Annotated in this window: 102 protein-coding genes and 1 tRNA gene (2 of these 103 cut by a window edge); 50 read left to right on the plus strand and 53 right to left on the minus strand. The window is 42.8% G+C overall.

The window, feature by feature from the left end; all coding sequences use genetic code 11:
• From H589_RS0100885 to ald, 5 genes are all read right to left on the minus strand, one after another.
• Nucleotides 1-707, minus strand: partial view of an OmpA/MotB family protein gene (locus H589_RS0100885; RefSeq protein WP_051249562.1) — the 5' portion only. 46 nt of this gene lie to the left of the window's left edge; only the first 707 of its 753 coding nucleotides appear in the window; its start codon is at nucleotides 705-707; its stop codon lies off the left edge, out of view.
• 80 nt (nucleotides 708-787) lie between these two features.
• A complete protein-coding gene (locus tag H589_RS0100890; RefSeq protein WP_027720281.1) occupies nucleotides 788-1,156 on the minus strand; it encodes a response regulator in 369 nt (122 codons plus the stop codon).
• Between the two features lie 11 nt (nucleotides 1,157-1,167).
• Nucleotides 1,168-2,970 (minus strand): PAS domain-containing sensor histidine kinase, encoded by a 1,803-nt coding sequence (locus H589_RS18880; protein ID WP_051249563.1) that lies wholly within the window; start codon nucleotides 2,968-2,970, stop codon nucleotides 1,168-1,170.
• Nucleotides 2,967-3,509, minus strand: coding sequence for an MASE1 domain-containing protein (locus tag H589_RS0100900; protein ID WP_027720282.1), 543 nt, complete (start codon nucleotides 3,507-3,509; stop codon nucleotides 2,967-2,969). The genes H589_RS18880 and H589_RS0100900 overlap by 4 nt, the downstream gene beginning before the upstream one ends.
• Before the next feature lie 294 nt (nucleotides 3,510-3,803).
• Nucleotides 3,804-4,910 (minus strand): alanine dehydrogenase, encoded by a 1,107-nt coding sequence (ald, locus tag H589_RS0100905; RefSeq protein WP_027720283.1) that lies wholly within the window; start codon nucleotides 4,908-4,910, stop codon nucleotides 3,804-3,806.
• Nucleotides 4,911-5,327: 417 nt separating this feature from the next.
• On the opposite strand from ald, the gene H589_RS0100910 reads away from it, so the two are divergent.
• Nucleotides 5,328-6,425: a response regulator gene (locus tag H589_RS0100910; RefSeq protein WP_027720284.1), complete on the plus strand. Its 1,098-nt coding sequence runs from the start codon at nucleotides 5,328-5,330 to the stop codon at nucleotides 6,423-6,425.
• Nucleotides 6,426-6,571: 146 nt separating this feature from the next.
• Here H589_RS0100910 and H589_RS21025 read toward each other — a convergent pair whose 3' ends face one another.
• Both H589_RS21025 and H589_RS21030 read right to left on the minus strand, forming a co-directional pair.
• Complete coding sequence (locus tag H589_RS21025; protein ID WP_035074634.1) at nucleotides 6,572-7,099, minus strand: rhodanese-like domain-containing protein; 528 nt, start codon at nucleotides 7,097-7,099, stop codon at nucleotides 6,572-6,574.
• Between the two features lie 27 nt (nucleotides 7,100-7,126).
• Nucleotides 7,127-7,597 (minus strand): MauE/DoxX family redox-associated membrane protein, encoded by a 471-nt coding sequence (locus tag H589_RS21030; protein WP_027720286.1) that lies wholly within the window; start codon nucleotides 7,595-7,597, stop codon nucleotides 7,127-7,129.
• Nucleotides 7,598-7,798: 201 nt separating this feature from the next.
• On the opposite strand from H589_RS21030, the gene H589_RS0100925 reads away from it, so the two are divergent.
• Entirely contained in the window at nucleotides 7,799-9,343 is a 1,545-nt protein-coding gene (locus H589_RS0100925; protein WP_027720287.1) for a DEAD/DEAH box helicase, read from the plus strand.
• A gap of 407 nt (nucleotides 9,344-9,750) precedes the next feature.
• Here the strand turns inward: H589_RS0100925 and H589_RS0100930 are convergent, their stop codons facing one another.
• On the minus strand, nucleotides 9,751-10,464 hold the full coding sequence (locus tag H589_RS0100930; RefSeq protein WP_027720288.1) for a M48 family metallopeptidase: 714 nt from the start codon (nucleotides 10,462-10,464) through the stop codon (nucleotides 9,751-9,753).
• 151 nt (nucleotides 10,465-10,615) lie between these two features.
• On the opposite strand from H589_RS0100930, the gene H589_RS0100935 reads away from it, so the two are divergent.
• The 6 genes from H589_RS0100935 to H589_RS0100960 all read left to right on the plus strand — a co-directional run bounded on the left by H589_RS0100935 (nucleotide 10,616) and on the right by H589_RS0100960 (nucleotide 15,103).
• On the plus strand, nucleotides 10,616-11,773 hold the full coding sequence (locus H589_RS0100935; RefSeq protein WP_027720289.1) for an MFS transporter: 1,158 nt from the start codon (nucleotides 10,616-10,618) through the stop codon (nucleotides 11,771-11,773).
• 265 nt (nucleotides 11,774-12,038) lie between these two features.
• The gene (locus H589_RS0100940; RefSeq protein ID WP_027720290.1) at nucleotides 12,039-12,383 is read left to right on the plus strand and encodes an STAS domain-containing protein; all 345 of its coding nucleotides are present in this window, start codon (nucleotides 12,039-12,041) and stop codon (nucleotides 12,381-12,383) included.
• 2 nt (nucleotides 12,384-12,385) lie between these two features.
• Entirely contained in the window at nucleotides 12,386-13,171 is a 786-nt protein-coding gene (locus H589_RS0100945) for a DsbA family protein (RefSeq protein ID WP_027720291.1), read from the plus strand.
• A 157-nt stretch (nucleotides 13,172-13,328) separates the two neighbouring features.
• Nucleotides 13,329-13,877, plus strand: a complete 549-nt coding sequence (locus tag H589_RS0100950; protein ID WP_027720292.1) for a chemotaxis protein CheD — start codon at nucleotides 13,329-13,331, stop codon at nucleotides 13,875-13,877.
• Nucleotides 13,878-13,943: 66 nt separating this feature from the next.
• Nucleotides 13,944-14,738 (plus strand): acetolactate decarboxylase, encoded by a 795-nt coding sequence (budA, locus tag H589_RS0100955; protein ID WP_051249564.1) that lies wholly within the window; start codon nucleotides 13,944-13,946, stop codon nucleotides 14,736-14,738.
• 53 nt (nucleotides 14,739-14,791) lie between these two features.
• Nucleotides 14,792-15,103, plus strand: a complete 312-nt coding sequence (locus H589_RS0100960; protein ID WP_027720294.1) for an Hpt domain-containing protein — start codon at nucleotides 14,792-14,794, stop codon at nucleotides 15,101-15,103.
• 67 nt (nucleotides 15,104-15,170) lie between these two features.
• Here the strand turns inward: H589_RS0100960 and uvrA are convergent, their stop codons facing one another.
• Nucleotides 15,171-17,918: an excinuclease ABC subunit UvrA gene (uvrA, locus tag H589_RS0100965; protein ID WP_027720295.1), complete on the minus strand. Its 2,748-nt coding sequence runs from the start codon at nucleotides 17,916-17,918 to the stop codon at nucleotides 15,171-15,173.
• A 277-nt stretch (nucleotides 17,919-18,195) separates the two neighbouring features.
• Nucleotides 18,196-19,008 carry an HD-GYP domain-containing protein gene (locus H589_RS0100970; RefSeq protein WP_027720296.1) on the minus strand — a complete coding sequence of 271 codons (813 nt, stop codon included), beginning with the start codon at nucleotides 19,006-19,008 and terminating at the stop codon, nucleotides 18,196-18,198.
• 253 nt (nucleotides 19,009-19,261) lie between these two features.
• Between H589_RS0100970 and H589_RS0100975 the strand changes: the two genes are divergently transcribed.
• Nucleotides 19,262-20,449, plus strand: a complete 1,188-nt coding sequence (locus tag H589_RS0100975; protein ID WP_027720297.1) for an iron-containing alcohol dehydrogenase — start codon at nucleotides 19,262-19,264, stop codon at nucleotides 20,447-20,449.
• Between the two features lie 97 nt (nucleotides 20,450-20,546).
• Here H589_RS0100975 and folD read toward each other — a convergent pair whose 3' ends face one another.
• From folD to H589_RS0100990, 3 genes are all read right to left on the minus strand, one after another.
• Complete coding sequence (folD, locus tag H589_RS0100980; protein ID WP_027720298.1) at nucleotides 20,547-21,410, minus strand: bifunctional methylenetetrahydrofolate dehydrogenase/methenyltetrahydrofolate cyclohydrolase FolD; 864 nt, start codon at nucleotides 21,408-21,410, stop codon at nucleotides 20,547-20,549.
• Between the two features lie 349 nt (nucleotides 21,411-21,759).
• The gene (gene eno / locus H589_RS0100985) at nucleotides 21,760-23,055 is read right to left on the minus strand and encodes a phosphopyruvate hydratase (RefSeq protein WP_027720299.1); all 1,296 of its coding nucleotides are present in this window, start codon (nucleotides 23,053-23,055) and stop codon (nucleotides 21,760-21,762) included.
• Nucleotides 23,056-23,139: 84 nt separating this feature from the next.
• Nucleotides 23,140-23,925, minus strand: coding sequence for a type III pantothenate kinase (locus tag H589_RS0100990; RefSeq protein WP_027720300.1), 786 nt, complete (start codon nucleotides 23,923-23,925; stop codon nucleotides 23,140-23,142).
• A gap of 442 nt (nucleotides 23,926-24,367) precedes the next feature.
• Between H589_RS0100990 and H589_RS0100995 the strand changes: the two genes are divergently transcribed.
• The 11 genes from H589_RS0100995 (at nucleotide 24,368) to H589_RS0101045 (ending at nucleotide 36,852) form a co-directional block, all read left to right on the plus strand.
• Entirely contained in the window at nucleotides 24,368-24,982 is a 615-nt protein-coding gene (locus H589_RS0100995; RefSeq protein ID WP_027720301.1) for a MerR family transcriptional regulator, read from the plus strand.
• Nucleotides 24,983-25,107: 125 nt separating this feature from the next.
• The gene (htpG, locus tag H589_RS0101000) at nucleotides 25,108-27,006 is read left to right on the plus strand and encodes a molecular chaperone HtpG (RefSeq protein WP_027720302.1); all 1,899 of its coding nucleotides are present in this window, start codon (nucleotides 25,108-25,110) and stop codon (nucleotides 27,004-27,006) included.
• Between the two features lie 222 nt (nucleotides 27,007-27,228).
• Nucleotides 27,229-28,317, plus strand: a complete 1,089-nt coding sequence (locus H589_RS0101005) for a tRNA dihydrouridine synthase (protein ID WP_245577008.1) — start codon at nucleotides 27,229-27,231, stop codon at nucleotides 28,315-28,317.
• A gap of 152 nt (nucleotides 28,318-28,469) precedes the next feature.
• Complete coding sequence (locus H589_RS0101010) at nucleotides 28,470-29,408, plus strand: NAD-dependent epimerase/dehydratase family protein (RefSeq protein ID WP_027720304.1); 939 nt, start codon at nucleotides 28,470-28,472, stop codon at nucleotides 29,406-29,408.
• 12 nt (nucleotides 29,409-29,420) lie between these two features.
• Entirely contained in the window at nucleotides 29,421-30,143 is a 723-nt protein-coding gene (locus tag H589_RS0101015; RefSeq protein ID WP_027720305.1) for a nucleotidyltransferase family protein, read from the plus strand.
• Nucleotides 30,140-31,207: a GHMP family kinase ATP-binding protein gene (locus H589_RS0101020; RefSeq protein ID WP_027720306.1), complete on the plus strand. Its 1,068-nt coding sequence runs from the start codon at nucleotides 30,140-30,142 to the stop codon at nucleotides 31,205-31,207. The genes H589_RS0101015 and H589_RS0101020 overlap by 4 nt, the downstream gene beginning before the upstream one ends.
• Nucleotides 31,208-31,236: 29 nt before the next feature.
• Nucleotides 31,237-32,211 carry a thiamine pyrophosphate-dependent dehydrogenase E1 component subunit alpha gene (locus H589_RS0101025; RefSeq protein ID WP_027720307.1) on the plus strand — a complete coding sequence of 325 codons (975 nt, stop codon included), beginning with the start codon at nucleotides 31,237-31,239 and terminating at the stop codon, nucleotides 32,209-32,211.
• A gap of 3 nt (nucleotides 32,212-32,214) precedes the next feature.
• On the plus strand, nucleotides 32,215-33,255 hold the full coding sequence (locus H589_RS0101030; RefSeq protein WP_027720308.1) for an alpha-ketoacid dehydrogenase subunit beta: 1,041 nt from the start codon (nucleotides 32,215-32,217) through the stop codon (nucleotides 33,253-33,255).
• Between the two features lie 5 nt (nucleotides 33,256-33,260).
• Nucleotides 33,261-34,199, plus strand: a complete 939-nt coding sequence (locus tag H589_RS0101035; RefSeq protein WP_027720309.1) for a GDP-L-fucose synthase family protein — start codon at nucleotides 33,261-33,263, stop codon at nucleotides 34,197-34,199.
• A gap of 1 nt (nucleotide 34,200) precedes the next feature.
• A complete protein-coding gene (locus H589_RS0101040) occupies nucleotides 34,201-35,370 on the plus strand; it encodes a DegT/DnrJ/EryC1/StrS family aminotransferase (RefSeq protein ID WP_027720310.1) in 1,170 nt (389 codons plus the stop codon).
• Nucleotides 35,371-35,382: 12 nt separating this feature from the next.
• Nucleotides 35,383-36,852, plus strand: a complete 1,470-nt coding sequence (locus H589_RS0101045; protein ID WP_027720311.1) for a B12-binding domain-containing radical SAM protein — start codon at nucleotides 35,383-35,385, stop codon at nucleotides 36,850-36,852.
• A 206-nt stretch (nucleotides 36,853-37,058) separates the two neighbouring features.
• Here H589_RS0101045 and H589_RS0101050 read toward each other — a convergent pair whose 3' ends face one another.
• The 6 genes from H589_RS0101050 to H589_RS0101075 all read right to left on the minus strand — a co-directional run bounded on the left by H589_RS0101050 (nucleotide 37,059) and on the right by H589_RS0101075 (nucleotide 43,382).
• Entirely contained in the window at nucleotides 37,059-39,005 is a 1,947-nt protein-coding gene (locus H589_RS0101050) for a hypothetical protein (RefSeq protein ID WP_027720312.1), read from the minus strand.
• A 22-nt stretch (nucleotides 39,006-39,027) separates the two neighbouring features.
• Complete coding sequence (locus tag H589_RS18885) at nucleotides 39,028-39,840, minus strand: dienelactone hydrolase family protein (protein ID WP_051249565.1); 813 nt, start codon at nucleotides 39,838-39,840, stop codon at nucleotides 39,028-39,030.
• A 102-nt stretch (nucleotides 39,841-39,942) separates the two neighbouring features.
• Nucleotides 39,943-40,314 carry a DUF2304 domain-containing protein gene (locus H589_RS18890; RefSeq protein ID WP_051249566.1) on the minus strand — a complete coding sequence of 124 codons (372 nt, stop codon included), beginning with the start codon at nucleotides 40,312-40,314 and terminating at the stop codon, nucleotides 39,943-39,945.
• Nucleotides 40,295-41,023 carry a glycosyltransferase family 2 protein gene (locus H589_RS18895; protein ID WP_084146815.1) on the minus strand — a complete coding sequence of 243 codons (729 nt, stop codon included), beginning with the start codon at nucleotides 41,021-41,023 and terminating at the stop codon, nucleotides 40,295-40,297. Before H589_RS18895 ends, H589_RS18890 begins: the two co-directional genes overlap by 20 nt.
• An 87-nt stretch (nucleotides 41,024-41,110) precedes the next feature.
• On the minus strand, nucleotides 41,111-42,166 hold the full coding sequence (locus H589_RS0101070; RefSeq protein WP_027720313.1) for an autotransporter outer membrane beta-barrel domain-containing protein: 1,056 nt from the start codon (nucleotides 42,164-42,166) through the stop codon (nucleotides 41,111-41,113).
• 112 nt (nucleotides 42,167-42,278) lie between these two features.
• Nucleotides 42,279-43,382, minus strand: a complete 1,104-nt coding sequence (locus tag H589_RS0101075) for a glycosyltransferase family 4 protein (protein WP_027720314.1) — start codon at nucleotides 43,380-43,382, stop codon at nucleotides 42,279-42,281.
• 71 nt (nucleotides 43,383-43,453) lie between these two features.
• On the opposite strand from H589_RS0101075, the gene H589_RS0101080 reads away from it, so the two are divergent.
• Entirely contained in the window at nucleotides 43,454-44,584 is a 1,131-nt protein-coding gene (locus H589_RS0101080; protein ID WP_027720315.1) for a glycosyltransferase, read from the plus strand.
• A gap of 28 nt (nucleotides 44,585-44,612) precedes the next feature.
• Here H589_RS0101080 and H589_RS21195 read toward each other — a convergent pair whose 3' ends face one another.
• Nucleotides 44,613-44,768, minus strand: coding sequence for a lipoprotein (locus H589_RS21195; RefSeq protein ID WP_156891589.1), 156 nt, complete (start codon nucleotides 44,766-44,768; stop codon nucleotides 44,613-44,615).
• 429 nt (nucleotides 44,769-45,197) lie between these two features.
• On the opposite strand from H589_RS21195, the gene H589_RS20210 reads away from it, so the two are divergent.
• Nucleotides 45,198-46,241 (plus strand): glycosyltransferase family 2 protein, encoded by a 1,044-nt coding sequence (locus H589_RS20210; RefSeq protein ID WP_027720316.1) that lies wholly within the window; start codon nucleotides 45,198-45,200, stop codon nucleotides 46,239-46,241.
• 136 nt (nucleotides 46,242-46,377) lie between these two features.
• Complete coding sequence (locus H589_RS0101090) at nucleotides 46,378-47,646, plus strand: acyltransferase family protein (RefSeq protein WP_027720317.1); 1,269 nt, start codon at nucleotides 46,378-46,380, stop codon at nucleotides 47,644-47,646.
• Nucleotides 47,647-47,893: 247 nt separating this feature from the next.
• Here the strand turns inward: H589_RS0101090 and H589_RS0101095 are convergent, their stop codons facing one another.
• From H589_RS0101095 to H589_RS20225, 17 genes are all read right to left on the minus strand, one after another.
• Nucleotides 47,894-48,937, minus strand: coding sequence for an NAD-dependent epimerase/dehydratase family protein (locus H589_RS0101095; protein WP_027720318.1), 1,044 nt, complete (start codon nucleotides 48,935-48,937; stop codon nucleotides 47,894-47,896).
• Between the two features lie 14 nt (nucleotides 48,938-48,951).
• Nucleotides 48,952-49,875, minus strand: coding sequence for an NAD-dependent epimerase/dehydratase family protein (locus H589_RS0101100; protein WP_027720319.1), 924 nt, complete (start codon nucleotides 49,873-49,875; stop codon nucleotides 48,952-48,954).
• A 27-nt stretch (nucleotides 49,876-49,902) separates the two neighbouring features.
• Nucleotides 49,903-51,096, minus strand: a complete 1,194-nt coding sequence (locus H589_RS0101105; protein WP_027720320.1) for a glycosyltransferase — start codon at nucleotides 51,094-51,096, stop codon at nucleotides 49,903-49,905.
• A gap of 22 nt (nucleotides 51,097-51,118) precedes the next feature.
• Nucleotides 51,119-52,060, minus strand: coding sequence for a glycosyltransferase (locus H589_RS20215; RefSeq protein WP_051249568.1), 942 nt, complete (start codon nucleotides 52,058-52,060; stop codon nucleotides 51,119-51,121).
• Between the two features lie 125 nt (nucleotides 52,061-52,185).
• A complete protein-coding gene (locus H589_RS0101115; protein ID WP_027720321.1) occupies nucleotides 52,186-53,424 on the minus strand; it encodes a glycosyltransferase in 1,239 nt (412 codons plus the stop codon).
• Between the two features lie 40 nt (nucleotides 53,425-53,464).
• Entirely contained in the window at nucleotides 53,465-53,797 is a 333-nt protein-coding gene (locus H589_RS0101120; protein WP_027720322.1) for a thioredoxin family protein, read from the minus strand.
• A gap of 128 nt (nucleotides 53,798-53,925) precedes the next feature.
• Nucleotides 53,926-55,608 (minus strand): sulfotransferase domain-containing protein, encoded by a 1,683-nt coding sequence (locus H589_RS0101125; RefSeq protein ID WP_027720323.1) that lies wholly within the window; start codon nucleotides 55,606-55,608, stop codon nucleotides 53,926-53,928.
• Between the two features lie 178 nt (nucleotides 55,609-55,786).
• The gene (locus H589_RS20220; protein ID WP_051249569.1) at nucleotides 55,787-57,307 is read right to left on the minus strand and encodes an ABC transporter ATP-binding protein; all 1,521 of its coding nucleotides are present in this window, start codon (nucleotides 57,305-57,307) and stop codon (nucleotides 55,787-55,789) included.
• Nucleotides 57,308-57,317: 10 nt separating this feature from the next.
• A complete protein-coding gene (locus tag H589_RS0101135; RefSeq protein ID WP_035074853.1) occupies nucleotides 57,318-58,130 on the minus strand; it encodes an ABC transporter permease in 813 nt (270 codons plus the stop codon).
• Nucleotides 58,131-58,356: 226 nt separating this feature from the next.
• On the minus strand, nucleotides 58,357-59,523 hold the full coding sequence (gene wecB / locus H589_RS18915) for a non-hydrolyzing UDP-N-acetylglucosamine 2-epimerase (RefSeq protein WP_051249571.1): 1,167 nt from the start codon (nucleotides 59,521-59,523) through the stop codon (nucleotides 58,357-58,359).
• A 1,153-nt stretch (nucleotides 59,524-60,676) separates the two neighbouring features.
• Entirely contained in the window at nucleotides 60,677-61,240 is a 564-nt protein-coding gene (locus H589_RS0101145; protein WP_027720325.1) for a flavodoxin family protein, read from the minus strand.
• A gap of 1 nt (nucleotide 61,241) precedes the next feature.
• A complete protein-coding gene (locus H589_RS0101150) occupies nucleotides 61,242-61,856 on the minus strand; it encodes a class I SAM-dependent methyltransferase (RefSeq protein WP_035074643.1) in 615 nt (204 codons plus the stop codon).
• A gap of 202 nt (nucleotides 61,857-62,058) precedes the next feature.
• Entirely contained in the window at nucleotides 62,059-62,496 is a 438-nt protein-coding gene (locus tag H589_RS0101155; RefSeq protein ID WP_245577010.1) for a MarR family transcriptional regulator, read from the minus strand.
• Between the two features lie 83 nt (nucleotides 62,497-62,579).
• A complete protein-coding gene (locus tag H589_RS0101160) occupies nucleotides 62,580-63,872 on the minus strand; it encodes a hypothetical protein (RefSeq protein ID WP_027720328.1) in 1,293 nt (430 codons plus the stop codon).
• The gene (locus H589_RS0101165; RefSeq protein WP_027720329.1) at nucleotides 63,869-64,699 is read right to left on the minus strand and encodes an outer membrane lipoprotein-sorting protein; all 831 of its coding nucleotides are present in this window, start codon (nucleotides 64,697-64,699) and stop codon (nucleotides 63,869-63,871) included. Before H589_RS0101165 ends, H589_RS0101160 begins: the two co-directional genes overlap by 4 nt.
• Before the next feature lie 95 nt (nucleotides 64,700-64,794).
• Nucleotides 64,795-67,482: an efflux RND transporter permease subunit gene (locus H589_RS18920; RefSeq protein ID WP_051249572.1), complete on the minus strand. Its 2,688-nt coding sequence runs from the start codon at nucleotides 67,480-67,482 to the stop codon at nucleotides 64,795-64,797.
• 322 nt (nucleotides 67,483-67,804) lie between these two features.
• The gene (locus tag H589_RS20225; protein WP_051249573.1) at nucleotides 67,805-68,848 is read right to left on the minus strand and encodes a helix-turn-helix transcriptional regulator; all 1,044 of its coding nucleotides are present in this window, start codon (nucleotides 68,846-68,848) and stop codon (nucleotides 67,805-67,807) included.
• 391 nt (nucleotides 68,849-69,239) lie between these two features.
• Between H589_RS20225 and H589_RS18930 the strand changes: the two genes are divergently transcribed.
• From H589_RS18930 to H589_RS0101200, 4 genes are all read left to right on the plus strand, one after another.
• Nucleotides 69,240-70,418 (plus strand): tyrosine-type recombinase/integrase, encoded by a 1,179-nt coding sequence (locus H589_RS18930; protein WP_051249574.1) that lies wholly within the window; start codon nucleotides 69,240-69,242, stop codon nucleotides 70,416-70,418.
• 58 nt (nucleotides 70,419-70,476) lie between these two features.
• Nucleotides 70,477-70,755 carry a type II toxin-antitoxin system RelE/ParE family toxin gene (locus H589_RS0101185; protein WP_027720330.1) on the plus strand — a complete coding sequence of 93 codons (279 nt, stop codon included), beginning with the start codon at nucleotides 70,477-70,479 and terminating at the stop codon, nucleotides 70,753-70,755.
• Complete coding sequence (locus H589_RS0101190; RefSeq protein WP_027720331.1) at nucleotides 70,755-71,054, plus strand: HigA family addiction module antitoxin; 300 nt, start codon at nucleotides 70,755-70,757, stop codon at nucleotides 71,052-71,054. Before H589_RS0101185 ends, H589_RS0101190 begins: the two co-directional genes overlap by 1 nt.
• 1,098 nt (nucleotides 71,055-72,152) lie before the next feature.
• Nucleotides 72,153-72,596, plus strand: coding sequence for a TIR domain-containing protein (locus tag H589_RS0101200; protein ID WP_169433094.1), 444 nt, complete (start codon nucleotides 72,153-72,155; stop codon nucleotides 72,594-72,596).
• Between the two features lie 64 nt (nucleotides 72,597-72,660).
• Here the strand turns inward: H589_RS0101200 and H589_RS0101205 are convergent, their stop codons facing one another.
• The 15 genes from H589_RS0101205 to H589_RS0101285 all read right to left on the minus strand — a co-directional run bounded on the left by H589_RS0101205 (nucleotide 72,661) and on the right by H589_RS0101285 (nucleotide 88,131).
• Entirely contained in the window at nucleotides 72,661-74,007 is a 1,347-nt protein-coding gene (locus H589_RS0101205) for a tetratricopeptide repeat-containing protein (RefSeq protein ID WP_027720334.1), read from the minus strand.
• Nucleotides 74,004-75,299 (minus strand): tetratricopeptide repeat protein, encoded by a 1,296-nt coding sequence (locus tag H589_RS0101210; protein ID WP_156891591.1) that lies wholly within the window; start codon nucleotides 75,297-75,299, stop codon nucleotides 74,004-74,006. The genes H589_RS0101205 and H589_RS0101210 overlap by 4 nt, the downstream gene beginning before the upstream one ends.
• 30 nt (nucleotides 75,300-75,329) lie before the next feature.
• Nucleotides 75,330-75,938, minus strand: a complete 609-nt coding sequence (locus H589_RS0101215) for an Nmad2 family putative nucleotide modification protein (protein ID WP_035074648.1) — start codon at nucleotides 75,936-75,938, stop codon at nucleotides 75,330-75,332.
• On the minus strand, nucleotides 75,938-76,405 hold the full coding sequence (locus H589_RS0101220; RefSeq protein ID WP_027720337.1) for a TIR domain-containing protein: 468 nt from the start codon (nucleotides 76,403-76,405) through the stop codon (nucleotides 75,938-75,940). The genes H589_RS0101215 and H589_RS0101220 overlap by 1 nt, the downstream gene beginning before the upstream one ends.
• A 110-nt stretch (nucleotides 76,406-76,515) precedes the next feature.
• Nucleotides 76,516-77,547 carry a thymidylate synthase gene (locus H589_RS20230; RefSeq protein ID WP_051249575.1) on the minus strand — a complete coding sequence of 344 codons (1,032 nt, stop codon included), beginning with the start codon at nucleotides 77,545-77,547 and terminating at the stop codon, nucleotides 76,516-76,518.
• A complete protein-coding gene (locus H589_RS20235; RefSeq protein ID WP_051249576.1) occupies nucleotides 77,525-79,165 on the minus strand; it encodes a nucleotide kinase domain-containing protein in 1,641 nt (546 codons plus the stop codon). Before H589_RS20235 ends, H589_RS20230 begins: the two co-directional genes overlap by 23 nt.
• A complete protein-coding gene (locus tag H589_RS18940) occupies nucleotides 79,162-79,815 on the minus strand; it encodes a dCTP deaminase domain-containing protein (protein WP_051249577.1) in 654 nt (217 codons plus the stop codon). Before H589_RS18940 ends, H589_RS20235 begins: the two co-directional genes overlap by 4 nt.
• Before the next feature lie 533 nt (nucleotides 79,816-80,348).
• The gene (locus tag H589_RS18945) at nucleotides 80,349-80,756 is read right to left on the minus strand and encodes a Rha family transcriptional regulator (protein WP_051249578.1); all 408 of its coding nucleotides are present in this window, start codon (nucleotides 80,754-80,756) and stop codon (nucleotides 80,349-80,351) included.
• Between the two features lie 436 nt (nucleotides 80,757-81,192).
• Entirely contained in the window at nucleotides 81,193-83,232 is a 2,040-nt protein-coding gene (locus H589_RS20240; RefSeq protein ID WP_051249579.1) for a bifunctional DNA primase/polymerase, read from the minus strand.
• A 14-nt stretch (nucleotides 83,233-83,246) separates the two neighbouring features.
• Nucleotides 83,247-83,486, minus strand: a complete 240-nt coding sequence (locus H589_RS0101260) for a helix-turn-helix transcriptional regulator (protein ID WP_027720339.1) — start codon at nucleotides 83,484-83,486, stop codon at nucleotides 83,247-83,249.
• Between the two features lie 46 nt (nucleotides 83,487-83,532).
• Complete coding sequence (locus H589_RS0101265; protein ID WP_156891594.1) at nucleotides 83,533-84,657, minus strand: hypothetical protein; 1,125 nt, start codon at nucleotides 84,655-84,657, stop codon at nucleotides 83,533-83,535.
• A gap of 164 nt (nucleotides 84,658-84,821) precedes the next feature.
• Nucleotides 84,822-84,897: transfer RNA gene (locus H589_RS0101270), tRNA-Thr, on the minus strand.
• A 212-nt stretch (nucleotides 84,898-85,109) separates the two neighbouring features.
• Nucleotides 85,110-85,625 (minus strand): thiol peroxidase, encoded by a 516-nt coding sequence (gene tpx, locus H589_RS0101275; protein ID WP_027720341.1) that lies wholly within the window; start codon nucleotides 85,623-85,625, stop codon nucleotides 85,110-85,112.
• A 129-nt stretch (nucleotides 85,626-85,754) separates the two neighbouring features.
• Nucleotides 85,755-86,831, minus strand: coding sequence for an ABC transporter substrate-binding protein (locus tag H589_RS0101280; RefSeq protein ID WP_156891597.1), 1,077 nt, complete (start codon nucleotides 86,829-86,831; stop codon nucleotides 85,755-85,757).
• A gap of 220 nt (nucleotides 86,832-87,051) precedes the next feature.
• Nucleotides 87,052-88,131, minus strand: coding sequence for a TOBE domain-containing protein (locus tag H589_RS0101285; RefSeq protein WP_051249580.1), 1,080 nt, complete (start codon nucleotides 88,129-88,131; stop codon nucleotides 87,052-87,054).
• Between the two features lie 135 nt (nucleotides 88,132-88,266).
• Here H589_RS0101285 and modA (H589_RS0101290) point away from each other — a divergent pair, with 135 nt between their 5' ends.
• The 23 genes from modA (H589_RS0101290) to H589_RS0101415 all read left to right on the plus strand — a co-directional run bounded on the left by modA (H589_RS0101290) (nucleotide 88,267) and on the right by H589_RS0101415 (nucleotide 114,386).
• A complete protein-coding gene (modA, locus tag H589_RS0101290) occupies nucleotides 88,267-89,001 on the plus strand; it encodes a molybdate ABC transporter substrate-binding protein (protein WP_027720344.1) in 735 nt (244 codons plus the stop codon).
• Nucleotides 89,001-89,666: a molybdate ABC transporter permease subunit gene (gene modB, locus H589_RS0101295; RefSeq protein ID WP_027720345.1), complete on the plus strand. Its 666-nt coding sequence runs from the start codon at nucleotides 89,001-89,003 to the stop codon at nucleotides 89,664-89,666. The genes modA (H589_RS0101290) and modB overlap by 1 nt, the downstream gene beginning before the upstream one ends.
• Nucleotides 89,663-90,361 carry an ATP-binding cassette domain-containing protein gene (locus H589_RS0101300; protein WP_027720346.1) on the plus strand — a complete coding sequence of 233 codons (699 nt, stop codon included), beginning with the start codon at nucleotides 89,663-89,665 and terminating at the stop codon, nucleotides 90,359-90,361. Before modB ends, H589_RS0101300 begins: the two co-directional genes overlap by 4 nt.
• Before the next feature lie 103 nt (nucleotides 90,362-90,464).
• Complete coding sequence (modA, locus tag H589_RS0101305; RefSeq protein WP_027720347.1) at nucleotides 90,465-91,193, plus strand: molybdate ABC transporter substrate-binding protein; 729 nt, start codon at nucleotides 90,465-90,467, stop codon at nucleotides 91,191-91,193.
• Between the two features lies 1 nt (nucleotide 91,194).
• Nucleotides 91,195-91,863: a molybdate ABC transporter permease subunit gene (locus tag H589_RS0101310; protein WP_027720348.1), complete on the plus strand. Its 669-nt coding sequence runs from the start codon at nucleotides 91,195-91,197 to the stop codon at nucleotides 91,861-91,863.
• A gap of 17 nt (nucleotides 91,864-91,880) precedes the next feature.
• A complete protein-coding gene (locus H589_RS0101315; protein ID WP_027720349.1) occupies nucleotides 91,881-92,612 on the plus strand; it encodes a Rossmann-like domain-containing protein in 732 nt (243 codons plus the stop codon).
• Between the two features lie 623 nt (nucleotides 92,613-93,235).
• Complete coding sequence (locus tag H589_RS0101325) at nucleotides 93,236-94,255, plus strand: molybdopterin-binding protein (RefSeq protein ID WP_035074653.1); 1,020 nt, start codon at nucleotides 93,236-93,238, stop codon at nucleotides 94,253-94,255.
• 72 nt (nucleotides 94,256-94,327) lie between these two features.
• Complete coding sequence (locus H589_RS0101330; protein ID WP_027720352.1) at nucleotides 94,328-97,045, plus strand: molybdopterin-dependent aldehyde oxidoreductase; 2,718 nt, start codon at nucleotides 94,328-94,330, stop codon at nucleotides 97,043-97,045.
• A gap of 368 nt (nucleotides 97,046-97,413) precedes the next feature.
• Nucleotides 97,414-99,687, plus strand: coding sequence for a pyridine nucleotide-disulfide oxidoreductase/dicluster-binding protein (locus tag H589_RS0101340; RefSeq protein WP_027720353.1), 2,274 nt, complete (start codon nucleotides 97,414-97,416; stop codon nucleotides 99,685-99,687).
• Nucleotides 99,684-99,899 carry a DVU_1557 family redox protein gene (locus H589_RS0101345; protein ID WP_027720354.1) on the plus strand — a complete coding sequence of 72 codons (216 nt, stop codon included), beginning with the start codon at nucleotides 99,684-99,686 and terminating at the stop codon, nucleotides 99,897-99,899. The genes H589_RS0101340 and H589_RS0101345 overlap by 4 nt, the downstream gene beginning before the upstream one ends.
• Before the next feature lie 2 nt (nucleotides 99,900-99,901).
• The gene (trsM, locus tag H589_RS0101350; protein ID WP_245577012.1) at nucleotides 99,902-100,567 is read left to right on the plus strand and encodes a DVU_1556 family methyltransferase; all 666 of its coding nucleotides are present in this window, start codon (nucleotides 99,902-99,904) and stop codon (nucleotides 100,565-100,567) included.
• 17 nt (nucleotides 100,568-100,584) lie between these two features.
• Entirely contained in the window at nucleotides 100,585-101,049 is a 465-nt protein-coding gene (locus tag H589_RS0101355) for a DVU_1555 family C-GCAxxG-C-C protein (RefSeq protein WP_027720356.1), read from the plus strand.
• The gene (gene trsS, locus H589_RS0101360; protein ID WP_027720869.1) at nucleotides 101,039-102,397 is read left to right on the plus strand and encodes a radical SAM (seleno)protein TrsS; all 1,359 of its coding nucleotides are present in this window, start codon (nucleotides 101,039-101,041) and stop codon (nucleotides 102,395-102,397) included. Before H589_RS0101355 ends, trsS begins: the two co-directional genes overlap by 11 nt.
• On the plus strand, nucleotides 102,390-103,703 hold the full coding sequence (locus tag H589_RS0101365; RefSeq protein WP_035074658.1) for a DVU_1553 family AMP-dependent CoA ligase: 1,314 nt from the start codon (nucleotides 102,390-102,392) through the stop codon (nucleotides 103,701-103,703). Before trsS ends, H589_RS0101365 begins: the two co-directional genes overlap by 8 nt.
• A gap of 13 nt (nucleotides 103,704-103,716) precedes the next feature.
• Nucleotides 103,717-104,751: an XdhC family aldehyde oxidoreductase maturation factor gene (locus H589_RS0101370; protein WP_027720358.1), complete on the plus strand. Its 1,035-nt coding sequence runs from the start codon at nucleotides 103,717-103,719 to the stop codon at nucleotides 104,749-104,751.
• Between the two features lie 3 nt (nucleotides 104,752-104,754).
• Nucleotides 104,755-105,891 (plus strand): DVU_1551 family NTP transferase, encoded by a 1,137-nt coding sequence (locus tag H589_RS0101375; RefSeq protein ID WP_027720359.1) that lies wholly within the window; start codon nucleotides 104,755-104,757, stop codon nucleotides 105,889-105,891.
• Complete coding sequence (locus tag H589_RS18960) at nucleotides 105,888-106,508, plus strand: histidine phosphatase family protein (RefSeq protein WP_035074661.1); 621 nt, start codon at nucleotides 105,888-105,890, stop codon at nucleotides 106,506-106,508. Before H589_RS0101375 ends, H589_RS18960 begins: the two co-directional genes overlap by 4 nt.
• A 108-nt stretch (nucleotides 106,509-106,616) precedes the next feature.
• Nucleotides 106,617-107,759 (plus strand): iron-containing alcohol dehydrogenase, encoded by a 1,143-nt coding sequence (locus H589_RS0101385; protein WP_027720360.1) that lies wholly within the window; start codon nucleotides 106,617-106,619, stop codon nucleotides 107,757-107,759.
• Nucleotides 107,759-108,943, plus strand: a complete 1,185-nt coding sequence (locus tag H589_RS0101390) for a two-component system sensor histidine kinase NtrB (protein ID WP_027720361.1) — start codon at nucleotides 107,759-107,761, stop codon at nucleotides 108,941-108,943. Before H589_RS0101385 ends, H589_RS0101390 begins: the two co-directional genes overlap by 1 nt.
• Nucleotides 108,944-108,950: 7 nt before the next feature.
• On the plus strand, nucleotides 108,951-110,294 hold the full coding sequence (locus tag H589_RS0101395) for a sigma-54-dependent transcriptional regulator (RefSeq protein WP_027720362.1): 1,344 nt from the start codon (nucleotides 108,951-108,953) through the stop codon (nucleotides 110,292-110,294).
• A 768-nt stretch (nucleotides 110,295-111,062) separates the two neighbouring features.
• Nucleotides 111,063-112,244, plus strand: a complete 1,182-nt coding sequence (locus tag H589_RS0101400; RefSeq protein WP_027720363.1) for an iron-containing alcohol dehydrogenase — start codon at nucleotides 111,063-111,065, stop codon at nucleotides 112,242-112,244.
• A 567-nt stretch (nucleotides 112,245-112,811) separates the two neighbouring features.
• On the plus strand, nucleotides 112,812-113,978 hold the full coding sequence (locus H589_RS0101410; RefSeq protein ID WP_027720365.1) for an ATP-grasp domain-containing protein: 1,167 nt from the start codon (nucleotides 112,812-112,814) through the stop codon (nucleotides 113,976-113,978).
• Nucleotides 113,979-114,092: 114 nt separating this feature from the next.
• Nucleotides 114,093-114,386 carry a hypothetical protein gene (locus tag H589_RS0101415; protein ID WP_027720366.1) on the plus strand — a complete coding sequence of 98 codons (294 nt, stop codon included), beginning with the start codon at nucleotides 114,093-114,095 and terminating at the stop codon, nucleotides 114,384-114,386.
• Between the two features lie 80 nt (nucleotides 114,387-114,466).
• Here the strand turns inward: H589_RS0101415 and H589_RS18965 are convergent, their stop codons facing one another.
• Nucleotides 114,467-115,343: the 3' portion of a transporter substrate-binding domain-containing protein gene (locus tag H589_RS18965; RefSeq protein ID WP_169433095.1), read on the minus strand. It continues 26 nt past the right edge of the window; 877 of the gene's 903 nt are visible here — the last part of the coding sequence; its start codon lies beyond the right edge, outside the window — the gene reads right to left on this strand; it ends in the stop codon at nucleotides 114,467-114,469.

Consider the following 115,343-nt stretch of genomic DNA (forward strand, 5'->3'; position numbering starts at 1 on the left):
TTAATAGCCCTGTTCCTATTTGATGTATTGGGCACAAGCGGTTTTGTCCCTGCGTATCCTACCGCCTTCATTCTATGAGACGAGACTCCTGATTTCTTCAAAATATAACGCAGACATGAAGCAGCTCGTGCAGCAGACAGCTCCCAATTCGAGCTATATATATTATTGTTGGTTGCACGATCATCAGTATGTCCTCTTACCACAAGATTAAATTTTTTCTTCTTCATAATGCTTGCTACTTTATCAAGCAAATGAGCTGATTGCGGATTAATATCAGCAGTTCCAGGTTTAAAAATAGCTCTGGAAGGAACCCTGACTAAAACCCCCTGCTGGTCACTATTAACAGCCATAAGCTTTTGAACTTTACCGGCAGTTATAAAAGCACGAATATCGACTTCAAGAGCTTTCAAATCTTTTTTAGCTTTAGCTTTTACTGATGACTCTGCATAAGGACTACTAGAAAAAGCCATATTTTTTGCGCCCTTGTCTTCAAACTGAACACCAAAAGCTTCACGCATAGAACCTTTCATACTCTCAAAGTTAGCAATATCCTGATTAGAAAAAGAGAGCAGCAAAACAAAAAAACAAAGAAGCAAAGTAACCATATCGGCAAATGTAGCCATCCAAGGAGGAAGTCCTTCTTCCGGCGGTGGCTCTGAGGGAGGTTTTCCTACGACATATATAATCTCTTCTTTTTTCTTTGCCACTGATAACTCTCTGAAAAAACTTAAAACTATTACTTAATAATCCCAAAATGTCCTACAGCTGTAAAAAAATACAGCTCCCCTTACGCAAGCATTCTCCGAATCTCATTAATCATAACGTCAGACGAGGGTAATGGTTTCAAAAAAACCAAATTTGAAACATTGTCAACTGGAGCCAGATTAACCGGTATGCTGAACTCTGGAGATCCAGTATAGATAATAAATTTTATTTCCGGCCATTTAACACTGGCGGAATCAATGAAATCAGTCCCATTCATTCCCGGCAAACGCAAATCGACAATAACCATATCAACCTGCTTCTTATCTAGAAAATCCAATGCGGCTTCCGAACTTTCTGCCTCAAAAACGTCAAAATCCTCGTCCTCAAGACTGATAACTAAACTCTCTCTGACATGAATATCATCGTCCAAAACTAGAATTGAATGATTCATGAGCGTCACCTTTAACATGAAATTGGAATTCTAACACCAAATCTGGTCCAGCTCCCCGGGACAGAATCAACATCCATTATCCCGTTATGCTGATCTGCTATAATAAAATATGATACAGACAGCCCTAACCCTGTGCCATGTCCAACACCTTTAGTCGAGTAAAAAGGTTCAAAGACTCTATTGCGAATATCTTCTGGAATACCGGGACCGTTGTCTTCAACTTCTATACACGCCATATCATCATCACGCTTAAGTCTCAGAATGAAACACGGCCCTCCCTCATCATATTCTTTTTCATTCATGGCCTGCGCTCCGTTTTTCAACAAATTAAGTAAAACCTGTTGAATCTCATTTTCTTCACAATACACACTTGGCAGCTCGTCACTATACTCTTTCACAATTCCTATTTTTCTAAAATCATATTCTTTCTTGAGATCGTAATCGTTTGCCGCAAGCTCAATAGTATTATCCATCAATTTTGCAAGATCACATTCACTGAATCTTTTATCACTTTTACGGCTGAACCGTAGCATATTACTTACAATCTTTGCTGCCCGGTTGCAAGATTCAGCAATTCCTTCCAACATTCTGGGAATATCTCTCTTAGACAAATAGTTCCGCATTCTTTCCAAAGAAATATCACATTCGGAAGCCGTTTCAGTATTCTGCCTAAGATCCTTATAAATCCGATTTTTAATATTCTGTGTATTTCCAGCAATTGCTGCCAACGGATTATTAATCTCATGCGCCATTCCTGCAGCGAGCCCACCAACAGACATCATTTTTTCAGTCTGGATCATCATCTGCTCAAGATTAAACTGCTCAGTAACATCATCAACCTGAATTACTGCGCCTTCTACCCCATTAGCAATTAAAGGAAAAATAGTTATATCTTCATAGCAAAGGCCATCTTCACACTTGCGAGGTTTCCGCAATTCATACTGGGCCTTGCGAGTTCTAACACTTTCTCTAACCTTGTCCATTTCCATAACCATTCTCGGAAACACATCAGACAAATTCTGCCCAATAGCATCATTGGTCGTAATACCTGTATCTTCTTGAGCACTCATATTCCACTGGGTGACACGCCCATGAGGATCCACGCCAACAATAATAGAAGGCATTGAATCAATAATATTTGATAGATAGTTGCGCAGCCTATTGAGCTCTTTTTCCCTGCTATATTCCTCTGTAACATCTCTGAAAACAAGGACAACACCAGCAATATCCCCATCTTCGGTTATTATGGGCGAAGCCGAGTCAGAAATCTGAAACTCTTCTCCGGATCTGGAGATCAAAACAGTATGATTTGAAAGTCCAACTGTTTTGCGGGTTCTTAAAACTTTATCAACAGGACTCTCGCATCCTTCTCTTGTTTGGGCATTAATTATTTTAAAGATTTCAGGTAAAGAGACCCCGATAGCGTCTTTCACACTCCATCCTGTAAGTCTCTCAGCCACAGGATTCATTCTTGTAATTCTCCCGTCTGCATTAGTGGCAACAACAGCATCACCAATTGATTTAAAAGTGATTCTTAAATCATTTTCACTCTCACGGGATTTCTTTTCTGAAAGAGCTAGTTTCCCGTAAAGATGGGAGACAATTCCTCCACTGACCAATAGAGAACTGACAAGAATAATGCGCATTAACATTTCGTGTGGGCGGTATAAAGGAAACAGGATCTCTAGAAATGAACTCAAGGCATGATTAAACCAGAGAAACTCCAAAAAACTCTCTGCAATCCAAACAAAGAAAGCCCCGAGAACAAAAGTAAGAAGCATAATGTTACCAGCTGAAATTCCATTATTCTTCATTTTTCCGTCCTATCCCTGATCCATACCAGAAACGGCAGACCTAAGAGCATCGTCCCTACTGCATAAGACATAGCCCACCGGACTAATGAAATTACAAATACCCCCTCTGGCAAAAGACCTAAAATATACTTGCTACCAATTCCGCCACAGGCACTTAAGAATGAGACAATGCAAACTCCTACCCAAAAAACGTAAGCGACATCACTGATATTTCTTATGCAAAGCCGCACTGACACCCTTTTCCGAATCAAATATGCTCCCAATACAGGGGCAAGACTATTCATCACAGAAATACATAATGCAAACAGCATAGATGCATCTAGAATAAAGTGGTTGGCAAAAAAAGTTCCAAGGGCAATTCCAGGACCTATTTCAGCTTTCCAGTAAAAAGCAGCTACAAAAGCTACTCCTGCAGCAGGCCATATAGGCATAGGTAACACGCCGACCTCTCTAAAAATAAGCCAGTTTAAATATGAAATACCCCAATAAAGAAATGCGACAAGAGCGTTGCGTGATGAAATTTTAATAATATTCCCCATAACCTACTCCGGTGAATCTTACTTTAAGATCCTCATACTAATTATTAGACTGCAACAACACATAGATACATTCCGCTATATACACTGACTGTATTTTTACATTACTCTTAATTACACCTTAAAACGGTTAAGCACTAAATATTAATATCAGCTCTTCATAATACAATAAAAGAGACCAAATTTCATCAGCAATTTTAGAAAAAATGTAAACAAAGGTAAGTACTGTTTTTTAATAAAAAAAGGGAGTAAAGGTCACCCCCTTACTCCCTTACAGAATATATATTTTACTTTAGGCTAAGCTAATGCTTCGTCCGGAGTAATTGTTTCAAGTCCAAAAGCTTCACCAACAGCTGCAAAAGTCAGCTTTCCATTAATCGTGTTTAATCCAAGTTTAAGCGAATTATTTTCACGCAGAGCATCAAGCCCCTTATCTGCAAGCTGTAAAGCATAAGGCAGAGTTTGGTTGACAAGTGCAAATGTAGAAGTTCTGGGAACAGCTCCGGGCATGTTAGCAACACCGTAATGAACAACTCCGTCGACCTCATAAGTAGGATCGGTATGAGTTGTAGGTTTAATTGTTTCAACACATCCGCCCTGGTCAACAGCAACGTCTACAATAACGGCACCTTCTTTCATAGTAGAAAGCATATCTCGAGTAATCAGATTAGGAGCTTTTGCTCCGGGAATAAGAACTGCGCCGACAACAAGGTCAGCAGTAGTCACTGCAGCACGGATGTTAGGTTCGGTTGAAGTCATTGTACTGATTCTACCACCAAAAATATCATCAAGATACTGCAGACGTGCGTGGCTTACGTCAAAAATAGTTACTCTTGCCCCCATACCTGCAGCAATTTTAGCAGCGTTGGTACCAACAACACCACCACCGATAACCATAACATTTGCTGGAGCAACACCGGGCACACCGCCAAGCAATACCCCACGTCCACCTTTTGGTTTTTCTAGATGAAGCGCGCCTTCCTGAGCTGCCATACGTCCGGCTACTTCACTCATGGGAGTAAGCAGAGGAAGGGCTCCGTCAGGAAGCTGAACAGTTTCATAGGCAATACCGGTTGTTCCAGAGGCAAGTAAAGCATCAGTGAGGGCTTTATCAGCAGCAAGATGCAAATAGGTAAAAAGCAGGAGATCGTCACGAAGGTATTTATACTCTGAAGCAATAGGTTCTTTGACCTTGATAACCATTTCAGCAGACCATGCTTCATCAACAGTTACCATTCTGGCTCCAGCTGCGATATATTCATCATCAGAAAGGCCTGAGCCAATACCGGCACCTTCTTCAACCACAACAGCATGACCACGGCGTACGAGTGTTTCAACAGCTCCAGGGGTCATAGCAACCCTGTTCTCCATGATTTTAATCTCTTTTGGGATACCGATCAGCATGTTATCAACTCCTGCAAATAAAAAAGTTATGGAATGATTTAATGTAACAGGCTAATATAGACAACCTGTCAACACCTACACCGTCTCTGTATAAACATTGTTCAATATAAAAAAGAGCAAATGAAAAACTATGAAAGAGCAACTGCAAACTTCCAAGTCTAAACAATATCTTTATTGACTCAGTGTTTATGTGTAAACCAATTCTTAAACATAAAGAATATGGGAATACTAAAGAGCAACCAGCTATTCTTTCTTAGGAAGTAGATAACAATCTATCCCGGCAGGTGCTTTTTTGGCAATCCAGAATTGCGAATAATGTACAATTACAAAAATGATTAAAAACTTTTTTTCTGTTTTTTTACATTATTCAGAAGCATATAAGGTGATAATATGCCTTAGCCGTAGAGGGTTCAGTAAATGCCTACAAGACCAAATTATATACCGACAATACTTATTATTGATGATGAACCGTTTAATCTTGAATTTCTAGAAATAGTTTTAAAACAAAAAGGTTATAACACCCTTACTGCCACAAATGGCAGAGCCGGTCGCGATCTGGCTGAAGAAAAAAAACCGGACTTGATACTATTAGATATCATGATGCCCGGAGAGAATGGATTTGAGTGTGCCTCAGTACTAAGACTATCCCCTGAGACATCAGAAATTCCATTTATTTTTCTTACAGCGTTAGATGATGTAAAAAATACAAACAAAGGATTTGATGCTGGAGCCGTAGACTTTATTGTAAAGCCATTTGACTATAAGGATGTTCTACATCGCATCAGAACCCATCTGCTTATTGCACAATGTGACCGCAGAATGTTTTCAGGAAACAATCTCGTACCTGTAAATAGCCAGTATCAAAAACTGGAAAATATAAATATTAAGGCAAAGAGTTCTACATTTCGTGCCTCTACAGAGTCAACATCTGCCTTCATATATGAAGCAGCAATCATATCTGAAACAACTGAAGGCCATTTACTGTTATGCATAACGCCTAAAGATGAAATCAATAAAGTTTATTCAATCATAAAACAGCTTCTTTCAGAGAATACAGGGCCACTCTATTCTCCTGCCATAACTATGCGAAATATAGGCATGCAACTTAAAAAAGTTACACAAGCCGACACAATTATATATGGTATCTTCTCAGTCCTTAATCGTGAAAGAGAAATTTTAACTGTTGTAAATGCAGGAGCATTACCCCTCATTTTTTTCCCTTCAAGCAATAAACCATCAATCCTGATCGAAAGACAGAGTGGGCCGCTAGGCTCTTTAGGTCGGGGTCTTCCACCCTGCTCAACTTATGATATGGGTACGGGAGCGCGCCTTTTCATGTTCAACAGAGGAATGCTCACGAATTTTACAACCAATGGAGAAGCAATAAATACATTACGAAAACATTTTGAACTTTCAGCTGAAGGTAATATAGAAAAAAACTGTCAGGACGCAGGAAAATTACTGCAAAAAACAGGAAAGAATCTGGATGGTATTATAGTTGCGATTGAGGGCTAGATGTATGGTTCTTTCTAGTTTAAAATTTAAGCCACATTGATAAAAACTCAACAAACTGTCTTCATAGCATAAAAAAGAGGGGAAACTTTTTAAAAGTTTCCCCTCTAATCCTTGAAAAAAATACCCAAAGGGCTTTCTGACAATAACTACTTCACAGATGCAACAGGGTTATTGGCTCCTTTCCATGCAAAAATTCCACCAGGATATCTTTTAACATTGGTATAGCCGAGTTTCTTGGCCCATGCTGCTCCGTTGTGGCTGCGGGTACATTTTACAAAACCGCAATAGATAACAATGAGCTTATCTTTGTCAGGACCAAGCAATTCAATGAACTGCTCTTTTGTTTTACCGTCTGTTTCTTTGACGTCCCACTCAACCATATCCGGGATAGGAAACAGAAACTGTTTAGCTCCTGGCACATGCTCTTTCTTGTAGCTTGCTTCATATGGCATAGTGTCGATAATAACCATATCCTCTTTCTTATCCATCAATCCCTTAAGCTCTGCAGTAGTGATAATATCATATTCTCCGCGCTGAACTTCGCGAACGAGTTTCACAGCACCCTTTTCTTTTTCCACTTCCTGACCGAATTTATCCGACCCCAGACAACCGATCAAAGAAAACATGAGTACACAAATAGCGCCAATGGAAATAATATTCTTAGCCATTTTCATCAAAACATCCTCCAGAAATTCAGATTATTAACGTGTAACAAGAGCAAAAACAGATCTGGAACGAAACCCCTTAACCTTTCTCAAAAAATACAGATACCCGCATGCACCGAGCAGAAAAAAATCTCTGATCAATGCCTCCCGGAGAGAGTGATAAGCCTCTCCTTCAGGGTCTCCCGGAGCAAAACATCCACAATCAACATCAAGGCCCATATTGATTCCGTGAGCCAGCACCCCCATAAAAACAAGTAACAAAACCATGTAGGATGAAAGCGCCCCTTTAATGTCCCAGAACAGTCCGACAGCAATCACTATTTCAATTACAGGCAAAACTGCTGCCGCAATAAGATTCAACTGATCAGGCAACACCCCGTATCCACCGATAACTTTAGCAAAGCCATGCACATCCATAAGCTTACCCGCTCCAGAATATAAAAAAACAATGGAGAGAAGCACCCTGATAATGAAATAGGCTTGCCCGGACATCAATTTATTGACCATTTAAACCTCTTGCAGACAAGATAAAGTCTTTATGGTTACACTCACATAGATTTTAAAATCAAATAGTTATAGCTGATCATTATTCATACAATTGATCTGTAAAATCGATATCTATAACTTCACGCAAAAATACCCTTTGAATAGTGTAAGGTTATACCGTAGACTAATAAGATATATTTTAAGTTTTAATAGGATACATTTATGACCAATTCAAAAGATGACCAACCTGCCGACAATATGCAAAACAGCGTTCATGCCGAACCGGATAAAGTGGTTGAACCAGAAGAATCCATGCCGGAACTCGCAAAAAAAGACCTCCCACAATCAATACTGAACGCCCTTGAGAGTACAGGATGGGACAACCTCACCCCGGTACAGTCAAAATCACTTCCATATCAGTTACATAATCAAGACCTCATGGTACAGGCCAAAACCGGAAGCGGAAAAACAGGTGCCTTTGTCATGCCTCTTCTGGAAAAACTAGACCCCAACATAAACTATACTCAGGCCCTTATTCTGGTACCTACACGCGAACTGGCCAGACAGGTTGAACGGGAAGCTGAAAAAATTTTTGAAGGATCAGGACTCCGGGTACTTTCTGTTTATGGTGGAGTCGGCTACGGACATCAGCGTGAAATGCTTGAACAAGGGGCACATCTGGTTGTAGGAACACCTGGTAGAATTCTAGATCATCTGCTTAGACGAACCTTCGACCTTGAAGATCTAGAAACTCTCATTTTTGATGAAGCCGACCGAATGCTCTCCATCGGTTTTTACCCGGATATGCGTGAAGTCAAATCATACTTACCTCGCCGACCTATTTCCACTTACATGTTCTCGGCAACATTTCCTGAACACGTTCTTCGCCTGTCCAAAGAATTCATGTACAAACCGCAACTCCTCAGCCTGAGCAGTAAGCAGGTACATGTTACTGAGATTGAACATGCATATTACGAAGTCCCATCCATGGGTAAAGAACGTCAGCTCATGAGAATTCTGGAAATTGAAAATCCCACTTCAGCAATAATTTTCTGTAATACCAAAGCCAACGTTGAATTTGTATCAGCAGTGCTGAACAACTTCGGCTTCAATGCCGCAGACCTTACATCCGATCTGTCGCAATCAAAACGAGAGAGAGTTCTGGCGCAGCTACGCAGTGGAGATATCCGTTTTCTGGTAGCTACCGATATTGCTGCACGCGGTATTGACGTTCCAGATCTCTCCCACGTTATAATGTATGAGCCGCCGGAAGATAAAGAATCATATATTCATCGAGCAGGACGCACAGGACGCGCAGGATCATCAGGTATAGCAATCTCACTTGTTGATGTTATTCAAAAGCTTGAGCTTCAACGAATTGGAATAGCTTATAAGATAGAGTTTGAACACAGAGCATTGCCTGATGATGCAAAAGTCATTGAAACCATTAACGAACGCCTTACAAATATTCTTGAAAGCCGCTACCGTTCCAAAACAATTCTCGAAAGGGAACGTATCAGCCGTTATAGGGGTTTGGTCAATCAGCTTTCACAGGATGATGAACAATGTACTCTTGTGGGTATGCTCTTAGATGAACTCTACCAGAAATCACTCCATGCCCGCGCAGAGCAACCACCGGCTCCAAAACCTAAACCGGCGCCAAGGAACAGAAACTCCGGCACAAGAAACAAGCCTTACCGGGGAAAACCGAAAAGCGGGGGATCTCAGGGCAAACGGGGAGGCTCTTCCAATAAAAACCGAAGATAGCCAATAAAAAAGTTCTTACTGTTCTAGATATTAGACTGGAATTTTTTCGGTCTTACATTCTTGCTTTATAAGCAGAACATTCTTGAGAAAAATTAAAATAATTTGCTCTATTTAAATAGCCTCCTGAAATTTGACTATTTCAAGAGGCTATATTTCGGACTTTAGTCCAATAATTTTTCTCGCTGGACTGCAAATCACTTATTGAAAATAATTTTCAGAATTCCCCACTTCTAAGTTGTATAATTTGATCTTATCAGTTAGAAACGCCTTCTTTCAAAGAGGGAAGCCTACTCCAAATTAGGATTCATGTTCCGATTCATACACATATTGTTCATAAAATTATTATTTTTTTAAGATAGTTGAGATATTTTTATACACCTGTGGAAAACTATCTTGTTCCCTTTGTTCTAAAAATTAATCCACGCAGGAACCAATTTCCCAGCTCCGCTTAATTCTTTTTCCAATCTCTCAACATCAGGCTCAACCATTTTCACCAGTCGCCAATATTTAGCTGAATGGTTAAGATGTACAGTATGGCAGAGTTCATGAACCAAAACATAATGAACCAATTGGTAGGGAAGGAACATAAGTTTTAAATTCAGGTTGATATTCCCTTTTACAGAGCAGCTTCCCCAACGCTTGCGTTGCGAACGGATAAAGACCTTATTAAACGGTAAATTAAGATCATGAGAAATCTTTTGCAGTTCTTTAACTAAAAAAACTTTCGCCTGATTACGCACAAATGCTCTCAAAACAGATAGTTCATTTTCATCAGTCCAGTCCTTCCCACTTATCAAGAGCCTGTCTACATTTTTGCGTAAGCGAAGTCCTGATTTATGATTCCGGACTCTTCGAATCGTATACTCTTCACCTGTAGCTGAAAAATAGATTACATCGGGCAAGATCAGGTCAGGCGGAGACAGAGAAAGCCCCTTTTCTTCAAGTTTTTTAATGCCTTCTTCAATCCACTCCCGTCTTCTCTCCAAAAATCCAGGAACTTCGCTTTGATCTATTCCCTTGGGCAGCACAACTTCAATCCCCTGATCAGGAATAAGCTTGATAATAACATTTTTTGCCCTTGCACTTACCCGCACGCAATACGGAGGAGGAAAGCCTGCCATAAAAAAACCAACCTTAATTAACTTTATTTAAAATCCTGAGCAAAAGTTCACGCCAAAATTTGTTCTTGTATTATCGATACTAGAGGATTAAGTTTTTTTCCCTACTTAGTAACACTTCCTATCTCACCAATACCATTTCAAGGATTATAACGTGACCACAAAGAATCTGACATCTCGAAAGATGTATATTTTTCTGCTCATTCTGACCATAGCCACATCTATCAGCTTTCAAGGCTGGCGCACACTGCTTAACAACTTTGCAGTACAAGTAGCAGGACTGGATGGAGGACAGTTTGGAGCTGTAGGCTCTATCAGAGAAATCCCCGGATTCCTCTCTTTATTTGTCATATATGTGCTTATGGTTATCAATGAGCATAAACTTGCTGCCATTTCTGTTGCTGTGATGGGTGTAGGTATAGCAATAACCGGATTCATGCCTTCATTTGCAGGAATTGCATTTACAACAATAATTATGTCCTTTGGATTTCACTATTACGAGACATTAAATCAGTCATTAACTTTACAATACTTCGGATATTCTGAGGCCCCTATTGTTATGGGCAGACTACGCAGTCTAGGGGCGGCAGCCAATATTGCAGTAGGAGTCGTTATATTAGCAATCTCTGGCATATTTGAATATAAAGAGCTTTTTATGGGAGCCGGGATAGTCGCAATTCTTGCAGGGATATATTGTTTCTTTCAAGACCCATCTTCAACAGATATCCCCATACAGCATAAAAAAATGATTTTCCGCTCCAAGTACTGGCTGTTTTATGCCTTGAGTTTCATGGCTGGGGCACGCAGACAGATATTTGTAGCCTTTGCCGTATTTCTGCTGGTTAAAAAATTTGATTACTCAATTCAGACCATCGCAGCCCTTTTCATTGCCAACAATGTTATCAACTATTTTCTAAACCCAATCATTGCCAAATCGGTAAATAAATATGGCGAACGAAAAGTTTTAACCCTTGAATACGCAAGTCTTGTATTAATATTTATCTCTTATGCTTATACAGACAGTCCGATTGTTGCAGGTTTTCTTTATATTCTTGATAATATTTTTTTCAATTTCTCTATGGCAGTCAAAACATTTTTTCAGAAAATAGCCGACCCGAAAGACATCGCCCCCAGTATGGCTGTCAGTTTCACAATCAACCATATTGCTGCTGTATTTGTTCCTGTAATCGGAGGTATCGCCTGGATGCAGGATTATAGAATAGTGTTTTTGGGTGCTGCAGTGTTATCAATGTTTTCACTTTTCATGAGCCAGTTTGTCGATAGGGAACTAAAACTAAAAGGCAAATCATAAAATAAAAAGTTAGATGATAACATTATATTAATAAAAATTAGCACCATATCTTGAACCTAATTAGAATAAAGGCTGCCTATCATGGCAGCCTTTATATTGAATACAATAAACAAAACACAACAGATTTTGCTTTTATAAATTCTAAAAGAACTTACACAAAGCCATCTACATTTTGCAAATGTTTACAGTCTTTACAAAGCTGTATAAATAAAGAGATTAAGAATATTATAAAAATCCTGCAGGCTATATTTTAAAAGGACATAAAGTGGATATAAAAAATAAAAAGATCAATGACGTAAATATCGTCGGGGTTAAAGGTCGGCTTGATGCTATAACATCAACTAATTTTGAAGAGGCAGTGTGTGTTCTCATTAACTCCGGGGAAAATAAAATTGTTTTCGACCTAAGCGAGCTGGAGTATATTTCAAGTGCAGGACTTCGGGCGATTTTATGTTCAGCCAAAAGATTGAAAGCAATTGATGGACAAATTGCATTTGCAAATATCAACGGAATGATAAGTGAAGTTTTTGAAATTTCAGGTTTTGGATCTATGTTCAACATATACAGTTCTGCACTTGTAGCTGCGGACAAATTATCAGAACAGAGCTAAAGATGAAGAGTCTATTCTTGCCACTTATTTTAGTCTTCTGCATTTTCCTGGTCCCATCTGTTTCGTATTCAGCCTCCTTCTCTAAATCAGAAATTAAAAATGAAATTCGCAAGACTCTCAAGGAAGAACCTCAGCTAATTTTTGAAGCACTGAAAGGGCACGAAGAAGAGCTTTATGATTTAATTCAGATCGGACTTGAGAAGAAAAATAAAGCAAAAATCAGGGATAGACGTCTTAAACAGCTTACAAATCCTAAACTGGCCAGGAAATATCCAAAACGGCCAATATGGGGAAGTGCAAATTCTAAAATATCCATTATTGCTTTTTCTGATTTTCAAAGCGCAACATGCAGCAAAGCTGATAAAACAATAATAGAATTGCTTAAAAAGCATCCGGAAATAAACTACAGGTTCAGGCACAATCCGCTTGGCATTCACAAAATGTCACGTCCTGCAGCAATGTACTATGAAGCCGCAGCAATACAAAATCACGAACAGGCTAAAACACTGAATCACCTGATACTTAAAAATCGTCTTAAAATTAAAAAAAACGGAACTAAAGAACTTGATAAATTAGCCATAGCTGCAAATTTAAACATAAAGAAACTACATCAGGATCTAAATCTACCAGAGATAGCAAAAAAAGTTGATCAAGACATCGCTGAAGCCAAGCAATTAGGCTTTACAGCTTCACCGGTATATCTTGTCAACGGCGTAACAGTTACTGGAGCAAGGACTCTTGAAGAATTTGAAGAAGTTCTTGAAATGATCAATTCACAAACTCCATAAAAACTTTATCCGTATAACTAGGAAATACTATTTATAATACATGATAATCTAAAAATATGATTAAGGAGCTTTTAGAAAAAGATTAAATACTGGGCAGAAGGCGAAAAATAATCTATTATGAATAATGAACCTCTTGCCAGAAAAAAGGAATGTTTCTATGCCCCTTAGTGACTCCGAAATCCCACGAGTATTCCTCCATACAGGAGATGGCTATATCGGAGTAAAACCCACCATTGTTTCAACAGTGCTTGGATCATGTGTTGCAGTATCAATGTTTTCCAACCGTACTAAGCAAGGTGCAATATGCCATGCGTTTCTCCCCTATAGACATGAAGCAAAAGCTGAAAATGAGCGTTCAATTCAGATTTGCAGATATGTAGACACAGCCATTGACCATTTGCTAAGCTCTATGTTGCGTCTAGGGGTCAAAAAAAATGAACTTGAAGTTAAATTGTTTGGTGGAGCAACAGGACTGACCACAGCACAGGTCAGGCCACCTTCTGCACTGGGGATTGGAAACAGAAATGTCAAGGCAGCTCTTGACTGCCTGGCAGAAAAAGGGCTGTATCCAAGCAGAATGGATGTTGGCGGAAATGTTGGGCGCAAACTTCTTTTTGCAACCAACAGCGGAGATATCTGGATGAAAAGACTGGAAAAATCTATGTTTCAGAACACTCCCGTCAACCAGAATGCCCGGAATAAATAGCAGCTCCTGCAGACCTGACAATAAGCACCAAGTTCTCTCTTACAATTCTCCCACCAAACGAAAATAATGATTAATACAAAAAAAAGATCTGTTTCTATACTGACGGCAATTTTATTTTTATTTCTGTGCAGCCTGGCACAGGCAGACAATACACTCTACCAATATTCAACGATAGACTCACTACTCATTGGTAACTATGACGGCGAGCTTACAGCTGTAGAATTGCAGAAACACGGAGACACAGGACTTGGAACGTTTAACAGTCTTGATGGCGAAATGATCTTTATTGATGGTAAAATTTTTAAAGCAAAAGCAGACGGCAAAGCAGTTGAGGTCGAGCAATCTCAACGCTCCCCTTTTGCTGAAGCTGTTTTCTTTAAAACAGACTCAATAATTAAAATAGACTCTTCGAAATCACTGGAAAATCTAAACGAACAAATTACCAAAGCGCTGGGATCTGAAAATATTTTTTATACCATCCGTATTGATGGTACATTTGAATCAGTACGAACCAGAAGTGTCCCAGCCCAACAAAAACCATACCGCCCTCTAGTTGAAGCTGTAAAAGAACAGCATATATTTAAATTCAGTAAGATTGAAGGATCGCTCATCGGTATCAAAAGCCCGGCTTATGTCAAAGGAATTGGGGTTTCCGGTTATCATTGGCATTTCATAACGAAAGACCGTACTGCCGGCGGACATGTTCTGGACTGCTCATTTCGCAACCTTGCAGCCAAAGTAGGAAATTACAACAATTTTTCACTGCAATTACCTGAAACAACAAGCTTTCTGGACGCAGACCTGACTAAAGACAAAGAAAAAGAATTAAAAAAAGTAGAAAAAAATCCTAGTAAAGATTAATATTTGTATAAGAAGATTTATTTCATCGTCCACAAGCTGCCTCGGAGAAAAATATGCACAAACAAATAGTAATCAAAGTAGATGAAGACCTTGAAGAAATCATGCCAAGGTATCTTGAGATCAGACAAAAAGAGCTCATTGAACTAGAAGAAGCTGTTCAGGCTGAAAATTTCGAACAAATCAGAATGCTCGCCCACAAACTTAAAGGGACCGGATCAGCATATGGTTTTGATGAACTCACCCGTCTTGGGACTCTCATTGAAGACAAAGCAACTGACAAGGACATAAGCAATGTTCCTGAATTCACATCAGAAATTCGCTTTTTTCTTAGCAATCTTGAAATTGAATACGTTGAAATGGATTAAGTAACCGCACAAACTATAGTTACTAAAGTTTGTGCGGTTTTATTTTAATCAAAAGTCAGTTCTGCTTTTAAAGCAAAAATTTTCCGGTCACAGAATCTGGGTTTGCAATAATCTCTTCAGGGGTACCTTTTGCAACAATCTGCCCGCCAGACTCACCTCCCCCTGGACCTAAATCAAACACATAGTCGGAAGCCTTAATCACGTCGGTGTTATGCTCGATAACAATCACGGTAGCACCCTTCTCAACAAGCTGCTGCAAAACTTTGATCAGCTTACCAACCTCGTGCATATGCAAACCAGTCGTCGGTTCATCAAGAATATATAACGCCCCTGGAAGGCTTCTTTTCCCCAGCTCACGTGAAATTTTAATACGCTGTGCTTCTCCACCGGAAAGTGTGGTTGCAGGCTGTCCCAATTGAACATACTCAAGCCCGACCTGTTCCAACACTTCAAGTCTGCGTTTCAAAGTCACGTGATTTTCAAAAAAAACTTTAGCTTGGCGCACGGTCATATTAAGGACCTCAGCAATATTGAGCCCTTTATAGTCAACTTCAAGAGTCTGGCTATTGTAGCGCTTGCCTTTGCAGACATCACAGGTCACGTAAACATCAGGCAGAAAATGCATTTCAACTCTGATCTGCCCATCACCACGACATGCTTCGCAGCGTCCGCCGCGCACGTTGAAACTGAAACGCCCTGGTTTATAGCCACGCTTCCTTGCTTCCTTGGTTGCACAAAAAACTTTCCGTATATCGTCAAAAATCTTGGTATAGGTTGCAGGATTAGAACGAGGGGTTCGGCCTATAGGAGACTGATCAATTGAAATAACTTTTTCAATTTTATCAATGCCGTCTATACCTGAAATACGTCCGGGCTGATCAACTTTCACGCCTCGTGAAAGTGCAAGATGTTTATACATGGAATCTACTACCAGCGAACTTTTACCTGAACCGGAGACACCGGTAAAACAGCAAAGGACACCCAGCGGTATGTCCACATCAATATTCTTAAGATTGTTAGTTTCAACGCCCTTAAGCTTAATCCAGTCTTTTGGAATGCGCCGTTCATCAGGCTTATCCAGAGCAAGCTCTCCGCGAAGATATTTTGCAGTCAAAGACTGAGACTTGCCAAGCAGGTCATCCACACTCCCCTGATATACAATTTCCCCGCCAAGCATACCTGAACCGGGACCAAGCTCGATCACATGATCAGCATTACGGATAGTAGATTCATCATGCTCAACTACCAGAACTGTATTACCTCTGGTTTGCAGGGAGCGCAGAGTCTCAAGAAGTCGTTCATTATCACGAGGATGAAGCCCTATGGAAGGCTCATCAAGTACATAGGTCACTCCCACAAGACCTGAACCAAGCTGTCCTGCAAGCCTGATCCGCTGAGCCTCACCACCTGAAAGAGTTGCCATATTACGGCCCAGATTCAGATAATCAAGACCGACATTAACCATAAATCCAAGCCTGTGGGTAAGCTCTTTCAGCAAAGGCTCGGCTATAAGTAAATCATGACCTTGAAATTCAAGTTTTTCCAGCCAGTTAAGAGCCTTGCTGATAGACATTGAACAAAATTCAGCAATGGAAACACCTTCGACTTTTACGGCAAGAGATTCAGGACGCAATCTTGCCCCGTCACAGGCAGGACAAGGACGGGACTGCCGAAAACGAGAAAGCTCATCACGCCAGATACGACCTAAATTACGGCCTACCTCCAACAGATCGACAACACCTTCCCACCCAAGTTCTTTATCGCCATAAAACAGCGCATCATGTGCGGCCTTTGAAAACTCACTGATTGGTGTATCAACCTTAAAACCGCATTTTTTACCTAACTTACGGAAAATATCCTCGTAGCGCTCGAACATTTTAGGAGATTTCCACGGAATAACTGCTCCCGTTTTGAGCGATAATCCTTTGTTGGGAGCAAGCAATTCAGGTTCATAATATTCTACACTGCCTATTCCTGAGCAAACCTGACATGCTCCCTGCGGGCTGTTAAATGAAAAAAGCTGAGGGGAAAGTTTCGGCATACTGATTTTACATGAAGGACAGGTCGACATAGTCGACAGATAAATATCCTCACCACCGATAACAGAAACTACGATAGACTCATCCCCATAGCGCAGAGCAAGTTCCAAAGAATCACCCAGACGCTTTTTCATATCACCTTTAATTACCAAACGATCCACAACAAGATCAATATTATGCTTCTTATTTTTCTCAAGATCAGGAACATCATCTATGGTGTACATCTGCCCGTCCACCCGTACACGCACGAAGCCTTCTTTCTTAAGCTTTTTCATAAGATCTTTGTGCGTACCTTTCTGATGATCTATAAGGGGAGCAAGCAGCATAAACTTAGTTCCCTCATCTAGGGACATTATGCGCTCAAGAATCTCATCAGAACTTTGTGCCTCAATAGGGTCACCGCACTCAGGACAATGAAAAAGCCCAAGTCTGGCAAAAAAAACACGCAAAAAATCATAAATTTCAGTGACAGTACCTACGGTTGAACGAGGGTTACGCGATGTTGACTGCTGCTCAAGCGAAATAGCTGGGGATAAACCTTCAATCTTATCAACCTTAGGCTTATCAAGCTGCGGGAGAAACTGTCTGGCATACGCCGAAAGAGACTCAACGTACCTCCGCTGTCCCTCGGCATAAACAATGTCAAAAGACAGAGTAGATTTTCCAGAACCGGAGGGGCCGCAAACAACGACCAGCTCATCTCGGGGAATATCAAGGCTTAAATTTTTAAGGTTGTGCTGACGAGCACCTTCAATATGTATTGTCTTTTTCTTCATATGATGCCTTCAAAACCTAACATGATCATCTAGATCCTTGTCGATGCACTTCTTTTTTATCAGTACCTTGCGGGATTATCCTGCTGATTTGTAATAAAAAGGAATTGCGAATCTAAGAATCCTGGTTAGGCCGTTTTGATTTTTAATGAGTGAGGTGAAAGAATAAACACTTCTTGATTAATGGCAAGTATAACAGGAATGATTATCAATTATTTATTATATATCTTTCTATTTCCGAACCTATGAAAAATCTACTTCAGCAAAAATGTTTATATAACTATGGCAACGAACATTTTTTTACTGCACAGGTCGTAAAATTATCTTCAACATCTTCAAGCCCATTTTCATTAATCTCTTGAATAAACTGCTCAACCAGTTCTGGATCAAGAGCTGGACCAGCCAGTTTTCGCAGAATAGAAAAAGCCTTCTCCAAATCCATAGCATCTTGATATGAACGATTGGTGGTAATCGCATCGAAAACATCTGCAATACTGAGAACTCTTGAACCTTGCTTTATCTCGTCACCTTTTAACCCACATGGATAACCTGTTCCATCCAGCCGTTCATGATGTGAATGCACAAATTCAATGGCAGGACCTAAAAAACTAAGCCCTCTAAGCATACAATATCCCCACTCAGAGTGCATACGTATTTCATTCAGCATCTCGTCATCAACTCTTGTATCTTCATTCTGTATCAGCCGGTCACTGAAACCGATTTTACCTATATCATGCAAAGTTCCAGCGACTTGAACAGTCCATATCTCTTCCTTAGACCACTCCAGTCTCCGCGCAAGACGCTCACAATAACGACCAACCCGCTCACCATGCCCGCGAGTATACGGATCACGCAGACTTAATCCACGCGCGACAGCCTTGACCGTAGCAATAATATTACATTTCAGATCATCATTAGCCTGCTCCAGCGCAAACTCACGAGCTTCGATGCGAACCATCATTAGCCCCACGGACTCCGCCACTTCACGGATAAATGGATCATATTTATCAGAAGTAAGTTCCATAATATCATTAGAAAAATTTCCACCTGAAATATCCTGAATACAAGCTAACAGCTCGGTTAATCCGTCCATGTGTCAATCTCGCAGTTAAGAGTGAATTGATTTAGTATGCATTCCGAGCCACAGTACTGCCACCTAAATAAAAAAGCAAAAAACGATTTGCACGAAGCTTTGCTTGCTGTACTATTCATTGTCAGAATCATAAGACTGCTACAGAAACAAATAAGATTGAGGAATCATCCAAATATCTGATTTACCGAAAACCAATCATGACTAAGCTTAAACAATAATTCAGAATAAAAAACAAAAAATAAAGGGGTATACTATGAATTCTTCATTTAATTTCCACATTCCTACCAACATTATCTTCGGCCCGGGTCGTATCAAAGAATTGGCAACAGTTGATCTGCCGGGTAAAAAAGCTCTGATTGTAACAACCGCAGGTAAATCTGTAATCAAATTCGGCTATCTGGATAAAGTCCTTGCAGCTCTCAAGGAGCATGGAGTTGAATCAGTCATATTCAACAAAATTCTCCCTAACCCCATTGTCGACCATGTCATGGAAGGAGCGGCCCTCGCCCGTGAACAAGGTTGCGACTTCATCATCGGTCTTGGCGGCGGAAGCCCCATTGACTCTGCAAAGTCCATTGCCATCATGGTTAACAATCCCGGACATTACTGGGATTACATCGGCGGAGGATCAGGAAAAGGACAGCCTGTTACAGAAAAAGCTCTACCGCTGATCGCCATACCTACCACAGCAGGAACAGGCACCGAAGCTGATCCATGGACCGTTATAACCAACATGGAAACTCAAGAGAAAATCGGGTTCGGCACTAAGGACACTTTCCCGGTAATCGCCATTGTCGACCCGGAACTTATGCTCAGCCTTCCTCCGCATTTGACGGCTTATCAAGGCATGGATGCATTCTTTCATGCGGCAGAAGGGTATCTGGCAAATGTCAACCAGCCAGCCAGTGACCTTTTCTCACTCAGCTCAGTAAAGCTGATTACTGAAAATCTTCCTAAAGCGGTAAAAGACGGCTCCGACATAGAAGCACGTACCGCATTAGCATGGGCCAGCACTCAGTCAGGTATGGTTGAGTCCACATCAAGCTGCATTTCGCAGCACTCTATGGAGCACGCACTCTCAGCCTTCGACCCGTCTGTAACCCATGGAGCAGGATTAATTATGCTAAGTGTCCCGTACTTTACTTTTATGGCTGAAAAAGTACCCGAAAGATTTCCGGCTCTCGCAAAGGCAATGGGAGTTGACGTAGATGCTCTGCCGGAAAATGAGCGGCCAATGGCATTTGTTACTGCCCTGAAAAAACTGATCAAGGATATCGGCTGTGACGGACTGAATATTAACGACTTTAATCTGGAAAAATCGCAAGCTCCGGCCCTCGCCGATAATGCTATGAATGCTATGGGATTCCTGTTCACTCTCGATCCATACGCAATGAGCAAGGAAGAGTGCATCGGTATTTTTGAAAAGGTTTTCGAAGCTTAATATTACCAATTTTAATTTAACTATTCCAAGAAAAAACCTCCCTGCTTCACTTGAAGAGGGAGGTTTTTATCAAATAACAAACTATATAAATCCAGCTCTACGAATCCCCGACATGCTCTTTAAAAGCCTGAACGGTATTGATCAAAAGCTGAGCGATGGTCATAGGGCCGACTCCACCGGGAACAGGGGTCATGGCACTGGCGAGCGGTTCAAGTGCTGCGTAGTCACAGTCACCGACCAGACCTTCATCGGTGCGGTTGATACCCACATCGATTACTACTGCGCCTTCCTTAACCATATCTTTAGTGATGAATTTAGGCATACCTATAGCTGCGAAGACAAAATCGGCTGCTTTAACTTCTTCTGCCAGATTATCAGTACGGGAATGACACACTGTGACTGTGGCATTTGCAAAATCACCATACTGCATAAGCATCATAGCCAAAGGTTTTCCTACAATATTGGAACGTCCGACCACAACAGCTTTTTTACCGGAAGTGGGCAGGTTGTAGCGTTCCAGCAAAGTCATGATGCCCGCAGGGGTGCAGGAACGAAAACCGGGAAGGCCAAGCATAAGCTTACCTACATTCATAGGGTGAAAGCCATCAACATCTTTACCCGGATCAATCAGTTCAAGACAGCGTTGACTGTCCAGACCTTTAGGCAGTGGAAGCTGTAAAAGAATACCATCAATGGTTTCATCAGCATTAAGTTTATTAATTAATGCTTCAAGATCTTCCTGTGAAACGCTAGCGTCTATTCTATGAGCAGAAGAAACAATACCAGCCTTTTCACAAGCAATTTCCTTGTTACGAACATAAACCTGAGATGCAGGATCTTCACCTACAAGTATAACGGCAAGACCGGGTGCTCTCCCGTGCTTTGCTTTCAGTGCATCTATTTCAACTTTCAGCTCTTCACGGATAGTAAGGGCTGTTTCTTTACCATTCAAAATCTGCATTTTATACACTCCGCAGTTTCAGTGCGCTACGCGCTATTTAAGAATGAAAGACATGCCTCCGGCGAATATCCGAGGGCTTAATCCCTTTGTGCAAAAGGGTTTAAGAATCCCAAAAAAATCAATTGAGATCAGCTTAAAACAAAGTTTTAAAAAATGTACTAAGTAAATTTTCGAAAACTGGCAAGGACACATGTAAGAGAGCCGGACTGAGACAAATGAGCGTCGACAGAATAACTGGATATAAAAAAGACTTCCTCCCCGAATAGGATGAAGCCTGTTAAAAAAATCAATAAGTCCGGAGGTATAAATTTTAAAAAAGTTATACCTCCGGACACAAAGTAGCTTTTTATTAATCTTCTTCGCCGAAGAAAGCTTCTTTAAGAGCTGGACCGTAGTAGATTCCATCATCTTCAAGATCTTCTTCAATGCGCAGGAGCTGGTTGTATTTAGCAAGGCGGTCACTGCGGCACAGAGAACCGGTCTTGATCTGTCCTGCATTGAGGCCTACTGCGAGGTCAGCAATGAAGTGGTCGCTGGTTTCACCGGAACGATGGGATACGACGTTGGTATAACCGGCAGTTTTAGCAAGTTCCATGGTATCGAGAGTTTCAGTAACAGTTCCAATCTGGTTCAATTTGATCAGAATAGAGTTACATGCTCCGCGTTCAATACCTTCAGCAAGAATTTCAGGGTTGGTTACGAAAAGGTCATCGCCAACAAGCTGAATTTGTTCACCGAGTTCATCAGTCATTTTTACCCAGCCGTCCCAGTCGCCTTCAGCAAGGCCGTCTTCGATGGAAATCAGCGGGAAACGCTCAACAAAATCAGAATAGAATTCAATCATTTCTTCAGCTGTGAATTCTTTGCCTTCACCTTCGAGAACGTATTTACCGTCTTTATAGAATTCAGAAGCAGCAGCATCAATTGCCAGTGCAACATCAACACCGGGACGGTAACCAGCTTTTTCAATAGCTTTCATAATGTATTCGAAAGCCTGAGCATGAGACTCAAGGTTAGGAGCAAATCCACCTTCATCACCTACTGCGGTGTTGTGACCGTCAGCAGCGAGAATACCTTTAAGGGTGTGGAAAATTTCAGCACCCATGCGCAGAGCTTCAGCAAAAGTTTCAGCTCCCACAGGCATGATCATAAATTCCTGAATATCCAAGTTATTAGGAGCATGCTCGCCGCCATTAATGATATTCATCATAGGAACAGGCAGCAGCTTACCGTTAACACCGCCAAGATACTGATAAAGAGGAATACCCAGCAGGTTTGCAGCAGCTCTTGCAACAGCCATGGATACGCCGAGCATTGCGTTTGCACCAAGTCTTTCTTTATTCTCAGTTCCATCCAATTCTATAAGCAGGTTGTCGATAGAAACCTGACGCAGAGCATCCTGACCAACAAGGGCTTCAGCTATTTCTTCACGGACATTGGCTACAGCAACCTGTACGCCTTTACCTCCGAAACGGTCTTTGTCTCCGTCACGAAGCTCAAGGGCTTCACGGGTACCGGTAGATGCTCCGGAAGGAACAGCTGCGCGACCTGTTGCGCCGGATTCGAGAACTACTTCAACCTCAATTGTGGGGTTACCTCTGGAATCAAGAATTTCTCTAGCCCAAACAGCTACAATAGTACTCATGACATTTCTCCTTGAAAATTAATCAACACATTTTCCGGTTACTTGGAAATGCCGGAACCGCCCCGGCAAAAACCTACAACTAAACTATTCTTCTACGCCGAACCACCCCATGCGTAACCCGTCTAAAAGAAGAGTAGGCTCCACACGATCAATAGCACGGCAGACTTCAGCAATTCTAGTGGCAAATCCTCCGGTGGCGATTAGTTCCACCTCACCTCCCAAAGTATTGCCAAGTCGCTCACTAAGTCCTTCAACCATAGCAGCAAATCCAAAAATAAGCCCTTGATTAAGGCTATCGGCAGTGCTTTTACCGGGTCTTATAACATTAGACTCGATTTCAAGCGAAATATGCGGCAGTTTTGCAGTGCCTGTTGCAAGAGCTTTAGTGGAAGACAGCACTCCCGGACAGATGAGACCACCCATGTAATCATTGTCTACCACACAATCAAAAGTTGTTGCAGTACCGAAGTCCACAACAATTAAACTCCTGCTTTCACTGATATTACGCGCGGCAAAAGCAGTTACCAGCCTGTCAGCACCAACTTCCCACGGCCGCTCATATTTATTGTTAAGCGTAAGGGGAATAGAACTAGGTACAAATTTAAGTTCACAGGGAAAGAATCTTTCTACTGCGCTTTTAAGAATAGGATTCATGGGCGGAACAACTGACGAGACCGCACCACCGAGTATATCTTCGGTTGAATAACCCGCCACCCGGCAGATCTCCAAAAGCTTCAGCCCCCATGAATCAGAAGTGCCACCGGGATCAGTCGGCAGTACAAAAGAAGGCCCTATCTTATCATAGGTAGAGAATCCAATCTTAGTATTGGTATTACCTACATCAAAAAGTAAAATAGTATCTTTAGACATATAAGAGCCTTAAACTTTATTGGATGATTAAAACACCCCTGTCTGAGCTTTAAACTCTTTAAGAAGATGCTCCAACTATCCATAAATAACAGTGATCATTTTAATTACCTGCCCCAAGCTGCTATGTTGAAAACATAGCAAAACACTTCTTTTAATCAGATGGAGGCAAAAGATAACATACTCCGGAAAAACTAAAAACATAATTACTGTTTCTTTTAAGACACAAATACAGTAAAATGTATAAACCTGAATGTCGCCTACTCCATTATGCAAGAGTAATCAATGGGAGGTAATTATCTTTTTCGAACACAAAAATGTTCACTTTGCAACATTTGTGTAAGAAATTGATAGTTTATTGACTAAAAACGAAATTGAAATTAATTTTGAAAATAATGCTACTGATATTAATGGTTCAACTTAATTGAAAATGCGGAGCATAAACGTGCCGGACAAAAAACTTTTATCCATAGCTGAAATATCCCGCCTTCTGGAAGTTCCCGAATCTACTCTCCACTACTGGAAAAACAGATTTGCTCAATACCTGCCAAGCACAGGCAGAAATAGACAAAAAAGATTCAAACCTGAAGCTGTTGAAATTTTTAAAATAATTTCCTCAATGCTTAAACTGGGGCATACAGCTGAAGATGTAATGTCAGAACTGTCAAAAAAATATCCCCTAAATGTAACTATTAATCATGAAGATGTTCAACCTGATGCAGACTTTCCGGCACAGATGCAACAGGTTAATCTTGATCCGGCAATACAGATGGCTGCAGCAATGGGAGCAGAAATTGCTAAATCCATCAACGAAGGGCTACAAGGACTTATGTCCTGCATGCCCGGAGCAAATGCTTTGCCTGAAGACATAAGAACTTGTATGGACAAAGCTACTCAGGACTTAAACGATCAGGGAGAATCCATTGACGGTTTAAAAACTGAGAATGAACTGTTAAAAGAGAAACTTTCTATTATGGAATCAGAACTGGTCAGACTGCGCAAGGATCGGCGTGAAATGGAAAAATACCTCCTTGACAAGCTCAAAGCCGTAACTAAATAGACTTAGCAAGCATATACACCTTACCCCATGGTGTAACCAAGCTTACCTTATACTTAACATCTCATTTTCCCTTTCAGTTCTCGAAAGATAGCTGGAAGGAATTTTATGTTTATTGGAGGATAACAATGACTACACAGACTGAAAAATTCGAATTTAAAGCTGAAGTTAACCAATTGCTGGACATTCTGGTCCACTCTCTCTACACCAACCGCGAAATCTTTCTGCGGGAAATTATTTCCAACGCATCCGATGCTCTTGATAAAATGCGTTTTGCCATCAACAGCGAGCCTGATCTTAATGATGAAATTGAACCGGAAATCACTATTTCCTACAATGAAGAAAACAAATCCGTAATCGTAAAAGATACAGGTCTCGGCATGACTAAAGAAGAAGTCATGGCCAACATAGGAACCATCGCCCATTCTGGTTCAGCAGAATTTGTCAAACAGGCAGCGGAGTCAAAAGAAAGCTTAGACTCTCTTATCGGACGCTTCGGTGTGGGCTTCTATTCTATTTTCATGGTTTCAGATAAAGTTATTGTTCGCACCAAATCATACAAAGACGGTGAAGCTGCTATCCAGTGGGTTTCTGATGGTAAAAACAGCTATGAACTGAGTATCCTTGATGAAGAACTTACTCATGGAACATCTATTGAAATTTTCCTCAACGAAGATATGGTTGAACGCTTCGGCTCCGAAGGCAAGCTGAAAGATATCGTTTCCAAACACTCAAATTTTGTATCCTTCCCCATCATGATTGGTGGAGAAAGGGTTAACACCGTAACTGCTCTGTGGCGCGAACCTAAATTCCAGATTAAGCAGGAACAATACGAAGAATTTTATAAATTCCTGACTTATGACTCACAGCCGCCTATAAGCACACTGCACTTTTCCGTCGATGCTCCGGTTCAGTTCAACAGCCTTCTTTTCATTCCCGAAAAAGACCTTGATATCTTCGGAATGGACCGCGATAACTGGGGACTAGACCTCTACGTACGTCGCGTACTTATCGAAAAGCAGAACAAAAATCTCTTGCCCGAATACCTTAGCTTCATCAAAGGTGTAGTTGATACTGAAGATCTACCGCTGAATATATCCCGCGAAACGCTTCAGGACAACCTGCTCATCGGAAAGATCAGCTCCACTTTGACTAAACAGGTTTTAGGACAGCTTGAAAAAATAGCTAAAGATGATCCTGAAAAGTATGCACAATTCTGGAAAGCACATTCGAAGATCTTCAAAGCCGGGCATATGGATTTCCTGAATAGAGATAAATATTCAAAACTGCTGCGCTTTGATTCTTCTAAAGCTGAGGATGAGACTCTTATTGCTTTTGATGATTACATTGAAAGAGCTAAGGAAGATCAGAAAGAAATATACTATTCAGTTGTTGCAAGCCGTGAAGCTGCGAACCTGAATCCTCACCTTGAGATCTTCCGCAGCAAGGATATTGAAGTAATATATCTTTACGAGCCGATCGATGAATTCGTCATGGAATCCTTACGTGAATATAGTGAATTCACTCTGGTCGCAGCAGAATACGCTGATCTTGAAAAGCTGGATAAGTTTGAATCAGCAAAAAAAGAAAATGAAGCAGAGCCTCTTTCCGACGAGCAGGAAAAGGATATGGAAGCTCTTGCCGCCAAGATGAAAGAAATTCTCGGCGAGCAGGTTGCAGAGGTTAAAATATCTGAAAGACTTTCCGACTCCCCCTGCCGTCTGATTAATCCTGATGGTGCTATGACTTCCTCCATGGAAAAAATCATGAAAGCCATGAACAAGGATAACTCTATTCCAACTAAGACCATGGAAATCAACGCTGATCATCCACTGCTGCGTTCCATGTTGAATATCTTTAAAACCAATGCTGATGATGAGTTCATTGCACTCTCCTCTAAACAGCTCCTTGAATCAGCTCTCCTTCTTGAAGGATACTTAAGCGACCCTCATGCCTTGGTTGGACGGATTCAAAACCTGCTGACTAAAGCAGGCGGGTGGTACGCTAAGCTTGAAGAAAAAGACTAATACATAAGAATAGATTACAAATAGAAAGTCTCGTTCTGGCGTCTCACCCGTCAAGTAGACAGTTTTAAAGGGACCATTAAGAAGATTAAATCGGCCAGTTTTTCTCGGAACATTACCTGGAAAAACTGGCCGATTCTTTTTTAAATTTTTTCTAACTATAAAAATAGATATAATTATTGAAGAGTCTCAATACTTGCCCCGTGAGCAACAAGAGTATACGTAGTGCTTCATCCCATAAACCCCACAACCAGTCCTGCATATTCCATGAACAAATCAATTCCTACCTATTCTCCAAAGCTAGCTGCACAACTCAATACTCCCATTGCCATTGGCAATAAAATCGTCCCCAACCGCCTGTGGCTGGCTCCCATGGCAGGATTGACCCACAGTGCCTTTCGTCAGGTTCTGGCCCACTATGGTTCCTGCGGTCTGGTCTTTACGGAAATGTGCAGCGCCAAGGCTGTACCAACGGAGAATCCCCGGATATCCCCGGTATTTCGGTGGCAGGAGTGGGAACTTCCCAACTTGGTCTGTCAATTGTTAGGCAGCGCGCCAGAGGAATTTGTAATTGCAGCTAAGCGCGTGGAGCGCGAAGGTTTCTTTGGCGTAGACATCAATATGGGATGCTCGGCACGGGGAATGATCAAGCGCGAAGCGGGAGCTGCCCTACTTAAGACACCAGACAAAGCAATGGCGGTGGTAGAAGCGGTACGAAAGGCTGTGTCTATTCCTGTTTTTGTTAAATTCCGCACAGGATGGTCCAAGGAAATTGCCCCAGCAGTAGCCCTAGCCAAAGATCTTGAGGCAGCAGGAGCCGATTGTCTGGTATTCCACCCGCGTGTAGCCCCGGACAAACGTACCCGCCCCCCCAGAATTGACCACATCCGCCACATAAAGGAAGCTGTCTCCATTCCTGTCTTTGGTAATGGGGATGTGACAACCACGCAGCACTGTCAGAATATGCTTGATACGACAGGCTGTGATGGCGTATCCATTGGCCGTATGGCCGTGGCTCGTCCCTGGATCTTTGCCCAATGGACAGCAGACTTTACCCCTGACGACAATATTTTTCAAGACTATGTCCTGCGTCTGGCAGCAGCTTTGGAACAGGAGTTCGATCCCATCCGAGGCATCAAAAGATTTCGGCTATTCATGGCCTATTTTGCAGCCAATTTCCGATTCGGTCACAGCCTGCAATCCTCCTTTTCCACGGCAAAAACCATGGACGATGTCCGTCGGTTGGCCAAAGAATACATCAGGCCGAACATGTCCTTGAGCCAGTCTCCCAACATGAGCTTGTACAGTCTCTAAGTAAGTACCCCTAGAAAATATCCTATCTTTGTTAGTGTACATAGTTAACCCCATGTGCTATTAGTACCACGTTAGTCAAAGTAGACAACACATTAAGCATATCCTTCAAACTACCAGAAATAATAGAGATAATATAAACGGAGTTCGCAATAATGGCTGAGAAAATTCTTGTTACCGGCGGTGCCGGATATCTGGGGTCTACCCTGGTTCCCATCCTGTTATCAAAGGGATATGAAGTTACTGTTCTCGACAACCTACTTTTCGGACAAACTCCACTCTTGGATTGCTGTCACTATCCTAGTTTCAATTTCATCAAAGGCGATATTTGCGATTACAGCCTAGTTGACGAACTGATCGCTCAGCACGATATTATCATCCCATTGGCTGCAATTGTCGGAGCGCCGGCCTGCAAGATGAACCCCACTGTAACCGACTTGGTTAACAAGCAGGCACACATGCATATAGTAAACCAGACATCTAAAGATCAGGCTGTCATCTTCCCCACTACAAATTCAGGGTACGGCATAGGTGAGAAGGATGCATACTGCACTGAGAAAAGTCCTTTGCGTCCCATTTCTGAATACGGCATATGCAAGGTTGAAGTGGAGAAAGCATTTCTTGATAAGGGCACAGCGGTCACTTTCCGTCTGGCAACAGTGTTCGGCATGAGTCCAAGAATGCGCATGGACCTGCTGGTCAACGATTTTACATATCAGGCTTTCAAGAATCGCTCTGTAATTCTGTTCGAAGACCACTTCCGACGCAATTATATCCATGTCCGCGATGTTGCTAAAGCTTTTATCTGGGGCATCGAAAACTATGGTAAAATGAAAGGCGAGCCTTTCAATGTGGGACTTTCCACTGCCAACCTGACCAAACGCCAATTGGCAGAAAAAATCGGCGAACATGTGGAAGGTTTCTACATCCATTCCGCAGCGATCGGTGAAGACCCGGATAAACGCGATTACCTTGTTTCCAATGACAAGATCGAAGCCCTGGGCTGGTCTCCCGACCATGATTTGGATATGGGTATCCAGGAGCTGCTGAAAGGATATCGCATTCTTAAACCTAACCAGTTCTCCAACGCTTAGGTTTGAAGCGAAATGACAGAGTTTAATGACATACCTGTAATTATTCTTGCTGGCGGCAAAGGTACAAGATTGAGTTCTGTTGTTGCCGATCGACCGAAACCTCTGGCTGAGGTTCTGGGCAGGCCATATATAACCTTCCTGCTAGATCAACTGGTCGAGTCTGGTTCTTCAAGAGTAGTCATCTCTACAGGCTACAAAGCACAAATGATCAAAAAGGCGCTGGGATCGAAATATAGGTCCCTGCGCCTTTCTTATGCTCAGGAAGATGAGCCGCTCGGAACCGGTGGCGGTATCCGGCTGGCCATGGAGCAACTTGAGGGAGATATTTTTCTGGTCTTGAACGGTGATTCATATTGCGGAGCAGATCTCTCGCTTTACAGTAAATGGTTTTTTAAAGAGTTGCGTGAAGCTTCGTTACTGCTTACCAGAATGAATGATACATCCCGCTACGGACGGGTGTATCTGGATGATTCACAACAGGTTACTAATTTTGTGGAAAAAGGCGGCAATACAGGAAGCGGCCTAATCAATGCGGGCATATACCTATTGAAAAGATCAGTATTGAGCGATGTCCCTGTCGGATATGCCTGCTCTATAGAGCAAAATATTTTTCCCGGCCTTATAGGCAAAGGACTATTCGGTTTTCCTGTAAACGCCTCTTTTCTCGACATCGGCACCCCGGAATCATATGCTGAAGCGAAATTATTTTTTAAAGGAATTCAAGAAACTAAATGATTATCAGTAGAACCCCGTTTCGTGTTTCTTTTTTTGGAGGAGGCACGGATTATCCAGCTTGGTACATGAAACATGGTGGCAGTGTTTTGTCTACAGCCATTGACAAATACTGCTACATCACTCTTCGTTACCTGCCCCCATTCTTCGAACACAAAATTCGTCTGGTATATTCGAAAATGGAACAGTGTCAGCATTTCTCCGAATTACAGCACCCCGCTGTACGCGAAACATTGCGATACATGAATTTTGTCGATAGTCTTGAAATTCACCACGATGGGGATCTGCCAGCACGTAGCGGAATGGGGTCCAGTTCGTCCTTCACCGTAGGGCTGCTTAACGCCCTCTATGCCCTGCGCGGCAAGATGGCTGAGCCTCATCGCCTGGGGATGGAATCTATCCATATCGAACAGAATATGATCAAAGAAACTGTAGGTTCCCAGGACCAGATGGCTGCAGCCCACGGAGGATTGAATCATATTGAGTTCCGGAAGGACGGGGAAATTTTTGTCAACCCGGTGATAGTTTCACCAGCAAGGGTGGCAGAACTATCTGACCACCTTATGCTGTTTTATACTGGGATCATGCGCACTGCTTCTGATGTGGCCGAGAGTTTTGTTAACGATCTTGAAGCCAAGCACGACCTCCTGCATCGCATGAACGGTATGGTCAAGCAGGGAATAGATATTTTGACTAACGGCGGAGATATCTGCCTTTTTGGCGAATTATTGAATGAAACATGGCAGGCCAAAAAGCAGCTTGGCGACAAAGTAGCTAACCCTGTGGTCAATGACCTTTATTCCCGGGCCCGTAAAATGGGTGCTATGGGAGGCAAGCTTACCGGAGCAGGCGGCGGGGGATTTCTGCTACTCTTCGCACCACCTGAGAAACATAAATGCATCAGGCAAGAGCTCAAAGAACTCTTGCATATCCCGTTTGATTTTGTCCGCAATGGTTCCCAGATCATTTTTTACGACCCCAGAATCGATAACTACAGAGCTCTTGAAGAAGAGCACAACCGTAAAGACGTCAACGGCTTTTATGAACTGTCTTCCCTAAAGGCCTGATTTTTATAGCTTGAACAACCAGGAGCATTATGAAGCTTCATCCCGACAATAAACGAACCATGTATCGTGATATGCTGCGCATCCGTATGGTACAGGAGCGTATCGAAGCGGAATATCTTGAAGACCGCATGCGAACACCCGTGCACCTCTGCGTTGGCCAAGAGGCCAGTGCTGTAGGAGTATGCGCTACCCTTCGCAAAGGTGACTACATCAGTTCCAACCATCGCGGACACGGGCACTACCTTGCCAAGGGCGGTGACCTCAAGGCCCTGATGGCCGAGCTGCATTGCAAAACCACCGGGTGCGCCAAAGGTTATGGAGGTTCTATGCATCTGGTGGACACATCTGTGGGAAACATGGGCCATTCAGCTATTGTAGGTGGCGGTATTCCTATAGGAACTGGACAGGCGCTTGCTTCCAAAATGCTCAAACAGGACAGGGTCAGTGTAGTTTTTTTCGGAGACGGCGCGGCTGACGAAGGTACGTTCTATGAATCTGTCAATTTTGCCATGCTCAAGAAATTGCCTGTGGTCTACGTTCTTGAAAACAACGGTTGGGCGGTTTGTTCTCCCACGGCATCGCGTCAGTTGGGTAAAAACGTATTCCTCAAAGGGGCCGCACCAGAATTACTGTCCGCGCAATCCATTGATGGCAATGATGTGGAACTCATCTATGAAAAAGCCATTGCCGCTGTCGAGCGTGCAAGGTCCGGTCTTGGGCCCTCGCTTATAGAATGCAAGACCTATCGGATGCTCGGTCATGCAGGATGTAAGGCACAGGATGCCAAAGGATACAGGGATGAGCAGGAGGTCGAAAAATGGGCCGAACGATGTCCTTTGCAGTCTTATGGACAGAAATTGATTAAAGGAGATGTTCTGACGCAATCCGATATCGACGTCATGCAGAGAGAAATTGCGCAGGAACTGGACGAAGCATTCAGATTTGCTCTTGAGAGTCCGCTCCCCACCGAAGAAGATCTTCATAAATATTTATTTTGCGAGTAAACCATGCCTTGGTCACGAATTAATCTCGATACAGTTGAACACGATTATCATAGCGGAGGTCTTGATGCCCGCCGTCTGTCCTACGCACAGGCCATTAATGAATCTCTGGCCCAGGCTCTTGAACAGGACAAGTCCGTCTATGTAATGGGGCAGGGAGTGGACGATCCTTCCGGAATGTTCGGTGCCACCCTCGGACTGGATAAAACATTCGGCTCCGATCGTGTATTCGACACCCCTCTCGCTGAAACAGCCCTTACCGGCATAGCTCTCGGTTCAGCTATTGCAGGCATGCGCCCTGTTTATTTTCATAACCGACCCGACTTCCTGACTCTGGCCATGGACCAAATTCTAAATCATGCCTCCAAGTGGCATTACATGTTTGGGGGTGCCGCCTGTGCTCCCATGGTCATCTGGGCCTGTGTAGGGAGAGGGTGGGGATCTGCAGCTCAGCACTCCCAAGCCCTACAGGGACTGTTCATGCATATTCCGGGGCTGAAAATGATAATGCCCTCTACCTGTTACGATACCAAAGGGCTCATGCTCTCAGCCATCAAGGAAAACAATCCGGTCTTGATCATTGAACACCGTCTCAATTTCCGTCAAGAAGGATATGTCCCTGAAGATATGTATACCATTCCGTTGGGTAGGGGCGCTATCCGCCGTAAAGGCAAGGACGTTACTGTGCTGGGGATTTCCCATCTTGCAAATGATGCATTCACTGCCGCAACAGAGCTAGCCGAAGAAGGCATTGATGTGGAAGTTATAGACCCCCGAACTTTAAAGCCCTTTGATGAGGAGTTAGTGTTAGAGTCCGTGAAAAAAACCGGAAAGCTGGTTATTGCCGATACCGGATGGCGTACGGGAGGAGTTACTGCAGAGATAGCTGCCACTATAGCTGAAAAAGGATTTGAGTATCTCAAGGCACCAATCAAAAGGGTAACGGCTCCGGACCTGCCGACACCTTCGGCTTACGTGCTTGAAGAGGCGTACTATGCCGGAGTTTCTGAACTCAAAGACGCCATTCGCGAAACGGCAAAAAGGTAGTCCGCATGAATAAGAATATCAGAATTTACGTGGCCAGTGCAGACAAGGCCATTGGTGCGGCCACTATCAAAGCGTTTGAAAATGCGGGATATACTGGGATTCTTCGTGCCGAAGAACCGAATCTTGCTGATCAGGCAGCAGTAAATTTTTTTTTTGCAGAAGAACAACCGCAATGGGTTGTTCTTGCGGCGGGTAAGTCCGGTGGAATTTCTTATAACAGAAAATATCCTGCCGACCTTATCTATAATAATCTGATGGTAGAAGCCAACGTTATCAATTCGGCTCATGAATCAGGGGTTGAGAAACTGCTTTATCTGGCAAGTTCCTGCTCCTATCCACGGTTATGCAAGCAGCCCATCAAGGAAGAATACCTGCTCACCGGCCCTCTGGAACCCACAAACCAGCCTTATGCAGTGGCCAAGATCGCTGGTATAGAATTATGCAGGGCTTACCGTAAGCAGCACGGAGACAACTTTATTGCTGCGGTTCCTACTAATTATTTCGGACCGGGCGATGATTTCAGCCCTGAAAACTCCCATGTAATCGGTGCGCTAATTCGGCGCATGCATGAAGCTCGTGAAATATCCGCACCCAAAGTTGAAATATGGGGAACTGGCAGTCCGCGCAGGGAATTTATATACTCCGAAGATCTTGGCCGGGCCTGTATGTTTCTGCTTGAAAAATATGAATCCGCTGACCTGATCAATATCAGTACAGGATATTCCCTGTCTATCGGGCAACTTTCCGAAATAATCAAAAAAGTGGTCGGCTACCAGGGGGAATTGACCTTTGATACCAGCAAACCTGATGGTATGCCAGTCAAGGAGCTTGATGCCTCATTGCTTACCGGAATGGGCTGGAAAGCTGAGATTGATTTTTATGATGCGCTTAGATCCACCTATGACTGGTTCCTGGACCAGGAATTTAAAAATAAAGAGATTTAATATGTTCAAATTTCCGCTCATGGATGACAATATCACCCGCGATGATCTGGATGTCCTGATAGATTTTCTGCAGGGAATGCCTCGCCTTACTCAGTCCAGGAATGTAGCTGCCTTTGAAAAAGAATGGTCTGACTGGCTTGGTGTTAAATATTCCGTATTCGTCAACTCCGGTGCATCTGCCAACCTAGCGACCATCACCGCGCTCAAGCATCTGTACGGGGACGGGGAAGTCATTGTGCCTCCCCTCACTTGGGTTTCGGATATATCCGCAGTACTCTGGAACGGCATGACTCCGGTTTTCGCCGACATCAATCCCCGTACACTGTGTATGGATGAAGATGAGATCCTTACCAAAATCACGGACAAGACCCGCGCTGTTTTCATGACTTATGTTCAAGGATTTAACGGGTTGAGTGATCGTCTGCTGAGCGAGCTGAAAAAACGAGGTATCCCGCTCATTGAAGATGTATGTGAATCCCATGGTGCGACCTTTAACGGACAGCGGCTCGGATCATTCGGGCTTGCCTCAAATTTTTCTTTCTATTTTGCCCACCACATGTCTACCGTTGAGGGGGGCATGATCTGCACCAATGATGAGGAAATGTATAATGCTGTCAGAATGCTGCGTTCCCACGGCATGACCCGTGAGGCTCCGAGTAATCATATCCGGGAACGTTACGAAAAGGAAAACCCGGAACTTTCTCCGGATTTTATCTTTGCATTTCCAGCATTCAACATCCGATCAAGCGAAATCAATGCGGTTCTGGGGCGCAGCCAGCTAAAAAAACTTAATTGTAATAATGAAATACGCACCCGCAATTTTAAGCTGTTCCTTAAGCTTATTGACGCTGAAAAATACCGTACAGATTTCGAGGTGGAAGGCAGCTGCAACTACGCCTTCAACCTTGTAATTAAAAATCCTGATTTTGAATTCAGGGATCGACTCGAAAAAACTATGGACAAAGCGGGGATTGAATTTCGCCGAGGCAGTTCAGGAGGTGGCAACCAACTGCGCCAGCACTATCTCAAGGGTATTGTTGAGCCCGATGCTTACAAAATCTTTCACGAAGTGGAGCATATCCATCATTTTGCCTACTACATCGGCAACTATCCTTCTCTTGAAGAAGATAGGGTCGTTGAGCTCTGCAACATTCTAAACTGTGTGGAATAAGGAGCAGCTTTAATGAATTCCTGCGATATAGTCCTGGTCAAACCCGGCAGTCAGAAAGCCTTATATGGAGATTTATCCGATTTCAAACTCACCGGACTGGAACCTCCTTTGTGGGGAGCCATTCTGGCCGGTTTTCTCCGAGGCAAAGGATTTGATGTCCTTCTGCTGGATGCTGAAGTTGAAGGATGGAGCTGGGAGGAAACAGCGCGGCAGATTAAAAATACGAATCCCGTTCTGGCGGTTGTTTCAGTCTCGGGCTCAAATCCATCTGCTTCCACCATGAATATGGTCGGGGCCAGTGCCATAATAAACAATCTCAAAGAGATTGATCCTAATATTCCCACCGCCATTTCCGGTCTGCATCCAAGCGCTCTGCCTGAGGAGACTCTCCGGGAGGAAGCGTCGGACTTTATCATTCGAGGCGAGGGCTTTCATACTTTTCCCAAGCTTATCGAAGCGCTCAAAGCCGGAGAAGAGGAATTTCCAATTGCAGGATTGTTGTATGAAAAGGACGGGCGGGAAATAGTTAATCCGCAGCCTGAACTTCTGGCTGATCTGGATTCCCTGCCTATGCCTGCCTGGGACATGCTGCCTATGGAAAAGTACCGCGCTCATAACTGGCATTGCTTTGACGATATATCCAAAAGACAGCCTTATGCTGTTTTGTATACTAGTCTGGGCTGTCCGTTCAAATGCACATTCTGCTGTATCAATTCACTTTTCGGGAAAAATACTATCCGCTACCGTAGCATTAATTCGGTAATGATTGAGATCGACGAGCTGGTTAATCGCTATGGGGTCCGCAATATCAAGATCATGGACGAGATGTTCGCTATGAATGAAAAGCGGGTCACTGAACTATGCAACCGCATTATCGAGCGCAATTATGATTTGAATTTCTGGGCTTATGCGCGGGTGAATACTGTATCTCAGCGCATGCTGGCCAAAATGAAGCAGGCCGGCATCAACTGGTTGGCCTACGGATTTGAATCCGGTTCTAAACGGGTCATCAAAGATGTAACCAAAGGATATGATACCGACAAGGTCATGGAAGTTGTAGGTCAGACCTACGCAGAAGGAATTTACATTTGCGGTAACTACATTTTCGGACTGCCCGAAGACGATTACAAATCCATGAACGAAACTCTCGCTCTGATGTTTGAGATCAACGCAGAGTGGTCAAATATCTATTCTGCAATGGCGCTTCCCGGTTCCAAACTTTATGATATGGCTTTGGAAAATAAATGGGCTCTGCCCGAATCCTGGCAGGCCTATTCCCAGTACGCTTACAAGACTCTGCCGCTGCCAACCAAATATCTTTCGGGCGGTCAGGTTCTCGCCTTTCGTGATTATGCTTTCGACGCTTATTATAAAAATCCAGCATATCTAAATATGATTAATTCCAAGTTCGGTGAAGAAACCATGAAGCACATAACAGGCATGGCCGAGAAGCGACTGGACAGGAAATATGCTGTCATATAGTCCGGCCCAGTATTATACCTTACACCAGCCAATATCTAGCCATAGTGTGTACCACGGTAACTATCACCAGAATCTAAATGACCTTGAATTAATATCAGAATTGATAAGTCATCATGAACTTAAATCTGCTGATAAATATTTATCAAGTCTCGCTATCACAATGTGTTACGAAATATTCCGTTAACGTGATAAAGATATCTTGGGCCTTATTGAACCAACCATAGGCCTCCAAAATTATCGTTGAAATAAATCTTAGAAAATTGATCGGCATCATTTTCAAAAAGACCTAAAAGACGAAAAAGAACTGAGCCCACCAGGAGTCTGTCTGTAACGGCAATAAAATCGGTTTTATCTGAATAGACCAGATAAGGGTCAGTCATACTGTCAAGTCTCAGGTCATCTACGGCTATATTTGAAGCGTCGATAATCGCCCCGAATTCATTGTAACCTTTGGAAATCACAGCTTCCGGGACCTGTACAGTCTGTGCGCTGGCATCATAAGCGAACCCGTTCTTGGAGAACAGATCAAGATGGTTGATGACCGGAGGAACTTTTTCATTACGAATATAGGCAAATGAGTATAGATAACCGACGGTAGTAAATACCCTTCTAGGAAGGCACAATACGACCGGTTTCACTGCATTTTCACCTTTACATGAACTGGCACTCTTAATCTTATGTAAAAGATTCTCTAAATCATTATTCCTAACATAAGCTTCCTTTTCCCAAATGTTGCCAACTGAAAAATATTTCATCCAACTGGCAGCAACACTCATATCCTGCTGAATTAATGGATAAGCTGCCAGAAAACATGTTGCCTTTGATTGCGATCCCCCGTCAAAAAGGACTTCCCTACCGGTTAAGAACTTAAAGAAATAACCATAATCCCACCAAGTCCAGACTAAACTGTCCAAGCGAGTATTTTTCCTGATCAGCTTAGCAAGGACAAAATCCTCAGGAGTAAAATATGACTCCAGATCATGACGATAAGCATTAAAGATGCTCAGCAACAAAATACATGTCCCGCATAACAACAAAAAAGCATTCTTTTTTTTCAACACCGCGGGGAAAAAATGCTCAGCCCGTTCACAGATAAAAGAACAGAAGGAGACAATACCATAAGCAGCAAAGAAGGATGCCGCAGGAATAAAAAGAGGAATAAATCGTTGAGAAATACATGCTACCCCGCCGAAAAGAAATGTACTTCCAAGAAAAACACCTTGGCTCCTACTACTCAGTATATAGATAAATAGACCATATATCGCTGGAAGAATAAGGGCTGGTAAACCGTATGATTTTCGCAACAAATCCCAAGGACTAATATTCTGCAGCTCGACAATTGAGTCGCTTAAAAGCGAGATGCTCCCCCCTCCGAAAGCTAATTTTGCATGCGCCGAGACATATGCCATATATTTTGCAAACGGACTGTATCCGCCAATAGCTAACCCACCGACGACGAGCACAAATACCAGCAACGCAATTTTTATGCATGTATCAACTCGATTTCGACTGGGATAAATAAGATACAGAAAAATAAAACAGATTGAGAACATGGCTCCAGGACGCCACCAGAACCAGAGAAAAAAAACTGTTCCTAAATAAGTAGCTACCCAGATGCTCAGTCTTGACCTGACCGAAGAAAACTTGAAAACACAAAACAAAGCAAAATAACAAAACCCGGGCACAAGACTGTCAGTGTCGAGAAAGCCCACCTGAGTACGGTTCAGCCAGTATGGCGCACACAATGCCAGCAAAGAAGAGAGAATCATTACTGCAGGCGAACGACTTTGTATTCCCCAGGGAAGTACAGCCAGCAACATGAATAATCCAAGAACAGGACCGGCATAACTGCCGACGCCCATCATCAGCAGCTTATCGGTACCTGCCAGAAACGAAAGTAAATATGGAAGTAAAATTGATTGCCTTTGATCAGAGAAAACCCCTGTAAAACGGACTCCTCTTTCAGACAATGAATAGGCCTGATCCAAAAAGTAATAACTGTCGTTATTACATGGCAACGGGATTCCATTAAGGTGTAAGCCCTTTTCGATCAGAAACTGCAGATTATGCTTTACCAGAATAAAACTTAAGGCTGCGGCACAAATGACAATCAGAATGGTTACAGACCACAGATTTTTTTTTTCACTATCCATGAATATTAACCCACAAATTCAATTATGGAAGTACCCGTTTTACCACTAAACGCCAATCACCCGTATGCCCTATATCGTCCACTCTGATAACCGTAACCATACTCAGGTCAGTCATTCGTGATAAATAACTTCTGCATACAGACTCAGGGATCACGGCATCATCGAAACTGACAATATGTATCTGCCTTATATGCTGAACTTTTTCAGCCACATCAGCTGGATTCAAAGAATACCGCAAAGGTGAAACATTATGAAAATCAGTCCAAAAGGAATGATCGAGATTTCCAGCAACAGTCACTATCAAATCAACATCATCCCTGCGAGCTGCAAGCAGCACAGCTACAGCCCCACCTCCAGAATAACCTACCAGTTCAAGATCATTAGCCCCGGCTACTGACTTGGCTTCATCCAGTGCTTTATTTAAATCATTGATTATGAGTTCTGAAAAACGAGCAGAAGTCCAGAATGGAACAATACAATTCCGTCTGTTTTCCTTTTCAACGTATTGACATGGGCGGGCAAGGTAAAGAACAGCCGGGCTGTTATCTTCCGCGGCCAGATAAAAGGACACTGGATTATTCGGGGTGGGGTCACTGGAAGGTCTGCTCCTTGAAAGCCAGGCTTTACCATCTCCTTCAATGTATACGCGCAGACGCTTAGCCTTTCCACGCTGGTAACCTTGAATACTAAATTTTTTTTCAGAGAACACTTTACTGTCAAAACCGTGTTCCCGGCCAAATGATTGGTGATTGAAAGAAGTGCAGCTGGAAAGAAAGAAACTTAAAAGAAGTGTAGTGAGAAGCGAATATAAAATCTTTGAATTAATTTTCTTCATCTCTTTTCCTACAGCTGAACTTTAGGGAATGAAAGTCCAGATAGATTTCGCCTAGCTTTGAGACCGACATTGCCGGAAGAACAAGGTGGGTGCTAACTGAAACTACCTCTTTTTTTCTGCCAATGCATCTTTTAAGTCCTGCAACTCTGCTTCCTGTGTTCCTAGTTTCTGGATAAGAATCCGTATTTTTATCTCCTGCCTAGTACGTTCTATATCCATCGTAAGTATTTTGACAAAAAGCATACATATAGCCAAGATTATAGGCAATATTGGAGGATAATGAATACCGATGATGCTGCCGAGCTTATCAGCAAATGACGGAAAGAGTCCTAGAACAAGAATGCTGAACGCAGAAAAAAGCCACCATACGGTCTGAAAGATACCAAAACGCTGTTTTCTGATAAGAAAAAAAATAGTTAAAACAAAAAATACAGATAGTGCAGAGGGGATATATTTAAATAGAGTCATAGCCATCCATTCTTTCACTCCGTTCCCCAGGCTTAGCCAGCCAGTCCGAGAACACCCAGATAAATGTTTTAAAAAGGTATACAAAGACCGAAAACCAAGAATTGAAAATTCTAGAACACCCGTTCCGTCTAGGAGGCATATACATGGGAGTTTCGTGAAATTTAATCCCGTGCCTCCTCAAAAGCAGCAAAGGTCCAAGATCCTGATAATCAAAAAGAACCGCTTGCGGAGTCAATAAAATCTCCACAGCTTTTCTGTCATATAATTTAAATCCAGAAGTCATATCACGGATTTTTAACCGAGTAAGCTGATAAAAGAGGTTCCAAGTAAACCTTCTAGACCGGCTGCCACGTTGTGTACAACTGCCGATTACAACATTAACTCTCAAGCAGTTATAATTTTCCAGTAGTAAAGAAATGTATTGAGGCTGATGTTGCCCGTCTGCATCCATAGTGACAAATAGGTCATACTGCTCTTTCCGGTACACATACCTCATCCCTGCCTGAATAGCAGCCCATGCCCCTGAACGACATGGAAGTTTTATAACATCAGCCCCCGCCTCCTTGGCGGCAACATATGTGGAATCAGTGCTGCAATCATCAACTACGAATGTATGATAACCAAGAGCAACATTTTCCCTGACTATTGAACCAATAGTTTCCACTTCATTGAAAGCTGGAATTATGACAGCGACAGAGTCTAGCATGGCACTCATTCTATTATAGGCCCGGACGATAAAAAAAAGAAGTGGCCCTTATCAAAAAAAGAGCCACTTCCTTTTATAACTGTATAAAAAACAATTTTAGAATTCGAATCGAATAGAAGCCTGTCCTCTGTAGGATTCGTAATCGGCGCGACCAACAGTTGCTCCACCTTCAAATCCGAGAGTCCACTGGTCAGTTGCATACATGGTCAGACCAAGAATACTTTCAAATTCATCATAGTCGGACTTAACCGGACGGGTTGATACACCGAGATCATAGTAATATCTGAGAGTAGCATAAGGTTCAATCCAACCATTAATCAAGTAGGCAGCTTTTGCTTCCAAGTTCATCTGGCTCAAATAGCTATCCGGGTTGGAGATATCTGCTGTGCCACGGGAATATGAAGAAAGGTCACCACCTACATACATATATCCGAGCCTTCCACTCAAAGTCCAGTTGTCCAGCATAAAGTACTGTGACACACCAAGGCTGGTAAGATACCTGTCAGAGTCATACTTACCGGTATTGATTCCATCGCTATCCTTATAGCGAGAATTAGTATAAGCAAATGCGCCATCAAAGATGGTCGTATCGGTAATATTATATGCCATGTAAGGCATTACGGTCCATTCATAGTCAGTCTTCAGTGTACCGGTGTCGGCCCCGTTATTCCAATCCTTTTTATCCAGATCCAGCACGCCGTAGCCAACGGCAAGACCGAACATTAAATCAGGAATAATTTTATAATCGGCACCTAAAAGGAAGTTATAAGTATCCGCATCATATCTTGCTCCAGAAGCAGTACTTGCGAAATAGGTATATGATCCCATTGCCCAAACACCAAAATCATTTGCTCCGTCACCTGAGGCAAGACCAAGCTCTTCTGCATTAAAGGAAAGGTTAATATTCCCATTTCCATCAATAGCATTTTGTGATTCCAGCTTAACTCCTGAAGGAGCTGATCCACCGGATTTAATTCCGGCAGGCTTAGGAGCTGCAATTGTCGCGACACGCCCTTGGACCATTGTAGTAAGGGCCTGACTGGTAGTGCGAACAACATCATTATTGGCCTGACTCTGACCATTAGTCTCAGCAAGAGCTAAAGAGCAGGAAATAAGAACGCATAGCAAAGAGAGAAGGATAATTTTTTTCATGACAAATTCTACACCGATTTTTTTTATATAACCCCATTGCCTTACACACTGCTTACAGCAATAATAAATACAACGTTTTTGTCAAGCATTTTTAAGTTTTTTATTATGTTTACTATAAAAATTCCTTAGCTGTCTTACTTGCGGTATCCTGCCAATTGAAAGAAACTGCACGCTCAAGGCCCAAATCAGACAATTGCATTCTCATTTCTCGCGAACAAGCCAATTCATCAATTGCACTAGAAAAAAGTTTAGAATCGTGGACATTTTCTACAGACACAACTGCATCCCCGCCTACTTCTCTAAGGGCTACTGCTCTTGAAATAACAACTGGACATCCGCAGGCCATAGCCTCCACCACAGGCAGCCCAAACCCTTCATATTCACTGGGCATAACCATCATCAAGGCTTTACGGTACAGCTGAGCCAGTACCCGATCAGAAACATATCCCATTTTGATAATCCCTTTTTCGTGACCGGTACTCCAGCCGCTCCAGCCTGCAGTAACCAAGGGCAGCCTGCATTTAGTTTCCCCCACAGCTTTAACCAGTGCATCAATATTTTTACGAGGATCCCCACTACCCACAAAAAAAATAAATTTCTTGGGCACTCCAGCACACTCAATAAAAGTTTGTGCTTCTTCATCGTGTACCGGGTTAAAAATACCGGCATCAACCCCGAGAGGGGTTACTCTGATCAACTCAGGATCAATTTTGAGATATTCAACCATTTCCTGCTTTGTAAACGCGGAAACTGCGCAAAAGGAATCAACTAAGCCAAGTCTACGTTGAAAAAAAGTTCTCCAATATAAAACTCTTTCGCGCGGATGCCACTGCGGGTAACGAAGTAAAGACAGGTCATGTATTGTGAATAAATTCTTTACCCCAGCAGCCTTGAAGGGGAAATATGCAGCCTCATGGTATACGTGAAAATCATGACTCAAAGCTCGAAACCGTTTTTCAACAGGCAAATGACTTATGAGTCTTGCCCCGAAGGCTACCGGAAATGGCATACGCCAAAGCACACGCCCCAAAGTTTCTTTCCATCCCGGACCTTCTGAGTTAGGAATATTCCTGATAATCTCTTTACCTGTAAAATAGCTGATCTCAAGCCGATCCGAAAATTTTTTTTCGAGAGTTCCGTAAAGACCTCGCAGATATCTTCCGACCCCGGTACCGACTACTGTCATTGGGATTGCATTGACCAATATTTTTTTCATAAGTAAACACTTGCAGTCGAAAGGTTCTTACTTTCTATTTAATTTGAAATAATACAAAATACGCGGAACAGATGCAGATTCTTCATATTAGCAAATATGCCCACCCGGAAAGAGGAGGGATAGAGACTTTTGTAAAAGATCTTTCTTCTGCCCAGATAAAAAGAGGTCATGAAGTAAGAATATTATGCCATCAGCAGAAAACTTCCTGCAAAACAGCTATAACCAAGAACAACGGCATTACAATTACCCGAGTCAGGGTTAATTGCAACATGGCATTCGCCCCTGTATCCTTTTCCTTTGCCAGCCACTTAAGAAAGGAAATATCTTCAAGCCCTCCACAAGTTATCCACCTGCACCTCCCCAACCCCGCAGTCCTTTTCTACAGAAGTATTCCAGATGACATTCCTTGCGTTGTCCACTGGCATGCCGATGTTCATGGAACTCCCAATCCGTGCATCAGGGCACTCTATCCTTTCTACAGATTTTTCGAGCAAAAATGCCTAGCTAAAGCTGATCACATTATCGCGACATCTCCTCCGTATTTGTCATCAAGTTTCTCCCTTGCAGCATGGCGTCAAAAAAGTTCAGTAGTACCACTGGGACTTGACACAGATAGATATCCTTCCTGCACACAGGAAAAAAGCAATCCTCCTTTAGTGCTGAGTGTCGGCAGATTCGCATATTACAAGGGATTTGAATATCTTGTCAGGGCTGCGGCCTTGATACCGGAAGCCAAATTCATAATTGCAGGGAGCGGGCCCGAACACAGCAGAATATCGAAAGAGGTCGAAAAACTAGGATTATCCGAGCGTGTTTACCTGCCAGGTCATATTACAGATCAGGAGTTATTTTCATTGATGCAAAAGGCGTCTGTTTTTTGCCTTCCATCTATTGATCGAGCGGAAGCTTTCGGTATGGTTCTGCTGGAAGCCATGAGATACGGGGTTCCGATTGTAAGCACCGAGATCTCAGGTTCCGGGACAGGCTGGGTAAATGAACACGGGGGGACCGGAATAGTCGTGCCTCCAGCAGACAGCCAAGCGCTGAAAATAGCAATAAAAACCATAATTTCAAACCCGCAACAAGCACAACGATATGGACAAGCAGGCAAAGCCAAACTTGAAAACAATTTCAAAATTGATCAGATTTCGTCACAAATTGACGATATATATCAGTCAGCCATCACTTCAAAACATCGATGAAGCCTGACGACAGGGCCGAGTCCTGAACTTAAGGCAATTTGGCATCTCTGACGATAATATCGTTCACAATAACCGAAGAGCTAGGTTTTTTAGTTGAATTGGAGCTTTCAGGTTCGTTACTTGAGTGGGTGGAACACCCTGCTAACACCACAACTAGAGCCAACAGAATAAAAATACGTCGCATATTGCCTCCCTATTTTTTCAAAAAAAAATTATGCTTTTATCAATATCACACATTTTCAAAAAACAGTAGCCAACTTCGACACTAAATTTACAGGTAGCCCGAATAAATATTGACAACATTAACCGTCAGCCCAGGAAGCCATCCACTACATATTTTATGAATACTCCTTAGCAGGATTAAAGGCCAGGACATCCTTACAGAATAACCTCAGTCCACCATACAAGTTATCAGGCATCTTCTCTACAAACCCGCTTATACTATATCCTTATATACAAACGACCAGAGAGAAATTTAAAGACAATTCGCTTTTAAAAAACTTTACACTATTCACTAGCGCCGTATTTGACTGCGCTCTGACCGGAGCAGTTGTCATCTCTGTCCGGGCTAGCTCCAGCGAGCGTCCAGTTTTCTATTGCACGGGGTAGTTCTTTGAATTACCTTCGCCTAAGCCCTTTCGGGGAGTACAAACAACTCTACCGAACATCAAAACACCCAGGTCCAAAATTTTCCATGCATAAAGTAAGTATTATCACTCCCTGCCTCAACGCAGCCCCATTCATCCAAACAGCATTGCTATCCATCGCGGAACAGAATTACCCTAACCTGGAGCACATAATAGTTGACGGAGGGTCGACGGACGAGACCCTTACAATAGTTGAACGGTACAAGATGGAAAGCACATCGGTCCTCAGCGAAAGGGATAACGGCACATCGCAAGCTATCAACAACGGATTTGCCATTGCACTAGGAGCATATGCCTGGGTTCTCAATGCCGATGATATGCTTGCTGCACCGGATTCAATCTCAACTCTTGCGGCATACTTGGATAATCATCCACAATGTGACTTTGTCTTTGGACACATGAATATGTTAGATGCTACGGGACGGCAGATTGGAGTGCGCTCTTTTAGCAAGGGCTATGGAGTCACCGATCTGCTTGCTGACAGACGGCACCTCCCATTCGCAGGATGCCTTATACGGCGAAAAATTTTTAAGGACCTGGGAGGCTTTAACACGAGCTACCAATACTCAAACGACCTAGACTTCTATCTACGCCTGGCAGCAAAACATTCTATATGCAGGCTGAACAAGGTCACAGGCTCTTTTAGGCTTCACGCGGCTTCAAGCACCAGTTCGCATATAGCCATGTCCGGTCAGGAGACTGCGAGAATATGCATCGACGCTCTGAATGATGACCGAATTATCAGCCAACTCAAACGGGATCCTGATGTGATAAGATCCGCGATCCGTCTCTTCCAGGCGAGTTGTGAGTTTCACGACGGAGAGGCGCAGGCGGTCCGACACCATCTTTGGAAAGCCGCACAATTGACCCCGTCTGTCTTAATAGGCGTCAAACCTTGGATATACGGTCTACTATCTCTCGGAGGAACACAATTCATGCATATGACCGCCGCCCAGTTACGGAGACTCATTCATAAAAAAGGTTGGTATAGCATCAACAACGCCGGTTGACGATAAGCGCATCAATTCGAAAGAAAACAGCTTGCTCAAGGAAAGTCCTGGACAGGCCACTTCAATCTCCCAACCGGACACTCGCAAGGTAACGAGTTAAAGGCCAGGACAACATCGACATTACACACAAGAACTTATGCCCAATCATATGTTTTCCATAGCACCAGCAACATTAGGCCAATATTTGACAACAATCCCGCTCATGACGGTTTTAGCAATTCTTTTCTATGTGGCCATAGTCATGCTCGTCTTCAAACCATTCCGCTCGGCCCTGACAAAGAATATCCACTTACCCCGTCCGGCATCGGGCGTCTACATCAGCAATCTGGAAATAGTTCGTGCTTTCGCTATTATCCATGTTGTTTCAGTACACTGCTGGCAATGGATTCAACCGTACAATGATAGTATCCTCAACATAATCCCCCTGCTTGCGACAACAATCCAATCCGTCCCCATCTTCTGTGCCTTGAGTGGATTCCTGATAACTATGTCATTGAAAATGAATGTCCGAGACCTGCCGAGCTTGCGGCAATACTTCATCAGACGATTTTTACGGATCTATCCGCTATACTTGGTAGTTGTTCTTGTAGCCTTCCTGCTAGGTCAGACACAGTCAAATCCTACGACAGCTCACGGTTTGATTACCGAGGTAATGATGTTCCGGATATGGGGATTACCTGCCTATTTCTCGGTACCGACATCCTGGAGCCTATACCCGGAGGTAACCTTCTATGTATTCATGCCCGCCCTTATACTTTTTTCCGGCCGTCGCTTCAATTGGACACTGGTCCTGATAATGCTAGCCAGTATTTTCGTAGGAGCAGGAACCCCAAGAGAATTTCAACTGATCCCTTTCTTCACGGCTGGCGCTATAGCATACGAGCTATACATATTCATGCATGGAAAGCAGCAATCAGACAAACCTTGGCCACAGTGGATCATAGCAACTATGCTGCTTGTGGCCCTATATATTTTGATACTTGATGTGAAGCAGTTATATTTTCTCTCCTATCCTCAACACTTATTCGAAACCCTGACCGGGTACACATTTCCTTTGCCTAGACGGAGGAGCCCGGAACTCTGTCTCAGCATAATCCTGCTTTTCCCTTCCATGTCACTAATTCGAATGAAATGGATTTCCTGTTATCCCATCAGATTCATAAGCACAATCTCATACTCCATATATCTGTGGCATGCGCTGTTGCTTATCGCCAGTTTCCCTATTGGCACAAACGAATCAGGGCAACTTTCCAGCATGGCCAGTATGCCCCCAATTGATGGTGGTTTTTCATACTTTTTCATCTTCTTTCCTGCCGTCATTTTCATTTCCACAATGTCCTACCTGTTTATCGAGAAACCGTTTCTCAGACTCAGGGCAAGGGCAGCGAAACGTTCAACTTGCTAACCCGTATATTGCAAAACCGCCCTCAGAAAAATATTTTCCGAGGGCGGTTTCAATTTGTAATTCTTATTTTACGAAGGATGAGTTATACTAAAACTATAAAATAGTTTTAGTATAACTCAAGGGCTTCACTTGAGATTCCTACTGTTTTAGCAAAAATGAACATAGGCCATATGTATATAAACCCAAAGATAGAAACCGAATGCAATGAATATTGCGTACAACTGCGGCATCTCTTTAAAGGACTTCATCACTTATAAACAGCCAACTCTCTTACCGCCGAGGAGACCCCAGGAGGGAAGTCGGCACATTCGTCGATTTGCTCCCAATTGTCTCTGAACCATTGAATGGTCTGAGCCAGACCTTCCTCAAACTTCATTGCAGGTTCGTAACCAAGCAACTCTCGAGCCCGGTCTACAGAAGCCAGCAAGCGACTTTTCGTATCCCATTTCCGTTGGCTAACCATGCTAATACCGGCGTCATTACCGACTGCTTCATTGATCATAGCTGCGAGATGGCCAATCTCGATTTCCTTTTCGGAAGCTAAATTCATCTCCTTGCCGATGGCCTCTTCGAAATAACCTGCACGAAGCAGTCCGTCTACTAAATCACCAACATAAGTGAAATCCCGAGTAGCTTTCGCATTTCCTGTGATAGGCAGCGGCAACCCTTTCATAGCCCAGTAGATGAAATTCGGAATGACGTTCCTGTACTGACCGGGAACCTCTCCGGGGCCATACGAATTGAAAAAACGGGTCTTAACGGAAGGAAAGTCGTGGTAATTCGAAAAAAAGTTGCAGTACAGCTCGCCGAGCATCTTGGTTATCTGATACGGCGTCGTGAGATTCATCGACATGAATTCTTCCGTAAGAGGCAGGGGGGCCTGACTCCCATAAATAGAACATCCGGAAGAGGCGTAAACAAGCCGTTTCACTCTGGTCAATTTTGAATATTCGAGCAACTTAAGCATCCCCAGACCATTCACTATGAGGTCCTTCTCGGGATAGTCTACAGAATTCTGATTGGCGAAAAAAGCGGCTAGATGGTACACAATGTCAGGCCCTTCGTTAAAGACCCGCTTAAGGGTAACGTCGTCCGTAACCGAACCTTTCACGAACAGTATATTTGAGCGAGAAGGCACGTTCCACTCAAAAGACGCCGACATGTCATCAAGAATAATGACACTTTTTGCTTCAAGATCGGCCAGCTCCTTGCAGAGATTGGTCCCGATAGAACCAGCTCCACCAGTCACCAACACGACTTTGCCTTTGTAATAACTCCGATAGTCTTCCATACAAATCCGTCCGATTAATTAAAATTGTATACTTTTTTCATCCACTCAACATAGCTTACGATCCCCTTCTCTATAGGCCACTGCGGGGCATGGTCCAGATCTCGCCGGATCTTTGTGAAATCGACCTGCTTGATCCTGGTAGTGAACGGTTCGCTCGGTTTATACTCAACAATCTTGTCACTCTTTCCCAACGTCTTCAGGACTAGGTCGGAGAGAAATTTGATATCTACGATCCATTCCTCCTTACCGCCGACATTATAAACCTCGCCGGGGATAAAATTATCCACAATGTTTGCCACGGTCCTGACCGTATCGTCAACATAGTCAAAAATTCTCTTGTGCCCTTCGTAGACAGTGTATGGAACATCATGGAGCGCCCGGTAAACAAAAATCGGGATGACGCCCCTGTAAGAGCTGTAATACTCATGAGGGCCGTAGCAATTAAGAGGACGCACGCGCACAGTCTCGGTATTGAACATCAGCGCCGAGTTCAAGACCTGCATCTCGCCCGCCCATTTTGAAATGGCATAGTCATTCATTTGGACTATAGGAATTCGTTCCATCACGTCTTCGGACATGATCCCGTCATAATCGCCGTACACTTCGCAGCTGCTGAAAAATATATGTTTGAAGCCATACTCTTCCTGCAAGCGTAAAATATTCTTAGTCCCCACCACATTGGTTTGCCACAAGTTGGAAAAATGGTCCTCGCCGTTCCACCGCCCATACTCGGCAGCCAGATGATACACAAACTCAAACGAATGCTTTTTGAAAATCTGTTCCATCTGCCAGAAAGAACTGACGTCAGCTCGTATGTGCTGTGGGTCTTCACCATGAATTATGTCGCAGGTGACAACATCATGCCCTCGCCGCCTCAATTCGTTAGTCAAATTGGTTCCGATGAATCCACGGCCGCCGGTAACTAAAATCTTGCTCATATTCTTCCAATCCTGATTTCTAAAAATTTATTTCGCACACGTGGCAAGAGATGTCTTTAATAATAAATCTGCCCTTTGGATAACATGTCTGCATTCATGCACAAGCTCAACATATTCTCTGCCCTGACGTCCCAACCGCTCTCTCCGCTCAGCGGAAGTCAGAAGTGCCCCGACCTCGCGAGCCGCGCTTTCTCCATCCTTAACATATACAACACCGCATTCCTCACCCGGAAGCATCGTAACCATGCCGGGAACCGCAGAAGAAACAGTCGGCTTGCCGCAAGCCAGATATTGAATCACTTTTGCGCAAAACAAATCACGCATTTCTCCATCTACCGGGTACACGTTCAAACAGATCGCTGCTTTGTTGATAATCTGAGGCAATCGCTCAAACGGCTGCATACCAGTAATCCTGACGCTATCCCCAAGACCGGCAGAGGAAATCAATTCCTCCAATTCACCACGTAGCACACCGTCACCGACAATGAGGAGCTTTGCATCCGGAGCCTGTCTCGTGACATGATCAAAATTGCGCACAAAATCAAGCAATCCATTGAATGCATAGAGTACACCTACAAACACTATCAGATTGCTATTTCCGTCATCTGCGTCAAAGTAATATTCCTCCCGCCCCTCAACCTCCTGGCTAAAGGCCGAGGTGTCCACGGGAAACGGTAATTGATGCACTGTCTCCGGACGAGCCCCGTGCTCCACAAGGTATTCCCTGTATTTGGGACTAAGCGCCCAAAAAGACCCCGCTCCCTTATACACGCATCGTTCCAATACGTTAAGAATACTGCCCACAAAAGCAGTGGGCGCGAGGCGGTGGAGCATGTCAATGCTCCTGAAAATTAAAGGTATGCCACTCATCCGGGAAACAATAATCGCAGGCAGCCCCGTCATGCATACGGAATATAGAACAATGACATCTATCTGCTTCTCCTTGACGACTCTTCGTATCGCAAACAGGCTTTGAAAAAAACCTAGTCCAACCCCTACCTTAGAGATCTGAACATACGGAATCCGAACAAGCTTAGCGTTTGAATCCCCAAAAACACGGCAAAGAGTCGTATTGCTTCGTGTTTTGCCAGCCTCGCGAACACGATCAAAATCCAGGACAAAAACGTCATGCCCTTGCCGGGACAATCCTTCTGAAAGTGTGTGTATGTCATAGACAACCGAAGTCAGCAGGTCGTCGTCAGTTGCAAAGAGAATATTCATAGCGAATCACGGAACCAAAAGGCTACCGCTGTTGCTGAAACTTCTCGACGATAAAGTTTTTAGTATCCTTGGCTATACTTTTAATGACCGGATAGGCAAAGCCATTCCCTTCACGGTTCACAACGGCGATGGATGCTTTGATGCGATATCCGATTCGGCCAAGTAAAGGATAGGCGAACCCCAGAAAAGGCTTCAGCTTCTTGACTAACACGGGTTCCAGAACAGCAAGATATGTCAGAGCTCGTGGCGAGAACAGACTTCCCCTGTGCCGGATGACCAGCATGAAGTCCTCTTTTGCACGATCTTTACGAATTGAGGCTTCCCGATCCGCCTGCTTCAGACTGATACTGTCCTGGTGAAGTCTCCAGTTAGTCAGCTTCTTGTCGATTCTGTGCATTTTGAATTTTTTGCCCACGCGCAAATAAAAACAAAGATCATTACCGAGATCGTTAACGAAACCGACCTCTTCAATGACTTCCCTCCGGAAAAACGTGGCACAAAAAACAATATAGTGCCAGACGTTCAGCCATTCACGCTTGTCATAATCTTTGATGACGAAACAACCGATAATCTCATTATCGGCATTGATCAGATCACACTTGCCGTACAGAAAATAAGCATCGGCATTTTGTGAAAAATAAGCCATCGCGTTTTCAACGGCGTCAGGCTCGTACCGGTCGTCCGCATCAATCCACCCAATGACATCACCTGTACATTGTCTGTACGCCCGCTTCAGAGCATCCCCCACACCGTTATCTGACTCTGAACTATACTGAATTCTGTCAGGATACATTTCCTTGTATTTTGCGAGGATCTCAAGTGTCGAATCAGTTGACCCGCCATCAGCGAAAACATGCTCAACATTTGGATATGTCTGTGCCAGAACACTTTCTATGCACTGCTCTAAATACTTCTCAGCATTGAATACCGGAGTTACAATGCTGACCTTTTTTGAATTTTCCATCCTTTATTCCTATCACCTATGAGACCAGCAAACTAACAGGTTAAATCATGGCTAACGACACAATCCATAACATGGGGCAGCTCACACTCAGATCAATCAAAATTCCATCATCGTAAAGACTCAACTCATCTTTTGCAGACTGAATTGACAATCCCTTCTAGGACAGATTCGAGACGACGGATGACTTTGTAACAATCGAAATTATCTTGGACAAAGGCCTGTGCATCCGCAACCAGACTGGAGCATTGATCTGGCGATTGCAGCAGTTCAGCAAGTTGTCCGATCAAATCCGTAACATCCTCCGCATACAAAACGCCTGCCCCTTCACCCGGAATAAGGGTAGTAATCCCCGGCAACGCGCTGGACACCGTAGGCTTTCCGCACGCCATGTACTGAACAATCTTTGCTGAAAAAATATCTTCCGTATTTTTGTTAATGGGGAAGACATTAACACACAATGTCGCAGTGTTGACGAATTCCGGCATATCCTCAAACGGCTGAAACCCTGTCATGACAACCCGGTCACCAAGGTTTATATCGTCAATGATTCGTTCCATCTCCTGACGGATCACCCCATCACCGACAACGAACAACTTAGCCTGAGGAACTGATGCAAGAACTTCAGGAAACCTGCTGACGAAATCCTTCATCCCCCCGAACTCGTACAAGGTCCCAATGAAAACCAGAACACGATCATCATCCGTTATGCCCCACTTCTCTCTGAAACCGACCTTCACAGCCCGAGGCTTGAACTGCTCCAGCTCTAAGGGGAACAAAAGTAATTCCACCTTTTCTCTGGATGCTCCAAGACGAACCATATAGTCAGCATACCGAGGGGTCAACGCCATAAGTTTGTCAACCCGGGGGTAAACATACTGTTCCAACAGCTTTGCCACCCTGCGTTTGATCCCTGCCGGCCAGAGCTTGTACAGCATGTCCACATTACGAAAAACGACCGGTACCCCGTATTTCCGGGCCAGGCGAACAGTCTGTATGCCGTTCCGAACCCCGGAATACAACACTATGACATCTATAGACTCTTCCTTAAGAACGGTTTCAATCTGCTGATAGCGCCGCTGCCAGCGATGAAGCTGATACAATTGAAGAGCTCCTCGCACTCCCTGCATGGACCCAAGTCTGGGATCAAATCTAGGACTTCTCAGATGGACTGTACCGGATTCGAAAGCCCGCAACTGCTCTGAGTGTTTGGAACGGATATCCTGATTTGGAAACTCAATATTATCCCTTCCGGGGTCAACTGCGAATACTGTGTGCCCAAGTTGGGACAAACCTTCCGCCAGCATATGCAGATCAAAGACTGGGCCGAGATCCCAAATGGATTCACTTACAAACAGAATACGCATGCAACTCAACTCTCAACAGGCAATTCAAGATGAAAAATCATTATGCGCCACCTAACGCCTTGATGGAATTCTCGACAGAGTCCTTGGGGACAACCGTTATGAAATCATGCAATTTCTGCTCACCGCGAACATATATGATTGTGGGCAGAATACTGATCCTATATGCACTGGCCATTTCATCATTCTCGTCAATATTCAACGTCACGAATTTAGTTTTTCCAGCATACTCTTCCGCCAGATTCTCCATGACTGATAACATGCTAGAACAGGGTTCACACCAAGGAGCCCAGAAAAGAATTACGACAAGACACCCGGCATCCTTAACTTCCCGGTCCCAAGTGGCAGTTGTAACCTCAATAACATTTGACGACACTATCTCGCTCCATTCTGTATAAAACATTAGATTATTCAGGCCAGCTTAATCAAAAACATACCGTCTGCGCCATACCAACGGCTTGCAGGTTCCACAATTGACGATTCGGGCGGTAATATCTCTCATTCTCAGGACCGCGTCAACCCCGATCCCCGCTCTAGTTCTCCTTCCAACTCCCTTATCCTGTCTCCACGGGCTTCCCAATCAGCAGTCAAGGCCACGAGATCTTTATTGAGTCCTGCAGACGCTACTCCCTGCTTTACCAATTCGTCCTCCAACTCCCTTATCCTGTCTCCACGGGCTTCCAAATCAGCAGTCAAGGCCACGAGATCTTTATTGAGTCCTGCAGACGCTACTCCCTGCTTTACCAATTCGTCCTCCAACTCCCTTATCCTGTCTCCACGGGCTTCCAAATCAGCAGTCAAGGCCACGAGATCTTCAGTCAACCGTGCAGATGCCGCATCTCGCTTTCTCACTTCATCCTCCAGCGACTTAATCAGGTTTCCACGAGCCTCCCAATCGGCAGTCAAGGCTGTAAGATCTTCATTGAGTCCAGCAGACGACACTCTCTGCTTTACCAATTCCTCCTCCAAATCCCTTATCCTGTCTCCACGGGCTTCCCAATCTGCACGAAGCTCAATCGTAGATCTATCCTTCTCCAAGAGCATGGCATTCACGACAGGCAAGGGGATAGAGGATTCAGCCAGCCTGGTAGGAGCCGAGTTCTGCAAACATTCCTCAATCAATACTCGTAACCCCGCCAGAGTTTCAGAACACAATAGCACCCCTTCCGCCCGCATTATCTCGAGAGCAGGCTGATCGGCCAAATCTATGTTAAAATCATTAATCACCTTCGGAAATCCCCACACACACCCTCTGTAGGCAACGACCCGGTATCCCTTGTAATCTTCGGACAAGACTTCGTGATAGCGAGACAGTACCGTCTCCATCTTCAAAGCAGAGGCAAGAACGCCCTGCTCATCACCGCAGCACAGGTTGAACGAAACCAGCCTGTCGTCAACAGGGTAGAGAAGGGAGTCACTCCTTGCAGACATCCAGTACTCCGGGATTTCGATACTAAATTCATCCCTCAACAAGGCAGAAAATGCATTGAGCATAGGAGCGAAACGCGCCTGCAAAAAAGCCTCGAAACTTTCAGGTATAAACAAGCCCCACCCGGAATTAACGTGCTCAGTGAGGTTCATTGACTCCCAATCCATTTCAACGGAGACACCTATCTGACTGAACATCTCCCCTAGCAAACATTCAGGATTGCTGACTATATCGTCAAAAAAATGAAAATGAAAATTATCTTTAGGATAGAACCGTAACCACCGCTTCACCATCGAACAGTAATCAAGGTAAGGCTGTACAACAGACTGAACTGCCCAATCCATATGCCTTTCAACAGCCAGAGGGTCAAACGGCCTGTCTTCAAAGGCGAAAACAGATTCCTTCAGCCTATACTGGTGCTGCAGATGGGACCATGCACGGACGACAGGCTCACGGAAAAGGAACAGTAATTGAAGATCCGGTGCCATTTCGTATACTTTTCGAATAAGCCTGTCCGTAAGGATTGTGTAGGACGGAGACACATCTCCCGTGACCAGCTGTCTGCCTTCGGCAAACTGATTCAGGTACCAGGCATCATCACAGGAGTCATGATAATTACTGAAATATTTCAATTCCTTTGTCGCAGGAAGAAAAACTTCAGGGTGTAGAGAAAGTTTCTTCCAGCACCACGTTGAACCGCTACGTGGTGGAGCAAGTACAAAAAAATCCGGGGGAGACTTTCTGGAAGATTGATCCATAAATTAACTAACACCTGTTATACGTTTGCTTCTATCCAATTACTGCTTCTGGACGGACAAGTACAAAAAAACGCTAATATATAATCTAAAACTCATTTATTGCATTGTTACGCCTAATTGACGAACTTAAACATTATGTCCGCCCCGCACAGACTAACTACGTAATATATCCATACTCTTACACGACCTCAAAAGCCGGAGCCAAATCCACAAACCCTGCATACATAGCATCGGACTGTATCTGGATGTGCGCGATTCCATAGCGCCTGTCGAGGGGGGAACTCTCACCATTGAAGTATTCGCCACACCCAAGATCGAGAAAATAATCGCCTGCGGCCAGTTTCATTGGAACCGTCCATTTGAAGACCCGTTCCAATGCGCCCTTCGCCGGAATGCTCCCAACAGGTTCAAGGTCTACCTGCAGATTTTTCGAGCTGGTACCAAATACATCGACACCATCGGTCGATTTGAAGGCAAACCCCGTCATCGGCGCGTCCACCGGTTCGAAAAAAGCGATCTTTACATATAACTCCATCTCGCTTCCAGCCTGTATGCAAGGAGGTGAAGGTACGCCGTCAGCAACGATCAGAAAATCGACAACAGCAGCCTTGCCATTTCCGTAACGGTATTCATTTGAATGATACTGCCGTCTTTCGCTGCAGCAGTCTGCTCCGTCTCTACAGGTCATGAAATCACGCAATTCATCCTGTCCACGCCTTTCGGCCAACTCCTGTTCGCAAAAGACCTCGGCCCTATCGATAGACTTCACAAGCTCTTCCTTAGAATTTCCCGACAAACATAACTCGTTGCCGATTAACTCTTCAAAAGGCTTTGTATCCATCCCTTCCACACCATCAGGAATCAGATGCTTCGGAATGGCCACACATCCCTTCTTGTAGCGGACAAACTCAAAAGCCTTGTATTCTTCACCAAGAGAAACCGGCTTTTCGACGAACCCCTTCAACTCTCCGGAAAAAACCATGTCCAGATAACAATTCATCACGGACTTGGGCTCACCGCGATCGACAATCCGCCCTTTTTCCAAAAGAAATGCGCTATCACAATGCCGAGTAACCGAATCCAAGTTATGACTGACAAAAACAATGGTTTTACCAGCCTTCTGAAACTCCTTGAATTTGGCATAACACTTGTGTTGAAATTTGGCATCGCCAACAGCCAAAGCTTCGTCCACGATAAGAATGTCCGGGTCGACACTGATAGCCGAGGCAAATGCGAGGCGAACAAACATACCGGAAGAATAGGTTTTCACCGGCTGGTCAAAAAAATCCCCGATTTCAGCAAACGCTTTTATAAGCTGGACCCGCTCCAGCATCTCAGCGGAGGAGAAGCCCATCACCTTGCCATTAAGGATAACATTTTCCCTTCCGCTGAATTCGGGATTGAACCCCGCTCCCAGTTCAAGTATGGCTGAGATCCTCCCGTGAACATGCACATCCCCGGTTGTAGGACTAAGAACTGAGCATAAAATCTGTAATAAAGTCGATTTCCCGGCCCCATTACGTCCGACAAGGCCAACGGTACTCCCCTTCTCAATCGACAGTTCAATATCCCGAAGGGCCCAGAACTCGGTATGATATTGTTTTTTGAACGGATGGAAGACTTCCTTCAGGCGTTCCTTAGGCGACCGGAACAGCCGATATTTTTTCGACACTCCTGTCAGTGATATTACAGTGCTCATACGCCCTCCGCTACAATACGTCAGCGAACTCTGGTTTAAGTTTTCTAAAAACCAATGCCCCGACAACAAACATCAACAAAGCGAAGCCCCAGAAATATATGCCTCCCCACCAGTCGAGCCAAAAAGGCTTGTGAAAAATAAAAGAAGCCTTATAGCCCTCAACAACATAATACAAGGGATTCAATTTAAGAAAGATACGATATTGTTCAGGCACCATTTGTATTTCCCAGACAATCGGCGTGGCCCAGAACCACAGATTGAGGATAACCGCAAGAATTTGTCCAAGGTCGCGAAAGAAAACCGACAATGCAGCTAGAAGCCATCCTAGACCGACGCAGAAAACGCACAGACCGAAAAGATAGTAAAAAATCTGAAGGTTATACAGACTGAAGGAGATGCCTGAACACAACATGAAAACAACAAGCAATCCGGTCATGAACGCGTTGCTCATAAAACTGGAGAGCAAATTAACGATAGGCAACATCTCTGTAGGAAAAACCGTCTTCTTTACAAGATGAGGATTAGAGCTGATACAGTTGGCACTTGTCACAAGCGCTTCGTTCAAAGTGGTATACGGTATCATCCCACACAAAAACATTACAATGAATGAAACCCCGTTGACCGGCTTGACCTTGAACCCTAATGAAAAAACAAGCCAGTAGACCAGAATTGTCATGAGCGGATTGATGAAAAACCAAGTAAAACCTACGGCTGTACCTGCATAGCGAGACCGTATTTCACGTAACGCCATAGTCCATATCAATGATCGATACTGATAGCCCCGTAATATAAAATCCATGAAAAGAACAAATCCTGCTCTCATATCACCCTCGAAAATCAACAACACAGCGAACAGGAAATGACTCCAGCCAAAGGATGTGTCGTTATGTTTCTATATTTCATACATATTTACTATGCATCAACATCGCTACTCTATATATACGTCTGTAAAGATCCAGTCCAGAGAGGGACAGGTCGAGTGCATATGACTTCAACACAGTCATTACTGAAGGAGAGTTGCCCCGGTAGCGATCAGCCTTTACGCTCCATCAACTGGACAAACTGCCAGAACAAATATGCCCCTCTTCATATTCCTGAATTAGGGGCACGAAACCTTGATTCCATAAGATAAGGGTATCTACTATTCGTCTTGAGGCCAAACCATCACCAAAAGGATTTCCTGACACCAGTACATTTCCAGTTGAAGATTCGTCTAGAAGATCCTGTGCATGTTTAATTATCGAGTCACAATCAGTCCCAACAAGCGTCAGGGCATCTGTATTCAAAGCTTCAGTACGCTCTGTTGTCTTACGCATAATTAAAACAGGTACGCCGAACGAAGGAGCCTCTTCCTGCACTCCACCGGAATCGCTCATGATTAAAGAGGACTCTTTCATCGTCGAAATAAAATCTAAATAATTAAGAGGTTCAATCAAATGAACACGTTCAAGACTGGAAAGGATACTAAAAGCAACTTCTCTGACCGCTGGATTTTTATGTACTGGAAATATTATTTCCACATCATCATAGAGCTTGGAGACTTCTTTAATGGCCCTGCAAATATTCTGCAAAGGCCTCCCCAATGATTCACGGCGATGCGCTGTTACCAAAATAATCCTTTTATCAGGATCAACCAGTTCGGCAATATGCTTTGGAAGAGCTTTCACTTTAACAGAGATACTGTGTAGGGCATCCACAACAGTGTTTCCTGTCACAAAAATTTTATTGGGAGAGACTCCTTCATTAAGAAGGTTCCGCCTTGCAACTTCTGTCGGTGCAAAGTTTAGAGTTGAAAAAACACTTACCATACGCCGATTAGCTTCTTCGGGATAAGGATTCAAAATATTGCCACTTCTTAATCCAGCCTCGACATGACCAACCGGTATTTGACGATTAAAAGCGGCTAACGCCCCTGCAAATGCAGTCGTTGTATCACCCTGGACCAATAAAAAATCAGGCTTTATATTTTCAATGACTGCGTCCACCCCTGAAATTGCGTTAGCTGTCAACTCGTTTAAATTTTTAACATTCTGCATTAAATTTAAATCAACATCAGCAACGATATTAAAACAAGTGAAAACCTGATCAAGCTGAGAGCGATGTTGCCCGGTAGAAATCAACGAGGTCGATATACCGTCTCTTTCCTCGAGTTCCTTAATTAGTGGAGCCATTTTAATAGCTTCGGGTCGAGTACCAACAACCACAGCAATTTTCATTTTTTGATAACCCTTCACATAAATTGGTAAAATAATTACAGGTAACCTAACACTCTGTAACACTAGACCCATCATAAATTATTATGAGTCTGACCGAACCAGATGTGGTTCACATATACGATAAACGCGGTGCAATCGAGGACTTTTTCCGCATAAATAAGCAGCAAGTGAACAGTCATAATCACATAAATAAACCATCCCCAACAAAGCAGTATCTATAAAGTATGCAGCATAATCTATTCCTCTTATCTCATCTATATTATCAACAAAGCAATTCCTTCCTATCTAAATAAATCAATTAGATCCAACAGTATACGTAGACAGACAACAAAATGTCGAGCCAGACTATCTAGCTCAGATACAGCTTGATCCTGCAAAAAAACAATCTGCTTCATAGCGTGAATTGCAGCCACAATCTTTTATTCGGTGGTATGCTACCCAAGACTGAAATTAACCGTACCCCGAGGTGCTGTTGTACCAAGGCTTTCATGAACCGACTGAGCACAATGCAACACGGTACGCACTGCGATGTTAAAATCACCATCCTAAATGCCCCGACATTCACCACAGCTAGCCCGCTACCACAATACCTAAGTAGCTGCACCTGTCTATTTAAATCATATTCGCCACAAACAGTTACACCTATATGGAGGAAAACGAAGAGCCTAATACTTTTCAAACAGTCAATCTAACTCATAAAAGAGATGGCTTCACACAAGAAGTTATTAGCCACGAACAGAGAATAGCTCTTGACTATTAAAGCAATGCTACCAATTTATAGGGACAAAAACGGGGACAACACACATTTTAGACAAAACAAAATGGTTTACATATTGCATGCAAACCATTGATTTTACTATGGAGCCAACGATCGGAATTGAACCGACGGCCTGCTGGTTACGAATTGGCTGGTGGTAGATCAAATTTTCCGCCGGGAACGCCCGTTATCCCTTGTTTTATGCGTCATACCCCTATTTCGGTCCATTTTAAAAACTGCCGAAAACTACCTAAAACTACCGAGTTTTGTACGCAGTTTTGCGTACAGTTTGCGTACAAAAAATCCAAGTCCCCATGAAAAAACTTATGTGCGCCGACATATTGATCGATATTCTAAAAAAGAACTTAAATTAAGGATAAAAAATAGCCGCTTAATTCATTTAACGGGAACAGAAAGCTGCAAATAATCAATTACTCCTTTTGTCTTTTCCCGCACCTGTCTCAAATCTTCAGTATTTGGACGTCCCACAATGTTTCCAAGACGACCGCAATTATTAAAATGACGCATTTTTTCAGGAATAAACGCTCCGACAATGCTCCATTCATCAGCAACGGTTATTCCTAAATGCTCGAAAAGCTGCCCCATATATTTAATAGCAGGAATAGCTTCGCCCTCACCTGTATGTGGCCCCGCATAAGTACAATAAACACAGGCAAATTTTCCTGGAATTCGTGGTGATCCCGGAAGAATTAAATCATTTTTCCGAGCATAATCCATCTGCTTTTCAATCCATTTCAGCATAGTCTTACCCGGCAGCCATGTATAAACACCTGACCCGATAAAGGTTAGATCATATGCAAGCAGGTCAATAACATCATCCTGATTTTTAACATTAACAGTTGTAACCGCAAAACCTGCTTCAATTACTGCTTTTTCAATTTCAAAAGCGACCTTTTCAGTCTGCCCGTTCAGTGATGAGTACATATTAAGAATATTCATTCTAAACTCCATTAAAGTTTTTTTTAAACTGGATCATATAGTTAAAACCAAGGTTCAGATATGAGGTCACATAAAATCCCAAAGGCTGTACTACGGACTTGAGGTCTTCTGCTGAAATTCGCATGTGCACCGGAGGCCCGAAGTCGACTTTCTCTTTTTTACATTCAATAACAGCAACCTGCCCTGAAGGCTTAAGTATACGCTCAACTTCCTTGAAGATAGCTGTTCCGCACTTTTGCAAATCCATGCAATGTAGAGAAGTACTCATAAAGCAGGTGTCTACGCTCTCATCTTCAAAAGGAAGTACACCAGTCATATCTCCGTAAACGGTTTGAATATTACTCAGTCCATTCGTAATAGCCTTGTTATCAACTGTTTTGAGCATACTTATATTGCTATCCAGCGCATAAACAGTTCCAGCAATACCAAGATCTTTGGCAGCATGAATCGAATAATCCCCAGGACCGCATCCCATATCAAAAAAAACATCACCGTTTTTCAATTCTAAAGCTTCAAAAACGAGGTTGGAATCATGCATTTGGTAACTTGTAGGACCGCGTTTGTCCCCACCATGTCTGCATTTACAACTGTTTTCTGATTTATAATTCGTCTGCATCAAATTCTCCAACAGTTAGATATTGTAAAGAAATGAATCAACCTTAATTCTGTTATTTTCGTTCATATTCCCATCAAAAGTGAGTGACAGGACTGGAGCGGGCGGCTCCTCTTAGTTAAGAAGCTTAACTATTACTTTAAATAAAAAGGACAATTCATGTCACGAACGGCCCTTGACAACTTATATTTTTCTAAGAAAACTTTTACTTGGACCTACTGAAAATTTCAGCAATACGCTCATCAACAACAGTCTCCACAATAGCAAGAATGGCTGAAGCAGACGCAATCTGCGGATCAGAAAATTCATCCAGTCTGCCTAGCAGATTATGCATATGTCTCTCATGAAATTCCTGATGCATGTTGAAAACCTCCCAACCAGTTCCGGTTAAAAAGACAAGTAGCTCTTTGTTGTTATCCGGTGAACTGTCCTTTCGTACAAATTCTTTTTTTTCAAGTTTGCCCACCATCTGGGAAACAGCGCTTTTGGAGACCCCCATAACCGTGGCAATTGATTTAAGGTTAGCGCCCTCATTTAATCCGATCGCCTGCAAACAATGAACTTCACCCGCTGGCAGCTCAACGCCTTCACTTATGGGAATAGGCTGTGCTTCAATGCGCAAATGTTTGTTGATTATCCGCATGAGTCTTCCTGTCATATATTTGATTGTCTCTTCTTTGCTATTCATACCTTTGAAGGTAAAGCATCTTAACTAAAACAGTCAAGTTAAAAACTGTAACGTAGCGAAGTATAAATGTTTGAGTTGTTAGTAAACTGACCGAAAAAAGTCTGCTCTGTTGCACCAATAAAAAAGTTTGCACCGATCCCAACAGTTGCCTGGTCTGACACTTTGTAATGGACACTCGGTCGCAGATATGCATCCTCATCACTTGGTGAATAATATGAATCCAACACCAGAGTCAGGTTCTGGTTCATCATCTGCTGGGTAAACTGCACGGTTATGACATGCCTAAATTCATCCTTGGGGTATTTGGGGTTCTGCACATCTCGATAATTACCGTAGTCCAGCATCTGCTCCACATAGTACTGCACTTCGCAATTGCTATCGGTCCAAAGTTCATGAGCATATCCCACCAGATAACGTATCTGAGAGTTATCCACCTCTGCATTGGTCCCGCCCCGGCTCTTGGTGGAGTCATACCATGCAACCTCAATATTACCGATCCCCGAACCGACCTGTCCCCTAATACTGGCCCCGTAGACATTAAGGGGAGGGAAAGTAGCCTCATCACTTGAATTCATTCCGGCAGGTTGTTTCCAGTACCCCCAGTACCCATATAGGGCCAGTTCGTAATTATTAATATTACGGTAAATACGAGCTGAGACCTCATCATCCTTAAACCATTCATCAGGAATATCTGTTTTAAGAATATTATCCCGTCCTACAAGACTGTTTTCAAGTCCGCTCCAGTAAGAAATATATTCACCATCGATATAACGATCAGGTTCAAACTGGGGACTGTAAACCAAATCAAGGTTCGCAACTTCGGTAAAAAAACTAACCTTAGCAGCGTTGCAAGGAGCCTTCAGATATTCTGCGTCCCGGCCCATAAAGAATGAACGCCAGTCTTTGGGGAAAAGGTCATTCAGAAACACCAACCCTCCTGTCCCCCATGTAAGGACCTGCCTCCCGATTTTCATATCCATGAAATCGGACGGTCTGGAAAACATCCACAGTTCACGAGTTTCATAAGCGATTCTGTTGCTTATAGCATCCGTGCGAACATCCCCTTTATATTTGAAGTCTGCCCAGTCAGTATATGTAAACAACTCTCCCTGCATCCTCACTTCAGCCATTGAAAACTGTTTTTCCTCAGGATCATTCTGAGTTCGTGATCCAACTCTTGCCTCAATAAATCCGTTGAATTCAACAGGAGCGAATTGATCAAAAAGTGGAGGAAGCTCAAAAAAACTTTTTTCCTGTGCTGCTGCCGGAGAGGCGAGGGCTGCAAGCAGCCCAAGCCACACGGCTATGATTTTGATCTTCTTAAACCTCATCGTATCAATTCTCTCGGAGGTCTGCGCAAATATCTTTCACCAAAAACACTTTTATCGACCGGAAGGTTGTAAGTAATGTTGGAAAAAGTCATAACAGTTTCACTCCCAGTTTCATTATTTCTAACCTTAGAGCATGTTACAGTGGGATATAAAATCACCTCCCCGTCTTTATCAGCGATAATTCTTTCAACCTTGATCACGTTCATCGTGCGATAGGGAGTATTTGAACTTTTAAAATATTCAGTTTTCATGGGAATAAATGAATTCTGATCCACATAAGCAATATAATAAGAAAATTCCACATCTCCAGGATTCTTAGGAGTATTCTTCAATATATAACAACCGTCTTTAGTCCCGATCAATTCATGTGCGTCTTCATACAGGCTACGCCCTGAAATATCCTCGTAAAGAAAATCAGATCCAGCAAAACTAGTTCTCTTGTCTCCGGCAGCAATTCTTTTCACCATATCAAGGCTAGGCATGTATAACCAGCGAGAGTCATCTTTGCCCGGCTGGATAACTTTATGAACCAGAAAGACCATTCTACGAACATCCGCAGGAGCCTTAAAGTAAGACATGTACATCTGCTTCCCGTCATCTTTATCAGTATTCTTGCGCAGGATATTCAAGTCTCTAACTCTAGTGCGCCCCTGACTGTCTGTTATCTGCAAGTGAATCTTCCCCTTGCATGTTTCGCCCTGATACAAAGCCATATGGTTTGCACGTTTAACTATATCCCCCACATCCGGAGATTCAGCCTTAGCTGGGCAAACACCTATTAACATTGCAAACATAAATGCCGCAGCCAGTAATCTTATGTATTTCATTTTAAACCTCTTTTATTTGATATTTTGATGCACTTTCAGGAGGACTCCAAAGCAGCGAGCCTCTTTGGAGTCCTCCTGAACAATATTTCTTTTAATTAACGGTGAACTTCTGCAGGGATAGTTGTTGCCTGTACTTTTTCCTCAGAAATAGAGACCTTATCTCCAACAAAGAACCATTTCGGAGCCAAAGTAATAATTGCCGGCATAGCTACCAGAGTCAGAACGCCGGAAAGCATCATGATGGATGACAGCAAGATGCTTGTCGTACGGTAAGGAATCAGGGAAGAGATAAGCATAGGCAAAAAACCGATTGCAATAACAAGCACGTTGCGACTGATGGCCCTTGCCGGAGCCCCGTATAGTTTAGGTAGGGTCTCACTCCAAGAGCCTGTTTCGGAATAAAGAGTCCTACAGCGCTCTACAAAATGGATAGCAAAGTCAACGGACATCCCTAAAGTTAAAACTCCGAGCACGGCAACAGGCATATCGTAATCCTTGCCGATAAGTCCGATAAATCCATAAATAATTGCAATAGTCATCGTTAGCGGGATCATGCATAGTGCGCCCCATTTTAATGATTTGAACAAGAAAACAGTCATGAGCAATATAATGACGAAACTACCGAGAAAAGAACGTAGCATGCCTTCCACCATCTGACTCTGCCATGCGACGTTGATATAAGTCAGGCCTGCCCAGTTGTGGGAAACGGCACAAGGAGGAGGGTTATGCTCAAAGTAATTGTTTACAAAAGTTTCCACTGCTTCCATCACCTTGTTATCTCCACTGGAAAGTTGGAAGACAACACAAGCTCCGGTATAATCAGGAGTTATATAATGCCAGAGGTCATGAGGGCGATGACTCTGCTGATACTGCATGTAACACTCACCAACTCCCTGAAGCTTTTCAGGCACAAGATAACTGGCATCCTTGCCGTCAGTCAGTTCCTGATTAATTTTGCTGACCAAATCAGTAGGAGCAATGCTTTTACCAACCAATCCGGCTGCTTCAATTTCCCTTTGTAACTTAGCAAGGTATTCAAGCATCTCAGGTCTTTTAAAAGGTTTTTGACGCTCTTTTTCTAGGTTGAAAAAGCTGGCAAACTCGTCATACAGATAGTAATTTTCATCACTAGCCTTTTCAGCTTTTTGCCCTGCTAAATCTGCTGCACGGTCAAGAAATGACTTTTCTGTATAAGTTGAATCCGGCATGAGTTCCAGTTCACTCACAAACAATGCTGCCAATTTGGGAGCATTTGGAGACTTCACGGCAAGAGTATCGGCAAAAAGCATAAACTTCTCAGACAGCCTGTGCTTTTCAGATTCGGAATAACTAACTTCCTTTTCTTCACTTTCAAGAATAAGATACGCAGGATAAATTCCACCAAAATGTTTGGTCAGTGCAGTGTCAGCCATACGAATGGGATGACTTGGAGCAAACCATTTGACAGGGTTATCGTTAATCTGAATCTTGCTGATTCCCCATACGGATAGCACCAGCAAAATCATAACCAAGCCCAGCAGAGGCTTAGCGTAGCGATATGAAAACGCACCTGTTTTCTTCAAAAAAAGATCAAGAAAGGTTCCTTTTTCATGCCCACGCATGGCTCCACCGAAGTTATCAAAAACCCGAGCAGGCAGGACCATTATGTATGCAGGAACAAACATAATGGTTAAAAGCCAGGCGACCATGATGCCCAATCCCACAAACACACCGAAAACTTGAACCGGAGGAATTGGGGTAAGAGCGAGCGAGAGAAAACCCGCAGCGGAGGTCAGCGAAGTGTAAAGCATAGGCATGAACAAGATATTCAATGTCTCAAGAATAGTTTGTTTTCGACCTTTCTCCGGCGAATACAAATCAAAAAATTCCGATAGAATATGTATTGAATCCACCACCGCAATGGACATTAGAAAAACCGGAATCATAGAGCTCATGATATGAACTTTATAGCCCAGACCAATCATTGATCCCATAGTTATAACTACCGACAGAGTCGCAATTATCATAGGCAGGAAAGTCAGCGATAGCTTACGGAAAAAGAAATAAAGCAATAAGAAGATGGTTCCCATGGCGAGCGGAGATGCAAGAGTCATTTCCGTAAACATTTCAATACCGATGGCGTCCTGAGCTACAGGTAGTCCGGTAATATAAAATTCATCCCCTCCTCCTAATCCTTTGATCTTTCCCTGAAGGGCCGTATAAACCTTGTAGCTCTGATTCTTATCCGTCAACGGCAGATATATGCAGATCGCCTTGCCATCTTCTGATGCCATATGACCGGCAAGCATAGGGTTTGAAAAAACCTTTTCACGCACAATATCGGCCTGAGCCTGAGTTCGAGGAGGACGGGGCATTAGCCAATCAAAAGAAATTGTCCCCGCCTCCTCTTGGCTGATATGTTCAACCATAGATGGTGCAACCATATCAACTTCGATAACACCGTCTTTTTTCGACGGGTCTTCCGGATTATCCCAGCTCAAAGTCTTCGCAAATTCAGTCAGTTCGTAGACTCGTCCCAATGTCTCAGGAGTGAAAACACCGTTGGGAGATTCTTCGTTCATAATCCCGAGCACTACAATTTCAGACAAAGCAAACTTAGCTTTGGCCTCATTGTGAAAAAGACGGGAAGGCTCATTAGCAGGAAGCATATGTTCCGGATCGGTATCAATAATCACTTTAGGAAAAAATGCTCCTGTAAAGACCGTCAGCATCAGAAGCATGATGATCGTTATCCAGCTTCGCTTTATAGCAAAAGCAATTATAGACTGCTTTATCTTGTTCATTTAGCTTACCTCAGTTTTCGTATTTTAGTTAAGCAGCTTAACCATTGTCTCAAAAAAAATCATCCAGCCGGTAGATTTAAACACCTTTGGGTAAACATATCCCCCTCTAACACGACAAAACTACCCCTAAACATAATTTTTTTACCCCAAAACAGAATCTATTCCATTTACGTTTAAACTTTGTGCACAAGAACCTAGCGGAATTATAAATTTCTACATTGCAAGGACAGACTTTTGCCTGAAAAATGCATAAAAAGCGTATTACGAATACACGCAATACGCTTTTCAAAGCAAAATTTTATTCAAAAATTATTTTACAAATTCAAATTTTAAAATCTTCACAATTAGAACAGATTACTTTTCTTTCTCGCACTGAATTTAAAAACTGCTTAGGAAGAATGCCATATCTTTTTTTATATGCAGTACTGAAGTGACTTAGATTGGTATAACCGAGAGCCCATCCGACTTCGCTGACATTCATATCGCCGTTTTCAAAAAACATTCTTGCTTTTCGAAGTCTGTATTCCTTTAAAAAACCAAATACAGACATTCCAAATAGTTCCTGAAAACCTGACTGAATTTTGCTGATACTCATCATGTGAGTTTTAGACAGTTCAGCCATACTCGGTGGTGCGTCAAACTTCTCCTTAAGATGTGCCTGAACATCCTTGAGCTGCTCAACTTCCTTTGGGGTCAAAACAGTATTATGCACACCGGACTTAGATTCCAGTTTCATAACCTGAAAACCTATAAGTTCAAGAGCTTTTCCTTCCAGATACATTCTGGTGCAATGCCCGCCTGAGAGTCCATAAAACAATTCATTAGCCGCAATTTGAACGACAGGATCCATGGAGTGCTGCAGAAAGAAATCATGCTCACCCTGATTTTCCAGCAGATTCTTTAAATCATCATGTACTGCATGAATATCTTCAGCCAGCAACTCGTGAAGCAGTTCAGGGATGATATGAAGATGTATGCTTCTTACCTTACCTTGTGCTGCTGGCTCAGCACTCCCTGCCATTTCCTGAAAAAATCCCAACCCTCCATATCCTGCAAAATTCTCAATCCTGAAAGGGCCTATAGAAGTTTCACAGAGATTATTTACAATTGCGCCTTCAAGGAAAAATCCGAAATCAAGAAAAGTATTCTTTTTTTGGTAACTGAATGAAAAATCGCTAGAAAGAGTACCCTCGAATGCGCTTACCCGAAGCCCGGGCCTGAGCTTCATTTCACGCCACACAGGCTCTGAGTCAACACTTGAATCAAGATTAGCAATATGGTCAAACACCCTGACCGCACTATTAGCAGCGACTTCACCCATGCTCCATACTTTGTTATTCTGAGGGGTGAAAAGACTTCCATTCATTTGCATTACTCTTTATTTATAGATGGATTTATTGATTATGATTTTCAATATCCAAGTATTGCATAACATGTCAAGAAGGTAAGTTGAAATATGATAAAAATAAATTTTCTACTTTTCACCACAAGCAAAAGAAGCCTCTCAATGCTATAACACACTGTGAGGCTTTACTTTTTCATGGAGCCAACGATCGGAATTGAACCGACGACCTGCTGGTTACGAATCAGATTTACATTTTTTCCTAACTACGCTATTTTTTCACATATACACTTAGTTTACTTAACTTTTAAGCAAACTAGACTTTCAGAAATGTTCATGTCATATCAGGTTAAACCACATAAAAGTGGTACCAAACTGGTACCTGATTTTAACTCTGAATTTTCAAGGTGAAGAAATGCGTAAATGGATTACTTCCTCAAAGTACCCCGGCATCCGCTGGTATGAACACTCCACCAGAAAGCACGGCCCCCGCCCTGACCGCTGCTTTGGCCTTCGTTATTCACATAAAGGCAAACGATACCAGCCTACCTTAGGCTGGGCATCAGCAGGATGGACCGAAGCAAAAGCAGCCCTAACTCTGGCCGAACTAAAAGAGAACATCAGGACCGGTGAAGGCTGTATCTCCCTGACAGAAAAGAGAGAGCTCGCTGAGCAAAAACGAGAAGAGAAAGTCCTCAAACAGGAAAAAGACAAGAAAGCCAGCATTACCTATTCCCAATTCTGGAAACAATACTACTGGCCGCAACAAGCTCACAAGGCATACGGTTCTACACGAACTGAAGAAGGGCTCTACCGCAACTGGATTGCTCCAGCCATCGGAAATATGCCGCTTAGTGAAATCCGCCCCAAAGATATTGAAAAGATAAAAACCGCCCTCCTCAAAAAAAAACGCACTACGTCCACAATCAAATACGTCTTTGGGACAATTTCTCACCTTTGGAATATGGCTAGACGCGATGAGTATGTACACGGAGACTCACCAACCACAAAAGTATCAATCCCAAAAAAAGACAATCGCCGAGAACGATTCCTTACACCGGAAGAAGCTCAAAAACTATTAGATGAACTAAAACAGCATCGTGGCCATACACATGACATGGCTCTTCTTGCTATACGCTGTGGCCTACGCTTTGGAGAAATTGCAGCACTGACATGGCACGACGTAGATCTTTCAGGTAAAAAGCTCTCAATCAGGGACACAAAAGGCAAGGTCAACAGACAAGCTTATCTACTCACAGACACATTGGAAATGCTCGCTCGCCGCCTTAAAGAGTGCAAAGGGGCAAGCTCTGAACTGATCTTCCCCTCAAGAAATGGCTATATAATGAAAACCGTATCCAAAATTTTTTATCGCACCGTTGACCCCATGTTCAACGAAGGGATTGATGATCCTCGGCTGCGAGTATGTTTTCATACCCTTCGCCATACATTCGCTTCATGGTTGGTCCAGCGCGGCGTGGATTTGTATAGTGTAAAAGAGCTTATGGGCCATGCTGACTTTAAGATGACCCAACGATATGCCCATCTTTCGCCAGACGGACTTATGCGGGCGGTTGAGGTGCTGGAAGAATAGTGTCCTCAACGCTCCTTGACAAAACGTTGCGTAATGCGCAACATACAAATGAAGAGCAATGATCAAAACATTTAAGCACAAAGGTCTGGAAAAATTTTATCGATCCGGTTCAACTGCCGGGATACAGGCCAAGCATTCCAAACGACTGAGAATCCAACTTTCAGTCATTGATACGGCTCAGGAAGTGGAGGACGTTAACCTTCCCGGATTCAGGCTGCATAAGCTCAAAGGAAGCCGTACAGATCTCTGGTCCATAACCGTTAACGGCAATTGGCGGCTGACCTTTAAATTCCGCGACGGGAATGCCTACATTTTAAACTACGAGGATTATCATTAATGACTATGTACAATCCCCCACATCCCGGTGAGCTTATCAGCTCCGTATACATGGAAGAATACAATCTCAGCTGCCGCAAGCTGGCAATGATGCTCGGCGTGGCTCCCTCCACTCTCGCCCGTGTCCTGAACGCCAAGAGCGCGGTATCCCCTGAAATGGCCCTGCGCCTCTCAAAGGTACTCGGACGTACCCCTGAAAGCTGGCTGGCTATGCAGGCTAACTATGACCTTGGAAAAGTCCGCAGTCAGGTTGATTTGTCTGGGGTTACTCCTGTTGGACAGGGGTGTTTGGTTAGGTAGCCAAGGTCGCTATGAATCAGTCATTTCAGATACAAACATACATTGAACGTCTCGAAAGACTTAAAAAAAACGTGCTAGGAATTCTTGCAAACTTCGATGCATACCATCCAACACACAAAGAAACTCTTGGTTATTTCACCACAAGATACTTTTTAATATTATCAATTACAGCCGCCCTTACTTCTTATTCAATTGAAGATTACATAAACATTCCAAGCCTAGCTTCGCTAGAAGATAAAATACCAATTCTAATAGGCTTCACGGATAAGATTGAAGGTATTGCACGCTGCATTGCAATTACACTATTATGTCTGGCAACAACCCTACCATACTACATATACACTTTAGCCATTTTAAAACTTCTAGGAAATCAACAAAAACCTAATATATACCGATTGATTTTAGGCAATATGATTTTATTAACAATTCCTTACGTCTTTATCTCTTCGTTAATATTCCTCTCTAGGCTTAACGACACATGGACGGGTGACACTGCATACAAGACTATAGGGATAACAGCTTTTTTAATAGTATTTATTATTCCTCAGTATTTTTTATACTGCATAAATCAGCATTTTTCTTACATAAATAGTTTTTTCAAAAACTCGTTTCAAAAAACTATCTATTTCTGTGGCATATTATTCTTAACTATGGCTATTCACTATTGCTGTACTCAATAAACCATAAACAGCATCAATAATCCAAAATCTCCAAATTCCTCATTATATCGCTCACCTCAAAATTGATTGCAAAATTTTATTCCCGCACCCATGTGTAGCATACGAATTCAGTGTACTTAAAAAGACAATTTCAGTTTTCACAAACGAATAGTGACACTCGTCGGTTGAATTGCCTAAGAATACTCTTGTGGAGTAGGGGTATCCATTACCGTAAGGCATAATTTTCATCTAAAGAATTAAGACTTAAAATAGAACAGTTCAGTTCATCCATTTACAGAACCGACTCAAAACAGCTATCTTCCCAGAGCAACTATAATAATAGCATTCACCCGCAAATACCAAAGGAGACACAATGGCTTTTTTTACTAAGTCCGAACTGAACGAATATTCGACATATTCTCAACTAAGCAAAACCGCCATGAGAAGTAAGCCCATATATGAATCATTACATGCATCAACACAGTCATATCGCTCTTTTGATTTTTTTATTTCACATAACTACAACGACAGACAGTATATTCGCAGTCTTCATGGTTATCTCGTAAACAAAGGCTATTCTGTCTATGTAGACTGGATTGTCGATATCCATCTTGATCGCAGTTCTGTCACATCAACAACTGCCGATTTGTTACGAAAAAGGATGGATGAATCTACTCAATTAATTTTCGCAACTTCCACAACTTCCTCGTCTTCAAAATGGATGCCTTGGGAATTGGGATATTTTCACGGAAACAAAGGTAACCAGTTAGTCAAAATATTACCTATTGTAGAAAATCAATATAGCAGCTTTGTTGGTCAAGAATTTTTGGGACTGTATAACTTAGCTCGAAAAGAAGACTTCCCCGGCAAACGCCTCTACTAAGCTGCATAAAAACGCCACACATCAACATCATTGTTGTGTGGCGTTTTTATGCATTTAACTTGAATTAACTTGTAACCGAAGCTATCCACCTTTCAACATCTTCATTTCGCATCAACTCATTTATCTCTGATAGCTGCCAAAGCATGGACATCAATTCTCGCGGTCCAAAACGGGTATCGTGAAATGCTTTGTCATATACTTCAAGCCCCCCTTTTATATCACCCATGTATATTAAAGCTTCAGCACATGTAGCCAGGGCCCAAGCCGAGTAAAGATCATTTTCAGCATAGTCCTTTGCCTGCCTTGCCCATCTGGCTGCTTTCATTTTATCCTTTCTATAAACAAACTCCATGAATGCTAAATTTATAGCATGGTAGTAGCATTGCCCATAATCTCTGTTACTTTCAGACTCTTTATAGGCATCCAAGTAAAGCTCACAAGCACGATCAGCATCTTTCATACTTCTGCCAGAATTTCGCCACCTTCGTTTGTATCTACCAGCAAGAATACCACGGAAGTCAGTCCCTCTCTCATGGCTCTCCTCCAAAACATTAATGGCCTTTTCGGCAAAACCCAAGGAATCCAAGGCAAGCGCATATAGCCGAAAAGCTTCATTATCTAGATCAGCATAACAGGAACGATACAGCTCAATGGCCTTTTCAAACTCTTTCCGTTCTACTGCTTGAGCGGCGGACAATGAAGGGCTGAGAGAATAGTCTCCACCAAAAAAAAGAACTTTAAATGCTTCTATTGGATAAGAATGACTTGATTGTGGCCGTACAATCTCCAAGTGATCTCCGGGAATAACAAAATGATTTTCTTTAGGAAAAGGAGCAAGAGAAGATTGCTCAGGAACGAAATCATCACTCATTCCTGCTACGGATAAAAAATTTAATCTATGGCTACTAGTCTGCAATTTATCCCACTCGCCACGCAGAGACATGATAAATGGACTTTTCCATTTCATATCGCGGATTTGTGGATTCAAAAAACCAAATAATTTTGCTTTCTTCAGTCCATTGCTGGGCGTCCCGTAATGAATTATTCCAGCAACTTTTCCAGCAACCTCTAATGAATTTGCGCAGATACTTTGAGCAACAAGCCCCCCCATACTATGGGCAACAATTTTTAACACTTTGTATTTAGCTAAATTTAAGTGAGTAACTTGCGCCGAAATAAATTTTGAAATCATACTAATCGGAGGATCAGTACGCCACCAATTAACTCCGGGCATGGGATTGCTGGGGTATCCTAATGAATATACATCCCAACTATTAAAAAGCGGATCATCAATTACATATCCATAAAAACTGCGCCAAGTCGCCTCTAAGTTACCTGAAAAACCATGAAGGAAAATGATTGCGGCTTCAGCACCATTATTTCTAACTTCCAATAAATGTTCATTGCTCATATAGCGAAAAACTCCATTGAACCTTCTACTCGTTCCAACAATTCAGGAAAAACTTCGAATTCCCCTGCTATACCCGACAACAAGCTTAATGATTCAAAAAAAGTTTTAACCTGCCAGCCTTCAGCAACGAGAAATCCGTCATCTACAGCTTTAAGCGCGCCTTCTTTATCTCCAAGAAAGCAGCAGACCTCAGCAAGATCAAAAAAAGACCACGGCACATTGTATGGCTGGTCATTAGAGACCTGAACACTCAAGCTCTTATTTGCTCTTTGCAGCAAAAATTTATCCTTAGGGCTAAGAGCCATTGCACCTAACAATTTACCCTTAATTTTCAATGCATTCAGCAGCGGATATGAATTACCATTAGATATTTCTGCTGCATCAAAATAACATTGAAATGCCTCTTCTAATTGGTTTGCCCTTTTCAATACTCCGCCAAGAGAAGAAAGGGCGTCAAAATCCATAGGGTCGAGCTTCAGAGCATGACGAAGTGATGATTCTCCACTAACAGTCAAATCCTCAGATTCATTTTTGCAAAACAATTTATTTTCAGCGATCCCTCTTTCTCGCCATGCCTCTGAATAACCACCACAAGCTTCGGTTGATTTTTTAAAACAGTTGAGGGCATCCTCCCACTGGCTTAATTCACGATACATTAGCCCAAGTTCTAGCTGTAGCTTTGCGTTTTGAGGAGACACACTCACAGCCTCCTTTAGATGTGTCACCGCTGTATGAGGATCTTGATTCAACAAAGCCTCCTCAGCCTTACGACGTAACTCATCTGTCGAACGATCCCCATCTTCCTGTAGCTGTAAAATTTGTTGAATAGGACTATCCAATCTGTTGCGCTTCAATGTCTCAGAAATAACCTTAGTTATGAGCTTACGGGACTCTTCAGCCTGTTCAGCTGGTTCAAATTCGTAAGGGAAAAAGCGTACTTGATTCAGATCAAAGGGGATAGGTGACTCAGACTGCCTAAAGATAACTGTTCCGGCTTGTCTAGCTCTATGCCTATGCCCTAACTCATAAAGGACATTTGGATTTAAACCCGTCAAATCAGTAAAAACAAGTCGAGAATATTCAATATATTCAAACATACCTTGCGAGATTATTCCTGCGAAGAAGTCCGTATCGGCTCTACGGGGGGCAAGTCTTCCACCTTCTGGTAGTTCTACAGCCTGAATGGCTGGCAAAAAGATATCCGAATAAATAGCCTCGAAATCGATAAGCTTTCCGTCGACTTCTTTTTCTCCAAAAGGCATCACCACAAAACAAATTCGAGAATAGGGCAAAATGAATTCTCCTAATCAAACTGGAAATATCTATGAAACACCATCGTAGCGCTCAAAACTATTGAATTGTAAAGGATTTCCAACCAACCCGGCTTCAAACTCATTTTCAATAAACGTCACTAGTTCATTCACGTCTTCTTCTGAAATCCTTTTAAAGCCTCTCACAATTTTAATTTTATTGAAGATCTCCGTGGGCAAAAATTTAGCGTTTCCGCCAAAATAAAAAAAATAATCTGAAAGAAGCACGGCATCAACACCTGTGTCCCTATTCAGATTATGTTCGTTAACTTGACCATTTTCCAAACTATGATGTGAGTTCTCCTGAACCCAGGCTCCATTCTCTTGGTGATAAATATTATCTCCCCAAGCCTGGATAAGGCTTCCATCCATATTTGCCTTTTTATATTGAAATCTTGGATCACTCCAATAAGCATCAAAAGTTATTTTCTCAGAAACTTTCATCAAACAAACAAGCGAGCCTTGAAGATTATGCTTAGCAGAGCCTAGAGCAATCACCCAATCCCCTACACTAGCCCCTCTGCGAATATTAGGCTTACATGTTGCTAAAGAACAACACCATCCGAAAGGATTTGGAGCAAAGCCGTAATCTCTTGGTATGACGTATGAGAACCCCTGCATCAGCAAGTCTCCCTACCAATAGTGTATGGACTTTTCCAATCACTTCCATCGGGATTTATAAATGTATTTATAGTGCCTTCTATGGCCCCAATTATATTATCAGCAGTCCAGCCGACAAGGGCATTCCCATATTCTTTCAATTTTTCGGGAATATTTTCTCCGATTGCGCCGTTTATATAGACCCCAACTATCCGTTTACCCATTTTTTGAGCTTGATCTATTTCCCAATTCACCCAATCGCGAGTATGTGTTCTGGGGCCGACTAAAACAACAACCGTACTAGCCCACCGAATCCGGTCTCTCAACATTGATTTAATATAATCTTCATTCTTTGCAGCATTAGGCTTTGTGCTGTCTATGGAGCTATTCTTTAAAGTGTAATCCTTTCCACCTAACAAGCCTTTTAATTTTTGAATATGCTCGTCATCCTTGCTGTAATGACTTATAAAGGCGTTCTTTTCAGCCATACAATCCCCCGACTTAAGTGGTTGTAAATACTTTCAAGCGGCACCATTATTACACCGCAAAGACAACCGCGTCTAGTCGAGGATAATACAAAAAACTATAAACACACGATCTATCGGTTTTTCCACCTATTTTTCCAATTATCCCAAGCCATAGTTAGTAGTCTATTGGTACACTTTTCAGCGACTTGGTCCATCTCTTCGAACCATTTATGACGTCTAGCTGCATCAGCAGCACAAATATAAAACAAATTCATATAAGCTATCGGCAAATCAATTTTTGAACAAATGGATTTAAATGAATTCACTGTCAGTTCTTTCGAAGCTAGTTTCCTCACAGAAGCATGCAATTGTTTAAAAACTATATCAAACTTATCTTTTGGCAACGAAAGAGAATCCGTATTGCAGGGTATGAAGGAGTCGCAATAAGTGAGCTCATCAAGATCAGAACAGTAAATATGAAGGCTATCACTTATTTGATGATATGCCCCCAACTCAAGACCGAGCCATCCTGCTAAAACTTCCTGGATCGTTGTAAACTGAATGACATTGTACGGCGTGCCTCGGTACAGATCATTGCTGCGCATAACCTGAAGCCACTCTAATCTTCCATCCCGAACTTTTGGCATTGAACAAATATTACAGGGAATATCAGCCGACATAGGAGAACCGTCGACATCAGGAAAATCCTTTTCAGAGTTCCATATTTGAATAACAACTTGCCGAGTTGCTGGGTTTTTCTTCAAAGTCTGATAAGCACGCTCCAGCTGATCAAAAACAAACTGATTTCTAATCCTATACCCATATGCCCCATGGTAATATTCATCGTACCCCATAAATTTAGGTAAAGCTGGATTCCAAAAATTAAGAAACTCTGCGTCATTACTTCCAGAAAGAATCCATACAATCTCAGCAATCGCAAAAGCAGGACTGATTGCGGGACGACGAGACAAAACCCACCTTTGCCTCGGATCAGCAATATTAAAATTAGCATGAAGGGATTCTACGATTTTTCCTAAACGGCTATCATGCGACCTAGAATCATTTGATTTCTCAAAATGAACCATCGCCTTAAGCCATACATCGTTAGCCCCAGTTCCATAAAAAAGCTGAGTTGGAACATTAATCGTTTGAGATTTTGTCATTCAATCCCCATTTTGGCGGAAACCAATATATTATCCCTTTAGGTGAGGGGGTAAATTTTTGTTTAATTCTTGTTCGATTAGAAACACCTTCGACTTCAGGGTGAGCTATTCGGGCATACTTGTCAGTCTCACAAAAAAGGTTCTGGCAATCAATTAACTTAAGCCTTCTTCCCCACAAGTCTTTAAAATCCAGCCCCAGTCTTTCAAACTCGTTTTCTTGTTCATCCATAACCAGTCTAATTATGTCAGCATCTGATATTTTCTTTGTAGGGCGAAAACATTTTTTTATACCGCTTTTAGCTCCAGGACCGGGAATTACGAACTCTTCTTCTGAAAAATCGGTTAGTGTGCTGTAATTTATATCTGTAACATACTGATAAGCGAGAAAGTCTCCAATTGAAGGATAATTACGGATCAACTTAAATGCGCTTTCCATTGAAGGAGAATCCACAATTTTTCCGGGTAAGTCTTCTTTTACCATTCGCTGCAAGAGGTCCAAATGCATTCTATGCTTTTTTTTATAAGGGGAATTCCTTCCTCCAGAGGGCATGATATAAGCAGCAGAATAAATCCTCCTTCCTTGAGAAATTGCCTTAGTTAGTACCTCATCATAGGCCGCAAACGAAAAATCAGAATATGTAAGTTCCTCAAACTTAGATTTTAAAAGCTCCCACGTTTCAATCTTATTGAAAAATTTGAAAAGTAATACCCTAAAAAAAAGCTCCTTTGGGCTCTGAGAGCCTGAGTAAATAACATTCTTGATTAAATACTGGCTGACTCTGTCAGAAGCGCGGTAAGCGTTGGTAAACTTATGTTTTAAAAGAATTTCATCGGTAGTCCAAGGCCCTCTTCTTTCATTTTGCCTACGGAAAAATATTTCTTGTCTTTTGACCGCGAACTTCCAGTAAGTGTCATAAACAACTGTCGGATTAAGACTATCTTTTAATCTTGAAGGGGGAATAATCTTTGCATTTGAATATGATCGTCCAGCCCTAAACTGATCATTTTTTTTACCTATAGCAATTCCAGAAACAACAGCCTCAAAGGCTTCTTTAATCGTAGAATTGTTCTCTATAAGCCTCACCTCATCGGAACTTTTTTTGATCAGCTCTTTATATTTTTGATCAAGGTCAATCGCTAGTTTTGAACTTTTGAGAACATCCTCTTTTGTAATATAAAAAATTTTTTTGGGCTTTGCTGAACCCCAGAATTTTTTCTCAATTGTAATCAAAGAATGAAGCAGATCTTTCGAAACTTTATTTACCATTCCGTATGCATAGAGAGACCACCAATAACGATCAAGCAAGACTATCATCCCTTTCTCAAGAGCTGGTCTTATGTATTGTTCCAATTGATCTATGTGCGAAGCAAGATGAAGAATTTGTAAACTCGCAGGGTGGATGTCTTCAGTCAAAGTTGTAAGTTGTTCATGGTGAATATCATGAACAACTTTACCAAGACTTCCTCGCTCCTGCCCAGGAAAAGAAATCACTGTATTGGCGATACCAATAGAGCTCAAATAGCTGGCAACCATCTCACATAAAGTTGATTTACCAACACCATCTGGCCCTTCAAAGACATAAAGATTATTATTTTCAAATAAAGGTAACTGTTTCATGAATTACTTAAGAGTTTAAGAGCGACTCCACTAATGAGTGCTGCAAGAATAGAGATCACAGCACCGAAAAGAGTCGCACCAACCCATTTCCAAGTTTTTACTTGCTTTTCAAGAAGTTCTAAGCGCGAATGCAACTGAGCTGGAGATGCAACATTCCCTTGAATTGCATTCACGTGACTATCAGAAATATCGACTTTTCCACCGTCATACAAATCGTCTGTTTTGTGGTCTAAATCACAAAACCACAGTAAAAAATACACTTTTTCTTGGGTCAAAGGAATATCTTGATTGCCAGCATTATATACAGAGAACAAAATCCGTCCGTTATACCCAGGATCAACATGAAATCCGGACACGTTCACAAGTCCCTTAAATTTAATGCCTGCTTTTATTGAGATTAACCCAATAGCATCATCTGGGATTTTCACATGCTCCCTAGTAAGCAATAAAGCAAACTGCCCTGGAGGGATTGTTATCTGTTCTCCTTTGTGAAGGCGTTTTTTGACTTTAACACCATTACCTGTCGAATAATATTCACTACCAAGCATTAGTTCATAGGCACAATTTTTAACATTGTCAGGAGAGAAGGGGGTAACTAGAACTTCACTCTTCACTCGTTCGCGTATAGTCTCAGAACTCCAAAACGACATCACAACTCCTAATAAAAAAAGCGATATGAAATGTACGGGCAAACCAGCCCATTTTCTACTGCTGCGTTTACATACCCCTATGAAACAGTTCACGTCAAAGGTAGAATTAGACTTACAGAGTCGGCCTTAATCTTATTGTTTTTCACTTCATTCTATCCTTTGACTTCTTAATATCTATAGCTTTGACAACTCGCTCAAAGACCTTCCAATCCGCTCAGCAAATCCCGGCAACCTTGGACCTCCTGTTCCAGCTCGGCTATCTTGTGATCTTGATTTTTCAGCCTTTGCTGCTGTTCTTCGCTTAAACGACTTAATGTCTCAGAGAAGCTCCGACTTAACTCGTTCATGATCTACCTCGTTAGCAAAACGGCTGGCGGGTCCCTATTTGTTTTGGCTATTTTCAACTTTATCCCTTTGGGGAAGCGTTGATGTCCCATTTCGTGAATTTGCATTCTTTCTTCTTCTGGATTGCTATTTGCGCGTTGATGCTTGTTAGCTCCTGATGCTGTTCCTTAAGTTCACCCTTTCTATTGTCACTGAACAGGATAGCCTTTTCGTACGTATAATTGCATTTTTGCTAGCTCCCCCTTCAGCCGCTCATCCATGTCGTTGAAAGCTTCAAAAAAACTGATCGTACACTCAATGGATTTCTTACCGATAGTTTCCATGGCGAGCAGAGTGAAACCGTCACGGGTCATGTAGCAGGACGACTCCTTAATTTTTTCTCCATTCGGCTTTTCAACCTCAATTGATGCGGGCGCAAAATTGCGCTCGTTAAATTCATCAGGAATTTCAAGATAGCGAATAGCTTGCAAGACGCTCTTATGCTCCAGTTGAAACAACTCAGCCACGACTAAAGAGGAAACCATCGGCTTACCGTTTTCGATTATCAATTTGCTAAAGACAGACAGCTTATCGTTTTTAATTCCTTTTCCATTCATATTTTCACTCTACATTGTTTACAGTTAATACCATCGCGAAATTCAGGAGTTCTGAATTTCGCCAGCAATTTGCGTTGAACCGAAGGTGAATAAGTCCATCTCAGCCCCAAGGCTGTGCAGGACGTAAGGTCAACCGCTTTGAAAAAGTGGGCCCACCTTACCTGTCCTGCCTTCGAACTCCGGGAGAATATGCGTTATTTTAGGTTATTCTGGTGAGATTTAAGGAGAATCTTCAATAATAACCGATAATAATCAAAAATCTCCTATAATCTAGGTGTGTAAGCTTCAGCTCAGATAAATTTGAAACAGCGACGAAATTGCCATTACCCATCACCTCCTTATGTTTTTGATAGGCCGCGTTGTTTGAGTCATTTTTTCTTTTTCAGCGCGAATTTTGCGAACTTACTCGCAACGCACTTTGAGTAAATTCGCAAAATTAGCTTTTTTCGCATAAATAAAATATTTTTCGTGGTCGTCCTCCTCCTTGCGGCTTCAATTCCTCAACTCGAATATTTTTGCTGGCAAGGAGGTTGTTCAGGGCCACGGTCATCTTTCGTTTTGAGATGTGGTTTCCGAAAAATTTATACAGACCGGAAGTATCCAGCTTTCCGCCAGACTCCTCCAAAGCGTCCATAATCTTCTGGCAAGTCGAATCACTCTCCAGTCCGGCAAAGATGAACCGCGCTGACTGTTCGCAATAATCCCAGAGAGCAAGAGCCGCTTTCAAATGAGGGAGCCGAACGCAGTCACTTCCATCAAGCAAGGCGTAAATCAACGCAATACGCCGGACATAAGCTTCGGAGCGATTAAGCACCGAACCAAGCAGGTCTGCTCGTTCTTTCGCCAACAGCGGATATATGTTTCCCCATTCCTTTTTGGCATCAGAATCAAAATCCATCTGGGCACGACTTTTTGATGCCTCCAGCAGGTGAAGGAGCTTCTTTTGAAACTCCTTCACCTGCTGACTATCCAAAGGTTCAGGGAAAGGAATCAATTTAGTTCTGCGAACGCAGAGCCAGAGAAAACGATTTGCAAAGCCGTTGAAGATCTCAACCCGATCAAGTCGGGCGTGCAGCTCCTGCAAAGTAATGTGAGTAGTAATGGCAACATGAGGATCTGTTGCCACCAGCTTACTTGTTTTGGTCAGCGGCTCGATGGTTCCGCCATCAAACAGGGTACGGACAATAGTCGAAAGCGTGTTGCCTTCCCGCTTTGTACAAGCCAGAGCCCCGGCAAATTCCTGATCAAGAATAAAAAGACGTTTGTCTTCAACTCCAGGGTCCATCGTAATCTGTTCGCCAACTCCGGTGCTTTTATCCACGTGATATTTCAATTCCGGGTCACGAATGGCATGAATAAGCCCCTCACCGCTAGAAAGCGGACCTTGAGAAATCTGCGCCGGAATCCATTCCTTTTCATTGAAGGCGAACAGTTCCCGAATAGGAATAGATGAAGTGCCTTTACGTGCTTTTGAGCTCTGCCCGACCAGCACGGCATTAATCCGACTGTATTGCTTTTCTCCGGCAAACATGTGCGGAGACTGCCCTACCTCAACGCCAAACCTGCAAAGAAAGGTTGCAAGAACGGCAATAGGATCAGCTTCAGACTTCTCCACCGCGAACTCAGCAAACTCTCCAGCAAAGCCGTAAAAGACCGCTTTGTCCGGGATCGGCCACGCTGAGGTGTTTAGCCCTGAATACGGATTGCTTTCTTCAACAACTTTCTTCCCGGCCTGAACTCCGCTCTGAAGAGTCCGTTGAACTTCCTGCGGTCCCAAGCCTGTTTGCAAAGCTGCTTTGGCAATAGCTTCAACATTCCCGCCATCCGCCTTACCAGACGCAAGATCCTTCCCGACCTGAAAAGCGACCTTGTTTAAAGAATCGTTACGGGTTCCTTTCTCAGCCTTCAGTAGGGATTGGACATATGCAGGTTGGTTTGTCTGTGAGCTGGACGATGATCCGTTAAGAATAAGTTCTACCAGCCACGCGGGAGCCTCAGCGGGAGAACATTCGGTTATCCATTGGTAGGAATCACCCGAAGCATGAACCGATGGCGGCAGGATGATATAACCGCCAGTTCCACGGATATCGAGTCCCTTGCCAATCTTGCTGGCAGAGTTGCGGATATCTATTTCGGCAGGCTGTATGAAGAATAGATGCCGTCCACCACTCCCGGTTCGCTGGGTCAGTGTTTCGGGTAGTGGTGAGTTCTGGCTTTCAAGCAAAGCAAGCGACTCTTCCCCGTGCGGTGGATCAATATCCAGAACAAAACTATTCGCTCCGGTCGGGCTACCTATATTTGCCTGTGGGAATTGCTGCCACCATTGGGTGATTTGATTAAGGTCGTTAGTCGCGCTCTTGAATCCACCGGAAACACAAGGCCGTTTTCCTGAACATGGGAAGACGGAAAGACCTAAAGCGGCATATTCCAAAACCGCCTTGCAAACGTCTAGGCCGTTAATATCAGTAAGGAGCATCTTATCTATATCCTCTACTGACTACGTGCTTCGAGCCACTGAACAAGACTTTCCCGGGTATAGACAACACGGCCACCTATCTTAATAGATTGCGGTCCGAGTCCGGCGGAATCGAGATTCGCCATATGCCCAGTGCTGATCAGTGAACCTAAATATTTGGGAAGATCCTTGCGGGGAACAAGAGGAGGAAGTGTTTCAAGAAGGCTCTCGAAAACTGTCTGCTGAGAATAGTTTTTTAACTTTTGTCGTGCCATTGGGCTACCTCCAAATTTATTTGTTAATCTGAAGGTAGCTGAAGGATTAGGGAATAATAGGAATATTCCTGATCTTTTTATCTTCGCAGAATTCCTTTATTTTTGGCAGGATAGCCTTGATTATGGGACCATTATTCTTTTTGAAAGATACTTTTTGTATTGAACTATCTTTAGACACAATATCCGACAAACCTTTATGACTTAGAACATCACCAGTTATAAATATTGTGATTTTATTCCCGCCGGGAATACGGGTTAGATAAGGATTATCTCTTTTAAAATGATTACCCATCAACTCCCACAATTCATCATATTTGCCAAAAGGCGCCTGAGTGGATTCAAGCAGATTATGAATGGCAATAGCCAAGTAGATGTTTATCAAATTGAAATCAGCACGTTCCCTTTGCAATTCATCTATAAAATCGAGAAGTTCATCCTGCAAAGGAGTCTCACTATCTTCTGTCTTCTGTCCAAAAAAATCATGTGCAAGTGCTGTACTAATAGTACTGGACTGCCTTTGAACTTCTCTTCTGCGATTTAAAAAATGTACAATATCCTCTAGTGAACTGGGGCCAGAGTAAGCACAAGAATTCAAAGCCTTCCTAAAAGTCAGTAGTTTATTGACAAATTCCTTTTTAACCACTCGGTCCTTTCTGTACTCATTCAAGAAAAGCTGTGTACATATAAATACTTCAAGAACAGGCCGAAAAAGTAACACTCTCCTTTTCTCATAAAAACTACGGCCCCCCAAAAATGAATTAGAAACAAAAATTTCCTTTGGAAAGTTACCGCGTGCTAGTCTGTCTTTTGCGAATCCGTTAATTGCCGGCTCATAGTAATTACGTCCTTCAACAGTTACAAAGCTAGGATAGATGCTCACCATTTTATTTTCAGAAAGTATCAGGTGGAAAATGAACCCATCTGTGAGAAGCGTCTTCTTGGCTAAAGTATTAATTCTTGTCATGGCCCTTAAAACGTATCTTTTTTGGGCTTGAGCATATGCTTTTTCAAGCGAATCAAATTCTATCAGGATCTTGCACACAACTTTGGCAGTCTTTTCAAATTCAACCTTACCTTCAGGTTCGCTATTCATAACAAGGCGAATAAAGCTTGGCAGACCTACAATGATAGATGCAAAGTCAGAGATTTTTTCACGACAACTTTTAAGCATAAAAAACATAGGGCTAAAAATTAATATGTAATAATCTGAGATACTCTTAAAACCCAAACTCCAAAAGGTAAATGTGGCCCACAAAACTGGTACCAAATTGGTACTAAATCTACTAGAAACAAGAAAAGGGTTTACACCTATTCGATGTAAACCCTTGATTTAACTGGAGCCAACGATCGGAATTGAACCGACGGCCTGCTGGTTACGAATCAGCTGCTCTACCGACTGAGCTACGTTGGCCTTTATTTTTGTAATTTCATTTATATCGTGAGTTATTGATGGGTCAAGCCCTAACTCCACTCTTTTCTGGCAAATTTTTAAAATTTATTCATTTTGATTACTTACTTCAGATACAATCATATTTATACGTATCATAAAAATGACTGTAATCATAAAAAAAGGCCTTAATCCATGAATGAATTTAAGGCCTTTTTATAATTCTTGAGAATTACTTAAACCAGTTTTTTAGCAGCTTCAAGAGCAGCATCATAATCAGGTTCTTCAGTAATTTCTTTTAAGTACTGTACGTACTGAACGACTCCACCTTTATCTACAACAAAAACAGCTCTGCTCAGTAGACGAAGTTCTTTAATCAGAACACCGTATGCTTCACCAAAAGAAGCATTCATGTAGTCTGAAAGAGTCTGCACAGCTTCAACACCTGCAGCTCCGCACCAGCGGGCCTGTGCAAAAGGAAGATCCATGGACAGAGTAAGAATTTTGACATCGTCACCGAGACTTGCAGCTTCAGTATTGAATCTACGAGTTTCCATGTCGCATACGGGAGTATCAAGAGATGGAACAGCACTTAGAATCAACACTTTACCTGCGTAATCATCAAGCGATTTAGGCGCAAGACCATTATCAGTTGCGCTGAATTTTGGAGCCTTATCGCCAACTTTGATTTCATCACCAATGAGAGTCAGAGGATTTCCCTGAAAAGTAATTACACCTGTTCTTTCATTCATAATTTTTTACTCCATTTTTTAACTTTCAATCTATAAATACCACAGAGCCCGAAAGCCTACAATGATGATCTAAATTATATAGATAGTCACCACAATCAAATGTCCCAGTAATGAGTGCTTGTAGGTCTTTTAATTTATAGGGTAATTATAATTTTTCAAAGATTTATTGTACACTTTTGAAAATTTTCTAAAATCAATGCTACCCCAGTTATTAGAATTACTTTGTTTTATTAGATCCTTAACATTCTTTTTATCAGCAATAGCAAAAAATTTCTCTGTAACAACCGGTCCATCCGGTCCGGCAAAATCATATCCATGGTGGTAATCAAAAATCATTGCCAGTCCTAATCCCCCTGCCATAAAATGACCTCCGACAGAAAGATCAAGTGTTCCTTTATTAATAGCTTCCAATGCAGGAGTATCCCAATTTATCCCCCCAACAAAAATATCTTTCCCCGGAGCAAGCCCTTTCCGCTGCGCAGCTTCTAATGCGCCTAAAGCCATTGGATCATTCGCAGCCCAGATTACATTGATTGAAGGATCCCTATTTAAAAATTTAGATGTAACTTCAAATGCTTCATCTCTACGCCATAAACAATGCCTTTCAGGAAAAAAAGTTATGCCTGAATATTCATTCTTGGCTTCATCCAGTCCTCGAATCCTGTCCAGATTAGCTTTCGTGGCAAAATCACCTCCGATAGGAAGAAACTTAATATTTTTTTCAGAATATCCTTTAGATTTTGCAAGTTCTATCAGACTTTTTGCAAGTACATATCCGGCCCGCTTATTATCAGGAATTAAGCCGCCAATCCAATTTTTATACTTCACTCTGGGCTGTCCCATTTCCCGTCCCTGCTTCCCATAGAAACCAACCAGCAAGCTAAAAGTCTTCACCCCTTTTGAATCTGCCAATTGAATAATTCGCCCAGCAGCAAGTTTTTCATTTACCACCATCATGTAATCGGGAAGTTTTTTTCGATTAAGAACGTGCTCAGCTATTCGGTTCATTAAAAAATGATTTCGCTTGGCATATAGCACCTCAAGATCAATATTTAAATCAGATGCAGCCTTTTCCATCACAACCGATACCCTTCTCCAAAAACCACCTGTTGGATTATCAGAATTCTGCATACCTGGATTAATGAAAACAACACTTATTTTTTTGGCATGACTTGATGACTTGGCGTGACTATTCGCTGCGCTCAAAGATAGAACCGCAATTATAAATAAAAACAAAATTAATTTTGAAAAATAAAAAGGTCTATTCAACAACTTATTCCTGTGGATTAAAGCTCAGCTAACACGATCAGTTGATTAAAATAAAAAGAGCGTTCAAGAATAAACATATCAGACGGTAGAAAATCCACAAGAAAAAAAGATCATGCTCCAAACAAAAATAATAGGAAGCTCCAACATCCGGTATCAATCACACTGCATATAAGACAACCGACAGAGCTTTAAAGCAGAACTCAACCTTCATCCCTTCTTCAATCCCCTCCTCCTCAATGGACCAGGATGTTACCAACGCACACATTTGTGTACCATTTTCTGACTCACCGGAAACTTCAGCAAGGACTTCAGTCTGCTTTATAGAAGTTACTGTTGCTGCAACACAATTTCTTAAACTGCCAACTGATTTTTTAATTGGACGGACCGCTACCAGCGGAGCCTTTACTGTAGCCGAGACAGGGACCCCAAGCTCAAGATCAAGCTTGTAGAGGCTTTCAAGGGTGATAACGGAGCTGATAGTTACTCCCTCGGCGGTCGTGAACTCAACATCAGCCAGTATCCCGTCACGGCGTACTTCTTTAACATGTCCTATAAATGTATTACGGGCACTGGTTTTAAGGGCAGTTTCTTCAAGGGCCATACGGCGAACAATATTCTTAACATCACCTGAAGACCATTCCTGATATACTGCGGAAAGATCCGCTGAAGACTGACCAAGAACCTTGCGCACAACTCCTAAAGGAACACCGCTGCGCAAAAGTTCAACAGCCCGTGATCGCCGCAATACGCTGGGAGCACCCATTCTTCGCTCAAGCTGACAAGCTTCTGCCCGCTCATAAAAAGTACGACGCACATAACCGGGATCGAGCTGGAAAACTTTTCCTTCAAGACCGTAACTCATCGGCCCCTCGATAAGTTCTTTCAACTTCTGGCAGACACTTTGCGGCAGAGGGACTTCACGTTTTAACTTTCCTTTTCCAAGTGTTATGACAGCATGATTTAATTCAATATTCTTTTTCTCATCTATACCTAAAATTTCACCTAGCTTGGCTCCAGTATGCCGCAATATCAGAAACAAGCATAAAATTCTGGTACGGGAACGAATATAGTCTGCACGGGTAGACTGACTTTTCCATGCGAGGAATTCTGACTCAAGGCGATGAAGTTCTCCGGAATTTAGATGAGTTATATTATCCGGAACATCAAAAACATCTGCGGGAGCCAGCCGTCCCTTTTCTGCCAAATGCTTTGAACCTTTCTTTACTTCATTATTCATCAGAATAACCCTTTGATGAGTCACGTTTTTAAAGAAACCCGTGACTTGTTTGTATATTTATCTACTAACTGCATAAGCATAGAACACTGATAAATAAAATTCAGAAAGACCTCAATCTAAATAGGAGAATTGAACATGAAACGTATCTACGCTCTCATCATTGCATTTCTTTTAGCTTTGCCAATGTCGGCAAATGCGGCTGATCTACTGGTCGCACAGGCCGCTAACTTCATGCCGGCTATGCAGGAAATTATTCCCGCATTTAAAAAAGCAACCGGCATTGAAGTACAGGCAACATACACATCCACAGGAAAATTGTACGCTCAGATAACTAACGGTGCACCTTTTGATCTTTTTCTTGCCGCTGATGAGCGTCGCCCTAAAAAGCTCTTTGATGCAGGCCTGGCTGAAAAACCATTTGTATACGCAAAGGGAAAAGTCGTTTTCTGGTCAATGGATAAAAAACTGGCTGAAGAAAGTTGGCAGGAAGCTATTAAAAGTAAAAAATTACATAAAGTAGCTATCGCAAACGTTGAAACCGCTCCCTATGGAACAGCAGCCATGATGGCCCTCAAGAAAGAAAAGCTATGGGATACAGTAAAACCAGAGCTGGTCTATGCCCAATCCATTGCACAGACTTTCCAGTTTGCATCTACCGGGGCAGCTGATGCAGGATTCTGTGCTTATTCTTCTGTATTTACTGAAGTAGGTAAAAAGGGAGCCTTTACTGTAGTAAAAGAAGCTCCTCCGGTTATTCAGGCAGCCTGTATTCTTAAATCCTCTAAAAACAAAGCTGCAGTTGAAAAGTTTGTTACTTTTCTTTCCAGTCCTGAAGTAATTTCCATCAAGAAAAAATACGGATACGACTAATGGATCTGTATCCGTTATATATCTCTGCTAAGTTGGCTGTAGCGACAACGCTGTTTATCCCCGTTGTCGCTGCTCCAGCAGCTTATATTCTGGCCTTTTGCAACTTCAGGGGTAAAAGTTTGATTGATGCTGTGGTCTCTCTCCCCATGGTGCTCCCTCCCACGGTCCTCGGGTTCGGATTACTAATTGTTATGGGCCCGAAAGGACCGCTGGGAGGATTCTGGAGAGAGCTCACCGGAGAACGGATGGTATTCAGTTTTTCTGGAGTATTACTGGCTTCACTGGTTTATAATCTGCCATTTGCAGTCCAGCCCATGCGCGCAGCTTTTGAAAAGCTTGATATCCGCTTACTTGAAAATTCAGCTGTACTTGGACTTTCCTCCACCGCCACCTTTTTCCGGGTAGTACTCCCAAACAGTCTACCCGGATTAGCGGCTTCAGCCATGCTTGTTTTTGCTCACAGCTTAGGCGAATTCGGCGTTATTCTCATGGTGGGAGGAAGTATTCCCGGATCCACTAAAGTAGCATCCATTGCCATTTATGAAGCAGTTGAAGCAATGCGTTATGATGATGCACTTTATATGTCGCTGGCAATCATTCCAGTCAGCTTTATGGCCCTGCTTGCTATTAACAGGCTTAACAAAATCAGCAGGAGACGATCATGACTCTTACTCTTGATATCCGCAAAAAATTACCTAATTTCATGCTGGATGTGTCAATGACCTGCGCTTCCGGCTCACTTACAGCGATTGTAGGACCATCCGGAGCAGGCAAGAGCACTTTAGTCAGAATCATCGCAGGGCTGGAACAGCCTGATGAAGGGACTATAACTCTCAATGATACAATATGGAATGATACCAGTCAGAAGCAGTTTGCTCCGCCTCAAAAACGGGGACTTGGACTTGTTTTTCAGGAATACACTCTTTTTCCACATTTAAATGTCCGTAAAAATGTGGCCTTTGCAGCAGCTGACAAAAACTGCGTACAGGGACTTCTGGACAAATTCGGCATTACCCATATTGCTGAAAGCAAACCCAGCAATATCTCCGGCGGAGAAAGGCAGCGAGCTGCATTTTGTCAGGCGCTAGCCCGTGAACCAGTATTATTACTACTCGACGAACCTTTCTCTGCACTTGATGTGGCAACTAGGGAAAATTTACGCGAAGAACTCCGGCAGTTAAAAGCAGAGCTTAATATCCCGATTATTCATGTAACTCATGACCTTGAGGAAGCATACTATCTGGCGGACTCGATATTCGTAATGGAAAATGGATGTGCTGCTCCGCAATGGCTTGAAAGACAAAACAAAAGGCAGCGTACTCCCGCTCCTGTGATGGAAATGATGCGTTATGCTGTCTGATCGATTTGTCATGTAAGTACAGAGGCAAACACCCCATGCACAAAGAATACGTACTACACAATCCACTTTTTTTGATCATAAACAATTGAACTAGAGAAGAGTTATGAAAATAAAATTAATGTTTCTTTTACTTATTCTGTCTGTCAGTGTCCCCGTCTGTGCCCAAGCCAAAATTATTATTGCAGCCGGTGCCGGATACCGCTCTCTGGTTGATGACCTTGCAACATCTTACACAGCGGCAACTGGCAATCAGGTTGAACGTATTTATGGCAATATGGCCCGTGTAACTGCTCAGGCTCGCAACAGCGGAGCTGTAGATATGGTTCTGGGTGATAAATCCTTTCTTGATAAGTCTAAACTCGATTGCAGTACCGTACAGAAGGTAGGTAAAGGCAGACTGGTTATTGCATTTCCAAAAGGTAAAAATTTTTCAGGAATAGATGATCTGCTTTCAGCTGATGTTACGCGCATTGCCTTGCCGGATATCAAAAGAGCAATTTATGGAAAAGCAGCCTTACAATATCTGCATAGCAAAAATATTTTCAAAAAAGTCGAACCTAAGCTACTGATGGTAGCAACTGTGCCTCAATCTGCTTCTTACGTCGTCGCCGGAGAAGTTGATTATGCTTTTATCAACCAGACCCATGCACGTAAAATAGCTAAATCTATAGGTGGTTACGTAGCTGTAGATGAATCAGCATACACTCCGATATCAATAATCATCGAACAGATGACACAATCAACCAATCCAGCAGAATGTACTGCATTTATGAATTTTTTAAGCTCTGATTCAGCTACAAAAATTATATCTGCCCATGGTATGCAAGATTAAAATGGACATTGCATCGATCCTTCTTGACGGAACAACCCTTACTCCTTTGGCTCTTTCAGCCAAGGTGCTTGCAGTCGCAGGTATTTTGCAATTGCTGATCGGAGTTCCTACAGCCTTCTGGTTGGCCCGCTCAAAAGGAATGCTGCATAATTTTATTGATACTGCTGTTACGCTTCCGCTGGTTTTTCCGCCTGTGGCAACAGGTTTCGTTTTGTTGCTGATTTTAGGCCGCAACGGCCCTGTAGGCCAACTTTTCAGCGACAGAATAATTTTCGGGTTTCCCGGTCTGGTAGTGGCTGCTTTTGTCGCAGGGCTGCCGCTGCTGGTCAAACCCGTACAGGCGGCTCTTAAATCAGCGGAAGCGGAAAAACTCAGCGAAGTTGCAGCTGTTCTCGGTAAATCAGAAACAGCCATTTTTTTACAGGTACTTTTACCATGCACCAAGCGTAGTATTATGGCTGGTTTACTGTTAGCTTTAGCCAGATCTTTAGGAGAAGTCGGCATGACGCTTATGCTTGGTGGAAATGTCATAGGCAGAACCAATACGCTTTCTCTTGAAATTTATAATGCCGTTTTCAATGGTGAGTTTGAAAGGGCTGCAGTCCTTTCAACGATTATAGGGATTGCATCCATCTCAATGTTTACAGTGCTGAAAAAAGTATCAGACTAATACAAAAAGGACATAAAATGAGCAAATCTATTTTGAACGAAGTTCAAACTAAAGCATATGAAATTTGGAATTCTGAAGGTATTCTAGATGAAAATATTGAGGTCAAAGCCAGAACACTGACTACAGAGGAAGCTATCGGCAATCCTGAAGGAGATGACTTCCCACTGCAACGAGGCAAAGAAAAATTAATGGAGGCTGATTTCAGAGGAGCTAAAGGGCAGGCTTTTACTGATCGCTTTGGAAATTTCAGTTCCTCTTTACGTGAAATTGCAGAAATGGATCTGACTAACAATTTCAGACGGGCAATCTTTGTCTCTGCCCTTAATGCTGTGCAATGCAGCCTTGGCAAGACAGAAAGGACCATCCACTGTAAAAATGATGGTCCTGCTCTTTGTGCCCCTAAGTTTGCAGATTTTATCGAAGAAAACTATGGCAAACCTAAAATTGGCCTTGTAGGCTTCCAGCCTGCTATGATCAAAGCCTTTTCCACTAAATTTGATATGCGTATAGTTGATCTGGACCCTGACAATATCGGTGCTGAAAAATGTGGAATAATTGTAGAAGGCCCCGAGCAGACTCATGAAGTACTAGATGATGTCAACCTCCTGGTTGTCACAGGGTCAACTATAGTTAACGACACTATCGGTAATTTCATACTTGAGGACAAGCCAACCATATTTTTTGGTACCACAGTTGCTGCAGCAGCCGATATAATGGGATGGAAACGTTTTTGCCACCAGAGCAGCTAACATACTTAATAATAAGACTTTATCAAGAAGCTGAGAGAGTCATTTTTTTATTTAAGAACTTTCTCAGCTTTTTATTCCCCCTCTGAAGCAGCATGTTTTCTTGTGACACACCCCTGCATAAAAAGTGTTCCAATATGACACACCCTGCTTGAACCCTTTTTTTATGCGTATTTTTATATATTAAACTGTCAATCATATCACCATTTCCATCTTCTGTAAATTTTATTTTAAATTTATTGATCCATTCTTGAACACCTCCCAAACTCATAATGCCCTGTATTAAAAGACTATCTTATTTTGGACCTAATTTTGCTTGAATATCGCCTTAGCAGCCAGAGCATTTTATATCTCTGACATGAAGGTAGACTTAACTTGGGCATAAATGCGCTCAAGCAGAAAAAGGTATCAATTTATACCCCTTGACTTATTCTGCCTCCTTGGACATACAAAAAAGCGGTTAATTGTATATTCTTGAAATAAACATACTGCTACGCTCTGAAATTATGTCTTTTTTGATATATTATCTCAAAAACAAAGCAGCTGCAGCAGTGCTTGGTAATAACAATTTCGGTTTACAAACGAGAAGTTATGAATTTCATTTTAACAGTACGGAGCCTTAATTCATGATGAAGACAGTTCCTGTTCAGGACTCCATCGGTAATGTTCTCTGCCATGACATGACCCGCATTGTTCCCGGTGAATATAAGGGACCAGCTTTTAAAAAAGGGCATATAATCACACCTGAAGATATCCCTGTGTTACTCGAAATAGGCAAAGAACATGTTTATATACTGACTCTTGAAGAAGGCCAGTTGCATGAAAACGATGCCGCAAGACGCATAGCAAAAGCAGCAGCAGGTCCAGGTATAACTCTTAGTGATATCAGTGAAGGCCGAATCAATATGAAAGCCGCTCCAGGCCTTCTTTCCATCAATGTTGAAGCATTGAACCGTATTAATTCAGTTGACGAAGTCGTAATGGCAACTCTGCATAACGGTATTCAGATTACAGAGCCGAGAGATGTTGCCGGAACCAGAGTTGTTCCACTCGTTATTGATGAAAGCAAGATCATTCAGGTTGAAGAAATCTGTCGTGAGCAAGGCCCAATTGTCAGTGTAAAGCCTTTCAGAAATCTTAAAGTGGGCCTGATAACCACTGGAAGTGAAGTTTACACAGGGCGTATCAAAGACAAATTCGGCCCTGTTATCCGTAAAAAATTTGCACAGCTAAATTCAGAAGTCATTGAACAAAAATTCGTGAGTGATGACCCTGAGATGACCTGTGCTGCAATACATCAAGCAATAGAAGATGGTGCAGAAATGGTGGTTTTAACAGGAGGAATGAGCGTTGATCCAGACGATCAGACCCCTGCAAGTATCCGGGCGACCGGAGCAGAAGTCATCACCTACGGTTCACCGACTTTCCCTGGTGTAATGTTTATGCTGGCTTATCTGAACGGCGTTCCCATCGTGGGCTTGCCCGGATGTGTAATGTACTACAGAGCCAGTATTTTTGATTTAATAGTTCCGCGGATTGTAGCAGGTGAACGCCCTACGCGCAAAGATATCGCCGAATTGGGCCACGGTGGTTTTTGTGCTGGATGCGACACTTGCCGCTACCCGCTTTGTTCTTTCGGTAAATAGAGGATTGTTCGACGTCTGTTTCAGGCGGAAGCTTAGAATAAAAAACAGCAGCACTTCAAGGAGGCTCTTTCCATGATCAAACGGACTCTCAAAGTCAACGGTGTAGAGAAATTCGTTATTGCAGAACAAGACGATTCACTCGCCAGCGTCCTGCGCGAAAAACTCGGTCTGACCAGTGTTAAAATAGGTTGCGGAACCGGACAATGTGGTAGTTGTTCTGTTATTATTGATGGCAAGCTTAAACGCACATGCTCATTAAAAATGAAACGTGTTGAAGACCATACTGAAATCATTACCACTGAAGGTATTGGTACCCCCACACAGCTGCATCCTATTCAGATTGCATGGATTGCACACGGCGGTGCTCAGTGCGGTTTCTGTACTCCGGGCTTCATAGTCTCCACCTACGCTCTCATTCTGTCCAATCCTAAACCAAGCCGTGAGGATATCCGCGACTGGTTCCAGAAACATCGTAATGCATGCCGCTGCACAGGTTACAAACAACTTGTTGATGCAGTTCAGGATGCTGCTGCCGTAATGCGCGGTGATATGAGTGCGGACGATCTTCTCTTCAAGATGCCTGCAGACAATCGTATCTGGGGTTCAAACTACCCACGCCCAACTGCTGTTGCAAAAGTAACCGGTACTCTTGATTACGGTGCAGATCTTGGCCTCAAGATGCCTGAAGGCACTCTTAAATGTGCACTTGTTCAGGCTGAAGTATCACACGCAAATATTATTTCCATTGATACATCCGAAGCAGAAGCAATGCCCGGCGTTGACAAGGTTGTTACCTATAAAGACATCAAAGGTAAAAACCGCATCACAGGACTGATCACATTCCCCACCAACAAAGGTGATGGTTGGGATCGCCCAATTCTGGCTGATGAAAAAATCTTCCAGTATGGTGATGCTATTGCTATTGTCTGCGCAGACACTGAGAAGCATGCAAAAGCTGCTGCTGCTAAAGTTAAAGTTGAGTTGGAACAGCTGCCCGAATACATGAGTGCTCCTGCTGCCATGGCAGAAGATGCTATTGAAATTCATCCCGGCACACCTAACGTTTATTTCGAACAGAAGATTGCAAAAGGTGATGACACCACCGAAATCTTTAAAAATGCAGACGTTGTTGTTAAAGACAACTTCTACGTTGGCCGCCAGCCACATATGCCTATCGAGCCGGATGTAGGTTTTGCTTATCTTGATGATGATGGCAAACTATGCGTCCACTCCAAATCTATCGGTCTGCATCTGCACGCAGCAATGATTGCTCCGGGTCTTGGTGTTGAGCTTGAAAATCTGATCATGGTTCAAAACTATGCAGGTGGAACATTTGGTTACAAATTCTCCCCCACCATGGAAGCTCTGGTCGGTGCAGCATGTCTTGCTACCGGAAAACCAGTATTCCTGAACTACACATGGTACCAGCAGCAGACTTACACAGGTAAACGCTCACCTTTCTTCACTGATATCAGTGTTGCGGCCGACAAAGAAGGTAAACTTCTCTCCATGGAAACAGAATGGATTTGTGACCACGGTCCATACTCTGAATTCGGTGACCTGCTGACACTGCGCGGAGCACAGTTCATTGGTGCAGGTTATGACATCCCTTCCATTCGCGGTCGCGGTCTGACTGTTGCAACCAACCACGCATGGGGTTCTGCATTCCGTGGGTACGGTGCTCCTGAAACAGAATTCGGTTCTGAAGTTCTGATGGACGAACTGGCTGAAAAACTTGGTATGGACCCCTTCGACCTTCGTTACAAGAACATCTATCGTGAAGGATCAACCACACCTACCGGGCAGACTCCTGAAGTTCTCAGCCTTGAAGAAATCTTTGATATAGCACGCCCCAAATACGAAGAAATGAAAAAATGGGCTAGCGCAACGTCCACCGATGAAGTCAAATGCGGTGTAGGTCTTGCTCTTGGTGTATACGGTTGTGGTCTTGACGGACCTGATACTGCTGAAGCAGAAATCGAGCTCAATAAAGATGGTTCCGTAACCATGTTCGCATGCTGGCAGGATCATGGACAGGGTGCAGACATGGGTGTTCTCGGAACAGCTCATGAAGCCCTTCGCCCCTTAGGACTCGCTCCTGAGCAGATTCACCTTGTTATGAACGACACCCGCACCTGCCCTAACGGCGGCCCTGCTGGTGGTAGCCGCTCACAGGTTGTTATCGGTAACGCAATTATTGATACCTGCCGCACCCTCATGGATGCAATGCGTAAGTCTGACGGTTCCTTCCGCACATACGATGAAATGATCAAAGAGAACAAAGAAGTACATTACCATGGTAAATGGAGTGCTCCTGCTACTGACTGCGATGAAAACGGACAGGGCAGCCCCTTCAGTAACTACATGTACGGCTTGTTCGTATCCGGTGTCGGAGTTGAAATCGCAACAGGTAAGACTCAGGTAGAAAAAATGCTGCTCGTTGCTGACATCGGTAAAATCAACAATAAACTCGTTGTTGACGGCCAGATGTACGGCGGAATTGCTCAGGGTATCGGTCTTGCGCTCACTGAAGACTACGAAGATATTAAAAAGCATTCCACTATGATCGGCGCAGGTTTCCCATTCATCAAACAGATTCCTGATGATATGGAACTTATCTATGTTGAAACAGAGCGTCCTGACGGTCCTCACGGAGCATCCGGTGTAGGTGAAATGCCTTTGACCGCACCTCACGCAGCTATAATCAACGCAATCTATAACGCCTGTGGCGCACGCGTAACTCATCTCCCGGCTCGTCCAGAGAAAGTTCTTGCTGCTCTTAAGGGCTAAAAATTAATAATCAATCCAGAGTCAGGTGCATGCACCTGACTCTGGATTTTTTTTGCAATCTGTACGTTCAGAAGCTTGACTCTTCTTATAATCAAGAGTCTATAGATTATAAATTCAATACTTGAACAGAGTTTAGCTGATGCTGGTTTTGCCACCTCTATAATAGTCTCTCCTGAGGGGGATAAGAGCTCTTCAAGTAACTTTCTACAGGGGTAAGTGTTTGCTGTTGATGAACGACTTCCATCTTCTATAAAGATATACCGGCAAATGAGAGTTTACTATTGCTTCGCAGCCAGTAGACCTTACCTCTGTTAAAACTTTTTTAAACTATTTCAGTATACTTTTTTCAAATGACGCCGGAGGCATCCATGGATCAAAAAAATCTTCGTATATGGGAAGCTAAATGTACTCAGGAAGAACCTCCAAAATGTAAGGCTAAATGCCCGCTGCATGTCGATGGGCGCGAGATATGCCGAATGCTTTCAGCAGGAAATATAGATAAAGCATGGGCTGTCATTTGTAAGACTATGCCTTTCCCGTCTGTAACAGCCCGGATATGTGACGGAGTCTGCCAGTCAGACTGCTTACGTGAAAAAGTTGGTGGCGGAATTGAACTGGCTGCTCTTGAAAGGTTTTGTGCTGATAATGCCAAGCGTACCCCTACAGTCAGAGCATTACCTGATCGAGGCAAAAGAGTTGCTGTTTTCGGCGCATTCCTTCCTGGAATTGCTGCCGCATGGGACCTTGGAAAAAAAGGATTTACTGTTAAAGTTTATTGCGAAAATAAATTTGAAGCATATGAAACTCTACTTAAAGGTAGAGTTGATAAGTTTTTTTTCGAAAAAGAACTTGAACAGCTCGGAAAGATGAACGTTTCTTTTATAGAAAACAGTTCCCCTACAGCTGAAAAAATTTTTGCTGATCTGGAAAATTTTGATGCAACTTTTGTTGACCCACTAGCCTGCTCGTCCAAACAACTTGGAATAAAAAATCCTGACGAAGATACATTGCAAACTGAACAGGCAGGTCTTTTCGCTTCTGCAGAACTCAGCTTTTCCTCTCCCGCCTCAATAATTGCAATCGGCCGCAAAGGCGCTTTATCTATTGAAAGATACATGCAAAATGCATCTTTAACAGCCGGTAGAGATCGGGACAAACCATTTGAGACAAAGCTTTATACCAATATAAGCAAAGTTGAATCGGTTAAACCTGTTCAGGTTCCGGACACAGGTTATGCTGAAGAGCAGGCTAGAAAAGAAGCCCAGCGGTGTATTTTGTGTGAATGTATGGAATGCGTGGACAACTGTGCTTATCTGAAAGAGTTTAAAAGTTATCCCAAAGTTTATGCCAGACAGATATATAATAATGCTGCAGTCGTAATGGGTACCAGGCTAGCTAATAATCTGATCAACTCTTGTATGCTTTGCGGACTATGTGAAGAAATCTGCCCTGATAATTTTTCAATGAAAGACATCTGTATTGAGGCAAGGCAGGACCTTGTTGAAAAAGGTCATATGCCTCCTTCTGCCCATGAATTTGCATTAAATGATATGGAATTTGCTGACAGTTCATCCTGTTCACTTGTTAAACATGAAGGTGGGACGAAAGAAAGCAAACAAGTTTTTTTCCCAGGATGTCAATTAACAGCATCTGATCCAGATGCTGTTGAACGGACCTATAAACACCTCTGCGGTACGCTAGGCGGAGGAACAGGGCTGATGCTTCGTTGCTGCGGATCTCCAGCCGACTGGTCAGGCCAAATTGATATGTTCGGAAGAAAAATTGAATCATTAGAACGAGACTGGGCCTCACTTGGGCGGCCACAAATAATAGCAGCATGTCCTTCCTGTATTGAAAGCCTGCGCAAAGGACTTCCTGAAGCTGAAGTTGTTTCACTATGGTCCGTGCTAAGTAAAAACATAGATCAGTTCAAACAATCAGGGGAACTAACCGTATCACTTCAAGATCCCTGTTCAGCCAGACATAATCATGAACTGATGACCGATGTCAGAGTTCTGCTGAGCGGTATGGATATATCTTTCAATGAACCGGAACTTTCTGGAACCATGACCGAATGTTGTGGTTTTGGAGGATTGCTCTCAAACGCCAATGAGCCTCTTTCTGCAAAAGTTGCCCAGCGCAGAGCGGATAAACTTGCTGATGACGGTATGACCTACTGTGCCATGTGCCGCGACCTAATCGCTAAGACAGGTAAAAGATGCATGCATATGCTGGACATTATTTTCCCGTCAGGAGCTGAAGATCCGGCTTCCCGTCCGGCTCCGGGGTACTCAGAAAGACGTGAAAACAGAGTTCGGCTGAAAGAACGTATGTTGAACGATATATGGCATGAAAACATTCAACCGCGCCAGACATACGAATCCATTAAGATTGAATTTACTGACGAGGCAAGCAAACTTATGGAAGAACGGCGGATACTTTTATCCGACGTGCAAAAAACTATTCAGGCGGTACAAGAATCAGGTAAGGAACTTGTAAATACTGAAACTGGACATAAACTGGCTTCTTTCCGACCTGTAACAGTCACCTACTGGGTTGAATATGAGAAAGATGAAGCAGACAAATATCTGGTTCATAGGGTATGGAGTCATCGCATGTATATTTTAGGAGGTGCATCATGAGTACGTTAAAAGTTCTCGATAAGGACTTTTCATCATGGAAATGCTCAGCATGTAACGAAGCATTGAAACCCTCTCCCGTCGCATTAGGATATCTGGACAGCAGATTTACGGTAGAGCTTCCGGCTTGCCCAAAGTGCGGACTGATACTTATTCCTGAAGAGCTGGCCCTTGGTAAAATGGCAGAAGTTGAAAGTATGCTGGAGGACAAATAATTTTGCAGGCAGCCAAATGTGAAACGCCACTTTGGGAAAAGGATATCCTGCGCAAAACTGCAGGTAAGACTTTGCGCCCCGGAGGATTTTCTCTCACGGATAGAGGTATATCCATGGCCTGCATTCCTGCAAAAGGCCGCATTCTTGATGCTGGATGCGGTTTAGGAGCTACAGTTGAACATCTGATCAGCAAACATGATCTTATGGCATATGGTGTAGATAATTCTGCACACCAGTTAGCTCAAGCTCCGAAGCATCTGCCACTGATAAATGCAGAAGCTGACAACCTTCCGTATCCTGATTCATATTTTGATGCTCTTATATGTGAATGTGTTCTCTCGCTAATGCCCGAAATGGACGGCTGTATTACGGAATTCAAAAGAGTTCTAAAATCTTCAGGCAAACTGATAATTACTGACCTTTATCAGCGCAATTCTAATCCTAACCCCACAATAAGCGGATCGTGTGCGAGCTCTCCGCTTAACCTCAGCAAACTTGAAGAATGTATAAAAAAAAATAATGCACATATAGTAACGCTTGAAGATCATTCCAAGCTACTTGCTGAACTTGCAGCCAAGCTCATTTTTGCGGGTGAGCCGAGCATCAGTTTTACTGGAAACTGCTGCAGCAGGCCCGGCTATATGCTGCTTATTGCCGAAATGAAATAATTTTTCTGGAGTAAGATATGAATGACACAGATCTTCGCGTGATGCAGTTGAACGGAACCGGGTATTGCTGTGCCCAGATATTTATTTTGCTTTGCCTTGATAACATGCAGCGGGAAAATCCAGATCTGGTACGTTCAGCTCAAGGATTGTGCCTTGGTATGGGTAACTGCTCAGGATCATGCGGGATATTGAGCGGTGGGATTTGCGCTCTTGGACTATATGCAGGAAAAGGAACTGATCAAGAAACACCTGACGATAAATTCCCACTTCTGGTTGAAACTTTCAAAGACTGGTTTCAGAAAAAAGTAACTTCCCAGTTCGGCGGTATTCGCTGTGAAGATATTCTGGGAGAAAAATGCAGCACTCCCAAGCCAGAAAAATGCGGAACTCTGCTGATAGAAGCATATAATGAACTTGTAAAAATTTTACTTGATGCCGGCTTTGACCCAGTAGAGGGAAGAGAAGAAAGCGATGGTTACTAGTTTTAATATTAATGAGACAGAATCGCTCTGCCCTGTCTGTCTCAAAAAAATACCTGCCCGGCGAGTCACAGAAAAAGGCGAGTCGCGGATAGTAAAAGAGTGTGCGGAACACGGAAAATTCAGCACCCCTTTCTGGCGCGGTGAACCGGCAATCGATCAATGGTCTCGTCCTAAACTGCCATCTACACCTCCGGTGACAGAAGAAACAGAGCGTAAAGGATGTCCCTTTGATTGCGGTCTCTGTCCAGCCCATAATCAACATACATGCACAACTCTTATCGAAATCACATGGCGCTGTGATCTGGCTTGTAAAGTTTGTTTTGCTTCTGCCGGAAAACCGGTTGCCCCGGACCCGAGCATAGCTGAACTTGATAATTTACTAAAAAATATACGTAAAACAGCCGGACCGTGCAACCTTCAGCTTTCAGGAGGCGAACCGGCTGTACGAGATGACCTGCCGGCGATTGCCTCTATTGCCAAGAGACATGGATTTCCTTTTGTTCAGGTAAACACAAACGGCCTTAGAGTAGCCCGTGAACAGGGGCTTGCGAAAAAATGGGCCGCAGCAGGAGTTGATTCTGCATTCCTCCAGTTTGATGGAACTCGTGACGATATATATACATCTATCCGTGGCCGTAAACTGTTTGAATATAAAATTAAAGCCATTAAAAACCTGACTGCTGCAGGAATTGGAGTTGTTTTAGTCCCGACGATTATTCCCGGGGTAAATGACGATAACATCGGTGAAATTATAAAACTCGCTGTTTCATATTCACCAGGAGTACGCGGAGTTCATTTTCAGCCAGTCAGCTATTTTGGACGTTATCCGAAGCCTCCGTCTGACGATATGAGAATAACCCTTCCTGAGATTATGACCGCAATGGAAGAACAAACAGGTGGGATGGTTCACAAATCAGATTACGCCCCCCCGGCCTGTGAACATTCATTATGTTCATTCCACGGGAATTACCTGATAATGGAGGATGGTTCTCTGAAAAAGCTATCCGCCAAAAAAGAAGGATGCTGCACTCCTCAGCCCGCTTCAGAAGGGGCGGATATGTCCAAAGCCTTTATACGCCGCCAATGGGCAGCACCGGAAGAGCAAAGTTGCAAATGTCAGTCAGACAAACCCATGGATGACCTTGACCGATTCTTAAGCAGAGCAAAGACACATATTTTAGCTTTATCTGGAATGGCATTTCAGGATGCATGGACACTTGACCTCGAGCGATTAAAAGGTTGTTGTATCCACGTTGCATCTCCAGAAGGCAAATTGATTCCCTTCTGTGCATACAATTTGACCGCAATGGATGGTTCCACCCTTTACAGGAGGATCATTGATGGCTGATAACCCTTTAGGAAGATGGCTTAATCTCCGTATGGGCCGTGCTCCTGAGCTGAAAACGGTTTCACTGGAAGAATTGCAGGACTGGCAGTTCAGCATGTTTCGGCAAACCATGTTCAATGCAGTTAAATCATGCCCATTCTATCATGAAAGACTTGCTGGAGTGCAGACAGGTGCTGTGCACAAATCTTCAGACTTGAACAAAATTCCTTTCACCACGGCTGATGATCTGCGTACCAGCCCTGAAAATTTTCTTTGCGTATCACAAGATGAAGTTGCCAGAGTTGTTACTCTTGCCAGTTCAGGTTCCAGCGGCCCTCCCAAAAGGCTTTTTTTCACAGCAGGGGACCTGGAACGCACCATCGATTTTTTCCATTACGGAATGTCACCCATGCTGAACAGCGGGGAAACAATTCTTGCAATTCTTCCCGACTCGCGTCCGGGTGGAGTCGGCTCACTTTTCGCGGAATCCATATCCAGACTGGGAGGAGAAACTGTCCTTCCGGTCAATCCCTCATGCATCAGTACGATGCTCAATTTGCTACTTGATTCCCATGCAAGCTGTATTCTTGGCCCGGCTATTCAAATTCATGCTCTCGCAAAACTCATTGAAAGCAAAGGTCTCATTATTAACAACGTACATTCGGTACTACTCTGCTGGGATATTCTTCCTGAAATATCAATGAAAACCATATCCAAAGTTTTTGGCTGTAAAATTTTTTCTCACTGGGGTATGACTGAAACATGCCTTGGCGGTGGTGTGGATTGCTGTCCCGATTCCGGCATGCACTTGCGTGAACCTGATTTCTTTGTTGAAATAATCAACCCTGAAACAGGTAAACAGCTTCCTGACGGAACAAAGGGTGAAATAGTTATCAGCACTCTTTCACGCAGAGCAATGCCCCTTATCCGCTATAGAACAGGTGATGTGGGATGCATAGCAGAGGATGAATGTTCCTGTGGCCTGCCTATGCGTAGATTAAAAACAGTCGAAGGACGTCTTGACGAGGGCATAATACTTCCCGGCAGCGGCAGAATGACACTAAACGAACTTAATAGTATTATACTGCCGCATCCTGAAGTTCTCGATTTCAGTGTAGAATATGAACCCGAAAGAATGAAGCTTTCCGTCAAGCTTGATGTTGCTCCGGAGAGTGTACCTAATAAGAATATCAAAGAATCACTTGTGATGTATCCCAAGCTGCAACAAGCCATAAAAAATCATAATTTAAAAATTTCAGCACAGCTTTCCAAACGAGATGGAAGCATTAATTCAGGTTTTGGAAAACGCTCTATAATAATCAAATAAAGGTTGTTCTCTCATGAAAAATTTTTTCGGCACTATTTGTACTCAACTTAAATCCGGTAACGATCTTATTTTGGCAACCATTGTCAAGAGTTCAGGCTCTACGCCCCGTTCTTCGGGGAGCAAAATGATTGTTCTACGTGACGGAAGCATAGCAGGAACAATCGGCGGTGGACTTGTTGAAGCTCTGGTCCAAAAAGAAGCTGCCAACCTGTTTGATACAGGTAACAACATTGTCTGCTTCAAAGATTTTGACCTTTCCAATGAGCTTGCTGCAAATGCGGATATGATATGCGGGGGATTTGTTTCAGTCATGCTCGAACATTTACCTGCTGATCAAGAAACCATTTCTGCTTTTTCAGAACTTGAAGAAAAACTGAGATTCGGCAAGCAGACAATTCTGCTATCTTGTGCTATAGATAATTCCATTCAGGAAAGAAAAACACTTACTGTTGGAAGTCAGATTCCAGAACTAACATTTATCAAAGAATCAGATGTGAATGTCTTACTGGAAAAATCTTTGAAATCAGGAACTCCTGTACTTGAAGAAGCAAACTCAGGTTTGATCGTTGCTGAAAGCTTCACTCCACAGCCGGACCTTTTTATTTTCGGAGCAGGGCATGTCTCCCGCCCAACAGCTGAACTGGCATCCTCAGTTAATTTTCACACAGTTGTACTTGATGACCGAGCAGATTTTGCTAATACAGATAGATTTCCTTATGCAGGTGAAATCCATGTTTTACCAGATTTTGATAATTGCTTTGCTGGTCTTGAAGTTAATGAAAACTCATATATTATTATTGTCACCCGGGGACATCTCCACGACAAGACAGTTCTCGGACAGGCCCTTAAAACTCCCGCCCGCTATGTGGGAATGATTGGAAGTACCAAAAAACGTAACGCTATTTACGATGCTTTGAGGGAAGAAGGCATTGCACAGATTGAAATTGATCGCTGCAACTGCCCTATTGGACTGAGTATCGGAGCACAAACACCAGAGGAAATTGCCGTATCCATTGTGGCTGAACTGATTCAGAAACGAGCCGGGTAATAAATGAACTTTTACGGAATTATTCTTGCGGCGGGCTATTCGTCGCGCATGGGAGAACTTAAGGCGTTGCTGCCTCTTAACGGCAACACCGTGCTTTCACGATGTATCAGACTGTTAGTTGATGGCGGAATCTCGGATATATTCGTGATCACGGGTCATGAGGCAGAAAAGATCGGTTCCGAAGTTAAAGCTCTGGGTATGCGTGCTGTTTTTAACCCCAATTTCGACAAGGGCATGTATTCATCAGTCAAAGCCGGAGTAATGGCATTACCCAGTAATGCCTCAGCATTTATGGTCCTGCCGGTTGATATACCTCTGGTCCGCTCATCTACAATCAGGGCATTGACCTTTGACTACTCTGACAATCCTACAGATGTAATATATCCTAATTTCAAAGGACAGAGAGGCCACCCTCCACTAATAAGCGCAGAACTTATTCCCGAAATTCTGAACCATGACGGGACAGGTGGATTGCGCCGCGTTCTTGAAAATCATGAATCGTCTGCCCGTGATCTGGATATGCCGGATATTGGAATTCTGCGTGATCTTGATACCCCGCTCGATTATAAGAAAGCTTGTAAAATTTCACGACGCCGTATCCCACTTCCAGAGGAATGTGCCGCCCTCTGGGAAATAGCCGAAACCCCTGCACAGACCCGTGAGCATTGTATCACAGTGGCAAATGCAGCCTGTCTTATGGCTGAAGCACTTAACGACGCTAGAAAATTGAAAAAGCCACTTGACTTAAGCATAGTTCATAGTGCGGCGCTTATGCATGACGTGGCAAAGCTGAGGCGCAATCATGAGGCTGCAGGAGCTGCTATCCTCGCAGGATATGGATTTTCAGGAATTGCCGACATTGTCGCGTCACATCGTGATACAGATATCAAGCCAGAATCACCGCTTACAGAACAGGAAATTGTTTTTCTTGCTGATAAAATGTTTCAAGGAACTGAACTGGTCAGCTTAAGCCAACGCTACGGTAAAACTCTTCAAAAATGGAGTAATGATCCTGAGGCTGTAAAAGCTATCAGCGGACGCCTGCGAAGAGCCGAAGCACTGCTTAAACGCTATGAAGATGAGGCAGGTGTAAAAATGCCTGACTATCTGCTGACCCATATGCACAAGGGGCGAGCATGATTGTATTGGTCCGTCACGGTGAGACTGAAAATGCAAAAGGAAAAGCTATAGGCCATACAGATCTTCAGCTTTCCAGTACTGGAAATATTCAAGCTCAAATGCTCGCCGAATCTTTGAAAGGGGTTAAATTCAAAACATTTCTAACCAGTCCGCTGACAAGAACCATGCAGACTGCTGCTTACATAGAAAAGTCTTGTAGAATAACTCCCACGCCCCGAGCTGAGTTGATGGAAATTAATCTTGGGAAGTGGGATGGCCTTAGTTACCATAAAATAAAAGAAAAATTCCCTGATGAATATGCTAAACGAGGCCAGGACTTTGCTGGATACCGCCCACCTGATGGTGAGAATTTTATGGACCTTAAAAAGCGTATAAAATCATTTCTGGATGAATTTTCAAAAAAGCAACAGCCAGCTCTCATAATTACCCATGCAGGAGTTATCAGGATATTTATGCATCTTGTCCTTGGATTTCCTCTGGAAAACATATTCTGCATAAAACCTTCTCACTGTCATGTAACGATCATGACTGATTCACCATCTGGGTATATTTTGAAGGCATTTAACCTTCCTTATGGCCCGGACCTCTCATTAGCTTTTAGAGAAGCAATGCCGTAACCGGACTATATTTTGTAATCTTGACTTCTTTGTTTATGAGGCTAATAATATATATTAAGTTCAATAATTATAATTTTTTAGACATAATAAGGTTATAGTTGATAAGATATGCAGATTACTAAATTCGCCATACCGGAAGTAATATTTGGCAACGGCAGTATAAAGTTTCTAGCCTCATGTGCCCGAAGACTGGGAGCCAAAAGAGTTCTACTGGTCAGTGACAAAGGCCTTGAAGAATCCGGTTGGGTAAAAAAAATTCAGGATATTCTAAAAAATGATAATCTAGAATGTATATATTTTAATGAGCTGACCGCAAACCCTCGCGACTGCCAGATTCAACAAGGCGCAAAGCTGTATAGAGAGAACAAAGCCGATGTAATAATCGGTCTTGGTGGCGGAAGCCCAATTGATGCATCAAAAGGAATTGCCACCATTGTCAGTAATGGAGGTAATATTCATGATTACGAGGGAGCCAACCGAATCAGTCATCCCCTGCCTCCCATGATTTTTATTCCTACGACCGCAGGAAGCGGATCGGATGTATCTCAGTATGCCATTATCACAGACAATGAACGCCATGTTAAAATGTCCATTATCAGCCGCTCATTGGTTCCTAATATTTCCATTATTGATCCGGACCTGCTGGTGACCAAATCCAGAGGATTGATTCTGGCTTCTGCTGTGGACGCACTAGCCCATGCCATTGAATCGTATGTGTCCAGACTGGCTTCGCCGTTTACCGAATCACAGGCACTGACGGCTATAGGTCTCATTGCAGGAAACATTAAGCCTGCAGCAAATTCAAAAGACAGAGAAGCCCTCAAAAATCTTGCCATTGCAAGTACTGCTGCAGGTATGTCTTTCAGCAATGCAGGCCTTGGTGTCGGGCACGCTCTGGCCCATTCTCTCGGAGGCCGCTATGACGTCACCCATGGTTTAACTCTTCCAATATTACTACCATCCGTAGTTCGTTTTAATCAGCGCAGCTGTGAAAGAAAAATGGCAATTATTGCCAATACAATAAATGACAGCTGTCCTGCTCCGTTAAGTGCCAAGAAAAAGCCTCTAAGCGTGACGCTGTATAATATGTTTGAAGAATTAGAAATTCCTATGAAACTTAGAGAGATTGTTCCCGACAATAAGCATATGGAAGAAATATGCCGCATTGCCGTCAAGGATGCTTGCTCTGTTCCAAATCCTAAAGAAGCAACATGGCAGGATCTTTTAGAAATTTGTAATGAGGCATGGTAATGACTGACGAAACAAAGCTTCATGATTTAATAGGTATTGAACATCACAAACTGAACTTTTTTCAAGAGTTACAGCAAAATATTAAAGAGCTGAAAGAGATCAATCGTGAGTCAGAAGACCAACGATATGAAATCACCGCAATTCTGGACGGTATCACCGATGTAATGATGGTTCTGTCTGAAAACATGGAGATAATTTCAGTTAACCGGGTTTTTGAGCAGTTGTTTCCGGGAGTTAATCCTATCGGCAAGAAATGCTACTCTCTCTTCAGGGATACAGGAGAACCATGCCAGGAGTGTCCCGCATTCAAGTCTCTTTCTACTAACTCCGTATGCCGCAATACAGCTATTTTTCGCATCGGAGAAAAAAACATGCAATTTGACATGGTAGCCTCTCCTCTTAAAAATCATGAAATGCCCGGGAATCAAATTCTGATTTTTAAAAGAGATGTAACGATGGAAAAAGAGTATCAAGCCAAATTTTATCAGGCTGAAAAAATGGCTACCATAGGTGTGCTTGCAGCCGGTGTGGCCCATGAAATAAATAATCCCATGGCAGCTGTTGCAGGTTTTGCCGAAGGCATCCAGCGCAGGCTGACACGTCTTGAGCAATCCATCCCTGAAGACCTTGCTGAAGACCTGTATGATTACACCAATACAATTTTAAAAGAATGCCTGCGCTGTCAGGATATAGTCAAAACACTCCTCTCTTTCAGCAGACCTGTGGCCTCTGAATTCATTCCGGTAAATATGAATCAGGTAGCGGAAGATACAATTCGCCTTCTGGACCATCAATTCAGAAGATATCAGTCAGTCAAACTGAGCATGAATCTGGCTTCACCAATTGAACATATTTACGGTAATGAAGCCCAGCTTAAGCAGGTTATTCTGAACCTGCTGACCAATGCAATTGATGCCGTAGAAGAAAACGGTGAAATAACAGTTGAAACTTTTATTGAAAATAATCATGTAGGACTGAGAGTCTGTGACACAGGGTGCGGAATTGATCCCCAAAACAAGGACATGCTCTTCGAACCTTTTTATACAACCAAACAAGTAGGCAAAGGAATCGGAATTGGCCTTTCCACTTGTTTTAACATTGTCAGAGAACATAACGGTGAAATAGTTGTTGAAAGTGAAGTAGGAATAGGTTCCTGTTTTACTGTACTTTTCCCCATTCAGTGAGAAGAATATGCCAGAATCATACAAAGTCCTTGTGGTTGATGATGAAGAGTCCATTTTAAAGCTGCTCAGCAAAGAACTTGCAAGCTCTGAACGAGTTATACACACAGCGAACTGCGCCCAGAGAGCCCGCGAATTGGTGCGTAAAGAGCGTTACGAAGTAATTGTCTCCGATATCAGACTTCCAGACGGTGACGGACTGGAACTACTCACAGAGTTTAAAGACATGGAACCCGATGTCGAAGTTATTCTCATCACAGGACACGGTAATATTGATAACGCTGTTGAAGCCATACGCATCGGTGCTTATGATTACATCACCAAACCATTTAGGCTGGACCGTGTAGAACTTGTGGTCGATCGCGCATGGCAGCGAGTCTGTCTTACCCGTGAAAACCGCAGTTATAAACATTCACAACAATCAGAAACAGCCAGTTCACAGCTTATTGGCAGCTCGGCTCCTATCAAACAAATCCGCCATCTGATTAATAAAGTAGCTCCAACAAATGTCCCGGTACTCATCACAGGAGAATCCGGAGCAGGTAAGGATGTAGTAGCTCATTCGGTCCATTGTGCCAGTCTGCGGTCAGGCAAACCCATGATCGTAAAAAACTGCGCCACTCTTCAGAAAGAACTTTCCCGTAGTGAACTATTTGGGCACACCAAAGGCTCATTTACCGGTGCAATGGAAAACTGTGACGGACTTATGACCTTTGCTCATACCGGAACATTATTCCTTGATGAAATCGGAGAGCTTCCTATGGAAGTACAGGCTTCTTTGTTGCGAGTACTCGAGGCACATACTTTTCGTCGAGTTGGTGAAAAAGATGAACGCACTGTTGATATCCGCTTTCTGTTTGCCACAAATCGGAACCTTGCTCAGGAAGTAGAGGAAGGAAGATTTCACGAGGCACTTTTTCATCGAATTAATGTGTTCAACATAAGCCTGCCGGAGCTTAAAGATCGCCGCGAAGACGTCCCTCTGCTTATTGATTTTTTTCTGAATAAATTGGGTCAGCAAATGGGGCAAGGCAAATACACAGTCAGTGAACGGGCAATGCAATGCATGCTCTCCTACCACTGGCCAGGTAACGTGCGTGAACTGCGTAACGTACTTGAGCGCAGTATTATTTTATCTGACAACTTCGTTATAACCTGCAACTGTCTTCCCAGAGAAATTGCTGACCAACCTGAGCGTGAAGGCGAAACAGGAATACTATCTCTTGAAAGAATGGAACGGGAACATATAATTAAAGCTCTCGACTTCTTTAACGGCAATCGCCAGAAAGCTGCACTAGCCCTTGGTATCGGCCGTAAGACGCTCTATCGTAAAATAGATAAGTATACTTTGTAACAGCGTATATCCTTGAAGTGGAGATAGCAGAGCATATTTCCAAAAGCACTATATAAAAGCTTAACAAAATAAAGTTTTTATCACTTCTGAAGAGATTTATGCTATAAAAATAACCTTCAGTGACAATTCTCTAAACTTCTAGTGGTCACTCAAGGTTACCTATGTGTTTTGGCTATTAGGTTCGATTCAGTCAGATGTATTTTCCATCCTTGCATTCCATAAAAATCTATTTAAACTTCTGTTTTCCACAAAACTTCCGCATACCTTTCCACCAGTTTTTTAGAACAAAGCATTTCTCTTCAATTTCATTTGGTCTTACTAAATTAATGTAAAATACTCTTTATCTCTCGCACTAAAGATGATATTCTTTAAAATTTTTATAAAAAGTAATGCATTTTTGAAATAAATTCAGACTTGAGCATGCAATATCATCTAACAGACATCAAATATCATTTTATATGTTCAGAGAAGCATAAGTTATATATGACACACTACCCTTCTTCGCTGGTTCAAAACGACACACAGCTCTACTATACCTTACTACACAAGGCATTAGCCTAATATGTTCAATTTTTCACATAAAAAAAAGGCATATAGAGGATAAAATCAATTAGCACTGTGATTCAGTCTGAATCTATCCATTTTGCATAAACAGTTAGAATAAAAGGTTTTATTTTTTGGCACAGGACTTGCCTAAGAGAAACTGTTAATAAGTACAAGACTAGGCCCAACCTTCTAAAAACCTATTACGCTCAAGGATGGTCTCAAATGGCAGTACGTGAAGAAGTTTATGGATTTTTTATTCCCAGTGTTACCCTTATCGGTATTGGCGCACACAAAGAAATCCCTGCACGCATCCGTGCCCTCGGTGGTAAAAAACCTCTGCTTGTAACAGATAAAGGTATTACCGCAACAGGCATCACCAAACAGGTTGTTGATATCCTTAAAGCTGATGGCATGGAATGTGTTGTTTATGATGACACCATCCCTAACCCAACTGACAAGAACGTTGCTGACGGCGTAGAAGCTTACAAAAAGAATGGTTGTGACTCCCTTATCACTCTTGGTGGCGGTAGCTCCCATGACTGCGGTAAGGGTGTAGGTCTTGTTGTTGCAAATGGCGGCACCATCCACGATTTCGAAGGCGTAGATAAATCTACCAAACCAATGCCTCCTTACATTGCTGTAAACACCACTGCAGGAACAGCTTCTGAAATGACTCGTTTCTGTATTATCACTGACACATCACGCAAAGTTAAAATGGCAATCGTTGACTGGCGTGTAACTCCCGGCATCGCACTTGATGACCCATTACTGATGATGGGCATGCCACCAGCACTGACAGCAGCTACCGGTATGGATGCATTGACTCACTCCGTTGAAGCATGGGTATCCACTATTGCTACTCCTATTACTGACGCTTGTGCTGAAAAATCTATCCGCCTGATCAACACATTCCTGCGCCGTGCAGTTGCTAACGGACAGGATATCGAAGCTCGCGAAGGTATGTGTTACGCACAGTACCTAGGTGGTATGGCATTCAACAACGCTTCTCTTGGTCATGTACATGCTATGGCTCACCAGCTTGGTGGCTTCTATGACCTGCCTCATGGCGAATGTAATGCTATCCTCCTCCCCTATGTTGAACAGCATAACCTGATTTCCAACGTTGATCGCTTTGCAACCATGGCTGAATGGCTCGGCGTTAACACTGATGGCATGTCTCCCCGTGTTGCTGCTGATGCTGCTCTTGATGCCATCCGTCAGCTTTCTGCTGATGTTGGTATTCCTGCAGGTCTTATCGCTCTCGGCAAAAAATACGGCAAAGAAGTATCTGAAAAAGATATCCCGACAATGACAGCAAACGCTCAGAAAGATGCTTGCGGTCTGACTAACCCACGCTGCATGACTGATGAAGCTGTAGCAGCTATCTACAAAGCAGCTATGTAATTAAACCGTTCCATCCGGTTCCGAGATCTGCAACCCGGAACCGGATTTACAAAATACTTAATGCCACGGGGCAACGGGCATCTTTGCATAACAGAGGTCATGTACTGGTAGAGGCTGATTCCGTTTTTCCGTTACAGTCCGGATGCAGGCGCGCAGGTGGAGCTGCAAACTTCATTATCTGGATTGGCACTGTATTTCCGAGGGAGGGGCTTTCCCTCCCTCAGCCTATTAAGCAATAAATAAACTGTATCTGCTCCAATTTTAAAATAAGCTGATAAAAATTTCCCAAAGGGCCGGTTGCTAAAAAACGCAGGCTGTAAAAAAGCCTCGGACCTAACCCCACCTTGCTTCAAAGACTAAGGCTCCTTAACCATTTAGGCCTTACTACCCCAGCACTTTGACTCGAGAAAGCAATCGGCCCTTTAAAAAAATCACTTTCTTCTGTATCCCCCATTTTTATATCTTCTGTATCTGTACACAATTCTTCGCTATAATTAGTAGTGTTGTTTACAACCTTCTATATTTCTATCTATATGCAAAGCCAATTCAAACAGATAAGGATACAGCATGTTCATACTTGAAAAACCATACGTCTCCGACCTTCTCAGAACAACGATCACTGAGACAAAAGCACATGTGCTCAGCAATAAAATGGCTCAGGCTTCTTTTACAAACAATGAACTGAAACTTTGTATAGAAAAGGATTTTGTTAAATTATACAACGAAAACCAGGATCGCCCTATTTACTCGAACTCCGAAAATTCAATAGACTGGATTGACCATAATCTTAGCTGTGGAGCTCTTCCTAAAAAAATAAGACTATTCAAAGACAAAGCTGCCTTTCGGGACCTTGTGCGAGATATGTACCCTGATTTTTTTTATCGCACAGTTAAATTTGATGAACTTGACAGCATTAATCCAGACCAACTTGCAATTCCATGTGTTATCAAACCATGTGTCGGCTTTTTCAGCCTTGGTGTACATATGGTTGAATCAGTAAAAGGGTGGCATAAAGCTGTTAATGCGATCAAAGAAGAAGTTGACCACATTAAAAACATGTATCCGGCAAAAGTATTGGAACTGGACAACTTTATTATTGAACAATGTATTGAAGGGGAAGAGTTTGCTGTTGATGCATACTTCAATGCGGAAGGAATTCCCGTAATAATAAATATTTTCGGACACCTGTTTGCTTCAAACGAGGATGTTAGTGATCGTTGCTACATCACTTCCCCTGAAATAATTAAAAAACATCATGATAACTTTAAGGATCTGCTCAAAGAAATAGGTAAACGGGCAAAGCTCAAGAATTTCCCAATCCATATTGAGGTGCGCACCGACGGACTGAACAACCTAGGAGTAATTGAGGTAAATCCCATGCGTTTTGCTGGATGGTGTGTGACTGACCTTGCATACTATGCATATGGTATTAATCCATACAAATACTTCATGGAAGGAAAAGTTCCGGACTGGGACGAAATTTCAGAATGCTGCAAAGGAAAAGTATATGCTATGGTAATTGGGGACATTGATGCATCGGTCGATTGCAATAAAATTAAATCTATTGATTACGATTCATTTAAGGCTAATTTCAGCAATCCTCTGGAGTTACGCAGAATAGATTACAAAGAATACCCAGTTTTTGCATTTATATTCGCCGAATTAGATAAAGAAAATATTAATGATCTTCAAAAAATACTTCACGCTGATTTTACGCAATATTTAAAATTTTAGCTTTAGTATCTAACAAATATATTTAAAAATAAGCACTAAACTTTCGCCTTTGACAACATCAGGCATTTACGGCAGTTTTAAGTAGTCTTAAAAACAATCCTTCAAGGAGAAAAAATGAGCTCAACAGTAGATGATTTAACAATACATTATGAAGAAGACGGTGAAATAATAGTTAAAGAACTGGATAAAGAAGTTCTCACCAAAGGAGCATGGACTACAATAATGTTCCGGTATAAACAGCTTGATAAAAAAACTAGTGAATATGGCAAAGATATGTACACAATCCGCCGTTTTCGTAAAATGAATGGGGAATATCGCCCGCAGTCCAAGTTCAATATTTCCAGTCCTGATCAGGCCCGCAAAATAATCGGAGCGCTGGAAGGGTGGCTTAAGGACGTCGAGGAATAAATATACTGCTATATTTTTTCATATACCCTAAAATATGATTACAAAAAACTCCGCCCCAATTTCAGGACGGAGTTTTTTTATTAATGGATTTTGATATTTTCTTCTCTGAAAAAATCAGGATAATATTTAAATACAACATGATAATATTTTTTAACAAGCCGCCCGTATTCACCGCTCTGCTTTAATTTATCAAAAAAAAGATTAAACTCATTACGAAGCTTCGGTGAATCATGACTGAAGGCTGCTGCCATTTCCTGTTCCCTTGAAATAGGACCCAGTACCTTCAATTTTTCAGGATATTTCTCAAGAGCAACCATCATATCAGGGACATCAAGAAGAGTAACATCAACGACTCCCTTAAGAACTGCAAAAACCATATCATTGAGAAGGCCTGGAAAATCCATAACCTGTCCTACAGACTGATCAATGCCATACAATGAGGGAGTAAGGCAGGTACTTTCCTTACCTAATATTTTTCGTCCCTTAATCACTCTTTTTATGGCGGCGAGGTCTTTCGCAATATTCCCCGATGCATTAACTGGATTTGCGGGATAATCATATCTTGCCAATCCCCAAACCTGTGTCGGAAAGGTAGGATTAGAAAAATCAACCAGCTGTTTACGCCATTTAAGCATAGTTAAACCGCAAGCGATAACATCACCACGCACTTCAGTGTGTCCTACAACTTTCACGACACCATCTTCTGCCCGAACCAGCTCGCCGGTCAAATCTCCAAAAACTCTCATCCAGTTAGAGAGTACTAACTTATATTTTACGCCAAGGTGTTTGGCAAAACGCTGCATTACTTCAACGTCCAACCCCTGCCCTTTTTCAATGACAAAATTAGCATAAGGGATACCAATATGACGTAAAACTCCTGTTTTTCTAACCTGCTCCAAACTTGTGGCAAATGCTGGTATAACCCTAAAAGCAAAAGTGAATAAAAATATAAAAAAA

The sequence above is a fragment of the Maridesulfovibrio zosterae DSM 11974 genome, from assembly GCF_000425265.1.
GTDB lineage: Bacteria > Desulfobacterota > Desulfovibrionia > Desulfovibrionales > Desulfovibrionaceae > Maridesulfovibrio > Maridesulfovibrio zosterae.

What these genes read in the sequence shown, in the direction of transcription:
- H589_RS0100890 (WP_027720281.1), bottom strand. Translation starts at nt 1,156, where the DNA reads ATGAATCATTCAATTCTAGTTTTGGACGATGATATTCATGTCAGAGAG.
- H589_RS18880 (WP_051249563.1), bottom strand. Translation starts at nt 2,970, where the DNA reads ATGAAGAATAATGGAATTTCAGCTGGTAACATTATGCTTCTTACTTTT.
- H589_RS0100900 (WP_027720282.1), bottom strand. Translation starts at nt 3,509, where the DNA reads ATGGGGAATATTATTAAAATTTCATCACGCAACGCTCTTGTCGCATTT.
- ald (WP_027720283.1), bottom strand. Translation starts at nt 4,910, where the DNA reads ATGCTGATCGGTATCCCAAAAGAGATTAAAATCATGGAGAACAGGGTT.
- H589_RS0100910 (WP_027720284.1), top strand. Translation starts at nt 5,328, where the DNA reads ATGCCTACAAGACCAAATTATATACCGACAATACTTATTATTGATGAT.
- H589_RS21025 (WP_035074634.1), bottom strand. Translation starts at nt 7,099, where the DNA reads ATGAAAATGGCTAAGAATATTATTTCCATTGGCGCTATTTGTGTACTC.
- H589_RS21030 (WP_027720286.1), bottom strand. Translation starts at nt 7,597, where the DNA reads ATGGTCAATAAATTGATGTCCGGGCAAGCCTATTTCATTATCAGGGTG.
- H589_RS0100925 (WP_027720287.1), top strand. Translation starts at nt 7,799, where the DNA reads ATGACCAATTCAAAAGATGACCAACCTGCCGACAATATGCAAAACAGC.
- H589_RS0100930 (WP_027720288.1), bottom strand. Translation starts at nt 10,464, where the DNA reads ATGGCAGGCTTTCCTCCTCCGTATTGCGTGCGGGTAAGTGCAAGGGCA.
- H589_RS0100945 (WP_027720291.1), top strand. Translation starts at nt 12,386, where the DNA reads ATGAAGAGTCTATTCTTGCCACTTATTTTAGTCTTCTGCATTTTCCTG.
- H589_RS0100950 (WP_027720292.1), top strand. Translation starts at nt 13,329, where the DNA reads ATGCCCCTTAGTGACTCCGAAATCCCACGAGTATTCCTCCATACAGGA.
- budA (WP_051249564.1), top strand. Translation starts at nt 13,944, where the DNA reads ATGATTAATACAAAAAAAAGATCTGTTTCTATACTGACGGCAATTTTA.
- H589_RS0100960 (WP_027720294.1), top strand. Translation starts at nt 14,792, where the DNA reads ATGCACAAACAAATAGTAATCAAAGTAGATGAAGACCTTGAAGAAATC.
- uvrA (WP_027720295.1), bottom strand. Translation starts at nt 17,918, where the DNA reads ATGAAGAAAAAGACAATACATATTGAAGGTGCTCGTCAGCACAACCTT.
- H589_RS0100970 (WP_027720296.1), bottom strand. Translation starts at nt 19,008, where the DNA reads ATGGACGGATTAACCGAGCTGTTAGCTTGTATTCAGGATATTTCAGGT.
- H589_RS0100975 (WP_027720297.1), top strand. Translation starts at nt 19,262, where the DNA reads ATGAATTCTTCATTTAATTTCCACATTCCTACCAACATTATCTTCGGC.
- folD (WP_027720298.1), bottom strand. Translation starts at nt 21,410, where the DNA reads ATGCAGATTTTGAATGGTAAAGAAACAGCCCTTACTATCCGTGAAGAG.
- eno (WP_027720299.1), bottom strand. Translation starts at nt 23,055, where the DNA reads ATGAGTACTATTGTAGCTGTTTGGGCTAGAGAAATTCTTGATTCCAGA.
- H589_RS0100990 (WP_027720300.1), bottom strand. Translation starts at nt 23,925, where the DNA reads ATGTCTAAAGATACTATTTTACTTTTTGATGTAGGTAATACCAATACT.
- htpG (WP_027720302.1), top strand. Translation starts at nt 25,108, where the DNA reads ATGACTACACAGACTGAAAAATTCGAATTTAAAGCTGAAGTTAACCAA.
- H589_RS0101010 (WP_027720304.1), top strand. Translation starts at nt 28,470, where the DNA reads ATGGCTGAGAAAATTCTTGTTACCGGCGGTGCCGGATATCTGGGGTCT.
- H589_RS0101015 (WP_027720305.1), top strand. Translation starts at nt 29,421, where the DNA reads ATGACAGAGTTTAATGACATACCTGTAATTATTCTTGCTGGCGGCAAA.
- H589_RS0101020 (WP_027720306.1), top strand. Translation starts at nt 30,140, where the DNA reads ATGATTATCAGTAGAACCCCGTTTCGTGTTTCTTTTTTTGGAGGAGGC.
- H589_RS0101025 (WP_027720307.1), top strand. Translation starts at nt 31,237, where the DNA reads ATGAAGCTTCATCCCGACAATAAACGAACCATGTATCGTGATATGCTG.
- H589_RS0101030 (WP_027720308.1), top strand. Translation starts at nt 32,215, where the DNA reads ATGCCTTGGTCACGAATTAATCTCGATACAGTTGAACACGATTATCAT.
- H589_RS0101035 (WP_027720309.1), top strand. Translation starts at nt 33,261, where the DNA reads ATGAATAAGAATATCAGAATTTACGTGGCCAGTGCAGACAAGGCCATT.
- H589_RS0101040 (WP_027720310.1), top strand. Translation starts at nt 34,201, where the DNA reads ATGTTCAAATTTCCGCTCATGGATGACAATATCACCCGCGATGATCTG.
- H589_RS0101045 (WP_027720311.1), top strand. Translation starts at nt 35,383, where the DNA reads ATGAATTCCTGCGATATAGTCCTGGTCAAACCCGGCAGTCAGAAAGCC.
- H589_RS0101050 (WP_027720312.1), bottom strand. Translation starts at nt 39,005, where the DNA reads ATGGATAGTGAAAAAAAAAATCTGTGGTCTGTAACCATTCTGATTGTC.
- H589_RS18885 (WP_051249565.1), bottom strand. Translation starts at nt 39,840, where the DNA reads ATGAAGAAAATTAATTCAAAGATTTTATATTCGCTTCTCACTACACTT.
- H589_RS18890 (WP_051249566.1), bottom strand. Translation starts at nt 40,314, where the DNA reads ATGGCTATGACTCTATTTAAATATATCCCCTCTGCACTATCTGTATTT.
- H589_RS18895 (WP_084146815.1), bottom strand. Translation starts at nt 41,023, where the DNA reads ATGAGTGCCATGCTAGACTCTGTCGCTGTCATAATTCCAGCTTTCAAT.
- H589_RS0101070 (WP_027720313.1), bottom strand. Translation starts at nt 42,166, where the DNA reads ATGAAAAAAATTATCCTTCTCTCTTTGCTATGCGTTCTTATTTCCTGC.
- H589_RS0101075 (WP_027720314.1), bottom strand. Translation starts at nt 43,382, where the DNA reads ATGAAAAAAATATTGGTCAATGCAATCCCAATGACAGTAGTCGGTACC.
- H589_RS0101080 (WP_027720315.1), top strand. Translation starts at nt 43,454, where the DNA reads ATGCAGATTCTTCATATTAGCAAATATGCCCACCCGGAAAGAGGAGGG.
- H589_RS21195 (WP_156891589.1), bottom strand. Translation starts at nt 44,768, where the DNA reads ATGCGACGTATTTTTATTCTGTTGGCTCTAGTTGTGGTGTTAGCAGGG.
- H589_RS0101090 (WP_027720317.1), top strand. Translation starts at nt 46,378, where the DNA reads ATGCCCAATCATATGTTTTCCATAGCACCAGCAACATTAGGCCAATAT.
- H589_RS0101095 (WP_027720318.1), bottom strand. Translation starts at nt 48,937, where the DNA reads ATGGAAGACTATCGGAGTTATTACAAAGGCAAAGTCGTGTTGGTGACT.
- H589_RS0101100 (WP_027720319.1), bottom strand. Translation starts at nt 49,875, where the DNA reads ATGAGCAAGATTTTAGTTACCGGCGGCCGTGGATTCATCGGAACCAAT.
- H589_RS0101105 (WP_027720320.1), bottom strand. Translation starts at nt 51,096, where the DNA reads ATGAATATTCTCTTTGCAACTGACGACGACCTGCTGACTTCGGTTGTC.
- H589_RS20215 (WP_051249568.1), bottom strand. Translation starts at nt 52,060, where the DNA reads ATGGAAAATTCAAAAAAGGTCAGCATTGTAACTCCGGTATTCAATGCT.
- H589_RS0101115 (WP_027720321.1), bottom strand. Translation starts at nt 53,424, where the DNA reads ATGCGTATTCTGTTTGTAAGTGAATCCATTTGGGATCTCGGCCCAGTC.
- H589_RS0101125 (WP_027720323.1), bottom strand. Translation starts at nt 55,608, where the DNA reads ATGGATCAATCTTCCAGAAAGTCTCCCCCGGATTTTTTTGTACTTGCT.
- H589_RS20220 (WP_051249569.1), bottom strand. Translation starts at nt 57,307, where the DNA reads ATGAGCACTGTAATATCACTGACAGGAGTGTCGAAAAAATATCGGCTG.
- H589_RS0101135 (WP_035074853.1), bottom strand. Translation starts at nt 58,130, where the DNA reads ATGAGAGCAGGATTTGTTCTTTTCATGGATTTTATATTACGGGGCTAT.
- wecB (WP_051249571.1), bottom strand. Translation starts at nt 59,523, where the DNA reads ATGAAAATTGCTGTGGTTGTTGGTACTCGACCCGAAGCTATTAAAATG.
- H589_RS0101145 (WP_027720325.1), bottom strand. Translation starts at nt 61,240, where the DNA reads ATGAATATTCTTAATATGTACTCATCACTGAACGGGCAGACTGAAAAG.
- H589_RS0101150 (WP_035074643.1), bottom strand. Translation starts at nt 61,856, where the DNA reads ATGCAGACGAATTATAAATCAGAAAACAGTTGTAAATGCAGACATGGT.
- H589_RS0101155 (WP_245577010.1), bottom strand. Translation starts at nt 62,496, where the DNA reads ATGCGGATAATCAACAAACATTTGCGCATTGAAGCACAGCCTATTCCC.
- H589_RS0101160 (WP_027720328.1), bottom strand. Translation starts at nt 63,872, where the DNA reads ATGAGGTTTAAGAAGATCAAAATCATAGCCGTGTGGCTTGGGCTGCTT.
- H589_RS0101165 (WP_027720329.1), bottom strand. Translation starts at nt 64,699, where the DNA reads ATGAAATACATAAGATTACTGGCTGCGGCATTTATGTTTGCAATGTTA.
- H589_RS18920 (WP_051249572.1), bottom strand. Translation starts at nt 67,482, where the DNA reads ATGAACAAGATAAAGCAGTCTATAATTGCTTTTGCTATAAAGCGAAGC.
- H589_RS20225 (WP_051249573.1), bottom strand. Translation starts at nt 68,848, where the DNA reads ATGAATGGAAGTCTTTTCACCCCTCAGAATAACAAAGTATGGAGCATG.
- H589_RS18930 (WP_051249574.1), top strand. Translation starts at nt 69,240, where the DNA reads ATGCGTAAATGGATTACTTCCTCAAAGTACCCCGGCATCCGCTGGTAT.
- H589_RS0101185 (WP_027720330.1), top strand. Translation starts at nt 70,477, where the DNA reads ATGATCAAAACATTTAAGCACAAAGGTCTGGAAAAATTTTATCGATCC.
- H589_RS0101190 (WP_027720331.1), top strand. Translation starts at nt 70,755, where the DNA reads ATGACTATGTACAATCCCCCACATCCCGGTGAGCTTATCAGCTCCGTA.
- H589_RS0101200 (WP_169433094.1), top strand. Translation starts at nt 72,153, where the DNA reads ATGAGAAGTAAGCCCATATATGAATCATTACATGCATCAACACAGTCA.
- H589_RS0101205 (WP_027720334.1), bottom strand. Translation starts at nt 74,007, where the DNA reads ATGAGCAATGAACATTTATTGGAAGTTAGAAATAATGGTGCTGAAGCC.
- H589_RS0101215 (WP_035074648.1), bottom strand. Translation starts at nt 75,938, where the DNA reads ATGCAGGGGTTCTCATACGTCATACCAAGAGATTACGGCTTTGCTCCA.
- H589_RS0101220 (WP_027720337.1), bottom strand. Translation starts at nt 76,405, where the DNA reads ATGGCTGAAAAGAACGCCTTTATAAGTCATTACAGCAAGGATGACGAG.
- H589_RS20230 (WP_051249575.1), bottom strand. Translation starts at nt 77,547, where the DNA reads ATGACAAAATCTCAAACGATTAATGTTCCAACTCAGCTTTTTTATGGA.
- H589_RS20235 (WP_051249576.1), bottom strand. Translation starts at nt 79,165, where the DNA reads ATGAAACAGTTACCTTTATTTGAAAATAATAATCTTTATGTCTTTGAA.
- H589_RS18940 (WP_051249577.1), bottom strand. Translation starts at nt 79,815, where the DNA reads ATGTCGTTTTGGAGTTCTGAGACTATACGCGAACGAGTGAAGAGTGAA.
- H589_RS18945 (WP_051249578.1), bottom strand. Translation starts at nt 80,756, where the DNA reads ATGAATGGAAAAGGAATTAAAAACGATAAGCTGTCTGTCTTTAGCAAA.
- H589_RS20240 (WP_051249579.1), bottom strand. Translation starts at nt 83,232, where the DNA reads ATGCTCCTTACTGATATTAACGGCCTAGACGTTTGCAAGGCGGTTTTG.
- H589_RS0101260 (WP_027720339.1), bottom strand. Translation starts at nt 83,486, where the DNA reads ATGGCACGACAAAAGTTAAAAAACTATTCTCAGCAGACAGTTTTCGAG.
- H589_RS0101265 (WP_156891594.1), bottom strand. Translation starts at nt 84,657, where the DNA reads ATGCTTAAAAGTTGTCGTGAAAAAATCTCTGACTTTGCATCTATCATT.
- tpx (WP_027720341.1), bottom strand. Translation starts at nt 85,625, where the DNA reads ATGAATGAAAGAACAGGTGTAATTACTTTTCAGGGAAATCCTCTGACT.
- H589_RS0101285 (WP_051249580.1), bottom strand. Translation starts at nt 88,131, where the DNA reads ATGAATAATGAAGTAAAGAAAGGTTCAAAGCATTTGGCAGAAAAGGGA.
- modA (WP_027720344.1), top strand. Translation starts at nt 88,267, where the DNA reads ATGAAACGTATCTACGCTCTCATCATTGCATTTCTTTTAGCTTTGCCA.
- modB (WP_027720345.1), top strand. Translation starts at nt 89,001, where the DNA reads ATGGATCTGTATCCGTTATATATCTCTGCTAAGTTGGCTGTAGCGACA.
- H589_RS0101300 (WP_027720346.1), top strand. Translation starts at nt 89,663, where the DNA reads ATGACTCTTACTCTTGATATCCGCAAAAAATTACCTAATTTCATGCTG.
- modA (WP_027720347.1), top strand. Translation starts at nt 90,465, where the DNA reads ATGAAAATAAAATTAATGTTTCTTTTACTTATTCTGTCTGTCAGTGTC.
- H589_RS0101310 (WP_027720348.1), top strand. Translation starts at nt 91,195, where the DNA reads ATGGACATTGCATCGATCCTTCTTGACGGAACAACCCTTACTCCTTTG.
- H589_RS0101315 (WP_027720349.1), top strand. Translation starts at nt 91,881, where the DNA reads ATGAGCAAATCTATTTTGAACGAAGTTCAAACTAAAGCATATGAAATT.
- H589_RS0101325 (WP_035074653.1), top strand. Translation starts at nt 93,236, where the DNA reads ATGATGAAGACAGTTCCTGTTCAGGACTCCATCGGTAATGTTCTCTGC.
- H589_RS0101330 (WP_027720352.1), top strand. Translation starts at nt 94,328, where the DNA reads ATGATCAAACGGACTCTCAAAGTCAACGGTGTAGAGAAATTCGTTATT.
- H589_RS0101340 (WP_027720353.1), top strand. Translation starts at nt 97,414, where the DNA reads ATGGATCAAAAAAATCTTCGTATATGGGAAGCTAAATGTACTCAGGAA.
- H589_RS0101345 (WP_027720354.1), top strand. Translation starts at nt 99,684, where the DNA reads ATGAGTACGTTAAAAGTTCTCGATAAGGACTTTTCATCATGGAAATGC.
- H589_RS0101355 (WP_027720356.1), top strand. Translation starts at nt 100,585, where the DNA reads ATGAATGACACAGATCTTCGCGTGATGCAGTTGAACGGAACCGGGTAT.
- trsS (WP_027720869.1), top strand. Translation starts at nt 101,039, where the DNA reads ATGGTTACTAGTTTTAATATTAATGAGACAGAATCGCTCTGCCCTGTC.
- H589_RS0101365 (WP_035074658.1), top strand. Translation starts at nt 102,390, where the DNA reads ATGGCTGATAACCCTTTAGGAAGATGGCTTAATCTCCGTATGGGCCGT.
- H589_RS0101370 (WP_027720358.1), top strand. Translation starts at nt 103,717, where the DNA reads ATGAAAAATTTTTTCGGCACTATTTGTACTCAACTTAAATCCGGTAAC.
- H589_RS0101375 (WP_027720359.1), top strand. Translation starts at nt 104,755, where the DNA reads ATGAACTTTTACGGAATTATTCTTGCGGCGGGCTATTCGTCGCGCATG.
- H589_RS18960 (WP_035074661.1), top strand. Translation starts at nt 105,888, where the DNA reads ATGATTGTATTGGTCCGTCACGGTGAGACTGAAAATGCAAAAGGAAAA.
- H589_RS0101385 (WP_027720360.1), top strand. Translation starts at nt 106,617, where the DNA reads ATGCAGATTACTAAATTCGCCATACCGGAAGTAATATTTGGCAACGGC.
- H589_RS0101390 (WP_027720361.1), top strand. Translation starts at nt 107,759, where the DNA reads ATGACTGACGAAACAAAGCTTCATGATTTAATAGGTATTGAACATCAC.
- H589_RS0101395 (WP_027720362.1), top strand. Translation starts at nt 108,951, where the DNA reads ATGCCAGAATCATACAAAGTCCTTGTGGTTGATGATGAAGAGTCCATT.
- H589_RS0101400 (WP_027720363.1), top strand. Translation starts at nt 111,063, where the DNA reads ATGGCAGTACGTGAAGAAGTTTATGGATTTTTTATTCCCAGTGTTACC.
- H589_RS0101410 (WP_027720365.1), top strand. Translation starts at nt 112,812, where the DNA reads ATGTTCATACTTGAAAAACCATACGTCTCCGACCTTCTCAGAACAACG.
- H589_RS0101415 (WP_027720366.1), top strand. Translation starts at nt 114,093, where the DNA reads ATGAGCTCAACAGTAGATGATTTAACAATACATTATGAAGAAGACGGT.